Annotated in this window: 109 protein-coding genes, 5 tRNA genes and 1 other RNA gene (1 of these 115 only partly in view); 63 read left to right on the top strand and 52 right to left on the bottom strand. The window is 49.5% G+C overall.

The genetic code is table 11. The features are described 5' to 3' along the window. Window positions 1-419: 419 nt before the first annotated feature. From ACFQ1C_RS01695 to ACFQ1C_RS01755, 13 genes are all read right to left on the bottom strand, one after another. Complete coding sequence (locus tag ACFQ1C_RS01695) at window positions 420-791, bottom strand: helix-turn-helix domain-containing protein (protein ID WP_379556802.1); 372 nt, start codon at window positions 789-791, stop codon at window positions 420-422. Window positions 792-860: 69 nt separating this feature from the next. Next, entirely contained in the window at window positions 861-1,262 is a 402-nt protein-coding gene (locus tag ACFQ1C_RS01700; RefSeq protein ID WP_379556803.1) for a helix-turn-helix domain-containing protein, read from the bottom strand. Between the two features lie 194 nt (window positions 1,263-1,456). Further along, a complete protein-coding gene (locus tag ACFQ1C_RS01705; protein ID WP_379556804.1) occupies window positions 1,457-3,415 on the bottom strand; it encodes a methyl-accepting chemotaxis protein in 1,959 nt (652 codons plus the stop codon). 255 nt (window positions 3,416-3,670) lie between these two features. Next, a complete protein-coding gene (gene mutT / locus ACFQ1C_RS01710) occupies window positions 3,671-4,135 on the bottom strand; it encodes an 8-oxo-dGTP diphosphatase MutT (RefSeq protein ID WP_379556805.1) in 465 nt (154 codons plus the stop codon). Then, window positions 4,125-4,316, bottom strand: a complete 192-nt coding sequence (gene yacG, locus ACFQ1C_RS01715) for a DNA gyrase inhibitor YacG (protein WP_379556806.1) — start codon at window positions 4,314-4,316, stop codon at window positions 4,125-4,127. Before yacG ends, mutT begins: the two co-directional genes overlap by 11 nt. Then, window positions 4,313-5,047 (bottom strand): cell division protein ZapD, encoded by a 735-nt coding sequence (gene zapD, locus ACFQ1C_RS01720; protein ID WP_379556807.1) that lies wholly within the window; start codon window positions 5,045-5,047, stop codon window positions 4,313-4,315. Before zapD ends, yacG begins: the two co-directional genes overlap by 4 nt. Before the next feature lie 50 nt (window positions 5,048-5,097). Then, window positions 5,098-6,243, bottom strand: coding sequence for a radical SAM family heme chaperone HemW (gene hemW, locus ACFQ1C_RS01725; protein WP_379556808.1), 1,146 nt, complete (start codon window positions 6,241-6,243; stop codon window positions 5,098-5,100). Next, window positions 6,243-6,860, bottom strand: coding sequence for an XTP/dITP diphosphatase (locus ACFQ1C_RS01730; RefSeq protein WP_379556809.1), 618 nt, complete (start codon window positions 6,858-6,860; stop codon window positions 6,243-6,245). Before ACFQ1C_RS01730 ends, hemW begins: the two co-directional genes overlap by 1 nt. Before the next feature lie 84 nt (window positions 6,861-6,944). Further along, window positions 6,945-7,370, bottom strand: coding sequence for a DUF4426 domain-containing protein (locus ACFQ1C_RS01735; RefSeq protein WP_379556810.1), 426 nt, complete (start codon window positions 7,368-7,370; stop codon window positions 6,945-6,947). A 36-nt stretch (window positions 7,371-7,406) separates the two neighbouring features. Next, the gene (gene yggU, locus ACFQ1C_RS01740) at window positions 7,407-7,709 is read right to left on the bottom strand and encodes a DUF167 family protein YggU (RefSeq protein WP_379556811.1); all 303 of its coding nucleotides are present in this window, start codon (window positions 7,707-7,709) and stop codon (window positions 7,407-7,409) included. Then, complete coding sequence (locus ACFQ1C_RS01745; RefSeq protein ID WP_379556812.1) at window positions 7,706-8,257, bottom strand: YggT family protein; 552 nt, start codon at window positions 8,255-8,257, stop codon at window positions 7,706-7,708. The genes yggU and ACFQ1C_RS01745 overlap by 4 nt, the downstream gene beginning before the upstream one ends. 9 nt (window positions 8,258-8,266) lie before the next feature. Then, window positions 8,267-9,088 carry a pyrroline-5-carboxylate reductase gene (gene proC, locus ACFQ1C_RS01750; protein ID WP_379556925.1) on the bottom strand — a complete coding sequence of 274 codons (822 nt, stop codon included), beginning with the start codon at window positions 9,086-9,088 and terminating at the stop codon, window positions 8,267-8,269. A gap of 28 nt (window positions 9,089-9,116) precedes the next feature. Further along, complete coding sequence (locus ACFQ1C_RS01755; RefSeq protein WP_379556813.1) at window positions 9,117-9,809, bottom strand: YggS family pyridoxal phosphate-dependent enzyme; 693 nt, start codon at window positions 9,807-9,809, stop codon at window positions 9,117-9,119. A gap of 34 nt (window positions 9,810-9,843) precedes the next feature. Between ACFQ1C_RS01755 and ACFQ1C_RS01760 the strand changes: the two genes are divergently transcribed. From ACFQ1C_RS01760 to yaaA, 3 genes are all read left to right on the top strand, one after another. Then, window positions 9,844-10,881 (top strand): type IV pilus twitching motility protein PilT, encoded by a 1,038-nt coding sequence (locus tag ACFQ1C_RS01760; RefSeq protein WP_379556814.1) that lies wholly within the window; start codon window positions 9,844-9,846, stop codon window positions 10,879-10,881. A 12-nt stretch (window positions 10,882-10,893) separates the two neighbouring features. Then, complete coding sequence (locus ACFQ1C_RS01765) at window positions 10,894-12,009, top strand: PilT/PilU family type 4a pilus ATPase (RefSeq protein ID WP_379556815.1); 1,116 nt, start codon at window positions 10,894-10,896, stop codon at window positions 12,007-12,009. Between the two features lie 269 nt (window positions 12,010-12,278). Beyond that, on the top strand, window positions 12,279-13,052 hold the full coding sequence (gene yaaA / locus ACFQ1C_RS01770) for a peroxide stress protein YaaA (RefSeq protein ID WP_379556816.1): 774 nt from the start codon (window positions 12,279-12,281) through the stop codon (window positions 13,050-13,052). A gap of 484 nt (window positions 13,053-13,536) precedes the next feature. Here the strand turns inward: yaaA and ACFQ1C_RS01775 are convergent, their stop codons facing one another. After that, window positions 13,537-13,701 (bottom strand): hypothetical protein, encoded by a 165-nt coding sequence (locus ACFQ1C_RS01775; RefSeq protein WP_379556817.1) that lies wholly within the window; start codon window positions 13,699-13,701, stop codon window positions 13,537-13,539. A 401-nt stretch (window positions 13,702-14,102) separates the two neighbouring features. Further along, on the bottom strand, window positions 14,103-15,464 hold the full coding sequence (gene srmB, locus ACFQ1C_RS01780; protein ID WP_379556818.1) for an ATP-dependent RNA helicase SrmB: 1,362 nt from the start codon (window positions 15,462-15,464) through the stop codon (window positions 14,103-14,105). A gap of 71 nt (window positions 15,465-15,535) precedes the next feature. Between srmB and ACFQ1C_RS01785 the strand changes: the two genes are divergently transcribed. After that, window positions 15,536-16,255, top strand: coding sequence for a tRNA1(Val) (adenine(37)-N6)-methyltransferase (locus ACFQ1C_RS01785; RefSeq protein WP_379556819.1), 720 nt, complete (start codon window positions 15,536-15,538; stop codon window positions 16,253-16,255). Between the two features lie 165 nt (window positions 16,256-16,420). After that, on the top strand, window positions 16,421-17,725 hold the full coding sequence (brnQ, locus tag ACFQ1C_RS01790) for a branched-chain amino acid transport system II carrier protein (RefSeq protein WP_379556820.1): 1,305 nt from the start codon (window positions 16,421-16,423) through the stop codon (window positions 17,723-17,725). Window positions 17,726-18,009: 284 nt separating this feature from the next. Here the strand turns inward: brnQ and fldB are convergent, their stop codons facing one another. Further along, on the bottom strand, window positions 18,010-18,525 hold the full coding sequence (fldB, locus tag ACFQ1C_RS01795) for a flavodoxin FldB (RefSeq protein ID WP_379556821.1): 516 nt from the start codon (window positions 18,523-18,525) through the stop codon (window positions 18,010-18,012). A 100-nt stretch (window positions 18,526-18,625) separates the two neighbouring features. Here fldB and xerD point away from each other — a divergent pair, with 100 nt between their 5' ends. Then, complete coding sequence (xerD, locus tag ACFQ1C_RS01800; RefSeq protein ID WP_379556822.1) at window positions 18,626-19,513, top strand: site-specific tyrosine recombinase XerD; 888 nt, start codon at window positions 18,626-18,628, stop codon at window positions 19,511-19,513. 443 nt (window positions 19,514-19,956) lie between these two features. Continuing rightward, window positions 19,957-21,687, top strand: coding sequence for a single-stranded-DNA-specific exonuclease RecJ (gene recJ / locus ACFQ1C_RS01805; protein WP_379556823.1), 1,731 nt, complete (start codon window positions 19,957-19,959; stop codon window positions 21,685-21,687). Window positions 21,688-21,823: 136 nt separating this feature from the next. Here recJ and ACFQ1C_RS01810 read toward each other — a convergent pair whose 3' ends face one another. Both ACFQ1C_RS01810 and ACFQ1C_RS01815 read right to left on the bottom strand, forming a co-directional pair. Next, window positions 21,824-23,704 (bottom strand): methyl-accepting chemotaxis protein, encoded by a 1,881-nt coding sequence (locus ACFQ1C_RS01810; protein WP_379556824.1) that lies wholly within the window; start codon window positions 23,702-23,704, stop codon window positions 21,824-21,826. Between the two features lie 210 nt (window positions 23,705-23,914). Beyond that, window positions 23,915-25,795: a methyl-accepting chemotaxis protein gene (locus ACFQ1C_RS01815; RefSeq protein ID WP_379556825.1), complete on the bottom strand. Its 1,881-nt coding sequence runs from the start codon at window positions 25,793-25,795 to the stop codon at window positions 23,915-23,917. A gap of 194 nt (window positions 25,796-25,989) precedes the next feature. Here ACFQ1C_RS01815 and prfB point away from each other — a divergent pair. From prfB to ACFQ1C_RS01835, 4 genes are all read left to right on the top strand, one after another. Further along, window positions 25,990-27,088 (top strand): peptide chain release factor 2 gene (gene prfB, locus ACFQ1C_RS01820; RefSeq protein WP_379556826.1). Its coding sequence is split into 2 segments (ribosomal slippage): window positions 25,990-26,064 and window positions 26,066-27,088, totalling 1,098 coding nucleotides; the frame shifts between segments, so codons are not numbered across the junction. A 22-nt stretch (window positions 27,089-27,110) separates the two neighbouring features. After that, on the top strand, window positions 27,111-28,598 hold the full coding sequence (gene lysS / locus ACFQ1C_RS01825; RefSeq protein ID WP_379556827.1) for a lysine--tRNA ligase: 1,488 nt from the start codon (window positions 27,111-27,113) through the stop codon (window positions 28,596-28,598). Window positions 28,599-28,949: 351 nt separating this feature from the next. Beyond that, a complete protein-coding gene (locus ACFQ1C_RS01830) occupies window positions 28,950-30,476 on the top strand; it encodes an FMN-binding glutamate synthase family protein (protein WP_379556828.1) in 1,527 nt (508 codons plus the stop codon). A 337-nt stretch (window positions 30,477-30,813) separates the two neighbouring features. Next, the gene (locus tag ACFQ1C_RS01835) at window positions 30,814-31,785 is read left to right on the top strand and encodes a GGDEF domain-containing protein (protein WP_379556829.1); all 972 of its coding nucleotides are present in this window, start codon (window positions 30,814-30,816) and stop codon (window positions 31,783-31,785) included. A 202-nt stretch (window positions 31,786-31,987) separates the two neighbouring features. Here ACFQ1C_RS01835 and yjgA read toward each other — a convergent pair whose 3' ends face one another. Then, window positions 31,988-32,518 carry a ribosome biogenesis factor YjgA gene (gene yjgA, locus ACFQ1C_RS01840; protein WP_379556830.1) on the bottom strand — a complete coding sequence of 177 codons (531 nt, stop codon included), beginning with the start codon at window positions 32,516-32,518 and terminating at the stop codon, window positions 31,988-31,990. Between the two features lie 103 nt (window positions 32,519-32,621). Between yjgA and pmbA the strand changes: the two genes are divergently transcribed. After that, the gene (gene pmbA / locus ACFQ1C_RS01845; RefSeq protein ID WP_379556831.1) at window positions 32,622-33,962 is read left to right on the top strand and encodes a metalloprotease PmbA; all 1,341 of its coding nucleotides are present in this window, start codon (window positions 32,622-32,624) and stop codon (window positions 33,960-33,962) included. A 523-nt stretch (window positions 33,963-34,485) separates the two neighbouring features. On the opposite strand, the gene mgtE is transcribed toward pmbA, so the two are convergent. Genes mgtE through ACFQ1C_RS01900 form a run of 11 tightly spaced genes read right to left on the bottom strand, consistent with a single transcriptional unit; the run spans window position 34,486 to window position 42,593 of the window. Continuing rightward, window positions 34,486-35,847, bottom strand: coding sequence for a magnesium transporter (gene mgtE, locus ACFQ1C_RS01850; RefSeq protein ID WP_379556832.1), 1,362 nt, complete (start codon window positions 35,845-35,847; stop codon window positions 34,486-34,488). A 46-nt stretch (window positions 35,848-35,893) separates the two neighbouring features. Continuing rightward, window positions 35,894-36,169, bottom strand: a complete 276-nt coding sequence (locus tag ACFQ1C_RS01855; protein WP_379556833.1) for an HPr family phosphocarrier protein — start codon at window positions 36,167-36,169, stop codon at window positions 35,894-35,896. Further along, complete coding sequence (rapZ, locus tag ACFQ1C_RS01860) at window positions 36,156-37,022, bottom strand: RNase adapter RapZ (RefSeq protein ID WP_379556834.1); 867 nt, start codon at window positions 37,020-37,022, stop codon at window positions 36,156-36,158. The genes ACFQ1C_RS01855 and rapZ overlap by 14 nt, the downstream gene beginning before the upstream one ends. Window positions 37,023-37,032: 10 nt before the next feature. After that, complete coding sequence (gene ptsN / locus ACFQ1C_RS01865; protein WP_379556835.1) at window positions 37,033-37,479, bottom strand: PTS IIA-like nitrogen regulatory protein PtsN; 447 nt, start codon at window positions 37,477-37,479, stop codon at window positions 37,033-37,035. Window positions 37,480-37,481: 2 nt separating this feature from the next. Beyond that, entirely contained in the window at window positions 37,482-37,769 is a 288-nt protein-coding gene (hpf, locus tag ACFQ1C_RS01870; RefSeq protein WP_379556836.1) for a ribosome hibernation promoting factor, read from the bottom strand. 22 nt (window positions 37,770-37,791) lie between these two features. Beyond that, window positions 37,792-39,246 (bottom strand): RNA polymerase factor sigma-54, encoded by a 1,455-nt coding sequence (locus tag ACFQ1C_RS01875; protein WP_379556837.1) that lies wholly within the window; start codon window positions 39,244-39,246, stop codon window positions 37,792-37,794. A gap of 49 nt (window positions 39,247-39,295) precedes the next feature. Continuing rightward, entirely contained in the window at window positions 39,296-40,021 is a 726-nt protein-coding gene (lptB, locus tag ACFQ1C_RS01880; RefSeq protein WP_379556838.1) for an LPS export ABC transporter ATP-binding protein, read from the bottom strand. Between the two features lie 5 nt (window positions 40,022-40,026). Further along, a complete protein-coding gene (gene lptA, locus ACFQ1C_RS01885; protein ID WP_379556839.1) occupies window positions 40,027-40,554 on the bottom strand; it encodes a lipopolysaccharide transport periplasmic protein LptA in 528 nt (175 codons plus the stop codon). Beyond that, window positions 40,523-41,071 carry an LPS export ABC transporter periplasmic protein LptC gene (lptC, locus tag ACFQ1C_RS01890; RefSeq protein WP_379556840.1) on the bottom strand — a complete coding sequence of 183 codons (549 nt, stop codon included), beginning with the start codon at window positions 41,069-41,071 and terminating at the stop codon, window positions 40,523-40,525. The genes lptA and lptC overlap by 32 nt, the downstream gene beginning before the upstream one ends. Further along, entirely contained in the window at window positions 41,068-41,619 is a 552-nt protein-coding gene (gene kdsC / locus ACFQ1C_RS01895) for a 3-deoxy-manno-octulosonate-8-phosphatase KdsC (protein ID WP_379556841.1), read from the bottom strand. Before kdsC ends, lptC begins: the two co-directional genes overlap by 4 nt. Then, window positions 41,619-42,593 carry a KpsF/GutQ family sugar-phosphate isomerase gene (locus ACFQ1C_RS01900; protein WP_379556842.1) on the bottom strand — a complete coding sequence of 325 codons (975 nt, stop codon included), beginning with the start codon at window positions 42,591-42,593 and terminating at the stop codon, window positions 41,619-41,621. The genes kdsC and ACFQ1C_RS01900 overlap by 1 nt, the downstream gene beginning before the upstream one ends. A 335-nt stretch (window positions 42,594-42,928) precedes the next feature. Between ACFQ1C_RS01900 and ACFQ1C_RS01905 the strand changes: the two genes are divergently transcribed. From ACFQ1C_RS01905 to murA, 7 genes are read left to right on the top strand one after another with little or no spacing between them, the layout of a single operon-like run. Next, a complete protein-coding gene (locus ACFQ1C_RS01905) occupies window positions 42,929-43,729 on the top strand; it encodes an ATP-binding cassette domain-containing protein (RefSeq protein ID WP_379556843.1) in 801 nt (266 codons plus the stop codon). Further along, window positions 43,719-44,498 (top strand): lipid asymmetry maintenance ABC transporter permease subunit MlaE, encoded by a 780-nt coding sequence (mlaE, locus tag ACFQ1C_RS01910; protein ID WP_379556844.1) that lies wholly within the window; start codon window positions 43,719-43,721, stop codon window positions 44,496-44,498. The genes ACFQ1C_RS01905 and mlaE overlap by 11 nt, the downstream gene beginning before the upstream one ends. Before the next feature lie 6 nt (window positions 44,499-44,504). After that, window positions 44,505-44,975, top strand: a complete 471-nt coding sequence (gene mlaD / locus ACFQ1C_RS01915; RefSeq protein ID WP_379556845.1) for an outer membrane lipid asymmetry maintenance protein MlaD — start codon at window positions 44,505-44,507, stop codon at window positions 44,973-44,975. A gap of 27 nt (window positions 44,976-45,002) precedes the next feature. After that, entirely contained in the window at window positions 45,003-45,641 is a 639-nt protein-coding gene (gene mlaC, locus ACFQ1C_RS01920; protein ID WP_379556846.1) for a phospholipid-binding protein MlaC, read from the top strand. After that, a complete protein-coding gene (locus ACFQ1C_RS01925; protein ID WP_379556847.1) occupies window positions 45,638-45,922 on the top strand; it encodes an STAS domain-containing protein in 285 nt (94 codons plus the stop codon). The genes mlaC and ACFQ1C_RS01925 overlap by 4 nt, the downstream gene beginning before the upstream one ends. Next, window positions 45,909-46,169, top strand: a complete 261-nt coding sequence (locus tag ACFQ1C_RS01930; protein ID WP_379556848.1) for a BolA family protein — start codon at window positions 45,909-45,911, stop codon at window positions 46,167-46,169. Before ACFQ1C_RS01925 ends, ACFQ1C_RS01930 begins: the two co-directional genes overlap by 14 nt. Window positions 46,170-46,182: 13 nt before the next feature. Continuing rightward, window positions 46,183-47,439, top strand: coding sequence for a UDP-N-acetylglucosamine 1-carboxyvinyltransferase (murA, locus tag ACFQ1C_RS01935; RefSeq protein WP_379556849.1), 1,257 nt, complete (start codon window positions 46,183-46,185; stop codon window positions 47,437-47,439). 167 nt (window positions 47,440-47,606) lie between these two features. On the opposite strand, the gene degS is transcribed toward murA, so the two are convergent. Beyond that, the gene (gene degS / locus ACFQ1C_RS01940) at window positions 47,607-48,704 is read right to left on the bottom strand and encodes an outer membrane-stress sensor serine endopeptidase DegS (RefSeq protein ID WP_379556850.1); all 1,098 of its coding nucleotides are present in this window, start codon (window positions 48,702-48,704) and stop codon (window positions 47,607-47,609) included. 171 nt (window positions 48,705-48,875) lie between these two features. Further along, entirely contained in the window at window positions 48,876-50,234 is a 1,359-nt protein-coding gene (locus tag ACFQ1C_RS01945; RefSeq protein ID WP_379556851.1) for a Do family serine endopeptidase, read from the bottom strand. Window positions 50,235-50,531: 297 nt separating this feature from the next. Between ACFQ1C_RS01945 and zapE the strand changes: the two genes are divergently transcribed. The 8 genes from zapE to ACFQ1C_RS01985 all read left to right on the top strand — a co-directional run bounded on the left by zapE (window position 50,532) and on the right by ACFQ1C_RS01985 (window position 56,786). Then, window positions 50,532-51,632, top strand: a complete 1,101-nt coding sequence (gene zapE, locus ACFQ1C_RS01950) for a cell division protein ZapE (RefSeq protein WP_379556852.1) — start codon at window positions 50,532-50,534, stop codon at window positions 51,630-51,632. 330 nt (window positions 51,633-51,962) lie between these two features. Then, entirely contained in the window at window positions 51,963-52,391 is a 429-nt protein-coding gene (gene rplM, locus ACFQ1C_RS01955; protein WP_379556853.1) for a 50S ribosomal protein L13, read from the top strand. A gap of 15 nt (window positions 52,392-52,406) precedes the next feature. Beyond that, window positions 52,407-52,799 carry a 30S ribosomal protein S9 gene (gene rpsI / locus ACFQ1C_RS01960; RefSeq protein WP_379556854.1) on the top strand — a complete coding sequence of 131 codons (393 nt, stop codon included), beginning with the start codon at window positions 52,407-52,409 and terminating at the stop codon, window positions 52,797-52,799. 282 nt (window positions 52,800-53,081) lie between these two features. Beyond that, window positions 53,082-53,672 carry a ubiquinol-cytochrome c reductase iron-sulfur subunit gene (gene petA / locus ACFQ1C_RS01965; protein ID WP_379556855.1) on the top strand — a complete coding sequence of 197 codons (591 nt, stop codon included), beginning with the start codon at window positions 53,082-53,084 and terminating at the stop codon, window positions 53,670-53,672. Between the two features lie 2 nt (window positions 53,673-53,674). Then, the gene (locus tag ACFQ1C_RS01970) at window positions 53,675-54,892 is read left to right on the top strand and encodes a cytochrome b (protein ID WP_379556856.1); all 1,218 of its coding nucleotides are present in this window, start codon (window positions 53,675-53,677) and stop codon (window positions 54,890-54,892) included. Beyond that, on the top strand, window positions 54,889-55,620 hold the full coding sequence (locus ACFQ1C_RS01975) for a cytochrome c1 (protein ID WP_379556857.1): 732 nt from the start codon (window positions 54,889-54,891) through the stop codon (window positions 55,618-55,620). The genes ACFQ1C_RS01970 and ACFQ1C_RS01975 overlap by 4 nt, the downstream gene beginning before the upstream one ends. A gap of 87 nt (window positions 55,621-55,707) precedes the next feature. Next, the gene (gene sspA / locus ACFQ1C_RS01980) at window positions 55,708-56,337 is read left to right on the top strand and encodes a stringent starvation protein SspA (protein ID WP_379556858.1); all 630 of its coding nucleotides are present in this window, start codon (window positions 55,708-55,710) and stop codon (window positions 56,335-56,337) included. A gap of 2 nt (window positions 56,338-56,339) precedes the next feature. Then, a complete protein-coding gene (locus ACFQ1C_RS01985) occupies window positions 56,340-56,786 on the top strand; it encodes a ClpXP protease specificity-enhancing factor (protein ID WP_379556859.1) in 447 nt (148 codons plus the stop codon). 437 nt (window positions 56,787-57,223) lie between these two features. Here the strand turns inward: ACFQ1C_RS01985 and ACFQ1C_RS01990 are convergent, their stop codons facing one another. The 5 genes from ACFQ1C_RS01990 to ACFQ1C_RS02010 all read right to left on the bottom strand — a co-directional run bounded on the left by ACFQ1C_RS01990 (window position 57,224) and on the right by ACFQ1C_RS02010 (window position 62,627). After that, on the bottom strand, window positions 57,224-58,834 hold the full coding sequence (locus ACFQ1C_RS01990) for a methyl-accepting chemotaxis protein (RefSeq protein ID WP_379556860.1): 1,611 nt from the start codon (window positions 58,832-58,834) through the stop codon (window positions 57,224-57,226). 427 nt (window positions 58,835-59,261) lie between these two features. Beyond that, entirely contained in the window at window positions 59,262-59,840 is a 579-nt protein-coding gene (gene dolP / locus ACFQ1C_RS01995) for a division/outer membrane stress-associated lipid-binding lipoprotein (RefSeq protein WP_379556861.1), read from the bottom strand. Next, complete coding sequence (locus ACFQ1C_RS02000) at window positions 59,840-60,433, bottom strand: D-sedoheptulose-7-phosphate isomerase (protein WP_379556862.1); 594 nt, start codon at window positions 60,431-60,433, stop codon at window positions 59,840-59,842. Before ACFQ1C_RS02000 ends, dolP begins: the two co-directional genes overlap by 1 nt. 9 nt (window positions 60,434-60,442) lie before the next feature. Then, window positions 60,443-60,844, bottom strand: a complete 402-nt coding sequence (locus tag ACFQ1C_RS02005) for a YraN family protein (RefSeq protein ID WP_379556863.1) — start codon at window positions 60,842-60,844, stop codon at window positions 60,443-60,445. Continuing rightward, window positions 60,774-62,627, bottom strand: coding sequence for a penicillin-binding protein activator (locus ACFQ1C_RS02010; protein ID WP_379556864.1), 1,854 nt, complete (start codon window positions 62,625-62,627; stop codon window positions 60,774-60,776). The genes ACFQ1C_RS02005 and ACFQ1C_RS02010 overlap by 71 nt, the downstream gene beginning before the upstream one ends. An 83-nt stretch (window positions 62,628-62,710) precedes the next feature. Here ACFQ1C_RS02010 and rsmI point away from each other — a divergent pair, with 83 nt between their 5' ends. Further along, window positions 62,711-63,553, top strand: coding sequence for a 16S rRNA (cytidine(1402)-2'-O)-methyltransferase (gene rsmI, locus ACFQ1C_RS02015; RefSeq protein ID WP_379556865.1), 843 nt, complete (start codon window positions 62,711-62,713; stop codon window positions 63,551-63,553). Window positions 63,554-63,666: 113 nt separating this feature from the next. Here rsmI and ACFQ1C_RS02020 read toward each other — a convergent pair whose 3' ends face one another. Further along, window positions 63,667-65,553, bottom strand: a complete 1,887-nt coding sequence (locus tag ACFQ1C_RS02020) for a methyl-accepting chemotaxis protein (RefSeq protein ID WP_379556866.1) — start codon at window positions 65,551-65,553, stop codon at window positions 63,667-63,669. A 267-nt stretch (window positions 65,554-65,820) separates the two neighbouring features. On the opposite strand from ACFQ1C_RS02020, the gene rnpB reads away from it, so the two are divergent. The 25 genes from rnpB to ACFQ1C_RS02145 all read left to right on the top strand — a co-directional run bounded on the left by rnpB (window position 65,821) and on the right by ACFQ1C_RS02145 (window position 93,450). Further along, window positions 65,821-66,206: RNase P RNA component class A (gene rnpB, locus ACFQ1C_RS02025), an RNA gene on the top strand. Window positions 66,207-66,513: 307 nt separating this feature from the next. Further along, a complete protein-coding gene (mraZ, locus tag ACFQ1C_RS02030; RefSeq protein ID WP_379556867.1) occupies window positions 66,514-66,972 on the top strand; it encodes a division/cell wall cluster transcriptional repressor MraZ in 459 nt (152 codons plus the stop codon). Between the two features lies 1 nt (window position 66,973). Next, window positions 66,974-67,918 (top strand): 16S rRNA (cytosine(1402)-N(4))-methyltransferase RsmH, encoded by a 945-nt coding sequence (rsmH, locus tag ACFQ1C_RS02035; RefSeq protein WP_379556868.1) that lies wholly within the window; start codon window positions 66,974-66,976, stop codon window positions 67,916-67,918. Then, a complete protein-coding gene (ftsL, locus tag ACFQ1C_RS02040; RefSeq protein WP_379556869.1) occupies window positions 67,915-68,229 on the top strand; it encodes a cell division protein FtsL in 315 nt (104 codons plus the stop codon). Before rsmH ends, ftsL begins: the two co-directional genes overlap by 4 nt. After that, window positions 68,226-69,971 carry a penicillin-binding transpeptidase domain-containing protein gene (locus ACFQ1C_RS02045; RefSeq protein WP_379556870.1) on the top strand — a complete coding sequence of 582 codons (1,746 nt, stop codon included), beginning with the start codon at window positions 68,226-68,228 and terminating at the stop codon, window positions 69,969-69,971. Before ftsL ends, ACFQ1C_RS02045 begins: the two co-directional genes overlap by 4 nt. Beyond that, window positions 69,955-71,427, top strand: coding sequence for a UDP-N-acetylmuramoyl-L-alanyl-D-glutamate--2,6-diaminopimelate ligase (gene murE / locus ACFQ1C_RS02050; protein WP_379556871.1), 1,473 nt, complete (start codon window positions 69,955-69,957; stop codon window positions 71,425-71,427). The genes ACFQ1C_RS02045 and murE overlap by 17 nt, the downstream gene beginning before the upstream one ends. Continuing rightward, window positions 71,424-72,764 carry a UDP-N-acetylmuramoyl-tripeptide--D-alanyl-D-alanine ligase gene (locus ACFQ1C_RS02055; RefSeq protein ID WP_379556872.1) on the top strand — a complete coding sequence of 447 codons (1,341 nt, stop codon included), beginning with the start codon at window positions 71,424-71,426 and terminating at the stop codon, window positions 72,762-72,764. The genes murE and ACFQ1C_RS02055 overlap by 4 nt, the downstream gene beginning before the upstream one ends. Beyond that, window positions 72,758-73,840: a phospho-N-acetylmuramoyl-pentapeptide-transferase gene (gene mraY, locus ACFQ1C_RS02060; protein WP_379556873.1), complete on the top strand. Its 1,083-nt coding sequence runs from the start codon at window positions 72,758-72,760 to the stop codon at window positions 73,838-73,840. The genes ACFQ1C_RS02055 and mraY overlap by 7 nt, the downstream gene beginning before the upstream one ends. A gap of 3 nt (window positions 73,841-73,843) precedes the next feature. Continuing rightward, complete coding sequence (gene murD / locus ACFQ1C_RS02065) at window positions 73,844-75,169, top strand: UDP-N-acetylmuramoyl-L-alanine--D-glutamate ligase (RefSeq protein WP_379556874.1); 1,326 nt, start codon at window positions 73,844-73,846, stop codon at window positions 75,167-75,169. Further along, complete coding sequence (ftsW, locus tag ACFQ1C_RS02070; RefSeq protein ID WP_379556875.1) at window positions 75,166-76,338, top strand: cell division protein FtsW; 1,173 nt, start codon at window positions 75,166-75,168, stop codon at window positions 76,336-76,338. The genes murD and ftsW overlap by 4 nt, the downstream gene beginning before the upstream one ends. Next, complete coding sequence (murG, locus tag ACFQ1C_RS02075; RefSeq protein WP_379556876.1) at window positions 76,338-77,459, top strand: undecaprenyldiphospho-muramoylpentapeptide beta-N-acetylglucosaminyltransferase; 1,122 nt, start codon at window positions 76,338-76,340, stop codon at window positions 77,457-77,459. The genes ftsW and murG overlap by 1 nt, the downstream gene beginning before the upstream one ends. Window positions 77,460-77,473: 14 nt before the next feature. Beyond that, on the top strand, window positions 77,474-78,934 hold the full coding sequence (murC, locus tag ACFQ1C_RS02080; protein WP_379556877.1) for a UDP-N-acetylmuramate--L-alanine ligase: 1,461 nt from the start codon (window positions 77,474-77,476) through the stop codon (window positions 78,932-78,934). Continuing rightward, window positions 78,931-79,848, top strand: coding sequence for a D-alanine--D-alanine ligase (locus ACFQ1C_RS02085; RefSeq protein ID WP_379556878.1), 918 nt, complete (start codon window positions 78,931-78,933; stop codon window positions 79,846-79,848). The genes murC and ACFQ1C_RS02085 overlap by 4 nt, the downstream gene beginning before the upstream one ends. Before the next feature lies 1 nt (window position 79,849). After that, window positions 79,850-80,617, top strand: a complete 768-nt coding sequence (locus ACFQ1C_RS02090; RefSeq protein ID WP_379556879.1) for a cell division protein FtsQ/DivIB — start codon at window positions 79,850-79,852, stop codon at window positions 80,615-80,617. Further along, window positions 80,577-81,833, top strand: a complete 1,257-nt coding sequence (gene ftsA, locus ACFQ1C_RS02095; protein ID WP_379556880.1) for a cell division protein FtsA — start codon at window positions 80,577-80,579, stop codon at window positions 81,831-81,833. Before ACFQ1C_RS02090 ends, ftsA begins: the two co-directional genes overlap by 41 nt. A 70-nt stretch (window positions 81,834-81,903) precedes the next feature. Next, window positions 81,904-83,049: a cell division protein FtsZ gene (ftsZ, locus tag ACFQ1C_RS02100; RefSeq protein ID WP_379556926.1), complete on the top strand. Its 1,146-nt coding sequence runs from the start codon at window positions 81,904-81,906 to the stop codon at window positions 83,047-83,049. A 117-nt stretch (window positions 83,050-83,166) separates the two neighbouring features. After that, window positions 83,167-84,090, top strand: a complete 924-nt coding sequence (gene lpxC / locus ACFQ1C_RS02105; RefSeq protein ID WP_379556881.1) for a UDP-3-O-acyl-N-acetylglucosamine deacetylase — start codon at window positions 83,167-83,169, stop codon at window positions 84,088-84,090. A gap of 67 nt (window positions 84,091-84,157) precedes the next feature. After that, on the top strand, window positions 84,158-85,009 hold the full coding sequence (locus ACFQ1C_RS02110) for a M23 family metallopeptidase (RefSeq protein WP_379556882.1): 852 nt from the start codon (window positions 84,158-84,160) through the stop codon (window positions 85,007-85,009). A 50-nt stretch (window positions 85,010-85,059) separates the two neighbouring features. After that, window positions 85,060-87,783 (top strand): preprotein translocase subunit SecA, encoded by a 2,724-nt coding sequence (gene secA / locus ACFQ1C_RS02115; protein ID WP_379556883.1) that lies wholly within the window; start codon window positions 85,060-85,062, stop codon window positions 87,781-87,783. A gap of 189 nt (window positions 87,784-87,972) precedes the next feature. Beyond that, window positions 87,973-89,649 carry a methyl-accepting chemotaxis protein gene (locus ACFQ1C_RS02120; RefSeq protein WP_379556884.1) on the top strand — a complete coding sequence of 559 codons (1,677 nt, stop codon included), beginning with the start codon at window positions 87,973-87,975 and terminating at the stop codon, window positions 89,647-89,649. A 134-nt stretch (window positions 89,650-89,783) separates the two neighbouring features. Continuing rightward, entirely contained in the window at window positions 89,784-90,521 is a 738-nt protein-coding gene (locus tag ACFQ1C_RS02125) for a 1-acylglycerol-3-phosphate O-acyltransferase (protein ID WP_379556885.1), read from the top strand. 103 nt (window positions 90,522-90,624) lie between these two features. After that, the gene (rraB, locus tag ACFQ1C_RS02130) at window positions 90,625-90,969 is read left to right on the top strand and encodes a ribonuclease E inhibitor RraB (protein ID WP_379556886.1); all 345 of its coding nucleotides are present in this window, start codon (window positions 90,625-90,627) and stop codon (window positions 90,967-90,969) included. A 116-nt stretch (window positions 90,970-91,085) separates the two neighbouring features. Beyond that, window positions 91,086-91,481 (top strand): hypothetical protein, encoded by a 396-nt coding sequence (locus tag ACFQ1C_RS02135; RefSeq protein ID WP_379556887.1) that lies wholly within the window; start codon window positions 91,086-91,088, stop codon window positions 91,479-91,481. Between the two features lie 121 nt (window positions 91,482-91,602). Then, complete coding sequence (locus tag ACFQ1C_RS02140; RefSeq protein ID WP_379556888.1) at window positions 91,603-91,815, top strand: glycine zipper 2TM domain-containing protein; 213 nt, start codon at window positions 91,603-91,605, stop codon at window positions 91,813-91,815. Between the two features lie 339 nt (window positions 91,816-92,154). Beyond that, window positions 92,155-93,450, top strand: coding sequence for a methyl-accepting chemotaxis protein (locus tag ACFQ1C_RS02145; protein WP_379556927.1), 1,296 nt, complete (start codon window positions 92,155-92,157; stop codon window positions 93,448-93,450). Window positions 93,451-93,534: 84 nt separating this feature from the next. Here ACFQ1C_RS02145 and ACFQ1C_RS02150 read toward each other — a convergent pair whose 3' ends face one another. From ACFQ1C_RS02150 to pepA, 3 genes are read right to left on the bottom strand one after another with little or no spacing between them, the layout of a single operon-like run. Then, window positions 93,535-96,399 (bottom strand): valine--tRNA ligase, encoded by a 2,865-nt coding sequence (locus ACFQ1C_RS02150; protein WP_379556889.1) that lies wholly within the window; start codon window positions 96,397-96,399, stop codon window positions 93,535-93,537. A gap of 4 nt (window positions 96,400-96,403) precedes the next feature. Next, window positions 96,404-96,850, bottom strand: coding sequence for a DNA polymerase III subunit chi (locus ACFQ1C_RS02155; RefSeq protein WP_379556890.1), 447 nt, complete (start codon window positions 96,848-96,850; stop codon window positions 96,404-96,406). Between the two features lie 2 nt (window positions 96,851-96,852). Beyond that, window positions 96,853-98,364, bottom strand: coding sequence for a leucyl aminopeptidase (gene pepA / locus ACFQ1C_RS02160; RefSeq protein WP_379556891.1), 1,512 nt, complete (start codon window positions 98,362-98,364; stop codon window positions 96,853-96,855). Window positions 98,365-98,525: 161 nt separating this feature from the next. Between pepA and lptF the strand changes: the two genes are divergently transcribed. Further along, window positions 98,526-99,638, top strand: coding sequence for an LPS export ABC transporter permease LptF (gene lptF / locus ACFQ1C_RS02165; protein WP_379556892.1), 1,113 nt, complete (start codon window positions 98,526-98,528; stop codon window positions 99,636-99,638). Further along, the gene (gene lptG / locus ACFQ1C_RS02170; RefSeq protein ID WP_379556893.1) at window positions 99,638-100,708 is read left to right on the top strand and encodes an LPS export ABC transporter permease LptG; all 1,071 of its coding nucleotides are present in this window, start codon (window positions 99,638-99,640) and stop codon (window positions 100,706-100,708) included. Before lptF ends, lptG begins: the two co-directional genes overlap by 1 nt. Window positions 100,709-100,810: 102 nt before the next feature. Here lptG and ACFQ1C_RS02175 read toward each other — a convergent pair whose 3' ends face one another. Further along, window positions 100,811-101,311, bottom strand: a complete 501-nt coding sequence (locus tag ACFQ1C_RS02175) for an RDD family protein (protein ID WP_379556894.1) — start codon at window positions 101,309-101,311, stop codon at window positions 100,811-100,813. Window positions 101,312-101,536: 225 nt separating this feature from the next. Here ACFQ1C_RS02175 and ACFQ1C_RS02180 point away from each other — a divergent pair. Next, a tRNA-Leu gene (locus ACFQ1C_RS02180) sits at window positions 101,537-101,621 on the top strand. Between the two features lie 869 nt (window positions 101,622-102,490). Here ACFQ1C_RS02180 and rsmC read toward each other — a convergent pair. Continuing rightward, window positions 102,491-103,513: a 16S rRNA (guanine(1207)-N(2))-methyltransferase RsmC gene (gene rsmC / locus ACFQ1C_RS02185; RefSeq protein WP_379556895.1), complete on the bottom strand. Its 1,023-nt coding sequence runs from the start codon at window positions 103,511-103,513 to the stop codon at window positions 102,491-102,493. A 293-nt stretch (window positions 103,514-103,806) separates the two neighbouring features. On the opposite strand from rsmC, the gene dapA reads away from it, so the two are divergent. Further along, window positions 103,807-104,679: a 4-hydroxy-tetrahydrodipicolinate synthase gene (gene dapA, locus ACFQ1C_RS02190; protein WP_379556896.1), complete on the top strand. Its 873-nt coding sequence runs from the start codon at window positions 103,807-103,809 to the stop codon at window positions 104,677-104,679. Between the two features lie 214 nt (window positions 104,680-104,893). Here dapA and hfq read toward each other — a convergent pair whose 3' ends face one another. Beyond that, entirely contained in the window at window positions 104,894-105,274 is a 381-nt protein-coding gene (gene hfq, locus ACFQ1C_RS02195) for an RNA chaperone Hfq (RefSeq protein ID WP_379556897.1), read from the bottom strand. Between the two features lie 116 nt (window positions 105,275-105,390). Here hfq and ACFQ1C_RS02200 point away from each other — a divergent pair, with 116 nt between their 5' ends. Beyond that, complete coding sequence (locus tag ACFQ1C_RS02200) at window positions 105,391-106,563, top strand: MFS transporter (RefSeq protein ID WP_379556898.1); 1,173 nt, start codon at window positions 105,391-105,393, stop codon at window positions 106,561-106,563. A gap of 172 nt (window positions 106,564-106,735) precedes the next feature. On the opposite strand, the gene ACFQ1C_RS02205 is transcribed toward ACFQ1C_RS02200, so the two are convergent. Continuing rightward, window positions 106,736-106,945: a cold-shock protein gene (locus ACFQ1C_RS02205; RefSeq protein ID WP_086964892.1), complete on the bottom strand. Its 210-nt coding sequence runs from the start codon at window positions 106,943-106,945 to the stop codon at window positions 106,736-106,738. A 401-nt stretch (window positions 106,946-107,346) separates the two neighbouring features. Here ACFQ1C_RS02205 and ACFQ1C_RS02210 point away from each other — a divergent pair, with 401 nt between their 5' ends. Continuing rightward, window positions 107,347-107,655: a putative quinol monooxygenase gene (locus ACFQ1C_RS02210; RefSeq protein ID WP_379556899.1), complete on the top strand. Its 309-nt coding sequence runs from the start codon at window positions 107,347-107,349 to the stop codon at window positions 107,653-107,655. Window positions 107,656-107,658: 3 nt separating this feature from the next. Here ACFQ1C_RS02210 and ACFQ1C_RS02215 read toward each other — a convergent pair whose 3' ends face one another. Then, on the bottom strand, window positions 107,659-108,642 hold the full coding sequence (locus tag ACFQ1C_RS02215; RefSeq protein ID WP_379556900.1) for a hypothetical protein: 984 nt from the start codon (window positions 108,640-108,642) through the stop codon (window positions 107,659-107,661). Between the two features lie 194 nt (window positions 108,643-108,836). Between ACFQ1C_RS02215 and ACFQ1C_RS02220 the strand changes: the two genes are divergently transcribed. Continuing rightward, window positions 108,837-109,448 (top strand): type VI secretion system-associated protein TagO, encoded by a 612-nt coding sequence (locus tag ACFQ1C_RS02220; protein ID WP_379556901.1) that lies wholly within the window; start codon window positions 108,837-108,839, stop codon window positions 109,446-109,448. Window positions 109,449-109,940: 492 nt separating this feature from the next. Here ACFQ1C_RS02220 and ACFQ1C_RS02225 read toward each other — a convergent pair. The 6 genes from ACFQ1C_RS02225 to mutY all read right to left on the bottom strand — a co-directional run bounded on the left by ACFQ1C_RS02225 (window position 109,941) and on the right by mutY (window position 111,829). Further along, window positions 109,941-110,016, bottom strand: a tRNA-Thr gene (locus tag ACFQ1C_RS02225). Window positions 110,017-110,037: 21 nt separating this feature from the next. Then, window positions 110,038-110,113 (bottom strand) — tRNA-Phe (locus ACFQ1C_RS02230). Between the two features lie 52 nt (window positions 110,114-110,165). Next, a tRNA-Phe gene (locus tag ACFQ1C_RS02235) sits at window positions 110,166-110,241 on the bottom strand. An 83-nt stretch (window positions 110,242-110,324) separates the two neighbouring features. Continuing rightward, window positions 110,325-110,400 (bottom strand) — tRNA-Phe (locus ACFQ1C_RS02240). Window positions 110,401-110,495: 95 nt separating this feature from the next. Further along, the gene (locus ACFQ1C_RS02245; RefSeq protein WP_379556902.1) at window positions 110,496-110,771 is read right to left on the bottom strand and encodes an oxidative damage protection protein; all 276 of its coding nucleotides are present in this window, start codon (window positions 110,769-110,771) and stop codon (window positions 110,496-110,498) included. After that, on the bottom strand, window positions 110,771-111,829 hold the full coding sequence (gene mutY, locus ACFQ1C_RS02250; protein WP_379556903.1) for an A/G-specific adenine glycosylase: 1,059 nt from the start codon (window positions 111,827-111,829) through the stop codon (window positions 110,771-110,773). Before mutY ends, ACFQ1C_RS02245 begins: the two co-directional genes overlap by 1 nt. A 223-nt stretch (window positions 111,830-112,052) precedes the next feature. Here mutY and ACFQ1C_RS02255 point away from each other — a divergent pair, with 223 nt between their 5' ends. The 3 genes from ACFQ1C_RS02255 to ACFQ1C_RS02265 all read left to right on the top strand — a co-directional run. Further along, the gene (locus ACFQ1C_RS02255) at window positions 112,053-113,231 is read left to right on the top strand and encodes an aminotransferase-like domain-containing protein (protein ID WP_379556904.1); all 1,179 of its coding nucleotides are present in this window, start codon (window positions 112,053-112,055) and stop codon (window positions 113,229-113,231) included. A gap of 309 nt (window positions 113,232-113,540) precedes the next feature. After that, complete coding sequence (gene trmB, locus ACFQ1C_RS02260; RefSeq protein WP_379556905.1) at window positions 113,541-114,284, top strand: tRNA (guanosine(46)-N7)-methyltransferase TrmB; 744 nt, start codon at window positions 113,541-113,543, stop codon at window positions 114,282-114,284. A gap of 141 nt (window positions 114,285-114,425) precedes the next feature. Next, window positions 114,426-114,732 carry the 5' portion of a M18 family aminopeptidase gene (locus tag ACFQ1C_RS02265; RefSeq protein ID WP_379556906.1) on the top strand. It continues 1,019 nt past the right edge of the window, so 307 of the gene's 1,326 nt are visible here — the first part of the coding sequence; the start codon lies at window positions 114,426-114,428; its stop codon lies off the right edge, out of view.

Consider the following 114,732-nt stretch of genomic DNA (forward strand, 5'->3'; position numbering starts at 1 on the left):
GATGTTTCGCGTATTAATTTGGGGAAATCAGGGGTCATATAAGCTCCAACTTGAGCGTTTATTAGACCATAAAATTAGTGTGATTGGTATAATACCAATCACATTAAATATTTGGTCAGGTGTTGGGTCGGAACGTCTGAGGTAACACAGCCGCCTCCCATGACTCGCTACGAGTACATCCATGTATGCCATCCTTGGCATGTCACGGTCGTGGGAGGCCATCTCTGTTACCTCTCTTTAAGCACCGAGTTGTCTGCTAACCCCACCCTCAGGCGGCTCCGTGGCATAGGGGCGGATAAAGGGTTCTACTCCACCGACCATCACATAACAGGGATGTTATGTGTTTGAGCGCCACAGGGAGGTGCTTGCAGCGTGTCGGTGGAGGAGAACCTTTGTTCGACCTTATACATGAAATAAAATCAGACCATTTGTTTAGTGTGATTGGTATAAGATAGGTCAAACTCCTCTTTGATACATTCAATAATATCTCCCCCTTGGAGTCTACCTCCTGTTGCCTTAACTGCATTAGAAGCGATATATCGTTTCAACTGTAATAACTGCTTTTCAGTCAATTGTGAGGGCCGGCCTGTATGTTTCTTCTCAGCTAATCCCTCTATCCCAAAATCTAGGTAGGACTTAACCCAGTTATTAACACTGTTCCGACTCACTTTTAAGAATGCAGCAATTTGCGTACGATTTTTTCCATCTACGAAATGAGAGGCAGCAAGTAGCCTCAGACGCATTCTTGCGTCAGATGTTTCGCGTATTAATTTTGGGAATTCAGGGGTCATATAAGCTCCAACTTGAGCGTTTATTAGACCATAAAATTAGTGTGATTGGTATAAAAGCAGACTGCTTATTTAGTGCGATGGGTATAAGTCGAGCTTTCTCAATAGCTTATATATACCTGATAAGCTGTAAGATAGGTCAAACTCCTCTTTGATATATTCAATAATATCTCCCCCTTGGAGTCTACCTCCTGTTGCCTTAATTGCATTAGAAGCGATATATCGTTTCAACTGTAATAACTGCTTTTCAGTCAATTGTGAGGGCCGGCCTGTATGTTTCTTCTCAGCTAATCCCTCTATCCCAAAATCTAGGTAGGACTTAACCCAGTTATTAACGCTGTTCCGACTCACTTTTAAGAATGCAGCAATTTGCGTACGATTTTTTCCATCTACGAAATGAGAAACAGCAAGTAGCCTCAGGCGCATTCTTGCGTCAGATGTTTCGCGTATTAATTTTGGGAATTCAGGGGTCATATAATCTCCAATCTGAGCGTTCATTAGACCATAAAATTAGTGTGATTGGTATAAGCTCCTATCAGAGCTGATATTAGATCATAAAATTAGTGAGATTGGTATAATACGTGGTTTACGAAAACCGAGGGTTTGTTTTCTGGTGCAAAAAAGCCGCAAGCTGTGTTGGCTTACGGCTTACGGCTTACGGCTTACAGTCAGATCCGGAACTGATTGACCAGTTTTCCTAGCTCACCGGCCAGGTCGGCCTGGCGGCCTGCATGATCAGCAACCTGATTCGATACCTGATTGACCTCGCTAGCAGCGCTATGGATGGCGCCAATATGGGAGTTTATACTCTCCGCCACCATGTGCTGCTGCTCGGCGGCGCTGGCGATTTGGGCGGTCATGTCGGTGATTTCATCTACCGATACCTTGATTGCATCAAACGCCTCTCGCGCCTGTCCCGAGCGTAGCACCACCTGTTCCGACTGCTGCTGACTGGTTTCCATATTTTCTACTGCCTGGCTGGTCTGTAGATTGAGGCCGGCCAGCAGGCTATCGATCTCGGCGGTGGACACCTGAGTGCGCTGTGCCAGGGTGCGAACCTCGTCAGCTACCACTGCGAAGCCCCGGCCATGCTCCCCGGCCCGGGCAGCCTCGATGGCGGCGTTAAGCGCCAGCAGGTTGGTCTGTTCGGCGATGCCGCGGATCACATCCAGAATGGAGTTGATTCGACCGCTTTCCGCCTCCAGCTGGCGGATATGCACCGCCGACTGTTTTAGCTGGTCGCTCAGGGCGCGCACGCTTGCCTCGGTGTCCAGCATGACGGCCTTGCCCTGATCGCCGGCTAGTTGGCCCTGGGCCGCAGCTTCGGCCGATCTGTTGCAGCTGTGGGCCACCTCATTGGCGGAGGCTGACATTTCGGTCAAAGCAGTGGCCATGCGCTCAATTTCCTTCAACTGATGACCGCTGGCGGTGTCTACTGCCGTCGCATTTTCGCGGCCTAGGGTAGACACGGCGTCAACCTGATGGGCAGTGTCTTTGATGCGGATTACCAGCTGTAGAATGGATTCTAGAAACTGATTGAACCAGCGAGCTAGGTCGCCGGTTTCATCCCGGCTGCTAATGGCCAGGCGTCGGGTCAGATCACCTTCGCCCTGAGCGATATCCTTGAGCCCCCGGCTCACTGCCAGTATGGGTTTGACCAGCACTCCTGAGAACCACCAGGCCAGCAGCAACACCAATAGCACCACCAGGGCGGTACTGCCCAGAGTCGTCCATAGCATCCGTTGGGCGGGCGCCAGAATTTCGCGTTCCGGCATCAGGGCAATGAACTTCCAACCGAGAGAAGGAGAGGGATATACCAGAGCCCTAAAGTTTTCACCGTCGAGTTCCAGCTCAAGCTGGCCTGAATGGGTGTTGGACAGGCGGCGGTAATCAGCTTCTTTCAGATCGGTCAGCTGGCGGGTGTTATGCTCCGGTCTGGCGGCATCCACCAGTACGGTGCCACCGTCGTCGATCAGCATCAGGTAGCCCTGCTCTCCGAGTCGAGCCTGTTGAGTCATATTGGTCAGCTCTTTCAGAGACACATCTATCGCCATGACCCCGTAATCCTGACCATATTGGTTCTTGAAGCTGTGCACTATCCCGACCATGGTGTCGTCAACCGCCTCCCAGTAGTCGGCGCCGGTGCGTATTACCTGACCGGGAGCAGACATACCGCTCTGAAAAAAGGGACGAGGACGAGGGTCATAACCGGCGGTTATATCCCCCTGAGGCCACTGCACATAGCCGCCGTCTTGGGTACCCATGTAGACGTAGGCTAGCCCTGGGTGACTTTCGGCGAAACGTTCGAATTCTCGGTAGATTTCAGTCTCGGTGCCTCCGTTACGATCCGGCGTCATCTTTTGAGCTGGACCCTGGTGATAGGAGCTGATGCTGGCGTCGGCTCGAGCCAGCAAGGGAGAGGAGGCGAGAAATTCTACGTCCTGGCCTATTTGCTCGAAATGGGCACTGAACGCCTGATCCAGCTTATGAATTTCACTCTGGCCTTGTTCCAGAAAACGCTCTCCAGCCAACTGCCGAGCTTGATGGATAGTGAAGGCAGACAGTAGGCCTATCGGTAGCAGAGTGGTCAGCAGCAAGGCCAGGATGAGTTTATGTTGGATACGCATGAAGATATGGCTCACGAGACGAGAAGACGAGAATGAGCCAGTCTAATCAGGGCAGGCAAAGAGTGTCAATAAAGGTTGTTGCTATTATGTATGCTAAATGTTTCTTTATGTAAGAAGTGTGAGCTCGGAGCCGTTTGTGTCGGGTGAGGAGCGACCTAGTGTTGCCTGAGACCGACGTTATCTGTTCCGTTTACGGCATATATCGGAAGAAAAGCGGTCGACGGACCTATAGTGTTGAAGTGAGTGGATTTGACTTCAGTTTCCGGCTTCGGTCTGCAGCATGTCGACAATCGGGCTGTTGGCGGCGGGAAAGTCGTACTGGCTTAGCTCACTGATTGGAACCCAGCGGCTGGGTTGGCCTTCAAGCCCACGGGGTTCACCGCTAAAAGCGGTGACTTTGCGGATGGCCAGGGTGACGTGCTTGTCGCCGTAGTCGTGCTCTATTTGCATCAAAGGCTGACAGGCTTGCACAACTATGCCCGCTTCTTCTGCCAGCTCGCGGGCTAGCGCTTGGGCTACGTTTTCACCGGCTTCGACCTTGCCACCAGGAAACTCCCATTTATTAGCTTGGTGCTGACTGGCACCGCGGCGGCAGATAAAAATTTCGCCTCGGCTGTTTTCAATCACCCCCACCGCCACCAGCACTTTACTTTGGGCCGCAGGCGCTGATTTGTTGCTAACAGGTTGGTTACTGGCCGCAACGGGTAACTTAGTACTCATTTTCGTTATCCTGATCGGGCATCCAGGCCGGCTCGCCCGCGATGCGCTTTTCTTCGTCTGCCCACTCTCCTAAATCAATAAGCTGGCAGCGCTTGCTGCAAAAAGGACGAAATAGGCTTTGCTCGTCCCAGGCTACGGAAGTATTGCAGGTGGGGCAGGACACAGTGAGAGGTTTGTTCATTTTATATTCGCCAATTCAAAGTCAACATTACCGATTTCGCTGTTATCAACCGGCATAAAACGGATGGTATAGCGATACTTATTGCCACTGACTACTGGGTAAATAGCCTGATCTGCCGACAAACGTAAGCGGATAATATTGGTATGCGCGGCATCGTCTTGAAAAAAGCCGTTATTGGCTCGTAAAGACTGAAACTGGCCAACTTCGCGCCACAGGGTTAGCTGTAGTTCTAACCCTTGTTGTAATAACTGCAACTGGTTCAGCCAGCCATCAATGTCTTGCTGCTGATCGGCTTTCGCTTGGTGTAACCAATAATGCAGTTGTGGCACATCAAACGAGCATAGCCCGCCAGGAATGGCAAAGCGGCTACGCACAACGGTAAGTAGTTTATCTTCGCGCAGTAGCTGTCCAAAACGGGGAGACTTAGGTAATTGCTGGCTTAAGTCGGATAGCTGCTGTTCTAGCTGGGTGAGGGCGGTAGGATCTATACCCGGCACTTCAGCCCATGCGACCAGTTTTTCTTTTTGAATATTTAAGTCTTTGGCAAGATCGGTACGAATATCGCAACGCTCTAGCAGCTCAATAATATCTAACAGCGCTTTAAATAAGGCGATGGTTTGGCCGCTAGCAGTGAGGCTGCGGCATTGTTTTATTTGTTGTAATAAATCATTGAGACGCAGGTAATTGCGGCACTTTTCATTTAGAGGATATTCGTAAACCAGTGATGACATAAGGCTCCGGCCCACAAGTGAAGGCGATAATAACGGTAATTTTACCCGTATTAGTCGGTAATAAACAAATCGAGTAACCGGTTTAAAAAGCGTCGTCCCAGTGAGGTGACTTGCCAATGGGTGTCGGTTTCATCTAACAGCTCTAAGCGCAAAGCCTCGGCTAGCGGGGTTTGTAGCAAAGAAAGCGGTTGCCCAGTAAGCTGATAAAATGCATCTTTAGGAATAGGTTCAAACAGACGCAGCCGATTCATGAAGTATTCCAGCGACAGATCCTGCTGTTTTATGGGCCAATACTGATCTAAGTAAGGTCTGTTTGGCTCTAAGTAGCCCTTAGGATGCTTTACCTTCACGGTGCGAACTAGCTTGTTTTCTAACGGTAGTGTGATTTTTCCGTGAGCGCCACAACCAATGCCAAGGTAATCGCCAAAGCGCCAATAATTAAGGTTATGCTCGGCTTCAAAGCCCGGCTTAGCGTAGGCCGACACTTCATATTGCTGATATCCATTAGCCAATAACAGTTCGTGGCCTTGCTCATAAATATCGGCCAATATATCATCTTCGGGCAAGGTCGGCGGGCGAGAAGCAAAGGGGGTATTGGGCTCTATAGTGAGCTGATACCAAGATAAATGCGGTGGATTTAAGGCCATCGCTTGCTCTAAATCCGACAGTGCATCGCTTAAGCTTTGGTCGGGTAAACCGTGCATTAAGTCGATATTAAAGCTATTTAAGCCGACATTAGCCGCTTCACTTGCGGCAAAGCGCGCTTGTTCAGGGTCGTGAATGCGCCCCAAACGCGTTAATTTTTCTGGTTGAAAGCTTTGTATACCAATAGATATTCGGTTGACGCCTGCGGCTTTAAAGCCGGCAAAACGGCCAGCTTCTACCGTGCCCGGGTTGGCCTCTAGAGTTATTTCCATATTTGGTTGAAAGGGAATAAGCGTCTGAATACCCTCAAGCAGTTGCTTGATTGCCTCTGGACTCATGAGGCTTGGGGTACCGCCACCAATAAAAATACTGTGCAGCTTTCGACCTTGGGCAAAGCGCAAGTCTTGGCGTAAATCGTCGAGTAACGCACCAATATAGGCCTGCTCGGGAATTGCTTCTTTTAAAGTGTGCGAGTTAAAGTCGCAGTAAGGACATTTTTGCACACACCACGGAATATGCACATAAAGGCTGAGCGGCGGAAGGTGCAGCATTATAGTTGCTCTTGTGGCTGAGCTTGAGAGAGCAGAAGACCTTGTAACTGGCGTAATGCTTTGCCCCGGTGGCTCAGGCTATTTTTTTCACTAGCACTTAGCTCGGCGGCAGTTTTACCCGCCTCAGGTACCCAAAAGATAGGATCATAGCCAAAGCCTTGGCTCCCTTGGGCGGTGGTGGTGATTTCACCCGCCCATGAGCCACTGCAAATAAGCGGCGTAGGATCTTGGGCATGGCGCATAAATACCAACACACACCAAAAGGTGGCTTGGCGCTGCTCACTGGGCACACCTTCAAGTTTGCTAAGTAATAATTCTAGGTTTTGCTTATCGGTGGCATCAGCACCAGCAAAGCGCGCTGAATACACACCAGGGCGGCCGTTTAATGCGGCGACGCTAATGCCGGAGTCATCGGCAATTGCGGGTAAACCGGTGATGGCTGCGGCATGACGCGCCTTAATAATGGCGTTTTCAACAAAAGTAGTGCCGGTTTCTTCTGCATCGGTCACTGCAAATTCACTTTGGGGAATAACGGTGAGCTTTAGCTCACCGAGTAGGCTTTGCAGTTCGGCAACTTTTTTGGCGTTACCTGAGGCCAGTACTATTTGCTTGCTCACCTGATACTCCCGTTAGGCTAAGGCATTTGAGCGCGCATAATAACACTGCTGCCTCAAGATGTGGTCCGTTAGACGTAAGCCCGCTCAATCGGTATAAAAAATATGACGAAACGACAGTTCGCCACTTTGTTTAGGGCCTTTAATATCAATGGTAAACAGCACGTTGTCTTCGTTACGATACGGGTATTGGGCGATGTAATAAATGGCATCGCCTTCGCGTATGGTTTGAAACTCTAACTTGCGCACCGTGCCAATTAGCGTTTTGCCTTGGCCGGTCATATTCACCTGCACAGATTTACCATTTTTATCCAGTACCGCAATATTTAACAGGCCGTTATAGCGACTACGTTCAATGCGGTTGGCTCGGGCTATTTCTGGGGTGAGAAAGGTGGAGGGCAGGGCGGTGTGATGCACAGTCCAGTCGCCAATGTTGGTTTCGTCAGCTTGAGCATGAGCTGATAGTAACAACCCTAAGCTAAGCAATAAGGTAGTCAATATGCCTTTAAACATGACACTTCCTTTTTATTAAATGTTCTAACGTTGAATTTAGGTCGATTTTGCTAAGAGTTCCGCCAACGCGGGCGGAATTTCTTTGGGTGACTCAATTACGACTCTCTTGTGCCGGCTGCAGTCGCCGGCGACTAACTGCACCTTAAATTTAGCGACTCGACATTGTTTGGCTAGCCACTTCAAAAGGTGAGCATTGGCTTTGCCATCGATCGGCGGCGCCGTAATCGCCACTTTAAGTTCGTCCCCATGCAGGCCTAAAAATTGATCTCGGCTGGCCTTGGGTTGTAGATAAATATTGAGATAGAGCCGGTCTTGTTCCAGACGCAGCGCTAGACTCATATTGCCCACCAAATTTGGCCGAACACATCCCCCATCAGAGAGTTAAGTACTTGCAGCACAATAAAAAATACCAACATAGACAAATCGAGGCCGCCGAGTGCTGGAATAATACGTCGTATGGGCGCCAATAAAGGTTCGGTTAACTGGAACATCAAGTATTCAATGGGGTTGTTTCCTTTGCTCACCCAGCTAAGCAGAGCGCGCATGATCAAAACCCAGAAGAGCATGGTGCCGGCTTTTTTGATGATGGTAAGCACAATAAGTAGTAACCATTCTGGTCCAATAGCGGCTTCGGCGATCAGTACGTACAGTAAGGTTAACTTAACCGCTACCACGAGTACTGCTAGTACTAGCGCAGCCATGTCGATACCAAAATAACCCGGAATAAAACGACGTAGCGGTTTTAATATTGGATTGGTGGCCTTAACGACAAATTGACTTGCGGGGCTATAGAAATCGGCTCTTGCCAGCTGTAACCAGATACGCATTAGTACGATCATCAGGTATAGGTTACACACGGTATTAATTAGATAATAAGCGGTATTCATTTACTTTCCTTAGAGCTGGGTTTCTAATTCGCGCGCCCGTGTAACGGCGGCGGTCATGGCGTTGGCGACCAGCTGTGCTAGTCCTTGCTCTTGAAAATGGCGAATGGCCTCGGCGGTGGTGCCCCCTTTAGACGTCACTTGGGCTCTTAACTCGCTTAAGCTGATATCGGGGTTAGCCGCCACCATATTTGCAGCACCCAATGCAGTTTGCTGTACTAATAATCGCGCTTCTTGTTCACTAAAACCCGACTGCAGAGCCTGCGCTGCCATGGCTTCCATAAATAAGAAGAAATAGGCGGGTGCACTGCCGGCGGCGGCAATCACCTGATTAATGCCGTCTTCATCGCTTACCCACAACGTTTTGCCCACGGCTTGCATCATGTGTTCGGCATAATCGCGTTCGGACTGCTCAATATGGGGGCGCGCATACAATCCGGTCATGCCCAGCCCAAGTAACGACGGCGTATTGGGCATGGTGCGAATAATGCTCTGTTGGCCCGTCATTTGTTCTAAACGCGATACACTAATACCTGCCGCAATCGAGATCAGCAACTTACCATCAAGGCTGGCACCTTGTGCTTGCAGCTCGGCCAGCATGTTAGCCATCATCTGTGGCTTTACTGCCAGCACTATCGCCTGTGCCCACTCGGTGGCTTGAGTATTGTCTTGGCTGATATGAATGCCAAAATCGGCGGCTAGCCGCTCGAGCTTTTCGGATGAGGGATTAGTCGCCATAATGGCCGTGGCTGGATAACCTGATTGGATCAGCCCTGAAATCAGGCTGCGTGACATGTTTCCTGCGCCAATAAAGGCCAGTTTTCTTTTTTCTATTACAGACTGAGAGTCCATTACTGAATACTCACACGTTACGAGAGCCAAATATAGCCGTGCCCACCCGAACGAGGGTGCTGCCACAGGCCACTGCGAGTTCTAGGTCGTTACTCATACCCATGGATAAAGTATCCATTGTAGGGTGTTTTTCTGTCATTCTATCAAACAGTTGTCGTAACTCTAGTAATTGTGTCTTTAGTCGTTCGCTATTATCAGTTGCCTCGGGAATCGCCATCAGCCCACGCAGGCACAAACCGGGTAGCGCCGCAATTTTTTGGGCTAGCGTTTCGGCCTCACTGGGTGACAAACCCGACTTATTTGCTTCTTGGCTAATGTTGACCTGTAGGCAAATATTAAGTGGCTCTAAGTTACTGGGTCGTTGAGCACTCAGGCGCTCGGCAATTTTTAGCCGATCGACACTTTGCACCCAGTCGAAGGTTTCGGCCACCTGACGGGTTTTATTAGATTGCAGGGGGCCAATTAAATGCCAGCAAATATTGGGGCAGTCAGTTGTTAAAGCCGCTATTTTATCGAGAGCTTCTTGCACATAGTTTTCACCAAATTGGCGTTGTCCAGCTTGGTATGCACTTAATACGTCGGCAGCCGGTTTAGTCTTGCTAACGGCCAGTAATTGTACCGCATCGGGATGACGATCACAGGATATAGCAGCGGCGGTTATTCTGTCGTGCACTAAGTGCAGCTGTTGTAAGATAGTATTCATATGAGTAATAAACCAAGCGCAACAGGGAGAGATAATGGATATTACGGAATTATTGGCCTTTAGTGTAAAACATAATGCCTCGGATCTGCACCTATCTGCAGGTGTTCCGCCTCAAATCCGCGTTGATGGTGAGGTGCGTAAAATTAACTTACCTGTATTAGAACACCGAGAAGTGCACCGTTTAGTCTACGACATTATGAACGATCGCCAGCGTAAAGAACTGGAAGATAATCTTGAAGTCGACTTTTCCTTTGAATTACCGGGACTCGCCCGTTTTCGAGTCAATGCTTATCATCAGGCACGCGGTGCGGCGGCGGTATTTCGTGTGATCCCCAGTGAGGTAATGAGCCTCGAACAGTTAGGCGGACCTGAAATTTTTCGGCGCATTGCCGAATATCAACGTGGATTAGTGCTCGTCACCGGCCCAACGGGTTCGGGTAAGTCTACGACGCTGGCGGCCATGGTTGATCATATTAATGAGAACAATAATAAGCATATTCTTACCATAGAAGACCCTATTGAGTTTGTGCACGCAAATAAAAAATGTCTCATTAACCAGCGTGAAGTACACAGAGATACGCACTCATTTAGTAACGCGTTGCGCTCATCTTTGCGTGAAGACCCCGATATTATTCTGGTGGGTGAACTGCGCGACTTAGAGACGATTCGTCTCGCACTAACTGCCGCAGAAACCGGTCACTTGGTGTTTGCCACATTGCACACCTCTTCCGCTGCTAAAACCATAGACCGTATCGTTGATGTGTTTCCTGGAGCAGAAAAAGCCATGGTAAGATCCATGCTGTCGGAGTCATTGCGCGCGGTTATCTCACAAACTTTATTGAAGAAAGAAGGTGGTGGTCGTATTGCAGCCCACGAAATTATGCTGGGCACCCCCGCCATTCGTAACTTGATCCGAGAAGATAAAGTGGCGCAAATGTACTCGGTGATCCAAACCGGTATGGCCCACGGCATGCAAACGATGGATCAGTGTCTGAAGATGCTGGTAAGTAGCGGCATGGTGACGGCGGCAGAAGCACGCTTAAAGGCGACGGACCCGCAGAGTATTCAATAATTGGAGACAATAATGGAGTTAACGCCTTTATTGCAGGTAATGGTGGAGAAGCAAGCTTCGGATTTATATATCTCCGTTGGCGTACCGCCCATGGTTAAAAGTCACGGGGTACTGGTGCCCATCGGTGATCACAAGCTGACAGCAGAAGATGCACTCGCGCTGGTTGAGTCTTGCTTGACGGGAGATTGGCATCAGCATTTTCATCGTGACAAAGAGGCCAACTTTGCCATTAGCGATGAGCAGTATGGGCGTTTTCGGGTGAGTGCTTTCTGGCAACAAGAAAAAGCTGGCATGGTGATCCGCCGCATCGAAAGTAAGATCCCATCCTTTGAGGAGTTGTACCTTCCCGATAGCTTGCGCGATATCGCCATGGCAAAACGCGGGTTAGTGTTGTTTGTGGGCGGAACGGGTAGTGGTAAGTCGACGACTCAGGCCGCCATGATTGGGCATCGCAATCGCCATGCAGACGATCATATTTTGACCATAGAAGATCCGGTGGAGTTTGTTCATCAGCACGATCGATCTATTATCACCCAACGTGAAGTGGGAATAGATACCGAATCCTTTGAGGCGGCGTTAAAAAGCTCGTTGCGCCAAGCCCCTAACGTTATTCTGATTGGTGAGATTCGCACCGAAGAAACGATGGGCTACGCACTGGCGTTTGCCGAAACTGGCCACCTGTGTATGGCGACCTTGCATGCCAATAATGCCAACCAAGCGCTCGATCGGATCATGCATTTAGTACCGGAAAGTAAGCATCGTCAATTACAGTTTGATTTATCATTTAACCTTAAAGCGATAGTGGCACAGCAGCTGATTCCGACTCGTGATGGCGGTAAACGCCGAGCGGCCTTTGAAGTGCTGCTAAACACACCTCTTATGGCTGATTTGATCCGTAAGGGTGAAATGCACCGCTTAAAAGAGCTGATGAATAAATCGGGTGAGCAGGGCATGCAAACCTTCGATCAGGCCTTGTTTGAGCTTTATACTCAACATCATATTGGTTATAGCGAAGCCTTGGCGTATGCCGACTCCCCTAATGATTTACGTTTGATGATTAAGCTGCAAGGTGGTAATCAAGGCCTAGATGCAGGCTTACTCGATAATGTGACCATCGAGTCTGACTAACCTGATCTTTAGGCTGAGCGATTGATGCTTAGAGATTAAAGACCTCTTCGCCACGGAATACACGGAAGTACACAGACTTAACTGATAAAGTTATAAAGAGTGTTATCTGTAGCAGCTCGCTTACAGCTGACCTAAGGTTTGGTCTTACCTACTAAAAATGGGTCTTTTGTTCGTGTTTATCTTTCCGTGTACTCCGTGGCCAAATATATTTAAAGGTCGGATATTTTAGTTATAGCGCTTTTTTAATCATAAAAATTTAGAGGTAGCACATGCTGATAGTGGTTTCTCCTGCCAAGACCCTCGATTACGATACCCCACCGGTGATTAGTGACTTCACTCAGCCTGAGTTGTTAGCCGAATCAGCGTTGCTAATCGAACGAACTAGGGAGCTAACGCCCGCCGACATTGGCAAATTGATGAAAATCAGCGATAAACTGGCAGGCCTAAATGCCGCCCGTTTTGCCGACTGGCAACCTATCTTTACCCCAGGCAATGCCAAACAAGCGCTGTTAGCATTTAAAGGTGATGTCTACACAGGGTTAGATGCCGAAAGCCTGAGTGCGGCGGACTTTACGTTTGCCCAAGCACATTTTCGCATGTTGTCAGGACTGTACGGTTTATTGCGGCCATTAGATTTAATGCAGCCATATCGACTTGAGATGGGCACCAAGCTCGATAACGTTCGTGGTAAAGACTTATACGCATTTTGGGGGAATATTATTACCGATAAGCTCAACTTAGCGCTAGATGAGCAAGGCGATAATGTGCTGATCAATCTGGCGTCTAATGAGTATTTTAAAGCGGTACAACCGAAGCGACTGGCAGGCCAGATTATTACGCCGATATTCAAAGATTGTAAGAACGGCCAGTACAAAATCATCAGTTTTTACGCCAAAAAGGCCCGCGGCATGATGGCTCGTTATATTATTCAGAACCAGCTAACCGAAGTCAGCCAGCTTACCGCCTTTGATACTGCGGGCTACTACTTCGTAGAAGCTGAATCTACGGCCACTGAATTGGTATTTAAGCGCGAAGAACTGTAGTCCGAAAGGCTGCCTTACGCTTGAAGCTGTACGCTGTCCGTTAAAGGAACACTGGGTCTGCCTTTAACTTACGGCTTACAGCATATGGCGTGCCACGTTTTAAAAGCCCTTCTGCAAAAAAAAGCAAAAAAAGCTGGAACCTTTTAGGTCGGCCACGCTCTTACTTAGTGTGATTACTGAATTTGAATACTCTCTTCTTCATTTTTGACCGGTCCTGATGGGCCGGTTTTTTTATGTTTAAAAAAGACGGAACCTTTTGGCCAGGCTGCGCTCTCACTTAGTGTGCTTACTGAATTTGAATACTCTCTCTTCTTCATTTTTGACCGGTCCTAATGGGCCGGTTTTTTTATGTTTAAAAAAGACGGAACCTTTTGGCTAGGCTGCGCTCTTACTTAATGTGCTTACTGAATTTGAATACTCTCTTCTTCATTTTTGACCGGTCCTAATGGGCCGGTTTTTTTATGGTTAGAGTGTCGCCGAATTGTTATTGAACCCACACGCTTTTGGCCTGATCGAGTTTACGCCGGCCCGTTGCCTGCATACGGCGCTCTTGATCTTCGGGTGGCCAACGTAGTAAATCTCGTCGATCCAATATGTATCGTCTTTGCTGCTGGCGCCGCTCGGGCCCTGAATAATGTTTTAATAACATAAGGTCATCCTGCTTGATGAGATACAGAGCGTTAGTGACATTAAGTGTAGACAAAACAGTTGAGGATGAAACGAAAAGGCAGCGGTAAGCCATAAGTTGTCAGTTCAAAAAAGTACTGATACAGCGCCGGTCCAAAACCGTCCCGACACTCTTTATATGTAAATCAGTGGGTTCGCTACAAAGGCCTGTTTTTGGAGAGGCCACTTCAGTCGGCCAATTTTGCGCAGAAAAACTATAAACACAATGAGCTGACTGGCAGCAAGAGGCGGCGGATAATGAGGTGCGTAAGGCGTAAGGCGTAAGGCGTAAGGCGTAAGGCGTAAGGCGTAAGGCGTAAGGCGTAAGGCGAGGTGCTGGTATAACACCTCACTGCTTACGCCTCACCCTCACGGTATTTATATTTACTCGTTGCTGTCGTCGCTAGCAGGCTTTTTGCTGGGCTTCTTTGCCTTGTAGGCTTTAGCACCGGCTTCGGCTTTAGCGATGGCCCATTTTGGTTTGCCCTTAGCTTTAGTGTCTCTTGAACGTACTTTTTCTTTTTTAACGGGCTCTAGCTTTTTCTTTGTCTTACTGTCACCGTCTTTTCTCTTACGCGAAGCCACTTTGGCTTCTTTATGCAGAGGGCGAAGACCTTCAATAAAGCGGCGCTTAAGCGGCTCTTCGATGTATTTCTCTATGCGGACCAGCAGCGGCATATCGTGCGCTTCTACTAGGCTAATCGCAGTGCCTTTTTCACCAGCTCGGCCGGTACGGCCAATACGATGCACGTAAACATCGGCGGTGCGGGGCAGGTCATAGTTAATAACATGACTCACTTGTGGCAAGTCGATTCCGCGTGATGCGACGTCGGTCGCGACCAAAATATTAACTCGGCCAATACGAAAACGGCTTAGCGCTTCAATGCGCTTTTCTTGGTCCATTTCACCACGCAGCCAGGCATTATGTAAGCCTTCTTGCTGTAGTCGGCTAGCCAACTCCATTAACCGGTCGCGAGTTTTCACGAAAATAATGCTGCGTGTCACGTCTGGCTGGCGCAATAAATTCGTTAATAGTGCAAATTTATGCTCGGGGTTATCGGCTAAATGTACCCATTGATTAATTTTTTTGCGCTCGCTGCGTGGTGGCTCGGCGCTAAGTTCAACGGGTGCTTTCAGCAAGTCGGCGGAAAAGCTCATTAAGCCACGGCCTTCTAGGGTGGCTGAAAATAGCATGGTCTGACGACGCCAGCGGGCTTCGGCGGCAATGCGGTCTACGTCTTTAATAAAGCCCATATCCAGCATGCGGTCGGCTTCATCCAACACCAGCATTTCGATATCACGGCAGTCAAAGGTTTCTGCATCAATGTACTGCAGCAGTCGACCCGGCGTGGCCACCACAATATCGGTGGTTTTGGTCAGTGCCGGAAGGTGCTGACTTTCGTGCACGCCACCGGTGATTACCTCAACGCGTAATGCGGTGTGCTTGGCGATTTTTTTCGCATCCTCGCCAATTTGAATCGCCAGCTCTCGGGTGGGCGTTAAAATTAAGATCCGAGCTGGGCCGGCTTGGCGGCGAGGAAAGTCCAGCAGGTGCTGACAAATCGGTAATAAAAACGCCGCCGTCTTGCCGGTGCCGGTAGGAGCAGAGGCCATAATGTCCCGTCCGCTCATGGCTTCGGGGATGACTTGGCTCTGAATTGTGGTCGGTTTGGTGTAGCCCATGTCTGTCAATGCGCGGACTAGGATGGGATCCAGTTCCAGTTGCTCGAAGGTCATACTGCTCATGATCGGTCTCGGTCAGCCTAAAAGGCGGGTATTATAGGGGAATTCCGAACAAAAAACCTGACAGGATCAACATGAGTAGTCGTGGTTTTACATTTAAGCGGTTTCACATCAATCATGACCGTTGTGCGATGAAGGTGGGCACCGACGCAATATTGCTTGGTGCTTGGGCAAACGTGGGCGGAGCTTGGCGAATTTTAGACATAGGAACCGGATCAGGCTTGATCGCTCTTATGCTTGCACAGCGGCTGGCGCAGCGTACCGAGCCTGCGGTTAATATTATTGGATTAGAGCTTGATGAAGCCGCCGCTTTGCAAGCCGCCGCCAATGTGCAGGCTTCACCGTGGGCGAAACAGGTCGAAATAGTGCAGGGCGCTTTGCAGCAGTATTCGGCCATCCCCTTTGATGTGATAGTGAGTAATCCGCCTTACTTTGCCCACGGCCAAGACTTTGCCGACGCGGCCCGTGGTAAAGCCCGCCATACCGGTAGCCTGAGCTTGGCCGAGTTATTCTGTCATAGTCGGCGTTTGCTGAGTGAAGCAGGCAGCTTGATGCTGGTATTGCCTACCCAAGCATTAGAAGAAGCACTAGCGCAAGCGGCTGTTCATGGCTTTTATACGGCAGAAAAACTGGCGGTAATTACTAAGGAAGGTAAGGCGGCGCAGCGTTTTTTATTACGTTTTAGTTGCGTTAAATGCGGTGAGAGCGCTGATAAATTGCTCATTAATACGAGTGATGGGGCTTATAGCGAGTCGTATGTGTCTCTGGTATCGCCTTTCTACCTTAAGATGTAAATTTTGCCTTGAATCTACTTACCACATCATTATGCTACCAATCTGCTCGGCGGCCGTTAGAAACTAGCATTTTACGATAAGTCTCTGGTGGTAAGTCGTCCCATTATTATCGTTTGTTCTCAAACGAGGCTAGCATTGTGCCAGCTGCCCGCAATGAGGTTTGTAGTGAATAAGTCGTTATCCACGTTTGATGTATTGGGCTTAGGTTTTATGACCTTTGCCTTTTTCTTGGGTGCGGGAAATATTATCTTCCCGCCGATGACCGGTTTTTTAGCCGGAGAACATTTACCCAGCGCCATGGCGGGCTTCTTAATCACCGGCGTCGGTTTGCCTCTGGTCACTTTGGTTGCAGCTGCGCTGGCTGGGGGCGGCTTGCCCACTATGGGCCGTTATTTACCGCCTTTAGTCATCACCGTGATGGCCAGCGCTATCTTTATTATTATTGGTCCTGCCTTTGCCGCTCCGCGTACCGGCTTAGTGGCGTATGAGATGAGCTTAAAGCCTTTTCTTACCGACCCAGGCCAAGCGGCGCTTACTCTTTATACCCTCGGCTTTTTTGGTTTGGTGCTATTGGTGTCACTTAACCAAGGCCGTTTGTTGGATGCGGTGGGCAAGGTATTAACACCGATTTTACTGCTGTTATTGATAGGGTTGGCGCTGGCGGTATTTATCAGTCCGCAAGGCACACAGCCGCCGGTGTCTGAGGCGTATTTAACCGACCCCTTCGTCAAAGGCTTTATTGAAGGCTATAACACCATGGACACCTTCGCGGCGTTGATCTTTGGTATGTTTATTTTGGATGTGTTGCGTGACAAAGGCGTAACCGATAGTCGCACTCAATCTCGTTACTTGATGATAGCGGCCTTGATTGCCGCCGTCGGTTTAGGGTTTGTTTACGTGTCGTTGTTTATTTTAGGCGGCACCAGCTTAGGCGTGGCTGATTCGGCAACGACGGGTGCCGAGATCATCAGTGCCTATGTATTGTCGCTATTTGGTGCTCCGGGTTTATGGATTTTGGCGGCCATAGTGTCGCTGGCTTGCTTGACGACGGCTGTAGGGTTGGTCTCTGCTTGCGCCGATTACTTTCATCGCCTAACCGATAAGCTCAGCTATCGCATCTGGGTAGTCATTAATGCCTTGGCCTGCATGTTGGTGGCGAACGTGGGGCTGGATACCTTGATTACGGTGTCGGTTCCGGTGCTAGTGGCGTTTTATCCGGTAGCGGTGGCTTTGGTGCTGGCTACGTATTTGCGGCCCTTGATGCGCTCACCGATATTTTCTTATCGGTTAATTATGGCGGTGGCCTTGGCCTTTGGCATTATGGATGGCTTGCATGCGGTCGGCCTAAGTATGAGCACCTTCGCTTTGCTACCGATGTTTGATATCGGCATGGCTTGGGTGTTACCTACCTGTATAGCTACCGTGATAGGCCTAGCAATGCCAGCCAATGCGGTGAAGGGTAAAGCGTGAAGGGTAAAACAGAGCTTAAAGACTAAAAATATTTTCGCCACGCTTCTTTGTTACGAGAGTCACGGAGCCCACGGAAAATTAAGATGGGATAAGAGCGAAAAATACCAAGTAAGTGATCTTATTGGTAAGAGTAAGACCTTCGGGTAACGGTTTGTAGGGGCCAATTCATTGGGCCCTACATAAAACATGGGGCCTTACAAAACACCGCTGCTCTACATAAGACAAACGCCGAGTCTGCAGGTTCGGTGTCGTCCTCTTTACACTTCACTCTTCACGCTCTTCAATTAAAGCACCGAAATTTCTTCCAATAACTGCGCTACCCACATTTCGATGCGGGGAGCGGTATCCTCGTATTGGTTGGCTTCATCCAGTGACAAGCCGACAAAGTAGTCGCCGTCGGCAGTGAGCGCTTTAGATGCTTCAAACTCATAGCCAATGTTCGGCCAATAACCAACTACGGTGGCGCCTTGGGCTACCACTTTATCGTGTAATAAGCCCAGCGCATCTTGAAACCATTCGCCATAGCCCAATTGATCGCCCATGCCAAATAGTGCCACCACATGGCCTTCTAGGTTGAGGCTGTCTATATCGCCCCAGTGGGATTCCCAGTCTTCTTGTAATTCGCCAAAGTCCCAAGTGGAAATGCCGAAAATAACAATCGGGTAGTCTTGCGCGCGCACCAGCGGCACATCCTTGATATTATGCAAGTCAACTAGGCCAGCTCCGAGTTGTTCGCCAATTTTTTCGGCTGCGATCTCGGTATAGCAGGTCGTTGAGCCGTAAAATAAACCGATATTCATGGGATTCCGTTATCGCTTCAGACAATGGAACTATCATAACAGAAGCTTTTCTATGAGCAGAGTCTGCCGTCGCAATCTGCCATAAGAATCTGGAGCCATAATGAGTTATCCATTAATAGAGCAGTTTGTTGATACGCTTTGGTTAGAAAAGGGATTATCAGATAATACGCTGGCATCTTATCGGAGTGATTTATCGCACTTCGCCGTTTGGCTGGATAAAACCGGCAGCAGCTTACTGGCTGTCGATGGCCTAACCTTGCAACAGTATTTAGCCCATCGCCTAGACCTAGGCTTTAAAGCTAGTAGCACGGCGCGCATGCTCAGTGTACTGCGCCGCTTTTTTCAGTATTTGCACCGTGAGCAACTACGCGTTGATGATCCTAGTATTTTGATTGCTGGACCTAAACTGCCCAAGCGACTGCCTAAAGATTTAAGTGAGCAGCAGGTGCTTAATCTGCTGCAAGCGCCAGATGTAGAAAATCCATTAGAGCTGCGTGATAAAGCCATGTTAGAGCTGTTATATGCGACTGGCTTGCGGGTCACTGAGTTAGTGAGCTTGTCGATGGAAAGCGTTAGCTTACGCCAAGGCTTAGTGCGGGTAACGGGTAAGGGCAATAAAGAACGCTTAGTTCCTATGGGGGAAGAAGCGTTGCACTGGCTAGAGCGATATTTAAAAGAAGCGCGAGCTAGCCTTTTGGGCGAGCAACCTTCAGATGTGGTGTTTCCGTCGCGCCGCGCGCGACAAATGACGCGCCAAACCTTTTGGCATCGCATTAAGTTATACGCACAACGTGCCAGTATTACTGGAGATCTGTCGCCGCATACCCTGCGCCACGCTTTTGCCACCCATTTACTTAATCACGGTGCCGACTTACGAGTAGTACAAATGCTACTCGGTCATTCCGACCTATCCACCACCCAAATTTACACCCACGTCGCCACCCATCGCCTTAATGCCTTGCATGAAGAACATCACCCGAGGGGGTAACGCGCAGCGCCCGGCGCCAAGCTAAACATGAGCTTTAAAGACTAAAGACTTTCTCGCAACGGAACCCACGAAATCCGCGGAAAAATAGAGATCTAATCTGGAGGGGGCAATTGGGTTTGGCTACTAACTAATAGATGAGCCTACTCCGCAAAGCTACAGACACCACTTTTACCTTCGCTTACGGCTTTTAGATCTTACCAATAAAATGTTTTGGCACTGCTCGATCTTATCCCATCTTAATTTTTCCGTGGATTTCGCGGGTTCCGTTGCGAAATAGGTTTTGATCTGGCTTTATATCTATCTCGTCTTCTTCACTCTTCACGCTTTACTCTTCACAGAACGGCGCTGTCCTTTAAATTGCAATATGGAGGCGTGGCGGTTAGTGTTGCTCTCCTGTTTAAATAACCAGTGCCTATTGTGACAGCCTTATGCCAGCCTCTAATATGACCTCTACACGCCTAACTATTCGCCGCCGCGTAAGCGCCCCTCATCAGTTACCTTCGGACCTCTCGCCAATTATACAGCGGCTCTACGCCAGCCGAGGAGTGGTCAGTCCCGAGCAGCTTAATCTTGGGGCCGCCACCTTACTGAAGCCTGAGTTTAAAGGCATGGCCAAGGCCGTGGAAGTGCTAGAAAAAGCACTCGCCGAGCAGCGCAACATTGTGATTGTGGGCGATTTTGACTGCGATGGGGCCACCAGCTCGGCGTTAATGGTGCATGGCTTACGGGCTATGGGGGCGAACAGCGTGCAATATTTGGTGCCTAATCGCTTCGATTATGGCTACGGCTTAAGCCCTAAAGTGGTTGAAGAAGTGGCCAAGCTTAATGGCGAATTGCTGATCACCGTCGATAACGGTATCTCTAGCATCGCTGGCGTGGCGGCGGCGAATGCGCTGGGTATGCAGGTGATTGTCACTGACCATCACCTGCCAGGAGATGAAATTCCCGACGCGGCGGCCATCGTGAACCCTAATCAGCATGGCTGTAACTTTCCGTCTAAAAATTTAGCTGGCGTAGGTGTGGCCTTTTATCTGTTGCTGGCGCTGCGCGCGGCCCTCACCGAGCACGGCTGGTTTGCGCGTCTTGGTATTGCGGCGCCGAATATGGGCGAATACCTAGATTTAGTGGCGCTGGGTACTGTGGCCGACGTGGTGGCATTGGATGGAAATAATCGAGTATTAGTACATCAAGGCTTGCAGCGGATGCGAGCTTCGCGAGTGCGGCCCGGTATTCAGGCGTTGATCGATATTTCGGCGCGTAATCAGTCGCGCTTAGTGGCCAGCGATCTCGGCTTTGCCTTAGGGCCAAGGCTGAATGCAGTAGGACGGCTCGACGATATGTCGATGGGTGTTGCGTGCTTGCTTAGCGAAAACCTAGACGAAGCGCGCAAGCTGGCCGCCATGATGGATGACCTTAACCGCGAACGTAAGGCCATTGAGGCGAGCATGCAGCACGAAGCATTGGCCACACTGACCAAGGTGCACATAAGTGACGGTGAGTTACCCTGCGGCTTGGTACTGCATCAAGATGATTGGCATCAGGGAGTGGTGGGATTAGTGGCATCGCGTATTAAAGAGCGCTATCACAGACCCGTTATCGCCTTTGCCGAAGCCGGAGACGATGAGCTAAAAGGCTCGGGGCGCTCCATTGCGGGCGTGCATTTGCGTGATTTGCTAGAGGCAGTTGACCGCGAACACCCAGGACTCATTGATAAGTTTGGCGGCCATGCCATGGCTGCGGGTCTATCGCTGAGTAAGTCGGCTTTAGCGCCGTTTAAAGCTGCATTTGAGAAAATAGTCTCCGACTGGGTCAGCCCAGAGTTATTAGCCGGTGAAATTGTAAGTGATGGAGAGCTAACCGCCAGCGAGCTAACGCTCCCTCTTGCCGAGCAACTGCGCGCCGCTGGCCCCTGGGGACAGTCGTTTCCCGAACCATTATTTGATGGCGACTTTAGAGTCATCAAGCAGCGCCTCGTCGGTGAGAAACACTTAAAATTAGTGCTGAGTGCCGATGAAGGACGTACTTTAATCGATGCCATCGCCTTTAATATTGACTTAACCGTATGGCCCAATGCCGCCATTAATAAGGTGCAACTAGTCTATAAGCTGGATATCAACGAGTGGCGGGGTAAACAATCGCTGCAGCTGATGGTGGACAAAATAGCACCACTGTAATCGGAGCCGTCAGTTTTAAGCAAACAACTGTCAGAAAGACCTCGTGTGACGTAAAACTGCCTGAAAGGCTAAACAAAACAGGGAGCCATGGGCTCCCTGTTGTTATTTATTAGGTCATTATTTAAATAGCGGCAAGTTATAAGATAAAGGAGCTGACCAAACCATTTAGCTCTCCTGCCTGTTTGCTTAAGTCTTTCGACTGAGCAAGAGACAGCTCGGCATCGTCGGCAAGGTCATCCGCCACATCTTTAATGGCGGTGGTGTTTTGGGTAATTTCACCCGTCACCTGACTCTGCTCTTCGGCGGCGGTAGCAATTTGGCTCGCCATGTCTGAAATCAGGCTCACCGCAGTAGTGATTTCGGTAAGAGCAGTGGTGGCGGCTTCTGCATCCTCTACACTCAATTCGGCCAAGTTACGGCTGGTTTCCATCAGCTTCACGGCTTCGTTGGTGGCCTGCTGCAAGGTGGTGATCGTCACCTGAATTTCTTCGGTAGACTTATGAGTACGTTGTGATAGCACCCGTACCTCGTCGGCCACTACGGCAAATCCTCGGCCTTGTTCGCCTGCTCGAGCGGCTTCTATGGCGGCGTTAAGGGCCAACAGGTTAGTCTGTTCGGCAATGCCTTGAATAGTCGACAACACGGTGGAAATTTCTTTAGCGTGTAAGTCTAAGCGCTTAATGACGCCCGAGGCCTGTACCATTTCTTCTGACAGCGAATGAATAGAATCACGGGTTTTATTTACTTGCTGTTTACCGTGGGCAGTACTGGCGATCGACTGCTGAGCGGCGGCGGCGGTTTGCTCTGCGTTGTTAGCAATTTCTTGCGTAGCCGAGGCCATTTCAGTTACTGCTGTCGCCACCATGGTCACTTCTTGCTGCTGGCGAGCCAGCTCAGCAACCGTTTGGTTGGCACGAATGGACGATTGATCTGCATTATCGCCTAACTGTTGTGCTTGGCTGCGGATCTGACCGATAAGCTCTGCTTGGCTGGCCACAAAACGATTGAAGTTAGTCGCTAGTATGCCGACCTCATCTTCACTTTGAATGTCGATGCGACGAGTAAGATCTCCTCTACCACCGGCAATTTGCTCTAGCGCCTGAGAGACACGTAACAAGGGCGCGAGTAACCATTGCACTAACAAACTAATCAGTATGGTTGCCGCTATCACTACCAAAGTGGCAATGCCGAGCTGTTGCAGTAACAGAGGGGTAAGTGGTGCTTCTAATGCAGTCTGGTCGAGCACCATCACTAACTGCCAGTTGGTACCTTGCACGGCCTGACTATATACCAGCTTGTGCTCACCTTTTAGTATCACCGGATGCAGGCGCTCACTTTGTTGCCACTTGTTCTGATTGCTAACGGTAATGTCGGCATCGATTCTGCTGGCAGGCTGCAGGATCATGGACTCATTTTGATAGGCGATAATGGTGCCATCTTCGCTCAGCATCATGGCATAGCCTTTGGCTGGCAACTCAATGGCATTTACATCTTCAATCAGCTTGCTGATACCTATATCGCCCGCGATCACACCACTGACCTGGCCATAGGTACGCACCGGCTCTGCCAAGGTGACGACGGTACCTAGACCGGTGGCATCTTCATAAGGTGAGGTAATAATGGCTTTATTTTCTGCTATGGCCTGTTTATACCAGGGGCGGCTGCGCGGGTCGTAGCCGGTGCGATCGATGCTGGGGTCATCGTCATACATGACGCCGTCTATGCTGCCAAAGTAGCTAAGCTGAAAGCGGCCGGCTTCCTTGGCTTGTTGCAGGGCGGGCAGGAGAGCCTGCTCAAGGTGGGGGGCGGTGGCAGAGAGCATGCGTTGACGCACGTCAAACCAGCGAGTGATCTGTTCTGCTTCAAGTTTGCCCAAGCTAGCGACTAGGGTTTCGCTGTCTTCATACAGCTCGGCTTTCAGGTTGTGATAACTGATGGTACTGAGTGCCGCGACCGTGATGGTTATGGCAATGATGAAACTTAATAGAATCTTATGCTTTAATTTTAGTTTGTTCATTTTTGATCTTAAACAACGACAACAGGCGGGATGCCTGATATCGGCCGCAACTAGGAAAGCTTTAACTAAATTTTAATGTTGTTTAACTATCGAGGCGTCGGCACGCCAAATACCTAGCACAATAGGGATCTATTCGATTAACTATTGAAGCAAGCCAGACAAAAACAGCCATCCCAACGAGAGTCGGGATGGCTGTTTTTTATTGACCCGTTATAGAATAAAAGCGCTGACCAAACCGTTTAACTCACCGGCCTGCTTGTGCAGGTCTTTCGACTGGGCGAGTGACTGCCCTGCATCGTTGGCCAGCTCGTCGGCAACATCTTTGATGGCGGTGGTGTTTTGGGTGATTTCACCGGTCACCTGACTTTGCTCTTCGGCGGCGGTGGCGATCTGGCTGGCCATGTCCGAAATCAGGCTCACGGCGGTGGTTATTTCGGTGAGCGCATCGGCAGCCGCTTCTGCATCTTCAACACTCAACTCGGCCAGATTGCGGCTGGTTTCCATCAACTGCACGGCTTCTTTGGTGGCTTGCTGCAAGGTAGTGATGGTGTTTTGAATTTCTTCGGTCGACTTATGAGTGCGCTGCGACAACACCCGTACTTCGTCGGCCACTACCGCAAAGCCACGACCCTGCTCACCGGCGCGGGCCGCTTCTATGGCGGCGTTTAGCGCCAACAGGTTGGTTTGCTCGGCAATGCCCTGAATGCTCGACAACACGCTCGAGATTTCCTTGGCATGCAAGTCTAGGTGTTGAATAACGGCCGTGGCCTGGATCATCTCCTGTGACAGTAACTGAATGGAGTCGCGGGTTTTATTCACCTGCTGTTTGCCATGGGCGGTACTGCTGCTCGACTGCTGGGCCGCGGTGGCCGTTTGCTCGGCGTTATTGGCAATTTCATGGGTGGCCGAGGCCATTTCGGTGACGGCGGTGGCCACCATGGTCACTTCTTGTTGCTGGCGGCCCAGCTCGGTAACCGTCTGGTTGGCGCGTACCGAGGCCTGCTCAGAACTGCTGCCCAGATATTCAGCCTGGCTGCGGATCTGGCCAATCAGCTCGGCCTGGCTGGAAACAAACAAGTTAAAGTTAGTGGCCAGCATGCCCACTTCATCCTGGCTTTGAATATCGATACGACGGGTTAAATCCCCTCTACCGCTGGCAATTTGTTCTAACGCTTGAGACACGCGCAATAAGGGGGCCAGCAACCACTGTACTAATAAGCTGATCAGTACCACCGCTGCAATCACCACTAAGGTCGCGATGCCCAGCTGTTGCAATAACATGGGCGCTAAAGGAGCTTCCAGTGCAGCTTGGTCAAGCACCATCAGTAACAGCCAGTCGGTGCCGGGCACGGCTTGGCTATAGACCAGCTTAGATTCGTCTTTTAATTGCACATTATACAGTTGTTCGTTTTGCACCCAAGTGGCGAGATTGCGCACAGTAAAGTTGTCGTCGATGCGCGTGGCGGACTGTAAGATCATCGCTTCATCGTGATAGGCGATAACGCTGCCATTGCTACTCAGCATCATGGCATAGCCTTTGGCCGGTAATTTAATGGCGTTAACATCTGCAATCAAGCTGCTAATGGCTACGTCACCAGCCATTACGCCGGTGAGTTGGCCGTTAACTTTAACCGGAGTGGCCAAAGACACTACGGTACCTAAGCCTGTGGCATCTTCATACGGGGCAGTAATAATGGCGTCGTTTTTTTGTACGGCCTCTTGATACCAAGGGCGATTGCGTGGGTCGTAATCGTTGTCATAAATAGAAGAGTCGGTGTCGTGCATCACACCGTCTTTGCTACCAAAGTAGCTTGCGAGAAAGCGACCAGCCACTTGTGCCTGTAACATAGCGGGCATAGGCGCCTTATCGAATTGCTGGCCAGCCGCGGTCAACATGCGTTGGCGTATATCAAACCAGCGGGTTATCTGTTCTGCTTCAAGCTTGCTTAAGCTGGCGACCAGAATTTCGCTGTCTTCATACAGCTTGGCTTTCAGGTTGTGAAAACTGACGGCACTGAGAGCCGCGACCGTGATGGTAATGGCAACGATGAAACTCAATAGAATCTTATGCTTTAATTTTAGTTTATTCATTTTATATGTCTGGCATCAGGCTGGGTTTGTAATATCGACCGCTGCCTTGGGAACTTTAACTGAATTTTAATATTGCGGGTGTGACAAAATGTAGCCGCTCACTGCTGCGTTTATGCTCGGCTTTCGGTAGAATCAGAATCCTGATGATGGCGTAGCGCCACATACACTCAGTACAATAGAGAGTTACTTGACCCATGTTTGAAGTAAACCCTGTGAATAATAAACTTAAGGAGCTGTCTGAACGGGCACAGCTTCTTAGGGGGTACCTTTGACTATGACGCTAAAAAAGAGCGTCTAGAAGAGGTAAATGCCGAGCTAGAGCAGCCGGATGTATGGAATAAGCCCGAGCGTGCCCAAGCACTGGGTAAAGAAAGGTCATCGCTAGAAACCATTGTCGATACCCTTGAAGAGTTAGACCGAAGCGTCGTCGATATTGCCGAGCTGGTTGAGCTGGCGGTTGAAGAAGAAGACGAAGAGACCTTCGAAGAAGCGCAAGCCGATGTGGCAGTGCTAGATAAAAAGCTGGCTGAATTAGAGTTTCGCCGCATGTTCTCTGGCGAGAACGATGCCTCTGACTGTTATATGGATCTACAATCTGGCTCAGGCGGTACCGAAGCACAAGATTGGTGCGACATGGTGTTGCGCATGTATTTACGCTGGGGTGAAGCGAGCGGTTTTAAAACCGAGATTATCGAATTATCCGATGGTGATGTTGCCGGTGTTAAATCGGCAACCATTAAATTTAGCGGTGAATATGCCTTTGGTTGGTTGCGCACCGAATCTGGCGTGCATCGCTTAGTGCGTAAGTCCCCGTTTGACTCTGGCGGGCGCCGTCATACGTCATTTTGCTCGGCTTTCGTCTATCCAGAAATTGATGACGATATCCAAATAGATATCAACCCGTCCGATTTGCGAGTAGATACTTATCGCGCCTCGGGTGCCGGTGGTCAGCACGTCAACCGCACCGACTCGGCGGTACGTCTTACTCACGAACCGACCGGTATTGTAGTGCAGTGCCAAAACGACCGATCTCAGCATAAAAACCGCGATCAGGCGATGAAGCAGCTAAAAGCCAAACTGTATGAGTTTGAGCTGCAAAAACAGAATGTAGAAAAGCAGGCCATGGAAGACAGCAAGTCTGACATTGGCTGGGGCAGTCAGATCCGCTCTTACGTGTTGGACGACTCGCGCATCAAAGATTTACGGACTGGGGTAGAAACAAGTAACACCCAGGCAGTACTCGACGGTGGTTTGGACAAGTTTATTGAGGCCAGCCTCAAGTCCGGACTCTAATCAGTTTTTATAAAGGCAAATCATGACAGAGCAGTTACTAGACGAAAATAAGCTGATCGCCGAGCGCCGTGCCAAGCTTGATCACATTCGCAAAGATTGTCCGGCCAATGGCCACCCTAATAACTTTCAGCGCAAGCATTTGAGCGCCGACTTACAAAGTGAGTTTGGCGAACTGGATAAAGAAGCGCTGGTTGAATTGGGTAAAGAAGTGTCGGTTGCTGGCCGTATTATGGCCAAGCGTGGTCCTTTTTTAGCGCTGCAAGATATGAGCGGCCGCATTCAGGCTTACGCTACTAAAGATGCGCAAAAAATTATTAAAGATCAGTACGCTGGCTTAGACATTGGCGACATCGTTGGTGTCACTGGTACACTGCACAAGTCCGGCAAAGGCGACTTGTACGTGAGCATGGATCAATTCCAGTTGCTGACCAAAGCTTTGCGCCCGTTGCCAGAAAAATTCCACGGTTTGTCGGATCAAGAAACGCGTTATCGCCAGCGCTATCTTGACTTGATCACCAACGAAAGCTCGCGTCACACCTTCCAGGTGCGCTCGAAAGTGGTTGCGGCCATTCGCCAGTTTATGAATAGCCACGACTTCATGGAAGTAGAAACGCCCATGATGCAAGTGATCCCAGGTGGTGCTTCGGCCCGCCCGTTTATCACTCACCATAATGCGCTGGATATGGACATGTATCTGCGTATTGCGCCCGAGCTGTATTTGAAGCGCTTGGTGGTGGGTGGATTCGAAAAAGTATTCGAAATTAACCGCAACTTCCGTAACGAAGGTCTGTCTCCTCGTCATAATCCAGAATTCACTATGATGGAATTCTACTGGGCGTATGCTAACTATCAGGATCTGATGGACTTCACCGAAGACATGCTGCGCACCGTAACCACTCAGGTGCTGGGCAGCTCGGTTGTGCAATACGGTGAAGAGAGCTTCGACTTTGGACAGCCTTTTGCGCGTTTGAGCATGAAGAACTCTATTTTAGAGTTCAATCCTGAGGTGACCGTTGAGCAGTTGGCTACCTTAGAAAGTGCCACCGAAGTCGCCAAAGACTTGAAGATTAAGACGGAGAAGAGCTGGGGCTTAGGTCGTGTGATCACCGAGATCTTCGAAGAAACCGTTGAGCACCGTTTGATCCAACCGACGTTCATTACCGAATACCCAGCCGAAGTATCGCCGCTGGCGCGTCGTGATGATAACGATCCGAGCATTACGGAACGCTTCGAGTTCTTTATTGGTGGTCGTGAAATTGCTAACGGTTTTGCCGAGCTTAATGATGCCGAAGATCAAGAGCAGCGCTTTAAAGATCAAGTGGATCAAAAAGAAGCCGGCGATGACGAAGCCATGTTCTTCGATGAAGACTATATCACCGCCCTCGAGCACGGCTTACCACCGACTGCCGGCCAAGGCATCGGTATCGACCGTTTGGTGATGTTGTTAACAGACTCACACACCATCCGCGACGTCATTCTGTTCCCAACTTTGCGCCCCAGCGCGAAGTAAGGCTTTTCCCTCCACTTTAAGTACGAGTGGGTAGGGCAGAAGGCAGAACAGCATAATAAACAAAGCCGACCTTGAGTCGGCTTTGTTGTTTTTGAAATATGACGTTTTATTTTTGCCGTCATTCTGGTGAACGTCAGGATCTTCCCGTTTCCACGCTCTGCATAATAGTGCCGAACTCGTCGAGCTGCGGCGAAGGTGATCACACCATGCCAAACCCTCTACCGATCATGTTCACAGAGCGTTGTTTCCTAAATCGGTACTCACTAGCAACTTCTTTAATACCTTATTGGCCTTAGCTGTCACTTCAGGCTAGCATGTGCGGATTTATTGTTAATCGGATAGATGGCCCCCATGAATGAGAGTTGGACACAAGCAGCCGTTATTTTTATCGTCGTAGTTGGAACATTATTACTGTTGACGATTCTGGGCTTATCAATTATCGGATTTCGAATGTACCGCGCAGATAAGCGCCAAACTGTGCATAGCATCCGCCGAAATTACCCAATTATTGGCCGCTTTCGCTATGTTTTTGAGCATCTAGGTGAATTTTTACGCCAGTATTTCTTTGCTATGGACAGGGAAGAAATGCCCTTTAACCGTGCGCAGCGCTCTTGGGTATATCGGGCCGCTAAAAATGTAGATAACACAGTCGCGTTCGGCTCGACACGAGACTTAGCCAAACCCGGCACCTACTACTTCTTAAACTGCCCTTTTCCAACATTGGAAGAAGATGCTGCACAAACCCAGCCGATACGGATCGGTACCCACTGCCGTATTCCTTACGATGCCCCGTCGTTTTTTAATATTTCAGCCATGAGTTTTGGTGCCTTGTCTAAACCGGCTATTCAAGCCTTGTCCATGGGGGCCGCTAAAGCCGGCTGCTGGATGAATACTGGCGAAGGTGGTTTGTCTAAATACCACCTAGAAGGCGGCGGCGATCTGGTTTTTCAAATTGGTACGGCTAAATACGGCGTTTGTGATGAACAAGGCAAACTGGATGATGCGAAACTAAAAGCCTTGGCCGACCTTGAGCAGGTAAAAATGTTTGAAATCAAGCTCTCACAAGGAGCTAAGCCGGGTAAAGGCGGCATACTCCCCGCTGAAAAAGTAACCGCTGAAATTGCCGAAACCCGTGGTATTCCAGAAGGCCTAGCTTCTATTAGTCCCAACCGCCACCCAGAAATTAGCAGTATTGATACTCTGCTCGATTTTGTTGCTCATGTGCGGGAAGTCACCGGCAAGCCGGTTGGTTTTAAATTGGTACTGGGTACCACCCATTGGCTAAAAGAATTTTGTGAGAACGTTAACGCCAGAGGAGCAGACTCAGCACCCGACTTTATAACGCTAGACAGTTCCGATGGTGGCACTGGTGCCGCGCCCATGCCGTTAATGGACAGTGTTGGTTTACCACTGAGAGATAGCCTGCCACTGTTAGTTAATCAGCTTATTCGAAATAATTTAAAAGAACGTATTCGCGTTATTGCTTCTGGCAAACTAATAAACCCAACCGAAGTAGCCGTCGCGATTTGCATGGGGGCAGACTTTGTTGTGTCAGCGCGAGGCTTCTTGTTTGGGCTGGGGTGCATTCAAGCCCTGCAATGCAATAAAAATACCTGCCCAACCGGTATAACCACTCATAACCCCCGCTTACAACAAGGTCTAGTACCCGATGTAAAAGCGATTCGCATTGCTAACTACCATAACAACCTAGTACATGAAGTAGAAAGTATTGCGCACTCTTGTGGAGTGACGGAGCCTAGGCAACTCACACGCGAGCATGCAGCGGTCGTGGTCGATGGGGGGGCTGTAGCACTTAACCTGCTTTATCCAGAAACATCGCGTCGCTTAAAGCCTGAAATCATGGAAAAGGGTAATTAATATAACGCTCAGTAATTTTTAGAGCCGGGTAGGAGTAAATGAAAAGGCGTGAGGCTAATAACTCTCACGCCTTTTTTGATCCCAAGTATTTAGTGCCGTTCTACATCTACGCTAGCTGCTAACACCGTCTTTTGTAGCCACCCCCAGCGGCGGCCACAATCTGACTTCCTGTCATGTTGTGGCGGCTAAAGTTGTCCCAATTATTTATTTTATGCTAAGCGCTAAAGTGTTAACAGTATGTTACTGTAGAATTTAGCATTTGCAGATATCTAAGTATTTTAGCTTGTTTGTGTACCACTCTGATTAGCAAAATAATGTTGTTTACTCCGAGGATATTATGAGGAATCAGCTACAAGAACAGCATAGGCTTTCGGTACTATCGCTACTCGGGGTGGTATCTGTTTTGGGTATTACTCCATTTGCGTATTTACGTTATCTTCAAGACAACATCACCGCTGCAATTATTGATTTAGTGCTGGTGCTCGGCATTATAACGTTAGTAGGTTATGCGATTCGCACCAAAAAAACGCGGGTGGTGAGTGGGATCGTGGCGTTATTTATCAATGGCGGTGTTATTGCCATTGTGGTTGTTAATGGGATTGATAGTTTTTTATGGGTGTATCCTGTTATTGCCAGTACTTTTTTCATGGTAAAACCGATCGAAGCGCTTTCTATTAATGCTGTGTTAATGGTCGTTTGCTTATTCTTGCCTGATGTTTTTGACGTTATTCCGCTAAATTCCTTTGTTATAACTATGTTGATGGTGTCATTAACGACCTTTGTATACGCCAACCGTAGTGAGAAGCAATTTCATTTACTAGAGATCATGAATACTGTTGATGCACTAACAGGTGCCTTGAATCGACGCGCTTTAAGCTCCGACATAGCGGAAGCCTTATCTATATCCGAGCGTAAAGCGACTCCGTATATGTTAGCGCTCTTAGATTTGGATCATTTTAAAGTGGTAAACGATAAGTATGGCCACGACGTTGGTGACCAAGTGCTGCAAAATCTTGTGACGATTACCACGGCGAACATTCGTGAATACGATCGTTTTTATCGATTCGGTGGAGAAGAATTTGTACTTTTGATCCCCGAGATTAAAGACCCACAAGCGTTTATCAATAACCTTAGAATTGCCATTAAAAAAGAGTTGAAAACACCCGATGGCAAAGAAGTAACAGTTTCATATGGTATAACTGCGTGGGTGCCGGGTACCACGGCAGATAGCTGGTTAAAAAGTGCAGATGAAGCGCTTTATCAAGCCAAGGCAAACGGCCGAGACTGTGTGATATTCAGCGATGAATAGTCTCTTGGAGCTGTTGTAGATGTGCGTTTGGCCGACATCCTGACGAGCTTGCGACAATCAGCATATCGCTTTTGGTTTAAGTTCAGCACCCAGAGACCGCTGGGTAGATTCTTTGTCGACCGTTACAGAGTCGCTAAATAGACCATCGTTAGTTTGGTATAAAAAAACACCGCCTTTAAGGGCGGTGCTTTTTAGCTCGGCGCTATTTTTCTTCTTCCCCAATATTTGTTTTCAAATATTGGAACAATTCGCGGTAGGCGACGGGCGGTAGGTCGGCGGCGAGTTCTTTGCGACCGATGCGAGCCAGTTGGCGCAACTTTTGTCGGTCTAGTTGGCGGTGTTCAGACAAAAGTGCATTCACTCCTTTGTCGCCTTCTTTGATCAAACGGTCTCGCCACAGCTCCAATTTATGGAACTTAGCGTTGCTGGCGGTGCTTTTATGTTCGAAACCGGCGAGGGCTTTTTGAATGTCCGTAATATCGCGGGTACGGATCAACCTGCCAAGATAGGACATGTGGCGGCGCAGACCCTCGCGTTTATTGTGCAAACGGTGCGCCAGCTCAATCGCCTCTTTCAAGTCGTCCTCTAGCGGTACCTTAGCTAATTCATGGGGTTGCAGTTTCACCAGCGTCTCACCCAGCTTTCGCAAAGCATGGCTTTCTCGCTTCATCTCGCTTTTGCTTACCCATTCAATCTCTTCATCTTTCTCTGGGGCATCATTATGGTGGCGCATAGTTTTTCCGTCTTTATTAAGAATTACATATATATTAACAGCTTCTCCCAAGGCGCGCAGGGGTCTGTTATGCTAACTGCAAACTGAGCCAGCGATATTAATTATGACCCCAGCAGATATTCAAAACGAACAGCGCCAGCTAGAGCTGGCAGTAGAGCAAGCTCTAGCCAGTGCTAAGCGCTTAGGTGCCGATACCGCCGAGGTGTCGATCAGCAAACAAACCGGTTTGTCGGTGAACACCCGCAATGGCGAATTAGAAAATATTGAGTTTAATAAAGACGGTGCCCTAGGGATTGCCGTGTACCGAGACGGCCGTAAAGGCTCGGCCTCTACGTCTGATTTACGTCCCGATGCCATTGCCCGCACGGTGGCCGCCGCGATGGATATTTCGCGCTACACCACAGAAGACCCCTTTTCTGGTTTGGCGCCAGCCGACGCGTTGGCCTGGGATGCCCCCGAATTAGAGTTGTGCTTTCCTCACCCGTTAGAGCCTAGCGACGGCATCGAACTGGCGTTGCGCTGCGAGCAGCAAGCGCTGGGGCGTGACCCGCGCATTAAGCAGTCTGACGGCGCTAGCTTTTCTACTAATTTGGGCATTAAAGTCTACGGCAACAGCCATGGCTTTATTAAAGGCTATGCCGGCAGCCGCTTTGGTATGAGTTGTGTGCTGATTGGCGAACAAAATGGTGACATGCAGCGTGAATATGGCTATACCTCAGCTCGCAGCTTCGATGACCTTTGGACACCAGAGCAAGTCGCCGATGAGGCCGTTAGCCGCACCCTAGGCCGCTTAGGGGCGCGTAAACTGGGCACCACCTGCGCGCCGGTGCTGTTTCATCCCGATGTCGCCGGCAGCTTGTTTGGCCACCTAGTGATGGGCATTAGCGGCGGTAACTTGTATCGCCAGTCATCTTTTTTGCTGGATTCGTTGGGCGAGCGTATTTTCCCTGAGTGGTTCGATATACACGAACAGCCGCATTTGCATAAAGGCTTGGCCAGCTCACCGTTCGATAATGAAGGCGTGCGTACTACTGAGCGCCGTATTATTGAGCAGGGCAGGCTGCAAACCTATTTACTGCCCAGCTATGCGGCACGCAAGATGAATATGGAGCCTACCGGTCATGCGGGTGGCATTCATAACTGGACGGTGGCTAACACGGGTCAAAGCCTAGAGCAGTTACTAAAAATGATGGGCACCGGCTTGCTAGTGACGGAACTCATGGGCCAAGGCGTTAATATTGTGACCGGCGATTATTCGCGCGGCGCGGCGGGCTTCTGGGTAGAAAACGGTGAAATTGCTTACCCGGTAGAAGAAATTACCATCGCGGGTAATTTAAAAGACATGTTTGCCGGCATTCAAGCTATAGGTACCGATACCGAACTGCGCTCTAGCCTACAAACCGGCTCGGTGTTAATTGGTGAAATGAAGATTGGTGGGCAATAGACAGCGCCCGGCGCCAAGCACCTAGCTAAAGATAAAACATAGCCCTTCGGGCAGCTGCAAGCCATCGCGGTCAGTTAAAGCACCGTATCTAAGGATACGGTGCTTTTTATTTGGGCACCAAAAGAGCCGTGAAGGGTGAAGCGGAAAGAGTGAAGAGGACGACATCAAACAAAGACCATATCCAAACCAACCTGCATATTCAGTCTCTGTTTCGCCTGTCACTTTTGCACGAGTCTAGTCTCAGCACTTACCATCAAGATCTCTTTTCCGTGGGTTCCGTGTATTCCGTGGCAGATATATCTTTAGGTTTGGTGTTTAGGTTTTAAAGATTTCCGCCTCCGGCGTAATGCGAGAGCAAGCGTTCGCCTACAAAAGAGCCGTAATGGGTGAAGCGTAAAGAGTGAAGAGGACGACATGAAACAGAGACCAGACATACTACCGAATCCGTCGTTGAAGGGGGGGGGTATAAGCTCGTCCTTTACTCTTCACACTTCACTCTTAACAGCTTTAAAGCGGCGCTGAATTAATTAATTAAGATCAAGGTGGCTAGGCCTAAGAAAGACAGTAGGCCGATGATGTCGGTAATAGTACTCAGCGCCATAGAGCCGGCCAATGCTGGGTCTATGTTGTATTTGCGCATAATCAGCGGAATAGCGGCCCCAGCTATGCCAGCAACCGAGAGGTTGATGAACATTGCCAAGCCGAGCACCATGCCTATTTGCCAGCTATCTTTCCAAAAGCCAACTACCACCGCCACCATAAGCGCCCATAATATGCCATTAATTAAGCCGACTAATGCCTCTTTAGTGAGTAACCAGCGGGCGTTGCTGTCACCGATATGACCGACGGCCATACCACGGATAACCAATGCTAGCGTTTGGTTACCGGCAATGCCGCCCATAGAAGGCACTATGGTCATTAATACGGCCAAGGTTGCCAGTTGCGATAGTGTGGCTTCAAACATACTGGAGACACTAGCGGCCAACAAGGCGGTGCCCAAGTTGACGGTGAGCCATATTGAGCGACGTCGAGCACTGGTGATCACGGGCGCGAAGGTATCTTCGTCGTCGTCCATTTTGGCCATGCCCATCATGGTGTGCTCGCCATCTTCCCGAATAATATCCACCACATCATCGATGGTGATACGACCCAGCAATTGATAGTTATCATCCACGACCGGAGCCGACAGCCAGTCGTGACGTTCGAACAGGTTAGCCACTTCGGTATCGGTCATGGTTAGGGGAATGGCTTCCACTTGGGTGTCCATGGCTTTGGCCACCGTGGTGTCGGGGTCTTGCACCACTAAGCTTGCTAGTGAAATATCACCCAGTAATCGATTGTGTTGATCCACCACATACAGGGTGTCAGTACCTTCGGGCAATTGGTGATGCAAGCGTAAATAACGCAACACCACTTCAATGCTAATATCGGCTCGCAGGCTAATGAACTCGGTGTTCATCATGGAGCCTGCGGTGTCTTCTGGATACGATAGTGCCTGTTGTGCTCGCAGTCGGTCTTGTTCGTCCATTTGCGTGAGCACCTGATTTAACAGCGGCTCAGGTAGGTCGCGCAACACATCGGCCAGATCGTCCGACTCCATATCTTCCAGTGCGGTAGCCAGTCGATGCGGGTCCATGAGGCGAACAATGCCGTCTCTGACTTCTTCTGATAATTCTTCTAGTATTTCGCCGTATTCATCAGGGTCAATCAACTGCCAAAGTACTTTACGGCTAGGAGTGGGAGACGCTTCTAATAACCAAGCGACGTCACCTGGGCGCATTTGCTGCAACTGACGGCGTACATGTACGAACATGCCGCTATTAAGAGCTTGGGTGATGGCGTCCAGATGATCCGGTGTACTAAATTTTTCTGATGACTCTGTCATCCGGGCTCCCGCTTTAAATATAGAACGGCTAGAACTAAATAGGCCGTTATTCAGCCTCGTTGAAGCGGTCGGCGACGAGGCGAGAAACGGCGTTCATGGCCGCTTCAGCATCTTGCCCTTCGGCGACCACTCGAATGGCGTGACCTTGAGCGGTTTCAAGCATGAGTAGGCCCATCACGCTATTAGCGGGGGCCTGCTTTTCTTGGCTACACACCGTAACTACGGCATCAAATTGTTGGGTTAATTGTACTAACTGAATAGCCGCACGAGCATGCAAACCGAGTTTGTTAACGATTTTTAGGTCGCGTTCAACCCTCAACATGGTGTTTTTCCAGAGTGCGGTGACGTAACTGTACACTCTTACCCATTTTTTTGAATGATTGTGTCAGCTGCTCCACTAAATATACCGATCTGTGTTTACCACCTGTGCAACCAATGGCCACGGTAACGTAGCTGCGGTTGTTGCGTTCAAGGTGAGGCATCCACGTGACTAGTAGATTTTCTATTTGCCACAAATATTTAGTGACCTCGAGCTGACTGTTTAAATAATCGGCTACCGGCTCGTCTCGGCCGGTAAAGGGTCTTAGCTCGGCTATCCAGTGCGGATTGGGCAGAAAGCGGGCATCAAATACGAAGTCTGCATCTTGAGATATCCCATACTTATAGCCAAAAGATTCAAACACCCAATTTAGCTCGCGCTCTTTTTTACCTAAAATACGGGCGCGAATAATTTCGCTGAGATCATGAATGCTGAGATCTGAGGTATCGATACGTAAATCAGCCGCTGAGGATAAGGGCGCTAATAAGTGCGTTTCTTGGCGAATGGCTTCGTCTAAGGTGAGACTAAGTCGAGACAAGGGGTGAAGCCGGCGCGTATCGCCAAAGCGGCGAATAAGGGCCGCATTGTCGGCGTCAATAAAGATATTGGATAAACTCACGCCGTCCATCTCTCGGACTTCGGCTAAACAGGTTTCCATTTTCTCGCTGCTGTCGGGCAGGTTGCGCACGTCAACACTCACCGCCACCTCGCCAGGCTTATCGCGGCGCATTTTCACCAGATCGGGTAAGAGTTCTACCGGCAGATTATCGACACAGTAATAGCCCAAATCCTCGAGTACCCGCAGTGCTACGGTTTTTCCCGAACCAGAACGACCACTGACGATTACCAGCTGCATAGTATCCTCCTCAGGAAGAAATCATGATTTGATAGAGTTCGTCATCAGTGCTGGCTTGACGTAACTGTTTACAAATTTGTTTGTCGCTGAGTTTTTCAGCAATCAATGATAGGGTTTTAAGGTGCTGCTTACACTCCTGTTCAGGAACGAACAGTGCAAATACCAAACCGACGGGTTGATTGTCGATGGCATCGAACTCCACCGGCTCGGCAAAGGTAAGTAACACCGCGGTTGCCCGGTTTTCATCGCTAATACGGCCATGAGGAATGGCAATGCCATTACCTATGCCCGTGGTGCCCATTTTTTCCCGTGCTAACAAGCAGTCAAACAACTGTTGGCTGTTAACGTTAAGGTGCTGGGCTGCCAGCTCGCTGATGATTTCCAGAGCGCGTTTTTTGCTCGTGCAGGGGACGACACTGCGAGTGCAGTCCCTGCTCAGTATGTCGGCGACTTCCATGATTATTTTTGCTTGAGCTTCTCTTTGTGTTTAATGACTTGGCGATCGAGTTTGTCAAACAAACTGTCAATGGCCGCGTACATATCTTCATGCTCGGCGTTGGCGAAAACTTCTCCACCGCTGAGGTGAATTTTAGCTTCAGCCACTTTGTGTAGCTTTTCTAGAGTAAGAACGACGTGTGCGTTGGTCATATGATCGAAATGGCGCTCCAATCTAGAGAACTTGCTGTTGACGTAATCACGCAGCGAGTCGGTAATTTCTACATGGTGTCCAGTCAAATTTATTTGCATAACGTCTTCCTTCTAGGTCTGCCTACATTAGGCGTTTACGCTGATTGGAAGGGGGGATGGCTAGCGACTCTCGATACTTGGCAATGGTCCGCCTAGCCACCTGTATCCCCTGTTCAGCCAATAATTGCGCGATTTTACTGTCACTTAATGGCTTAACTGGATTTTCTGCTCCTACTAGCTTCCTGATTAAAGCGCGAATCGCAGTAGAAGAGCACTCTCCGCCAGTATCTGTGCCTACATGGCTGGAGAAAAAATATTTTAACTCAAACACACCTCGAGGCGTGTGCAAAAATTTCTGGGTGGTTACCCGCGAGATAGTGGATTCGTGCATTTCTACCACTTCTGCCACCTGGTTAAGCACCATGGGCTTCATCGCCTCTGCCCCATACTCGAAGAATGCCTGTTGTTGGTCAACAATACAATTAGCAACCTTGAGCAAGGTCTCATTTCGGCTCTCTAAACTTTTGATAAACCATTTCGCATCTTGTAGGTGATTGCGAATAAATTGGCCGTCTTCTCTACTTTTAGCTCCGGTGGCCATGGCGGCATATGTTTGATTGAGTCGCACTTTAGGCATGGCGTCGATATTGAGTTCAGCAACCCAAACCCCTTTGCGTTTACTCACCACCACATCGGGGATCACATACTCAGAGCTGGACTGCAGTATGCGGTTGCCAGGTCTTGGTTCAAGCTGCTGAATCACCGCAAGCACATCTCTGAGTTCGTCTTCTTTAAGCTTAGTCTTACGCTGCAGAGAGCGGTAGTCCCGGTTGCCAAGTAAGTCCATGTGGTGCTCAATCACCAACAAGGCTTCGCGTAGCCAAGGGGTTTCAACGGGTAAAGACTCCAGTTGAATGCGCAAGCACTCTTGTACGCTACGTGCGGCCACGCCTAATGGGTCAAAGTGTTGAATGCGTTTTAAAACCGCTTCTACCTCGTCCGCCTCAATATGTTGCTCTCCGCCCGTCACACTGGCCAGCAGGTCGTCTATGCCGAGGCTAAGGTAGCCTGCTTCATCAATCGCATCAATGATGGCTAAGGCAATGGCTTGGTCGATATCACTAAAGGGGGTGAGCTGCATTTGCCATAACAGATAGTCCTGCAGGGTTTCGGTGGTTTCCCCTTGGTAGACGGTTTCTTCTATGCCCTCGGGAAGTCCGGCACTGCCGCTACCACCCGCGGATGCGGTATAAATATCATCCCATTGGGTATCCATGGGCAGCTCATCAGACAGCTGATGCTGCTCCATGGCTTTATCAGTGGCTAGTTGCTCATTTTGCTGGGGGGCTACTTCTAATAAGTCTTGGCTTCCTTCTTCCTCTGGCTCTTCTTGTTCGAGCAAAGGGTTATTATCCAAGGCGAGCTGAATTTCTTGCTGTAGCTCTAAGCTAGACAGCTGCAACAATCGAATAGCTTGTTGCAGCTGGGGAGTCATGGTCAGTTGCTGACCCATGCGTAATTGAAGAGTTGGCTTCATCGTTGAAAAAGTCCTTCCATGTCAACCGCTGGGAGCACCGGCGGCACAGCTAAAGGCTGAATTGCTCACCAAGATAGACTTTCTTGACCTGCTCGTTGTTGAGTATCTCTGCAGGTGTACCAGCGGCAATGCGGTGGCCATGGCTAACGATATAGGCCCGTTCGCATACATCGAGCGTTTCACGCACGTTATGGTCGGTGATCAATACGCCTAAGCCTCTGTCTCTCAAGTGCAGTATGATTTTTTTAATGTCGAGCACCGAGATAGGGTCAACACCCGCAAACGGCTCATCGAGCAAAATAAAGCGCGGGTCGGCCGCTAATGCGCGGGCAATTTCAACCCGTCGCCGCTCGCCGCCCGATAGGCTCATGCCGGTGTTGTCGCGAATATGCGTAATATTAAATTCTTCGAGCAGTTGCTCCATTTTTTCTGTGCGTTCGCTGGCGGTTAAATTTTTGCGCGTTTCTAGCACCGACATTAAGTTGTCAGCCACGCTCAGACGTCGAAAAATAGAGGCTTCTTGTGGCAAGTAACCAATGCCCGCTTGGGCACGCACATGCATGGGCTGATGACTAATGTCTTGATCATCGATGGTGATGCTGCCTGCATCACGCTGTACTAAGCCCACTATCATGTAAAAAGACGTGGTTTTACCCGCGCCATTAGGCCCAAGCAGGCCGACAATTTGGCCGGTATTAACGGTTAGGCTAACGTCGGCCACCACTTGGCGTCCTTTGTAACTTTTTTGTAGATTACGGGCTTTTAGGGTAGCCATGGTGTCTATTGAGCCTCTTTGTTGTTCATGTTCTGCAGCTGCTCTGGCAAAAAAATAGTAGTAACGCGGTCTTTACCGCCTTGGCTTTCCGCTTCCATTTGCTCACGGTCGATGTAATAGCGGATACGATATCCTGTCACTATATTGTCGTTTTGCTTTATTTGTGCATCTTTCAATAGCGTCATGGTACGCGCTTTCATATCGTAATGAATCTGTTTTGCCTCGGCCTTTATAGGCTGACCGCTGTCTAGGATTTGATAATAAGTGGCCGGTGAACCATAAGCGGTCATGGACTGCAGACCTTTTTCATTGCGGATCACCACTAACTTATTAGCTCGCACATCCATGGTGCCTTGCTTAACCACCACGTTATCGGTAAAGGTCACTTTATTATCCGTCAGCTCGACTAGCTGACGCCCGGCATCTATGGTCACCGGTTGGCTATAATCAGACTCTTTAGCGTGAGCAAGGTTTAGGCTTAATGCCAGCAAACCGCTAATGCTAAGGAGTAACGTACGTTGCCCGAGTATCATTCAGTAATTCCACCGTTTGTTGATCGATTTTGCCAAGTAACCCCACGCCTTTGGCTTGGTAGGTTGGGCTGGTCAGCTGCACCGCTTGGTTAGAGCGCAATTGATTATTAATAAAGTCCAGCTCTAGGTACTCGGTTGTTAGAGTGTGCACCACGGCATCCGGCTGTAGCCCTTCACCCTCGACAGAACCGTTTAGCACCGCATTATCATTGGTATTTAAAATGCCATCGTCGCTGCTAAGTCGCCACTGAGGTTGGCCATCGGGCGAGTAAAGCAAGATAACAGGTTTTTCCATTATGGTCATGGCCAGCGGCTGGTAGTGCTCAGCATACTCAGCCTCTAACCCACGATAGGGCAGACCCAATTTATTGTATTGTATGCTGACCAAATTTTTTGCAATAAAATCTGGGGGATAATTTTGCTGGGTGACGGGGATTTCATCGGCAGATTTAAACCATTGCCAACAGGCTAGCGCGAGCACAAATAGGCCACCAAACCACCATGTTTGGCGGCTCACAGACTCATGCCTTTGGCTTGTAACAACATGCCACGAGCGTCTAGCACTAGGTCACATAACTCACGTACTGCACCTCGCCCGCCCTTTAGGCGAGTAACATAGTTGGCCTGCTTGCGAACTAGCGGGTGCGCATCGGCCACTGCCACGCCAAGGCCGCAGTGTAGCATCACGGGTAAATCCACCACGTCGTCGCCAATATAAGCCACTTGCTCAGGTGTTAGGTCTAAATCAGCTAACAAGGCTTGGTAACCGATCATTTTATCACTCTGGCCTTGATAAACACGCTGCACGCCAAGTGATTTCATGCGCTCGGCGACGATGCGAGAGTCACGGCCAGTAATAATGGCAACTTCTATACCAGCATTAAGTAACGCCTTAATGCCAAAGCCGTCTTTGGTGTTAAAGCTTTTATACTCTTCACCCTGGTTGCCTAGGTAAATGGCACCGTCGGACAGTACGCCATCCACATCACAAATCAGTAACTGAATTTTAGCCAAATTACGCCATACAGTGGTGGCTATAGGGCCATATAAGCTGGGTTCTTCCATTAGATAACTCCTGCCAATAACAAGTCGTGCACATTAAAGGCGCCTATTGGGCGGCGTTCTTCGTCTAGCACCAGCAGGCCGCTGATTTTTTTCTCTTCCATTAACTGCACGGCTTCTGCAGCCAGCATGGATGCGTGCACCGTGGTGCAGCGCCGGGTCATTACCTGTTCAATCGCCGTGAGGTGTACATCTATTTTTTGATCTAGGGTGCGGCGTAAGTCACCATCAGTGTACACGCCCACTAAGCGTTGTTGGCCATCTACCACGGCGGTAAAGCCCAGACCGGTGCGTCCAATTTCCATTAGAGCATCAATAATTAAGGTATTAAGTGCAACGGTAGGAACCTTGTCACCTTGATGCATGATATCTGCGACACGTAACAACAGCCGCTTGCCTAAGGCGCCACCGGGGTGACTCAGCGCAAAATCATCGGCAGTAAAGCCGCGAGCCTCTAGCAAAGAAACCGCGAGTGCATCGCCCATTACTAGGGCTGCCGTGGTGCTGGCGGTGGGGGCCAAACCTAATGGGCAAGCTTCTTGCTCAACGCGAGTGCACAGATGCACGTTGGCTTCGCGGGCCATGGTGGATGCGGGGTTGCCCGTTAGGCATACTAAGGGAATGGCGCGACGTTTAAGCACCGGTAATAATGAAATAATTTCGCTGCTTTCACCAGAGTTAGATAGGGCCAGCACCACGTCGTTTTTGCCGATCATCCCCAAGTCGCCATGGCTAGCTTCGCCCGGATGCATAAAAAAGGCGGGAGTACCGGTACTGGCTAATGTCGCGGCAATTTTGTGGGCGATATGCCCCGATTTTCCCATGCCGGTGACGATGATTTTACCCGTGCAATGCAGCATGAGCCTGCAGGCATGATTAAAGGTTTGGTCCAGATATTGATAAAGACCATCAATGGCGGCCTTTTCAATATCCAGTACTCGCTGAGCGGTTTTTTGGTAGTCAAATTCTACGGTCATATATTTCTCCACACCTTAGGCGCCGCCATTATAGAAAAGCTTGTGCCGATAAGCGACTAAATACCGTTAGGCGTGAAGGGTAAAGATCAAAGAGTAAAACACCAACCCCTCAAGTTTGAGCTTACGACTCATCTAAATTTCACGACTTGTTACACCAAGAAAACTTCGCTTGGCTGTATTGTACGTTCGATATGATTAGCGAGGTTCATCACAAAAAGTGGCTTTATTAGCATCTTGGGACATTTAATGGCGCATGAGAGGGCCTAAACGTCGTCTCTTGGTTGCCCATCTATCGGGGAACTCATACAATTCCTTTTTTTCATTGGGGAATCAGTTTGAGCCAGAACCTTGTTGAAATAAGGGATCTTTGCTTTGGCCACGGTGATCGGACTTTGTATGACCGGATTAACCTGCAGATCCCTAAAGGTAAAATTACCGCGATTATGGGCCCCAGCGGCATTGGTAAAACCACCATGCTGCGTCTGATTGGTGGTCAAATTAAGCCACACAGTGGTGAGATTTTATTTGATGGTCAATCCATTCCTAAGATGGGCCGCAAAAGGCTGTACCAGGAACGTCAGCGCATGGGTATGCTGTTTCAAAGTGGTGCTTTATTTACCGGCATGTCGGTGTTCGACAACGTAGCCTTTGCGCTGCGTGAGCACAGCGGCCTGCCCGAGGCCATGATTGAAACACTAGTACTTATGAAGCTGGAGGCGGTGGGGTTGCGCGGCGCAGCTCAGCTTATGCCCTCAGAGTTGTCGGGTGGCATGGCGCGGCGTGCAGCATTGGCGCGAGCCATAGTACAAGACCCTGAACTTATTATGTACGACGAGCCATTTGCGGGCCAAGATCCCATTAGTATGGCGGTGTTGGTGAAGCTGATTGCCGAGCTGAATAAAGCCCAAGGGCTAACGTCTATTGTGGTGACGCACGATGTAGACGAAGTGATGAGTATTGCCGATTACGCCTACATTATTGCCAATAAAAAAGTGATAGCAGCAGGCACTCCAGCAGAATTACGAAGCCAAACAGATCCGCAACTGGTGCAGTTTCTGCAAGGCGAGGCCGACGGGCCTGTGGCCTTTCATTATCCAGCGCCGTCATTTAGGGAGTCGTTAACGCATGTTGATTGATATAATAGGGCGTTTGGGGCGGCGCGGTATCGACGGGTTAACCGCCGGTGGGCGATCCGGTATTATGTTGATGCATGCGCTGCTCGGTCGGCCGCAGCCTAAAAAGCACTTTCCATTGCTGATAGAGCAATTGCGGGTGGTAGGAGTGCAGTCGGTCGCCATTATTCTGGTATCGGGCCTCTTTATTGGTATGGTGCTGGCATTGCAAGGTTACAACGTGTTGGTGGACTTTGGTGCCGAGGGCATGTTGGGCCCACTGGTGTCGCTGTCGTTGTTGCGTGAGTTAGGTCCCGTGGTCACCGGATTATTATTTGCTGGGCGTGCTGGCTCTGCTTTAACCGCTGAACTGGGGTTGATGAAAACCACAGAACAGTTATCTAGTCTAGAAATGATGGGTGTCGACCCCATGCGTCGAGTGGTCGCACCGCGCTTTTGGGCCGGGTTAATCAGTATGCCCTTGCTGGCGCTGATGTTTAGCTTGATCGGTATTTGGGGCGCCAAGCTGGTGGGCGTAGACTGGTTAGGCGTTGATGCAGGTGGTTTTTGGTCGGCAATGCAAGCGGCCGTCGATTTTAAACAAGATATTATACAGGGCTTTATCAAGAGTTTGGTATTTGCCTTCGTTGTGACCTGGATAGCGTTGTTTAATGGCATTGATGCCAAGCCGACCGCAGCCGGGATCAGTCAAGCCACGACGCGTACAGTGGTTCATTCTTCTTTGGCGGTATTGGGGCTTGATTTTGTGCTCACCGTCGTCATGTTTGGATAAAATTTGATGAAATACAGCAAACTAGAATTTAGCGTTGGCTGCTTTATGTTAGCCGGAATTGGGGCTTTACTGCTGCTGGCATTTAAAGTGGCAGGGGTGAGCGTTGCGGGGCAGGGTGAAAGCTATACCCTTTATGCCAAGTTCGATAATATTGGCGGGCTAAAAGTACGCTCCCCCATTAAAGTTGGGGGGGTAGTTGTAGGCCGAGTGAGTGCCATACAACTGGATCCAAAAGATCAGGTGCCCAGAGTCACGTTAACCGTGAATCGCAGCGCCGGTGAATTTTCTGAAAGTAGCACGGCGGCCATTCAAACCTCAGGCTTACTTGGTGAGCAATATCTGGGACTCAGCCCCGGTTTTGCCGACGAAGAAATGGGCATTAGCATGCTTAAAGACGGTGATAGCATTACCGACACCCAATCAGCGCTGGTATTAGAAGAGTTGATCGGTAAGTTCATTTACTCTATCGGTGATTAAGCCGTCGCACATTCCTAGGAGCGAATAATGAATAAATTATTAATGTCAGGACTGTTATTACTGGTCGGTACGTGGGCACCACTTGCCAGCGCATTGACCCTGAATGAACCGTATCAGTTAATGAATGAAGTGGCGCAAAATACCTTCGACCGACTGCATAGCGAGCAGAACAAAATTAAGGCCGATCCACGGTATTTGCGCTCTATCGTACGCGAAGAAATGCTGCCAGCAGTGGATGTGCGTTTTTCTGCTTATCGTGTGATTGGTAAGCAACTTAATAACACTACGCCCGAACAAAGAGAGAGGTTTGTTGATGCGTTTAGTGATTACTTGGTAGTGACTTATGCGGATGCATTAGCCGCCTATGACGACCAGAAATTAGATATTGGTAGCGGTAAAGTTGGCGCTGAAGATAAGCTGGTGTCGATTCCTGTGGCAGTATTGGAGCCGAACAAGCCAACCATCAAGCTGGAATTCAAACTACGTAAAAATAATCGCACCGGTGAATGGAAAGTATTCGACATGATAGCGGAAGGCATTAGCCTACTGTCGGCTAAACAGGGCGAACTTAGTGGCTTGATCCGCCAAAAAGGCATCGATCAGGTGACTAAAGATTTGCATGCGCACACTCAAAAGCCAGTGACCCCACTGGAACGAAAAGAATGAAATTGACTCGCGAGCTGACAAGAACGCACCTACCGGCGTACTGGTCTGAACGCCAGTTACTGTTTACCAATCGGCAGGCCGACTTGAGTGAGCTGAGTGAGATAGACTCCATTGGCTTAGCATTCTTAGTGCAATGGAGTCAGGCGCTGGCCGTAGAACAGCGGCCGTTGGGCTTGCTTGCTCCGCCGGCCAGCTTCTATCCTCTTGCCGATTTATACGGTGTTAGCTCCTTTTTTGAGTTAACTGACACTTTTGCCGGGAGCCATAATGGAACTGAATAATCAAGTCGAACAACTATTGCGCCAAGCGCTGCCTTTGGATGAACTGTATGTCAAAAGCGAAGGCAGCCATTGTGAAGTGATTGCAGTATCCGCTGAGTTTGTGGATATGAGTCGCTTAAAGCGTCAACAGTCAATTAATGGCCCACTACGGGAATTGATTGCAGAAAATACCATTCATGCCCTGACCGTGAAGACCTTTACTCCCGAGCAATGGGCTCGGGAACGAAAATTTATTATGCCTTCCTAAAGCGGGAACTGAAATGGACAAATTTATAATACAAGGACCTTGCCGGCTTGCCGGTGAGGTGACTATTTCTGGCGCCAAGAACGCGGCATTGCCGATTCTATTTGGCACCCTTTTATGCGATGAAGCGGTGCATTTATCTAATGTACCCAAGCTAAAAGATGTGGATACCACACTGCAGCTGTTAGCTTCGATGGGACTGACAGTCGTTGAAAGCGATGGCGTAATTGTCATTTCTGGCGCGGTTAATAGTCATATCGCCCCCTATGAATTAGTGCGCACCATGCGTGCATCTATTCTGGCGTTGGGCCCGTTGGTGGCGCGCTTTGGTAAGGCCGATGTATCCTTGCCTGGTGGCTGTGCCATTGGTGCGCGTCCAGTTAACCTGCATATTCATGGTCTAGAACAAATGGGCGCCGAAATTCGCGTTGAAGATGGCTACATTAAAGCGCGAGTGGATGGCCGACTAAAAGGCGCGCACATTCTAATGGATATGGTGAGCGTGACCGGCACCGAAAACCTGATGATGGCCGCCGTATTAGCCGAAGGGCGCACTATTATTGAAAACGCTGCGCGTGAGCCAGAAGTGGTCGATTTAGCGCACTTTCTGAATACTCTGGGTGCCAAAATACAGGGAATTGGCCAAGACACGTTGATCATCGATGGTGTAGAAGCCTTACATGGTGGCGAATATAGCGTGCAGCCGGATCGCATTGAAACCGGTACCTTCTTAGTGGGTGCAGCGGTAACTGGTGGCGATGTTACTTGTCGCAATACCGCGCCTCACCTGTTAGAAGCTGTGCTGGTTAAGCTTAAAGAAGCGGGTGCTGAAATTGAAACCGGTGCAGACTGGATCCGTCTTAACATGACCGATCGAGTGCTTAAACCCGTGGATATTAAGACCGCCCCTTATCCTGCTTTTCCGACTGATATGCAGGCACAGTTTACGGTGTTAAATGCGGTCGCTAAAGGTGTAGGACGGGTGACGGAAACCATTTTTGAAAACCGCTTTATGCATGTGCCAGAGCTTAACCGCATGGGCGCGCGCATCGAACTAAACGGTAACATGGCCATTTGTGATGACACCGAGCAGTTGACCGGCGCCACTGTGATGGCGACCGATCTACGTGCATCAGCCAGTCTAGTGTTGGCCGGCTTTGTGGCCGAAGGTACGACCACGGTAGATCGAATTTATCACATCGATCGCGGCTATGAGTTTATCGAAGACAAGCTCTCCGCCCTAGGTGGCAAGATAGAACGCATTAAAGGTTAAAAGAAAGCTTTAAGCGGTCAGCCGTAAGCTATCAGCTGATATAGAACTTACAGCTTAAGAACTAAAAAGGGCCCAGGTGTAATACATCTGGGCCCTTTTTGTGTTTGGTGTTTTGTTCTGACAGACAGCTTACGGCTTACAGCTTACAGCTGCCCGTAGGGCTGGGGCTAGCGTAAGCGCTGGAAGCGTCGGTCTTCTTCTATTTTTATCGGTAGGGTTAATAACTTGCCATCGCGTAGTAGTGTGACCTTAATGGTCTCACCTGGGCGCGCTTCGGCGACTTTATCCATCGCATGGCGAGTATTGCGAATGGGGTCATCGCCGAGCTTGAGCAGTACATCTTCGACTAAAATACCGGCTTTAGCCGCGGGTCCTTGCTCGTTAAGCCCTTCAACAAATAACCCAGTACGCTCTCCCATGTTAAGCAGCTGCGCCATCATGGGCGGAATATCGGCGCCACTCACACCTAAGTAGCCGCGGATCACGCGACCGTGGCTAATTAGCTCCTGCATGATGCGATGCGCTAGCGCATAGGGAATAGCAAAGTTGATGCCGTAGCTTTCTTGATGCGCCAAACTTTGAAAAGAAGCGGTATTAATGCCCACAATTTCACCGTAGACGTTGATCAGGGCGCCACCGGAGTTGCCGGCATTAATGGCGGCATCGGTTTGCAGTAAGTCTTGGCGGCCGTTGCTGTCTGGCCCCATGCTGGATAAACCAGAGCGTCCAGTGGCACTAATTATACCTTGGGTAATCGTTTGCCCCACGTTATAGGGGTTGCCGATGGCAAGCACGATATCGCCCACCTGCGGGGCTAACTCACCATCTTGTGGGATCACTGGCAGCTGTGCGGCATTAATTTTTAATACAGCTAAATCGGTGGGCACATCGAAACCGGTCACTTCACCATTTAGAATACGGCCATCTTGCAGGGCGACGATTACCTGATCGGCATCGGCAATCACATGATAGTTGGTCAGTACATATCCCTGATCCGACATAATTACCCCAGAGCCGAGACTGGTGGCACTTAGCTGAGGAGTAGACTCGCCATGTTGAAAGCTACGGGTATAAATATTAACCACGGCTGGGCCGGCTCTATTAGCGGCATAGGAAAAGCTGGATATTCCTACCTGCTGATTACGCCACCAATGCTCAAAAGGCTGCGTTTTAAGCTGGGGAAACAGCAATAACAGCAATAGCGCCATCAAAATACCGAAGGTGGCGGCCTGAAGAATAAGTTTGAGCGGTGAAGATAGGCGCATAGAGAGTAATTAGAGTAGGCTGATGGCAACAGAACCACAGCATAACATAAAGCAAACCGTTCCGAGTGAAGGGCGGGGAGGGGGATATGTGAGGAGGTGAGGCTTCATATAGTGCCGAGTGGACGATGTTGAACGCCTTACTCTTTTCACCTCCCCCCTCATGGCATTAATTTATCTTAAAACTAAATATAGCGCCGAATTACCGCGCTGAATATTCAGTGCAATCACGTCTGGTTTGCCCTGAATTATCTTGCGCAAGTCGTTGAGGTTTTTTACTCGTTTACGGTTAACGCCAATAATGATATCGCCTTCTTCTAAGCCTGATCTGGCGGCTGGCGAGCGTGGGGTTACTTCGGTTATTTTGACGCCTTTAACATCATCTTTGCTATCCACTTTGGATAACGTAGCGCCTTTTAGTGATTCATTTAAGGTGTCGGCTGCGACGCTTTCATTATCTGCATGCGCCAGAGTTACCTCAACCTGCTGCTCTTTACCATCACGGAACAGGCCTAATGCCACCGTTTTATCCGCCCCCATGGTCGCGACTTTGGCGCGTAACTCTCCAAAAGAGCGCACCGGCTTATCGTTAAGGCTGATAATAATATCACCGGCTTTTAGACCCGCCTTATCGGCAGAAGAATTCTCTACTACTTGGCTAACAAAAGCGCCGTGCTGGCTACGATAACCAAAGGTGCGAGCTAACTCAGAGGTTAACTCTCCGCCCATTACACCCAGTACGCCGCGGCGTACTTCACCAAATTCCAAAATTTGCTCGGTTAGGTTTTTTACCATATTGGCAGGAATGGCAAAGCCGATGCCAATATTACCGCCACCGGGACCAAGAATGGCGGTATTAATGCCCACTAGATTGCCTTCTAAGTCGAGCAGGGCACCGCCGGAGTTACCGGAGTTAATGGCGGCATCGGTTTGAATAAAGTTCTCCAGGTTTCCTACATTAAGGCCTGAGCGGCCCAAGGCACTGATAATGCCAGAGGTGACCGTTTGCCCTAAACCAAAGGGGTTGCCGATGGCAATAGCAAAGTCACCAACGCGCAGTTGGTCTGAGTCTGCGTATTTTATTTCTACTAAGTCTTTGGCATCTACTTTTAGCAGCGCTATGTCACTTTGTTTATCGCTGCCAATCAGCTCGGCTTCGTATTCTTGGCCATCGATGAGGGTGATAAGAATTTTGTCTGCATCGGAAATGACGTGATTATTGGTGATCACATAGCCTTGTTTGGCGTCAATAATCACGCCGGATCCCAGCGCCTGAAATGGCCTTTCTTGCAGTTGTTCATTAGGCATATTAGGGCCAAAGAAAAATTGAAATGCCTCAGGTAGCGCCTGGCGGCTAACTTTATTGCCAGAGACAGAAATGTTCACCACGGCGGGCGTTACTTTTTCTAACACCGGAGCCAAGCTGCGAATTTCGCTGCCCGAACCCACAGGCATAGCGGCCTGCACTTGGGGTATTAACGCCATGCTTAGGCTTAATGCCAGCGCAGACACCACAGGGAGTCGAGATTTCATAGTGATAGCTCCTAAGTCGAAAAATGCTTTAAGAAAAGTGTGTATTCAGACCTATGTTAGTTAATAAGAGTTCCGATAGGGCCTGTATTTTTTATTACTTTGTGAGGGTGAAGAGTAAAGTGTACGTTAAGGGTTAGGAGTAAAGGGCCAAGATGGCTTTAGGTTTGGTATTTAGTGGTCATGTTGTCCGCGGCGTATAGCGCTCCGGAGGGCTTGCTCCTGCCTCCTGCTAGCCAGTACACTGGTAAGCCTGTTTCTTGCCGATGATGCGACAGCTTAACGCTTATGATTTCGAACATGACCCCCAGTAAACAGTATCAGGCCGATTTGAGTCGAGACGATTTTGTAGCCGATAGTGCTCAGGCCAATGCGGTCGCTCATCTGCAGCGGCTATTCGATGAGCTGCAGACTCAGCCACCAGCGCCCCCCAAGCGCAGTTTATGGCAAAAGCTCACTGGCGATACTCATCAGCCCAAACAACCGATACAGGGTCTGTATTTTTGGGGTGGAGTAGGGCGCGGCAAAACCTATTTGATGGATACATTTTATCGGTGCCTGCCCTTTGATAATAAGCTGAGAATTCATTTTCATCACTTTATGCTGCGGGTGCATCAAGAGCTGCAAAGCTTGAAAGGGCAGGCCGACCCACTAAAATTAGTCGCCGAGCGGTTGGCTGAGCAAACACAAATTATCTGCTTTGATGAGTTTTTTGTTTCAGACATTACCGATGCCATGATTTTGGGCACTCTATTTGAATATCTGTTCGAGCATGGTGTCATTTTAGTCGCTACCTCGAACATCCCACCGGATGAGTTATATCGTAATGGCTTGCAGCGGGCGCGTTTTTTACCTGCGATTGAATTGATTAAACAGCGTTGCGAGATAGTCAATGTAGACTCGGGCATCGATCACCGGCTGCGCACCTTAACTCAAGCAGAAATTTATCACTCACCACTGGATGCCCAAGCGCGACTTAACTTAGAGGGTTATTTTACCCGCCTTTGCCAAGGCGAGAGCCGCTGGGAGCAAGAAATTGAAGTGAATCACCGACAGCTGATCACCTTGGCGGAAGGTGTTGGGGTGCTCTATATTGATTTTCAGCAATTATGTTGTACGCCACGTTCACAAAACGACTACATTGAATTGGCTCAACGCTTTCATACTGTACTGTTGGCCAATGTGGTGGTGATGGGAGCGGACGCTGATGATGCTGCTCGCCGCTTTATTGCTATGGTGGATGAATTTTATGAGCGACACGTTAAATTAATTATTTCGGCCGAAGTACCCATGGCACAGCTATACATTCAGGGACGACTTAACTTCGAGTTTAAGCGCTGCTTATCGCGACTGATTGAAATGCAATCACACGAATACCTAGCCCGCGAGCATCTACCTTAGGGTTTAGTTTTTTCTTTAAGCCTGGAATCTGGCGCTCGATGCTTTGTTAGAGAAAGGCCTTTCTTTAGCTGGGGTAGAATGTCAAAATATGCGCCCCCAGTATCAGGGCATGATGCTGGGAAGGGGCAGGCGAACCTACTATTTTAATGGGCATTAAAATAGTAGGTGATTTTTACGGCAGCTTTACCTATAATCGCCTTGCCCACGTTACACTGCTGTCTAACGGACGGCATCACTGTAAACAGACTGGTACTCGAAGGGGTACATGTTTGCTCGTGTTTTGCGCGATTGCGCAAGTGTATATTCATTTTAAGTAATTTGGGTTCATCCATGAAAACTTTTGTTGCTAAGCCAGAAACTGTAAAGCGTGACTGGTATGTTGTTGATGCAGAAGGCAAAACTCTGGGTCGTTTGGCCTCTGAGATTGCGCTTCGTCTGCGTGGTAAGCATAAGCCGGAATTCACTCCGCATGTTGACTGTGGCGATTACATCGTTGTAGTAAATGCTGAGAAAATTCAGGTAACCGGTAATAAAGCCGAAGGCAAAATTTACTATTCTCACTCCGGTTTTCCGGGTGGCTTGAAATCAATCACTTTCGAAAAGCTGATTGTACGTAAGCCAGAGATGGTTATTGAGTCTGCCGTTCGCGGCATGCTGCCTCGTGGCCCTCTAGGTCGTGCTATGTTCCGTAAGATGAAAGTCTTCGCGGGCGCTCAGCACAACCATGCGGCGCAACAACCACAAGTACTGGACATCTAAGGCGGGATTAGGCAAATGGCAGAAACTCAATACTACGGTACTGGTCGTCGTAAAAGCTCAACTGCACGAGTATTCGTGAAGCCGGGTAGCGGCAATATCGTAATTAACAAGCGTTCTTTGGATCAGTATTTTGGCCGCGAAACCGCCCGCATGGTGGTTCGTCAGCCTTTAGAACTGGTTGAAATGACCGACAAATTTGACCTGTACATCACCGTTGCTGGTGGTGGTATTTCAGGTCAAGCAGGCGCTATTCGTCACGGCATTACTCGTGCCCTGATGCAATTCGACGAGACCCTACGCGGTGCTCTGCGTAAAGCAGGCTTCGTTACTCGTGACGCTCGTAAAGTTGAGCGTAAGAAAGTTGGTCTGCATAAAGCACGTAAGCGTCCTCAGTTCTCCAAGCGTTAATTGGGAAGACGGTTTACAACAAAAGCCCGGGTTTACCCGGGCTTTTTTTATATGTGCAGAAAAAATTATGATGCGTTTTAAAACAAAATTTTAAAACACACCATGCTATTAAAGAAGCCATTAATTGATACGTTCCCCGAACTTGTAAAATGCCTCGATTTTCTTTAGAATTTCAGGGTTTAGTGACAGTTGAAACTATAATATCCGCCGCAATTGTCACAAGCCGTCTCGAAGCATGGAACGAACAATAAACGCGCGGAGACCAAATGGGAGAGTTTTTGGATGAGCAATGCGCCAGTTGATACCGGTCGCCGCAGATTTCTGACCTGGTCAACCACAGCAGTGGGTGGGGTCGGAGCTGCATTTGTCGCTGTACCGTTTATTTCTTCGTGGAACCCAAGCGCCAAAGCAAAGGCTGCCGGGGCTCCAGTAGAAGTGGATGTCAGCAAAGTAGAACCGGGCCAGTTAATCCGCGTAGAGTGGCGAGGTAAGCCTGTTTGGGTGGTCCGTCGTAACCAAGCTACGCTTGATTCACTGTCTAAGCTGAATGATCAGTTACGGGATCCCGATTCTGCAGAACAGCAACAGCCGGATTATGCACAAAACGAATATCGTTCGATCAAACCCGATTTACTGGTGACGGTAGGAATTTGTACCCACCTTGGGTGCTCACCGACCTATTTACCAGACTCGTTTGGTGAGCAGGTTAAAGGAGTGACCTCTGGTTTCTTCTGCCCTTGTCACGGTTCCAAGTTCGACATGGCCGGTCGCGTTTTCCAAGGCGTACCTGCTCCACTGAACCTGGTGATCCCCCCTCATTACTATGTCAATGACGCTACCATTTTAGTTGGCGAAGACAAGGAAGGAGCCTAAGCATGCTGGGTAAACTCGTATCTTGGATTGACGAACGGATCCCAATGACGGCGACCTACAACAAGCATGTAGGCCAATATCCGGCGCCAAAAAACTTTAACTTCTGGTACTTTTTTGGCTCACTGGCCATGTTAGTGCTAGTTAACCAGCTCCTTACGGGTGTCTGGCTAACCATGAACTACAACCCGTCGGGTGAGGGTGCGTTTGCCTCAGTCGAATACATCATGCGTGATGTGGATTACGGCTGGTTGCTGCGCTATATGCACAGTACCGGTGCTTCTGCGTTTTTCGTAGTTGTGTATCTGCATATGTTCCGTGGCCTAATTTATGGCTCTTATCAAAAGCCACGTGAGCTATTGTGGCTGTTTGGTATGCTGATTTTCTTGGTGCTAATGGCCGAAGCCTTTATGGGGTATCTGCTGCCTTGGGGTCAGATGTCTTATTGGGGCGCTCAGGTAATTATCTCGCTGTTTGGTGCTATACCAGTAATAGGCGATGACTTGACCTTGTGGATCCGCGGTGACTACGTCATCTCAGGCGTGACCTTGACTCGCTTCTTTGCCTTGCACGTGATTGCGCTGCCATTGGTATTAGTGATCTTGGTGTTCTTACACATAGTGGCATTGCACGAAGTGGGCTCTAACAACCCAGACGGCATTGATATTAAGAAAGTAAAAGATGAAAACGGCTGGCCGAAAGACGCTATTCCGTTCCACCCTTACTACTCTGTAAAAGACGTTGTGGGCGTGGCAGGCTTCTTGTTTATTTTTGCTTTCTTTATCTTCTTTATGCCCGAGGGTGGCGGTTACTTTCTGGAAGCGCCTAACTTTGAAGCGGCTAACAGCCTGAAGACCCCAGAGCATATTGCGCCTGTTTGGTATTTCACGCCGTTCTACGCCATTTTGCGCGCGGTACCCGATAAGTTAACGGGTGTAGTGTTAATGGGTCTATCTATTGCGGTATTATTTGTACTGCCTTGGCTGGATCGCTGCAATGTGCGTTCATTCCGCTATCGCAGTAAGCTGCACTTGTTGAACATTACTCAGTTTGTGATTTGTTTCATTATCTTGGGTGTATTGGGTACTTTGCCTTCCACTCCGGTTCTGACGTTGTTGGCACAGATATGTTCATTTGGCTACTTTGCTTTCTTTGTACTGTTGTTCTTCTACAGTAAAAATGAAAAGACTCAGCCGCTGCCAGAGAGGGTTACATTCAAATGAAGAAGTTAATCATTGCTGTACTCGCCTTTTTGCCAGCTTTGGCCTTTGCCTCAGGTTCGGTCAAGCTAGATAAGGCGGATTATGACTTGAGTGATAAAGCCTCATTGCAAAGTGGCGCTAAATTGTTCATGAACTATTGCGCTGGTTGCCATAGTACTCAGTATCAGCGTTATAACCGCGTGGCTGCAGACTTAGGTATTCCAGAAGACGTGATGCAAGCTAACCTCAATTTCACCGGTGTACCTATTGGTGAGTTGATGAAAAACTCGATTCCTGAGAAAGATGCAGCCAATTGGTTTGGCGCTCCACCACCCGATTTAACGCTGGTGGCGCGAGTGAGAGGCACAGATTGGTTATATACCTATCTACGCTCTTTCTATAAGGATGACAGCCGTCCGTTTGGCGTGAATAACTTAGTGTTTCCATCTGTGGGCATGCCCCATGTGTTGGAACCACTACAAGGTAGCGCTACATTAAAGACAGTCGTTCATACGGTAGATGGTGAAGAAGTAACGACGCCCGTTGGCATCGAAGTGGATGGTAACGGCGAGCTAACTACAGAAGAGTTCGATGAGGCTGTGTTAGATCTTGTTAACTTCTTAGCATACTCGGCTGATCCGATTAAGCTAGAACGTCACCGTATTGGTTACTGGGTGCTGGGCTTTCTAGCTATCTTCTTCATTTTTGCTTATATGCTGAAGAAAGAATACTGGCGTGACGTACACTGATTAGACATCGTCTAAGCTAAGTTTTGGGACGGCAATGGGGCAAAATGCTTCCATTGCCGTTCCTATTTATGATTTGTGGAGGATTTCATGGCAGTTGCGGCTAATAAACGCTCCATCATGACGCTGTTTTCTGGCGCCCATGATATTTACAGCCACCAAGTACGTATTGTGCTGGCTGAAAAAGGCGTTAGTGTTGAAATCAGTCAGGTAGAGCTTAATGATCTACCCGAAGAAATGCTGGAGCTGAATGCTTACGGTACTCTGCCGACTTTGGTCGACCGAGAGCTAGTGCTGTATGAATCAGACATCATTATGGAATATTTGGATGAGCGTTTTCCTCATCCACCGCTGATGCCGGTTTATCCGGTCGCTCGCGGTAACAGTCGCTTGATGATGCATCGCATCAAACAAGACTGGTACTCTTTAGTGACCCGTATTCAACGTAACGAAAAAGCAGATGAAGCCCGCAAAGAGTTACGCGAAGCTTTGTTGGCGGTAGCGCCAGTGTTTGCTGAATACCCTTACTTTATGAGTGAAGAGTTCACTTTGGTTGATTGCTACATGGCTCCTTTGTTATGGCGTTTGCCATCATTGGGCATCGAGCTGTCTGGCAAAGGTGCTAAAGAGCTTAAAGGCTATATGATCCGCTTATTTGAGCGAGAGTCATATCAGGCTTCCATGACTGAAGCCGAGCGTGATATCGGTGGTAAGATTTAATTATGGATAATCTGACACCAAGCCGTCCTTATTTATTGCGTGCCTTTTATGAGTGGCTATTAGACAACGAGCTCACACCACATCTGCTGGTTAATGCCGGACTGCCCCATACTTTGGTGCCGCAACAGTATGTAAAAGATGGCCAAATAGTGCTGAATATTGCACCACAAGCGGTTGTCGGCCTGCAAATGGATAACGACGCAGTAAGCTTCAGCGCGCGTTTTGGTGGTTCACCATTTCAGGTTTATGTACCTATGGCGGCGGTGGTGTCGGTTCAGGCGCGAGAAAATGGTGCTGGCACCTTTTTTCCGCCTGAGCCTGCCTATGAGGAGTGGCTGGCCACTCTTGATGCCTCGGAGGCAGGTGAGAGTACAGCCATCGAGCCGGAGCCGGAAGATGATCCTCCCGCTCCCAAGAAGGGCAAGCCCAACTTACGGGTAGTGAAGTAACAGCAAGCAATAAAAAACGCAGCCAACTGGCTGCGTTTTTTTTATGGATCACATACAGCGCCTAGCGCAGTTATACCAATCTGGAAAACTAACTGATCTATTTTTGTTTGTATAAAAGCCGAACAAAGAGTCAACTCCACCGACCCGCTGCAAGCACATCCGTGTGACGCTCAAACACATAACATCCCTGTTATGTGATGGTCGGTGGAGCCGATCTCTTTATCCGTCCCTAGGCTGCGAGGTCGCCTGTTGGTGCGCTTTACAGACAGCTCAGAGCTTAAGGAGAGGCAACAGAGATCGGCTCCCACGACCGTGACAATGCCAGGGATGGCATTTCCTGAGCCCCCAGGGATGGGTTTATGGCGTGTCGTGGGAGCTGACTCTGTTTCCTCTCGTATCCGATTTTAAACTAGATCAGATTTTTACTTAGATTGGTATTATTTTCGCGCACTAAAACTGTTAATAATGTTTCTTAGCTGTTGAGTGAGTTCGGCCATTTTGTAGCTGGTTTGCATGTTATTTTGGGCGTAACCCGAGGTGCTTTCGGCGGAGAGACTGATCTGATGTACCTTTTCCGTGATTTCATTAGACACACTAGACTGTTGCTCAGCAGCACTGGCAATCATCATATTCAGATCATTGATGGTACCAATCTGCTGGGTGATTTCGTCCAGCGACTCTTCCGATGTGTGGGTCTGCTCCACCCCTTGTGATGCTAAAATAGCACTTTCGGTCATGGCTGCTACCGCCTGACGAGTGGTACTTTGCAAGCGTTCTATGGTCTGTTCAATATCACCAATAGAGCCTTGAGTACGGCCCGCTAGGCTACGCACTTCACCAGCCACTACAGCAAACCCTCGGCCTTGTTCACCGGCGCGGGCCGCTTCAATAGCCGCATTTAATGCTAGCAAGTTGGTCTGCTCGGCAATGTTGCGAATAATAGTCAACACGGCGCTAATTTCATCGCTGTCTTTTTCTAAAGTTTTAATAATTTGCGTCGTGTTTTGTACGTTACTGGCCAAGGCGGCAATTTTCTGGCTGGTGTTATGCACGTTACGGCGACCGGTAGCCGCGACTTGATTGGCTTCATTCGCGCTGCTTGAAGCATCTGTAGTATTACGCGCAATTTCGGCAACCGTTGACGTCATCTCATCCATGGCGGTGGCTATTTGATCGATTTCTGCTTCTTGGCGGCTTATTTCACTCTGAGTAGAGCGACTAGCAAGTTCCGCTTGGCTGGCCTGAGTGACTAATTCATCGGCGGCATCGCCTACTCGACCCAGTGCGGTTTTTAGTTTGGCTTGTAGCACTTGAATAGTGAGTTGCAGTTGGCCAATTTCATCTTGTCGGCCAGTATAAATTAGCGTGGCTAATTTATTATCAATCACCGCTTTCGAACGATGTTCTAAGTTTCGTAGTCCCGCAGTGAGGTACCTAGTGCTCAGCCAAGTGCCCACGACGGTAACGGCAAACCCGACAATCAGCGGCCATGGTTGTTCGGGTATGAGCACTGTTAATCCCGAAAAAACACCGCCTAATAACAGCGTTATTGCACAGTTGAGTTTGTTGTGTAGCCCAAGGTTTGCCCATAACTTACGGCGCTGTGGCTTACTATTTTCGCCTTTTTTGGCTGTTTCTTTTGAGGCGGTCAGCTGCGGATAGATTTTTTTTGCTCGGGCGACACACTCGGCACTCGGCTGGGTGCGAATAGAGTCAATCCCGGCCAACTGGCCGTTATGATACTTAGGGGTAAAATATACATCTGCCCAATAATGGTCACCGTTGTGGCAGCGATTTTTAAGGATAGCCACATAAGCCTGTCCTGCCTGCAGAGAGCTATAAAGTTCGGAAAAGACAGAGGAGGGCACGCCACCTGCCCCTAAATGCATTTGCAGTTGACCTATAATATCTGCCTCAGCATAGCCAGAAAATGCGTAAAGCTGCTCATTGCAGTAAGTCACGTTGCCTTTGAGATCGGTACTGGAGATCAGTACACCATCTTTGCTAATAGTGCATTCCGTGCCGGTGAGTGGTGTCTGAGGTGTCATCAAGAAAACTCCATGTATTTTCTTATACTTTTATATTTCAGGCCAAAAGCGATACGGCGAGTAAAACGTATTCAGTTGCGTGCTTCTTTTGAGAGGCAATCGACAATTAACTTCTCTGTCTTAAACCAGTAATGAGAAGTTGTTTACAAAGATACTGTTATTTGTGTGCAGTGTTAATAATGGAGTGAACTATCGTCTATATCAATAGTTATTCAGCTGGTGGAGGAGAAATGTGCGAGGTGAAACGAAAACAAAGCAATAGGCTGTACGCCATAAATCGGAAAGCATGAGGACTACCCCCAATCGGTAAACTGGGTGTGTGTTAATGATGTTGCGTAAAGCGTAAAACAATAAGATGTAAGGGGAAACAGTGTCTGAAAGTTTGGTGTTTTCCCTTTCATCATTAACTCTTTACACTTAACGGAGCTTAAGGTGCAGCTTGTATCAATTCAAACACAGTGATCACCCGTTTTACACCATTGATATTACGAGCGAGATTTACCGCAATGTCGGCTTCTTTCTGGGTAACTAAACCAATTAAAAACACTTCACTGTTTTCTGTAACTACCTTAATTTTGGTGCCATCAAGGTTTTTTTCTGCCAGTAATGTGCTTTTTACTTTAGAGGTTAGCCAGCTGTCTTGGCTGCGAGCAGTGATATCAAGAGGCTGAGTTAAGCGCACTTCATTAAACACTTCAGTAACGCCAGGTACACCTTTAACCACATCTTCTGCTTGTTGGCGATATTGTTCAGTAGGTGCTTGGCCAATTAGCAGGCTTTTGCCATTGGTGGTGATTACGACTAAGCGGCTGTCATTCCACAATGGCTTGGTGTCGCCTAGGCGATGAGTGGCGCGCATATCAATGGTTTGATCGCTAAGCTGGGTGCCTACAGTTCTGCGATCGGTTACCGATCCAATACCTGTACCGGCGCCGGCTAGCATAACGCCAGCACATCCTTGTAGTAGTAATGCAGAGGCCAACACAATTAAATAGCGAGATTTCATTATTCATCTTCCTCTTGTGGGAATAAAGTGCGGTCGATAAGGTCACACAAGCAATGCAAGGTGAGTAAGTTGACCTCGTGAATACGCGGAGAACGTAGCGCCGGTACGCGAATTTCTACGTCGCTGGGGCCAAGTAAGCCAGCAAGCTCACCGCCATCACCACCGCTTAAGGCGACGATGGTCATATCACGACTCAGGGCGGCTTCTGCCGCTTTAATCAAGTTCCGGCTGTTACCGCTAGTAGAGATCACCACTAATACATCGCCTTCTTGACCTAGGGCGCGAATTTGACGGGCGTAGGCTTCATCAAAGTGCTGATCAACGGCGATAGCACTGATACTGCAGGTATCTAGCGTCAGACAAATAGCGGGCAGTGCAGGGCGTTCGGTTTCGTAACGATTAATCAATTCACTTACAAATAGTTGTGCCAAGGCATTAGAGCCACCGTTGCCACACACCAGCATTTTATTGCCGTTAAGCAGGCACATTACCATCATTTGCGCCGCGGCTAAAATATCGTCAGGCAGCGCCTCGGCGGCGGCTATTTTGGTTTGAATACTTTCGGTAAAGCTGGCTTTTATTTCATCCTGCATGGACTTTCCTTAAAAAGCGTTAGAGATCCAGTGAATGTCAGTTCCTTCACAGGCGACCAAATCGAATCGGCAGGACTGCAGTGATTCATTCAGCCCTTTTGATTGTAAATAACAGTGGGCGGCTCGGCGCAGTTTCTGCTGTTTAGCTGGAGTAACTGAAGCGGCAGCGCCCCCAAAGTGGTTATTTTTTCGATAACGCACTTCCACAAAAACCAAGGTGTTGCCGACACTCATAATTAAGTCAATTTCACCCAACTTGCATAGATAGTTACGCATCTGCAGCTGTAACCCTTGAGCAAGCAGATATTGCTCGGCACGCCGTTCAAATTGGTCACCTTTATTACGGCTGGGCGAGGAACTCTCGCTCGTCGAGTTCTTGAGGTGCTTCGAGGTGTTGCTGCCAGTCGCCATCGCTATACTCCATCCATTGCAGTCGACGCTGTACTACGCCTTGCTCTGTTATGCTGAGTTCGCCGGTCAGCCCCGGCACAGCGGCTGAGCCCATACGCAAGTCGGTAAGCTGTGGTATTAACACATGTGCATCATAGCCCAAGGCAAACAAACGTAACCAAGTGGCACTACTTGCTGGCCATAAACGTTCCACTTCGTCCATCAGCTGAGGCGCACTGCCAAACAACCACGGCATATCAGCCAGTTGTAAGTCATTAAGTTCACTCATTGGCGATTCGCCACCGGGAATATAGCTGCGAGAGGTTACATAAGTGGGCAGCCGTTTGCTGCGGCTATCTCTTACAAAGTCAAAATAAGGCAAGATAAAGCGCGTTTCGGTGGCGTTAGAAGCCATATATACCGAGTCGATGGGGCCCGCTACAGGAGATCGATTATCGTTATCTACCGGCAGAATGACCCCAGAGGCTACTGAACTTGGCTTGCTGTTGAGTGCGCGGCGTACATCGCCCTCTATGGCATTTTTATTACTAAAATAAGCCACTCGGGCTGCCTGGCCACTCTGTTGCTGCCAGCGGGCATTGAACTCGGCGGTGACGCGACGGCCCAGCTCGTTATTGGGGGCAAACACCAGTGGTTGGCGATGACCCTGATCCCACATATGCATCGCCGCTTCAGCCGCTTCAGCTTCAGGGGACAGCGAGAAGTAATAGCGATGAGGCAAGTTAGACTGCTGCGCCGGCATATTCAGAGCAAGTTGGGGGATTGCCGAATCAAGGTTAGCTAAAGTCGCTAGGTTTTCCTTCAGCAAGGGGCCTAGAATAAAATCGGCCCCAGCTTGCTGAATCTGCTGATATAAGCTCAACATATCGTGGCCATTAGTATCAAAAAAGCTGAGCTGAGAAGACTGTCCCTGATGAGCACTCAAAATACCATTGCGGATAGCATCAGCCTGCTGTGATAGCTTGCCGCTTAACGGCAATAACACCGCGATGTGGCGCGCCTGAAATGCTTCAAGCTTAAGTGTGGAATCACTATCCATCCCCTCCGGCAGGTAGCGAGAGGCTGGGTGAGCAGGGTAGCTCTTGTACCACGAATGTAACTGCCAATTACGTTGGTCTGGGGCGGTGTTGCTGGCATTTAAAATGGCCATCAATCGCAACCAGCCGTTCGTTAACTCACTGTTATTGGTATCTAACGCGTGGCGTAAGTCCGCCGCAGGCTGATTGCTCAATAGATCATGAATTTGCTGTTGATTTACTTGTTGCCCTGGGCCTGCTAGCAACTGATCGCGGTTGATGAGCATTTGTGCCGCAAGAATAGGCTTGCCTTGCAGCTTGAGCCTCTCGGCTTGTAACTGAAAATAATAACTGGCGACATTGGCATCCAGCGACTCAACATTAATGGCTGCTAATTGCTGTTCAGCTAGCGCATGATGTCCCGTCGTCATCGCCATTTGAGCTTCTAATATCGCTAATATGGGCTGTTGTGCCGGCGTCGCATTGTTACGTAACTGCATTAACTGATTTTTGGCGGCTATTACATTATCTTGCTGTAACCAAGCGCGAACCGTTAATACCTGCCAGTTAAAGGCATCCGTTTTTTTAGCGTTTTGTGCCAGTTGCAAATACTGCTCAGCGGATCTGTCTAGGGTGCTGAACATGCTGGGTGTTGCATCAGGCAACGTACGCTGCATGGTACCTGTGCCACAGGCGAACAGCATGGATGAAAGCACCAGAGTGCAGAGTAGCCGTGTTACACTATTGCGTTGAAGTTGTGTTGCCAATCCCTTTAATCCCAAGCTGTGTCATCTTGTCCCTAGTGTAATAGGGTGATGACGGTGAAACAATTGTTTACACAGGAGTTCCTATGAGCCAAGTGGCTGCACTTTATATTGTGCCCACCCCTATCGGCAACCTGAATGATATCAGTCAGCGTGCACTGGACATACTACAGCAGGTTGATCTAATAGCTTGTGAAGATACCCGCCATACGGCGAAACTGCTATCTCATTACCAAATTAATACCTCAACGTGGGCGTTGCATGACCATAATGAGCAGTATAAATCTGAGCAGTTGGTTAAACGGTTATTAGATGGCCAAAGTGTGGCATTAGTCTCGGATGCAGGCACACCGTTAATTAGCGACCCTGGTTATCACTTAGTCAATAGCTGTCGTGATGCGGGTATACAGGTAATTGCCATTCCAGGTCCCTGTGCCGCTATTACTGCATTGTCTGCGGCAGGCTTACCGACCGATCGCTTTGCCTTTGAAGGTTTTTTGCCTGCCAAAGAAAAAGCGCGACTCGATAAAATCACTTATTTAAAAGATGAACCGCGCACCTTAATCTTTTATGAATCGCCCCGTCGCTTGTTAGACAGTGTAGCCGCACTGGTGCAAGTATTGGGTGATGATCGTCAAATAGTAGTGGCTCGGGAGATAACAAAGACTTTTGAGACTATTCATAGCTTACCCGCCGCGCAGATGCTGGCGTGGCTGCAGGCGGACAGTAACCGTAGCCGTGGTGAAATAGTGCTGATGGTGGCGGGGTATCGTTCCACTAGTGAAGACGAACTCTCGGCCAATGTGCTGCGTACCCTCACGCTACTTTGTACCGAGCTACCATTAAAGAAAGCGGCGGCGCTTACCGCGGAGATCCACGATTCTAAGAAAAATGCCCTCTATAAATATGGGCTCGAGGCGGGATTGTAAGTCTGCTGTTAAGAGTTTGCCGTGATGGCTTCTCGAGTCGATCAAGATAGCTGAGAGTGAGCGGGTTCCACCATGGAACCCGCTTTGTCGTTTATACCGTCATCGAACAACCATCAGACTCTGAATTGACCCAGTAATAGTTCTTGTTGCTCCACCTGCTGCTCCATTACGGTGCATTGTTCTACCTGCAGTCGGGCTCCATCGGCTACCGCGTAGCTAAGGTCGCGAATATTGGTCGTATTGCGGTTAATCTCCTCGCTGGTGGTGCTTTGTTGCTCGGCGGCGGTGGCTATCTGTAGGTTCATATCGTTGATACGGCCGATCGCCTCGCGAATACGCTGGAGCATGTCATTGGCGGCTCCCGCTTCCTCAGCTGTCTGGCTGGCGTTATCCCGGCTCTGGATTATGCGAGTTTCGGCCTGCCTGACGCCATTTTGCAGTTGGTCAATCATCTGACGGATCTCTTGAGTAGACTGCTGTGTGCGTGATGCTAATGATCGTACTTCGTCGGCTACCACGGCAAAGCCCCTACCCGACTCCCCTGCTCGAGCCGCTTCGATGGCGGCATTGAGTGCTAACAGATTGGTCTGTTCGGCGATGCTGGTGATAACCGAAAGAATGGACTCAATTTGATCGCTCAGTCTGGCTAGCTCATTGACGGCTAAGCTGGTGTCGTCCATGTCATCGGCCAGTCGTTTGATGGCTGCGGTGGAACTGGAAACCACTCTCACACCGTCGTCAGTTTCTTGGCTCGCCGCAGCTGCAGCTTGAGCGGCGCTTTGGGCATGGTGGGCCACTTCTTCTGCGGTTACCGTCATTTCCTGCATGGCGGTGGCCAATTGATCTAGTTCCAGTTGCTGTTGTTGTAGCCGACTGGCGGCTTGATCGGCCTCATTGGTGGTGTGTGATGCGCTTTGTTTGACTTGCACTGAGCTACCCTTGACGTCACCGATCAGGGTCTGCAGGTTCTGCAGCAGATGATTGAACTCACGTTCGACCAAGGTGATTTCATCATTGCCCTTTGCTGGTAGGCGTTGAGTAAGATCGCCTCCACCTTGGTTGATCTCGTTGAGCGAGCGATGCAAATTTTCCAGAGGTCGTAACAGATGACTGACGAGGGTACCAAGTAATAACAGGCTTAGCGCGACGCCAATCAGGGTGCCGATGGCTGCTCGCCAGCTTAGCCCGTTGATTTCGCTCATGACGATGCTTTTGTCGAGTACTACGCCCACATACCAGTTCATGCCGACCAAGTTATTGAGCGGAGTGAAGGACACCAGCAAGTCACGGTCCTCGCCCCGTACCTCTACCAGATTATGCTCTAGTGCTGGTGAGTTACCGTTGAATAAGGTAGTGAAAGACTGGCCGTTGTACTCAGAATTTGGGTGCGAAACAATGGTGCCATCTTGGGTGAGTAAGAACGCATGGCCGGCTTGATTAAAGTCGAGAGTGTTGAGGGTGTCGGCAACTACTCCGAGGTTAATATCGCCACCAAAGGCGCCCCGAAAAGTGCCAGAACTACTGAGTTTTGCTACGGCAGAGATCATCATTTCACCGCTACTGGCTACTACATAAGGTTCGGTAAGAACCGCCTTCGAGGCCGCTCTTGCCTGAGGATACCAAGAGCGCTGACGAGCATCCCAGTCAGCCGGCGGATCCCAACTGGCATCGTTAGTGATGGCGCGGCCATTGGTGGCTTCTAGGCCACCGAACATGGAGTCGAACTGTTCATGCAGCACTTTGCCGGCAAAGGCCTGGTTAATCTGTGCTTCGCTGAAAGAGCGGTCTAGCTGCTCGGCAGTCAGATCGATCAATTGTAGCTTGCCGTTTAGCCAGCTTTCTATCTGATGGACGAGGGTATCGCTGGTATCATTGATGTTGGAGCGAGTTTGCTCCATTAGGCCTGTTCGCACTTGGCTGACCTGCAGCAATGACAGCGTCCCCATAGCCAGAAATAGCACGACGGCTGCCGTCAAACCTACTTTTCGCGCGATCTTCATCGATTTATCTTCCTTAATACTATTAGTGTGAATTCCTAGTTTTCTACGGCCATCATAGAGAGCGACGTAGGATAACCCAAATGACTACTAGAGGAATCGATAGATAAATCATTAAAAAGAGATCTCGGGCACTTTTATTATACCGACATGGGGTAATGCTCAGGTATTAGACAATCACTATTTATCCAACAGCACAGATAGAGGGATAAATAGACTGGGCCACAATTATGCTGGTGTCGTACCCGTGACTGGGATATAATCCGCGCCGGAGTTGGCTGGGTAATCGCTGCTTTGTCGTTGTGCCTTCGGGCAGACGGACAGAGGGGAGGAAAGTCCGGGCTCCATAGGGCAGGGTGCCAGGTAACGCCTGGGGAGCGCGAGCTCACGACCAGTGCAGCAGAGAGTAAACCGCCGATGGCTCGTAAGAGCACAGGTAAGGGTGAAAGGGTGCGGTAAGAGCGCACCGCGCGTCTGGCAACAGTTCGTGGCACGGTAAACTCCACCCGGAGCAAGACCAAATAGGCCTCCATGGGCGCGGCCCGCGCTGGAGGCGGGTAGGTTGCTTGAGCCAGTGAGCGATTGCTGGCCTAGAGGAATGATTACTAATCGAGCTTGCTCGATACAAAACCCGGCTTATAAGGCCAACTCCCACCATTTAAAAAAACGCAGCCTCGGCTGCGTTTTTTATTGGGCGATACAAAGTAGCGCCAAGCGTTACAAGAAAGCTGTCAGCGGTAAGCTTTCGGCTGTCAGAAAAATAGCAGAGCAGTAAGTTAAAGATCGGCCCGCTTTTGATGTTCCTAAGCTGATCGCTGAAAGCTGACGGCTTACCGCTTTGTTCCCCTCCTTGTTTATTTTTTCTAACTTGCGAGCTTGAAAAGCGAGTGCTCGCTACTTACACTCTAGCGAAGTGGGAAAAAGTGGTTTTTTGTGGAACAAACTAGCGATTAAGGACTCATAATGCTGCGTGGTGCGCATGCCATCAGCCTAGATAGCAAGGGCAGATTGGCCATACCGACTCGATTTCGAGATAAGTTTCGCGATGAAAGCGACGGGCTGCTGGTGTGTACCATCGATATTTTTGAGCCCTGCTTATTGCTTTATCCGCTTAATGAATGGGAACTCATAGAAAAAAAGTTGCGTGCATTATCCAGTACGCAGCCGCAAGAACGGCGCTTGCAACGAGTATTACTCGGACATGCCACTGAATGTGAGTTAGATGCTCAGGGGCGAGTATTAGTGCCGAGCCCGCTTAGACAACATGCCGGGCTCAATAAAAAAATCATGCTAGTGGGGCAACTCAATAAATTCGAAATATGGGATGAGTCGCGCTGGCAACAACAAATTAGCGATGATTTGCAGGCACTTCCTCGAGAAGACTGGGAATTATCGGAACGACTGCGGGATTTCGCGTTATAACATGAGTCAACAACAGGCACACATCACAGTACTGCTACATGAAGCAGTTAACGGCTTGAACATTCAGCCAGACGGCATTTATGTCGATGGTACTTTTGGGCGCGGCGGTCATTCTCGTCATATTTTGTCGCAATTAGGCCCCAATGGCCGTTTATTAGCCATCGACCGCGACCCGCAAGCCATTGCTGAAGCTGCCACTATTGACGATCCCCGATTTCAAATCTTACACGGCCCTTTCTCTCGCTTAGCCGAGATGATGGCTGAGCTTGGGTTGTCCGGAAAGATTGATGGTGTGTTACTCGATTTAGGCGTGTCTTCTCCGCAGTTAGATGAAGCTGAACGCGGTTTTAGCTTTCAAAAAGACGGCCCCCTCGATATGCGCATGGACACCACCTGCGGCCAAAGTGCCGCTGATTGGCTGGCGCAGGCGTCTGAGGACGATATTAGCTGGGTACTAAAAAACTACGGCGAAGAAAAGTTTGCCCGCAAAATTGCCCGTGCCATTGTATTTGACCGAGCCACCGAACCGTATACTCGCACCCGTGCTTTGGCCCAGATGATAGCCCGAGTCAGCCCCAGCAAAGATAAACACAAACACGCTGCTACCCGTAGCTTTCAAGCCATTCGCATCCATGTTAACGGCGAGTTAGACGAAATTGAGCAGGCATTAGATGGTGCCTTAGATGTATTGGCGACTGGTGGCCGCTTGTCTGTGATCAGTTTTCACTCACTGGAAGACCGCATTGTTAAACGCTTTATTCGCAAACAAGAAAAAGGCCCAGAGTTTCCGCCTGGCTTGCCATTAACTGAAGCCCAGTTGTCCGGTGGCCGACTGTTAAAAAGCATTGGTAAAGCACAAAAGCCGTCGACGGCTGAAGTTGAAGTTAATCCACGGTCTCGCAGTTCGGTGCTACGAGTAGCTGAGCGACTGGACACACCAAGGTGAGAGCGACGCGTATTAATCTGGCCAAAGAGATTGGTCAAGACTTATTGCGGTATAAATGGCACCTGTTACTTACCCTATTTACGGTGAGTTCGGCTTTGGCCGTTATTGTTATTACTCAGGGTACACGGCAGTTTACTAGCGAGTACAACGAGTTAATGGCCGAGCAGGACCGACTCGATATTGAGTGGCGACATCTGTTATTAGAGCAAAATACCTTGATGGAACATAGCCGAATAGAAGCGCTTGCCCGAGAAAATCTGGGTATGCAGCGTCCCGCCCCTTCGCAAGAAAAACTGGTGACACAACAATGAGACGGCGCAAGCAGGCAAAAAAAGAACCCATGCTGACCAATTGGCGTTTTGTCACGGTATGCAGCGTGATCTTATTGGCGTTTGTTGCCCTGTTTGCAAGAGCTGCCTGGATACAAGTAGTGTCACCGGATCGGTTACGCATGGAAGGTGATATGCGCTCGTTGCGTACCACGGTTTCTAGCACTAACCGCGGCATGATCATGGACCGACACGGCGAGGAACTCGCGGTATCGGTGCCAGTGCAAGCGGTGTGGGCAGATCCTAAGCAAGTGCATGCCGAGCTGAGTCTCGAGAAAGAGCAAGCCTGGCAGGCGTTAGCCGATGTATTAGGCGAGCCCCGCGATAAGCTGGTTAAGCGGGTTGAAAACCCCAAACGACGCTTCGTGTATTTACAGCGACAGGTGACGCCGGCGGTAGCCGAATATATTCGTAAGCTACGCTTGCCCGGAGTGCACTTACGTCCTGAAGAGCGTCGTTTTTATCCCACTGGTGAAATTAACGCTCATATGGTGGGTTTAACCAACATCGATGGCAACGGCATTGAAGGCATAGAGCGGGGTTACAACGAATGGTTAACAGCCCAAGCGGGTGAGCGACGGGTGCGTAAAGATAGAACTGGCCGTGTTATTGAAGATCTCGGCGTAGTTTCCGAAGCGCGACAGGCAAACAACATACACTTGACCATCGATCAGCGACTTCAGGCCTTAGCCTATCGTTCTCTCAAGCGAGCAAGTGAATATTACAGAGCGACTTCCGCCTCTTTAGTGATGCTTGATGTAAAAACCGGTGAAGTGCTGGCCATGGTTAACACCCCCTCCTTTAATCCCAATAACCGCAGCCAGTATCAAAGCTTTCGCGCCCGTAACCGTGCCGTAACCGATACCTATGAACCCGGCTCGACACTCAAGCCGTTGATCGTGGTCAGCGCCTTAGAAAATGGCGTTGTTAACGCCGACTCCATTGTTGATACCAGCCCAGGTTGGATGCGCCTTGGTGGCAAGCGAGTATCAGACACCCGCAACCTAGGGCCCATTAGTGTGCAAACTATACTCATGCGCTCGTCTAACATGGGCATGGTGCGCATGGCGCTGCAAGAAACGCCCGAACAGCTGATTGATACCCTGTATCGATTTGGCTTGGGGATTGATTCGGGCATGGGGCTGGTTGGTGAAAGTTCAGGCGTGGTGCCGCAACGTCGACGCTGGTCCGAGATTGAAAAAGCGACCCTGTCCTTTGGTTATGGCTTGACGGTCACGCCACTACAGCTGACGCAAGCTTACGCGGTGATCGCAAATGGCGGCGTGCGTTACCCGCTAACCATTATCAAACGAGATCAAATGCCCCGGGGCGAGCAAGTGGTTCCGAAACAGCATGCTGATGCGGTTTTGCATATGCTAGAAGCGGTAGTGGGGCCGGGCGGTACGGCCGGTAATGCGGCGATACCTGGTTATCGCGTAGGCGGCAAGACTGGTACCTCACGCAAGGCCATTGCAGGCGGTTACGGTAATGATTATGTGGGCATTTTTGCTGGTGTAGCGCCGATCAGTAATCCGCGCTTAGCCATGGTGGTGGTGATGAATGAGCCACAGGGCGATAAGTATTATGGGGGTCAAGTTTCGGCGCCGGTGTTTGCCGAAGTGATGAGCGGCGCCTTGCAGCTGATGAATATTCGCCCCGATGGGGCTGAGCAAGAACAATTCCAATTAGCTGGTCAGGAGGTAAAGATTGTCCCTCACACTTAGAGATTTAGCCGTGCCCTTGGGGCTATCGGCTCCGGCCATCGCCATTAACTCCCTTACCTTAGATAGCCGGGCCGTGACGCCCGGCGCCTTGTTTATTGCCGTCAAAGGTTATAACACCGACGGGCGTCAGTTTATTGATGCCGCACTTGCCGCGGGTGCGGCAGCGGTAATGCATGAAGTCGATAGCCCTGAGCTTGCCGGCCTCGACTATCAAGACCACCGTTTGCTGGGTGTATACCGCCTTGGCGAACAACTGTCTCGATTAGCGGGAGTATTTTACGGCGATGCTTCTGCCAACCTGCAATTAGTGGGCGTGACTGGCACTAACGGCAAAAGCACCATTACGCAGTTAATTGCTAATTGGAGCTGCCTATTGGGCACTCAAGCTGGCGTCATGGGCACACTGGGCAATGGTCTTTATGGTGACTTGCAGCTTGCCGTCAATACCACGGGCTCGGCGCTAGAGGTGCAACAGCAACTTGCGCTGCAGCAGCGCGCAGGCGCAAAACGCATTGCTATGGAAGTGTCTTCTCATGGATTACATCAGCACCGAGTAGCCGCGCTTAATTTTGACGTAGCGGTGTTTACTAATCTCAGCCGAGATCATCTGGATTATCACGGAACTATGGCCGAGTACGGTGAGATTAAACGCCAATTATTTGAGCAATGTGAGCAAGCTAGGGTGATTAATGCCGACGATCCTGTGGGTCGTCGTTGGTTAAGTCACTATCCCCATGCCATTGCTTATAGCTTACACGGGCGACTCAGTGACTTTGCTGGCCGTCAATTAGTTGCCGAAACGGTACATTTTTATAGCGATGGCCTGAAAGTGGCCATTAACTCCGACTGGGGAAATGGTGTATTATCCGCCCCCCTAATGGGGCGCTTCAATGTGTCTAACGTATTGGCGGCGATGGCGGCTTTGCTGGCGCTGGGCGAATCGTTTGAACAACTGTTAGCCACGGCCCCACAACTGTCGGGAGTAGCGGGGCGCATGGAAACGTTTAGTGTGCCTAATCGGCCGTTAGTGGTGGTGGATTATGCCCACACTCCAGATGCGCTCGAGCAAGCGCTGCAAGCCTTGCGCCAGCACTGCAAAGGGCGCTTGTGGTGTTTAATCGGCTGTGGCGGCGATCGAGATAAAGGTAAGCGACCATTAATGGCAGCGGCGGCCGAGCAGGGTGCTGATGTGGTGATTTTAACTGATGACAACCCGCGCACCGAGTCGGCGGCGGCCATTATTGACGATATGCGCCAAGGTTTAAGCGAGCCAAGTACCGCTTTAATTATTCATCAAAGAGCCGAGGCTCTGGCGTATGCCATTGAGCAGGCGGCGGCGACAGATATTATTTTAGTGGCCGGTAAAGGCCACGAGGACTACCAGATAGTGGGTACTAACAAAACGCATTACAGTGACCGAGAAACTGCCGCCCAATTGCTGGGAGCGAACGGATGATCCCACTCAACCTTGAGCAACTCGCCCTTGCCTCCGGTGGCGAGTTACGTGGCGAGGATACCCGCATTATGGCCGTGACCACCGACAGTCGCCAACGATTGGCGGGCGGTGGGCTATTTGTAGCGCTCAGCGGTGAACGATTTGATGGCCACGACTTTGCAAACGCCGCCCAAGTACAAGGCGCAACAGCCTTACTGGTAGAGCGCTGGTTGGAACTGGACTTACCACAAATTAAGGTGGCGGATACTCGACTGGCCCTCGGCGTGTTGGGCGGTTTGGTGCGTGAGCTTAGCTCGGCCAAGGTATTGGCTATCACCGGTAGCTGTGGCAAAACCACGGTCAAAGAAATGGCGGCGGCTATCTTGCGCCAAAAAGGGTCCGTGCTGGCCACTAAAGGCAATCTTAATAATGAAATCGGCGTGCCATTAACGCTATGCGAGCTAACCCGCGATACCGAATATGCGGTCATTGAGCTGGGGGCCAATCATGTGGGCGAAATTGCTTGGACCAGCTCGCTGACACAACCGGATGTGGCGCTTATTAACAACGTTGAGGCATCACACCTCGAGGGGTTTGGTTCACTAGAAGGCGTGGCGCAGGCGAAAGGCGAAATTTATCATGGCCTGGTAGAGGGTGGCGTGGCTATTGCCAATGGCGATAGCCCGTTTTGCGCGCTGTGGAAACAACAGCATGAGTTAGTGTATTTTGGCGAGCATACAGACTACCGGGCGCGTGACATTACTCTAGATAAGTCGGGCTGCGCTCAGTTTCGCCTGCTTACTTCCCAAGGCGAGGTGGCCATACAGCTGCCGGTGCCGGGTAAACATAATGTATCGAATGCATTAGCTGCAGCTGCCGCCACCGAGGCGCTGGGGGCGAGTTTAGACGATATTGCCAGCGGCTTGAGTCAGTTTAAGTCGTCTGCAGGACGGTTACAGGTATGGACGCGACCGGGGTTGACGGTGCTGGATGATACATATAACGCCAGCGTCGCTTCTGTGTTGGCGGGCCTGGATACCTTGGCCAGCTTTCCTGGTTTTCATATCTTCGTGTTTGGCGATATGGGTGAGCTGGGAGAATACAGCAAGACGATGCACACCCAAGTGGGTGAGCATGCCAAAAAGCTGGGTATCGACTGTGTAATGACAGTAGGTCAAGACAGCAAACATACTGCAACGGCGGCTCAAGGCCTGCATTTTGCGGACAAACAACAATTACAGCCGGCGCTGCTTAAAGCGCTGGCCCAACACAATAAGGTTGTGGTTTTGATTAAGGGTTCACGCAGTGCTCGAATGGAAGATGTGGTTAGAGCCATTCAGGAGGAAACGCAATGCTAGTGTGGCTGGCGGAGTTGCTGACCCCTTACTTCAGCTTTTTTAACGTGTTTTCCTACCTCACCTTTAGGGCGGTTATCTCTATTTTAACCGGCTTGTTCGTGTGTTTATGGCTGGGGCCGCGGTTGATCCGCCGTTTGCAACTGCTGCAAATTGGCCAAGTAGTGCGCAACGACGGACCCGAGTCTCACCTTAGTAAATCAGGCACGCCGACCATGGGTGGCTTGATGATCATAATCTCCATTTTTGTGACCGTGCTGTTGTGGGCGCGGTTAGATAACCCTTATGTATGGATCGTACTATTTGTGCTGGGTGCTTTTGGTGCCATTGGCTTCGTGGATGACTATCGTAAAGTGGTCCGTAAAAACACCGATGGTTTAGTGGCGCGCTGGAAGTATTTTTGGCAATCGGCGGCGGCATTGGTTACCGCACTGCTTGCTTACTGGGTTGCTCAAGACCCCGCGCAAACCCAACTGGTGGTGCCTTTCTTTAAAGATGTGATGCCGCAACTGGGGCTATTTTTTATCATTCTCAGCTACTTCGTCATCGTGGGCTCGAGTAATGCGGTTAACCTCACCGATGGCCTAGATGGCTTGGCTATTATGCCGGTGGTGATGGTATCTGCCGGCTTTGCTTTGGTGGCGTGGGCGACGGGTAACGTTAACTTTGCCGCCTATTTGCATATTCCTTATGTCGCCCATGCGGGTGAGTTGACCGTGTTCTGCACGGCTATGGTGGGCGCGGGTTTAGGTTTTTTATGGTTTAACACCTATCCGGCCCAAGTATTTATGGGCGATGTCGGATCTTTGGCGCTGGGTGCTGCACTGGGCGCCATTGCGATATTGGTTCGCCAAGAATTTTTGCTGGTGATCATGGGCGGAATTTTCGTGATAGAAACCCTGTCGGTGATTTTGCAGGTCGGTTCCTACAAGTTGCGGGGGCAGCGAATTTTTCGTATGGCCCCGATTCATCATCATTATGAGCTTAAAGGCTGGCCCGAGCCGCGCGTAATCGTGCGCTTTTGGATTATTACCCTGATGCTGGTGCTGATTGGCCTAGCTACCCTGAAGGTGAGATAAAGCATGTTACCCGAGCGTATCTTGATCATTGGCTTAGGGCAGACGGGACTGTCTTGCTTGAACTATTGCCTAGCACGAGGCATTAGCCCCGTGATCATGGATACACGAGCTTGCCCTCCGGGGGCTGATCAGCTGCCGGAGCACATAGAGCGGCATTTTGGTGAACTGACGCTGGCGCCCATGTTGGCGGCGCAACTCATTGTGGCAAGCCCTGGGGTAGCGCTGAAGACTCCCGAGCTGCAGCAAGCACTAGCGGCAGGCATTGAAATAGTAGGTGACATCGAGTTGTTTGTGCGTGAATGCACAGCGCCTATTGTTGCCATTACCGGTTCTAACGGCAAAAGCACCGTCACCACATTAGTAGGTGAGATGGGGATTGAGGCCGGCATTAAAGTGGGTGTGGGCGGTAATATTGGCACGCCGGCATTGGATTTACTGTCCTCTGAGCTGGAACAGGTAGAGCCCTCAGCTGCACTTGAATTGATAGTGCTCGAGCTGTCCAGCTTTCAGCTGGAAACTACCTCTAGCCTGACCGCCTGTGCGGCCACTGTGCTTAACATCAGCGAAGACCATCTGGATCGCTATGACTCCCTTGCTCACTATCGTGATACCAAACTCGAAATTTACCACCAAGCCAGCCTAGCCGTTTATAACCGGGAAGACGATCAGACTCGTCCGCCAAAATCTGGAGCTATGGTGAGCTTTGGTCTCGATCAGACAGACTATGGCCGCATTCAGCATCAAGGTGAGTTGTGGTTAAGTCGCTTTGGCGAGCCCGTACTGCCGGTATCTGCCTTAAAGATATTAGGCACCCACAATCAGCTTAATGCGCTGGCTGCTATGGCATTGGCCGACCAAGCTGGTATACCGCAAGTGGCACAGTTGGCGGTATTACGCCGTTTCACTGGCTTAAAACACCGGTGTCAGTTTGTGGCCGAGAAGCAGGGCGTGCTGTGGGTGAATGATACCAAAGCCACTAATGTGGGGGCTACACTGGCCGCGATTGCCGGCATGAGCGAAGTGATTAGCGGACGATTATGGTTAATCGCCGGTGGCCAAGGTAAAGCCCAAGATTTTTCTCCATTAACTGCACTGCTAAACAGCGCCATTGCCGTCATGGTGTGTTTTGGTCAAGACCGACACCAACTGCTCGCACTGGCAGACAACACCCATGAGGTGAGCAATCTCGATGAAGCTGTGGCTTGGTGTGCGGCACAGGCTCGGGCGGGGGACTGCGTGCTGCTGGCTCCCGCATGCGCCAGCTTCGACATGTATGCTAATTATCAATTACGGGGTGAGCACTTTATTACTCTGGTGGAGACACTATGAAGTGGCCGAGCTTTGGTAGCGACTGGCTAACACGGCCCTCGACAGGGTTAATTTACGATCGCCAGTTGGTGATTTTATCGTTGGCATTAATGGCTGTCGGCTTAATCATGGTGTCTTCTGCGTCAATATCTGAAGGCATTAGCATCAATAACGACCCGTTCTTTTTTGTAAAGCGTCACGCGGTGTCCTTGGTGATTTGTTTGGGGCTCAGTGCGGTAGTGTTGCAAATACCCATGGCGCGCTGGCAGGCGTTTAACAGTGCATTTCTGATAATCGCAATATTAATGCTGGTATTAGTACTGGTGGTGGGACGAGAAATTAACGGTAGTCAGCGCTGGTTGCCATTAGGCTTATTAAACTTACAACCGGCAGAGGTGGCTAAGCTGGCGCTTTTTACCTTTTTAGCGGGCTATCTGGTGCGACGCCAAGATGAAGTGCGCGGCAAGTGGCGCGGGTTTATAAAGCCGCTGGCAGTGATGGGCGTGATGTCGGTATTGCTATTAATGCAGCCAGACTTAGGCTCGGTGGTGGTGTTGTTTATGACCACTCTAGGCATGTTGTTTTTGGCTGGAGCCCGCCTGAGTCAGTTCTTAAGCCTGGTGGGATTAGGCGTGGGATTATTGGTCTTCCTTATTGTTAATGCGCCATATCGTATGCGCCGAGTGACCTCTTTTTTAAACCCTTGGGAAGACCCGTTTGGTAGTGGTTATCAGCTAACGCAATCGTTAATGGCCTTTGGCCGTGGCGGCTGGTTTGGTGAAGGCTTAGGTAACTCGATTCAAAAGCTTGAATATTTGCCCGAAGCCCATACCGACTTCGTATTCGCTATTTTAGGTGAGGAGTTAGGCTACACCGGCGTATTGTTGGTGCTGCTACTGCAAGGGTGGCTGGCCTTTAAGGCGATGCATATTGGGCAAAAAGTGCTGCTAGGTGGCCGTCAATACGAAGGGTATTTGGCGATGGGCATCGGTATTTGGTTTAGCTTTCAAACCGTGGTCAACGTGGGCGCGACATCAGGCATGCTGCCGACTAAAGGACTGACCTTGCCTCTGGTTAGTTACGGTGGCTCGAGTTTATTAGTGATGAGCACCGCGGTGGCTATTTTGCTGCGCATCGACTTTGAATGGCGTCGCGACCATATGCAAGCCAGACAGCGGGAGGCCACGTAGTGAATAACCAAGCAGTGCAAGACCAGACTCAGCCTCAGGGGCAAAACAAGCCCTTAGCGAAAACCTTGCTAGTGATGGCCGGCGGTACCGGCGGCCATGTGTTTCCGGGGTTAGCGGTGGCTGATGTATTGCGCGCCCAGGGCTGGAATATTCATTGGCTTGGCACCGCCGAGCGCATGGAAGCTCAATTAGTGCCTAAACATGGCTATCCGCTGCATACCATTGCCATTGCCGGTGTTCGCGGCAATGGACTTAAGCGCAAACTGTTGGCACCTCTGCATATTTTAAGGGCCATTTGGCAAGCACGCCGCGTGCTTAAACAAGTTCGGCCCCAGGTAGTGTTAGGCATGGGTGGCTTTGCCGCGGGCCCCGGTGGCGTGGCGGCGTGGTTAGCTGGTATTCCGCTGGTGCTGCATGAGCAAAATGCGGCGGCGGGCATGACCAATAAGTTACTGGCACGCTTGGCTAAGCGGATATTAATGGCTTTTCCCGGTGCCTTTGCTAATGCGGATAATACTCAAATCGTCGGTAATCCGGTGCGAGCTGACGTACTGGCATTACCGGCACCTAGAAGCCGCATTATCACCACTGCTCAGCCGTTGCGATTGCTGGTAGTCGGCGGTAGCTTAGGCGCCAAAGTATTAAATGAACTCGTCCCGCAAGCCGTGTCGCTGGCGGGCAATATTCAAGTGCGCCACCAAACCGGTAAAGGTAACGCCACTGCTGTACAGGCGGCCTACCAACAGCACGGCATTAAGGCCGAGGTGAGTGACTTTATCGACGATATGGCCGCCGCATATGGCCATGCTGATCTAGTGGTGTGCCGAGCCGGAGCGTTAACTGTATCCGAAGTGGCAGCCGCCGGTGTGGGGGCGATATTTGTGCCGCTGCCTCATGCGGTAGATGATCATCAAACTAAAAACGCTCGAACTTTGTCCGAGCAGGGCGCGGCCATCATAATGGCGCAGTCTGAGCTAAGTGCGATAACGCTTGCCGAGCAGCTGCAGCATTTTAGCGAGAATCGATCGCAACTGTTGGCCATGGCCGAACAGGCGCGAACTTTAGCAATTACCGATGCTGCAGAGCGCGTGGCCGAGAGCTTGCGAGCGGTAGCGAAATAAATTGAGAGAATGGCATGACCAAGGTTGAACTGGCAAAAATCAGAAGCATGGTACCCGAGATGAGACGGGTGCGCCGCATTCACTTCATCGGCATCGGTGGTGCGGGTATGGGCGGTATTGCCGAAGTGCTGGCCTACGAAGGTTATGCTATTTCGGGCTCCGATATTGCCTACAACCCGGTCACCGATCGGTTAGCCGCCATGGGCGCCACCATTTATTTAGGTCATGCGCCAGAGCAAGTGGCCGACGTGAGTGTGGTGGTCATCTCCACAGCCATTAGTGACGATAACCCAGAGCTAATGGCCGCCCGAGAATTGCGAATTCCTGTAGTGCGCCGCGCAGAAATGTTGGCGGAGCTCATGCGCTTTCGCCACGGTGTCGCGGTGGCGGGTACCCATGGAAAAACCACCACCACCAGCCTTATTGCCAGCATTTATGGTGAAGCAGGGCGCGATCCAACCTTTGTGATTGGTGGTCTGCTAAACAGTGCGGGTTGTAATGCTCGCTTAGGCAGCAGCCGTTATTTGATTGCCGAAGCCGATGAAAGCGATGCGTCTTTTTTGCATCTGCAGCCCATGGTCTCCATTGTGACCAATGTTGAAGCTGATCACATGGACACCTATGGCGGAGACTTCAGCAAGTTAGAAGACACCTTCATCGATTTTTTACATAACTTACCGTTTTACGGCTTGGCGGTATTGTGTATCGATGATGAGGTGGTGCGAGAGCTAATGCCTCGGGTGAGCCGCCAGTGTGTGACCTATGGCTTCGTTGATGATGCCGATTACCGTATTACCGACTTTAGTCAGAACAGGGATCATTGCCAGTTTAGTGTCTGTCGGCCCGACGGTAGTGTTCTTAACGTACAGCTGAACTTGCCAGGCAGACACAATGCACAAAATGCGACGGCAGCTATTGCCGTCGCCTGTGAAGATGGCGTGACAGATAAGGCAATTTTGGCGGCGCTGATGAAGTTTGAAGGTGTGGGTCGACGTTTTCAGCAGTATGGTGAGTTTGAGACTGGTCGCGGGCTGGCTAAGTTAGTCGATGACTACGGACACCATCCCAGCGAAGTGCGGGCCACACAACAAGCGGTGCGGGCCGGCTGGCCAGAGCGACGCCTCATCACTATTTATCAGCCTCATCGTTATAGCCGCACCCGCGACCTGTATGAAGATTTTGTTGATGTATTATCGAAAACCGATGTGCTGATCTTGCTTGAAGTGTACAGTGCAGGCGAAACACCGATTCCCGGTGCCGACAGCCGCGCGCTGTGCCGCTCTGTACGCAGCCGTGGAAAAATGGAACCCATTTATGTTGCCACGCCCGGTGAGGTTCCCAAGGTATTGGCGGAGTTGCTACAAGATGGCGATTTAGTCCTTACTCAAGGTGCAGGTAATGTGGGTGGATTAGCGCGTCAGCTGGGTGAATTACAACTATCAATTGCTGCCATGCAGCAAGGAGAGCAGGGATGACACAGTTCGGTAAAGTCGCAGTATTGTTTGGTGGGCATTCGGCTGAACGAGAGGTGTCGCTGCGCTCTGGTGCTGCGGTACTGGCGGGATTGCAGCGCGCGGGAGTTGATGCTCACGGTATAGACACCCAAGGCTATCCTTTGGCCCAGCTTAAAGAAGAAGGTTTTGAACGCGCTTTTATTGTGGTGCATGGACGAGGGGGCGAAGACGGTACCTTGCAAGGGGCACTAGAGCATCTTGGTGTGCCTTATACCGGCTCTCGGGTGTTGGGAGCGGCTTTGGCGATGGACAAGATACGCACTAAACAAGTGTGGAAAACCATGGGCCTGCCTACTGCCGACTTTCGTGTGGTGCACAAAGACCAGTTTAAAGCCACTGATGCTGCCGAGTTGCTAGCGCAATTTGATGGCCCGGTGTTTGTTAAACCGGCCAATGAAGGCTCCAGCATTGGCATGACCAAAGCTACCGATGCTGCCACCTTAACTGCGGCAGTTGCAGAAGCGTTTAAATTTGACGCTGAAGTATTGATTGAGCGCTTTATAGATGGCGACGAATACACGGTGAGCATTTTAGGCGAACAGGCTTTACCGGCTATTCGTCTGCGTACCACCCATGATTTTTATGATTACTCGGCTAAGTACCAGTCTGGTGATACCGAGTATTTATGCCCATGTGGCTTAAGTGACGCCGATGAACAGGCGCTGGGCGCATTAAGTGTGGCCGCCTTTACGGCAGTTGCCGCTAGTGGTTGGGGCCGAGTCGATCTTATGCAAGACAAAGCCGGACAGTGGTGGTTGCTGGAAGTAAATACCGTACCCGGTATGACCGAAACCAGCCTAGTGCCCAAATCGGCCAAAGTGGCCGGCTTGTCATTTGAGCAGCTGGTAGTTGCAGTGTTGGAGCAGGCATACTGATATGACCGTTGCCGTAGCCCGCACTCGGCTTGCCTTCATCGGTGGCCTGACCTTTTTTTTGTTAGTGCTGTCGGCACTGTTGTGGGGGCTATGGGTGCTGGTGGTTTGGATGACGGCGGCTAACCAAGTACCGGTGAACAATCTGATTATTCAGGGGGAGCACCGTTACCTTAGCCGAGATGAAATACGCCAATCGGTGCTCAAGCTACCCAGTGTAGGTAACTTTTTTGCCCTAGAAGTCGATCAAGTGCAACAGCAGTTACAGTCGCTACCTTGGGTATATCAGGCCTCGGTACGTAAACAGTGGCCGGATACGGTGCGGGTCTACCTTATTGAGCAACAGGTAGCGGCCCACTGGAACCAAGATGCAATGCTTAATATACATGGTGAAGTGTTTCGCACTCGCCACCCAGGATTAGCACTGGTGTCTTTATCCGGGCCCGATGAAGAGTCGGCGCGAGTATTAGAGGAGTACCAGCATGTGCAAACATTATTACAGCCCAAAGGGTATGATATCGAGCGAGTTCACTTGACGCCTCGACGCTCTTGGGAATTAACCTTAAAAAGTGGAATTAAGTTGTTACTGGGCCGAGAAGATATAGAAGCGCGGTTGCAACGTTTTATTGATGTCTATCCGGGCATCGAACAGCGCGAGCGGGTAGCTTACCTCGATTTGCGTTACGATACCGGGCTGGCAGTGGGATGGAAGCAGGACGAAGAGACGGATAATGACCAAAAACGCGGAAAGAAACCTGATCGTCGGGCTTGATATCGGCACGGCTAAGGTAACGGCGCTGGTTGGGGAAGTGTTACCCGATGGCGATTTAAACGTAATAGGCCTTGGTAGTCATTCTTCAAAAGGAATGGACAAGGGCGGGGTAAACGATCTTGAATCAGTGGTTAAGTCACTAAAGCGAGCAGTAGATGAAGCGGAAATGATGGCAGATTGCCAGATCACCTCCGTTTATCTTGGCTTATCGGGCAAGCATATCGAATGCCGTAATGAAACCGGGATGGTGCCGATTTCTGACGAAGAAGTGACTCAAGAAGATGTTGATAATGTTATCCATACTGCTAAATCGGTACGGTTATCAGATGAACATCGAGTGCTGCATGTACTACCACAAGAGTACTCCATCGATTTTCAAGAAGGGATTAAAAACCCCATCGGTCTGTCAGGGGTACGGATGCACGCTAAAGTGCACCTTATTACGTGCCATAACGACATGGCGCGTAATATCGAAAAGTGCGTCGAGCGCTTGGGCTTACGGGTTGATCAGCTGATATTCAGCGCCTTAGCATCGAGTTATGCGGTACTCACTGACGACGAGAAAGAGCTGGGTGTATGTGTGGTCGATATGGGCGGCGGCACCATGGATATGGCGGTATTCACCGGTGGCGCCTTGCGCCATACCAAGGTGATCCCCTATGCGGGCAGCACGGTAACCAGTGATATTGCCTACGCTTTTGGCACGCCACCACTGGATGCCGAGGCCATTAAAATGCGCCATGGTAATGCCTTTAGTCGCTTGGTGAGCAAAGAAGACACCATAGAAGTGCCAAGTGTTGGGGGCCGTCCGGCCCGCAGCCTGCAGCGTCAGACATTGGCCGAAGTGATTGAGCCACGTTATAGCGAGCTGCTGGGCATGATCAACCAAGAGCTAAGTGAAATTCAAGCAGAGCTGAAAAAAGCCGGTGTTAAACATCAGTTGGCAGCAGGTTTGGTATTAACCGGTGGTGCAGCGCAAATTGAAGGGCTGGTAGAATGTGCCGAGCAAATATTTCAATGTCAGGTGCGTATTGGCCAGCCTACGGGTGTGAAAGGATTATCAGATTATGTTGAGACACCCGTGTACTCCACAGCCGTTGGCTTATTGCACTACGGTAAGGAGCACCAGTCAATGCCTCAGCAGGACTACAACGGGAAATCCAGTTTTGGGTCGATTTTTAAACGAATTGGCAACTGGGTGCGTGGCGAATTTTAATCTTGGCCGTACTTATTCACAGTAAATAAGTCGGCAAGAGCACAGTGGAGAGACTCTTATGCCTAATAACATGTTTGAATTAATGAATGACGATCACGAGCAGGAAGCCGTCATTAAAGTCGTGGGTGTGGGCGGCGGCGGCGGTAATGCTGTTGAACACATGGTGCGTGAAAATCTAGAAGGTGTCGAGTTTTTAGCCATTAATACCGACGCCCAAGCGCTGCGTAACTCCAGTGCTTCTCGTACTCTGCAGGTCGGTGGTGACATCACCAAAGGCTTAGGGGCTGGCGCTAATCCAGAGGTGGGTCGCGACGCCGCACTGGAAGATCGCGACGCCATTCGTGAATTACTCAATGGCGCTGATATGGTGTTTATTGCCGCAGGTATGGGGGGAGGCACCGGGACCGGTGCAGCACCAGTCGTTGCCGAAATAGCGAAAGAGTTAGGTATTTTAACGGTTGCCGTGGTGACCAAGCCGTTTGCCTTTGAAGGCAAAAAGCGCATGACCTATGCCCAGCAAGGCATTAATGAGTTAGCCAAGCATGTTGACTCCTTGATCACTATTCCTAACGACAAGCTGTTGAAAGTATTGGGCCGAGGCATTTCGTTGTTGGATGCCTTTAGAGCGGCGAACGACGTTTTGCTCGGTGCGGTACAGGGGATTGCTGAGCTGATTACTCGTCCTGGTTTAATCAACGTCGACTTTGCAGACGTGCGAACTGTAATGCGCGAAATGGGTACCGCTATGATGGGTACTGGCAGCGCAACCGGTGAAGACCGAGCCGAAGAAGCGGCTGAAAAAGCCATTTCTAGCCCGCTACTAGAAGATGTTGATTTGGCAGGTGCACGGGGTATTCTAGTGAATATTACCGCCGGCCTAGACATGACTATCGAAGAATTTGAAACCGTAGGTAATGCGGTTAAAGCCTTCGCGTCTGAAAATGCCACTGTGGTAGTCGGTACGGTATTGGATCCTGATGTAAGTGATGAGCTACGAGTTACAGTAGTTGCGACCGGCATTGGCGCTGAGCGTAAGCCCGATATTACCTTGGTAAAATCAGGCACTAGCAATCGTGACGACAATGGCATGCGCCATGTGGATACGCAGCGTGAAGAGCAGCAAGGTAAGATGGTGGTTAACGCTGACGCGACTCAAGCTAAGACAGATATGGATTACCTGGATATCCCTGCGTTCCTGCGCAAGCAAGCGGACTAACAGGGTCGTAATTTGCGATGGTGGATTATTATGCTAACATATCGGACCATTTGAATTCGGTTCGCATCTGACCCATGATTCATAATAATGGGTCGATAAGCTACTGGCGGATAACCTATGATTAGACAACGAACGTTAAAGAATACCGTGCAAGCCACCGGAATTGGCCTGCACTCTGGCCATAAAGTACAAATGACCTTTGTACCCGCGCCGGCCAACACAGGTATCGTGTTTCGTCGTACCGATCTGGACCCGCAGGTCGATATTAAAGCTGATGCTGCCTTGGTAAAAGATACCATGCTGTGTACTGCCTTAGTTAATGAAGAAGGCGTGCGAGTCTCTACCATAGAGCACTTGTCTGCCGCGTTAGCGGGGCTGGGCATTGATAACCTGATTGTTGAGGTAGACGCTCCCGAAGTACCGGTTATGGACGGCAGCTCGCATCCTTTTATTTATTTATTACAGTCTGGCGGTATTCGCGAGCTTAACGCGCTAAAGCGCTTTATTCGCATTAAGAAAACAGTACGTGTAGAAGACGGTGATAAGTGGGCTGAGTTTAGGCCTCACAATGGTGGCTTTAAGATGGACTTAACCATCGACTTCGACCATCCGGCCTTTGCCGGCGAAAGCCAGCATCTGGTATTGGACTTTTCGGGGGCCGCATTTGTAAAAGAACTTAGCCGCGCTCGTACCTTTGGTTTTATGCGTGATATTGAATATTTGCACTCACAAAACCTCGCATTAGGTGGCAGTTTAGAAAATGCCGTAGTACTGGATGATTACAAGGTGCTAAACGACGACGGCCTGCGCTACCCCAACGAATTTGTGAAGCACAAGATGTTGGACGCCATTGGCGACCTATATATGTGTAATCACAGTATTTTGGGTGAGTTTTGCGCTTACAAAACCGGACATGCGCTTAACAATACGTTATTGCGCGCCATGCTTGCCAACACCGAAGCGTGGGAAATTGTCACCTTTGGCGAGCAAGATGCACAGTCGCCAATTCGTTACTACGATACCGCGTTTAGTCCCGCCTAACATCAATCTAAGACACGCCAGCACTCTCTCCGCTGCCGTGTCTTTTTATTTTCTGTAGCTTAACTCCATGACCCAGACTACCTCTGCTATTGGCACTCGTGCCCCATTTAGACGGCTTAGCCACTGGCTGCTGGTCGGCCTGTGTTTACTGCAGCTACCCGTCATTTTGTATTTATACACTCAGTGGCAAGAAGCACAGCAACAGCAGGGGCGATTAGGCTATCAACTAGAACAGCAACAGCGTCATCAACAACGCGAATTAAGTCGTATCGGTCAGCGTTTAGGGCAGTTGCAAGCTGAGCTAGGCCAAGTAAGCATGATGGGGCAGCGGTTAGTTAAAGATTATGATTTAGTGGATGAATTGCCACTGCAACGATTAGACGTTAACTTATTACAACGCCCATTTAGCGGGTTTTCTGATTTGCATCAAACACTAACGCAAGTGTTAGCGCAAACTCAAGAATATGGCATAAACTTGGCGGCACTTGAATCTTTGCTATTGAACCTCCATATCAATGAGATTACGCGGATCCAAGGTCATCCGGTGCCAGGTTACAGTCGTGAAAGCTCGGGCTTTGGCCAACGTCGTGATCCTTTTACCGGTCATGCTCGGTGGCATCGCGGCTTAGACTTTGCCGGTAAGAAGGGGCAACCCATAGCGGCAACCGCCACGGGCGTGGTGAGTCTTTCTGAACGACATCCCGCGTTTGGCAACATGGTTGAAATTAGCCATGGTCAGGGGTGGATTACACGATATGCCCATTTAGATTCACTACTGGTTCAAGTGGGAGAGCGCGTTGAAAATGGGCAAGAGATTGCCCGAATGGGACGTACAGGGCGGGCAACTGGCGTTCATTTGCATTATGAAGTATTGAAAGGTAACCGGCAGCTGGATCCTAAGCGCTTTTTGCCATATTAACGTTCGGCCCCATACGGGGTTTTATCTTCCATCATCATTATTGGCCAAATATGATTACTAAATTTTTTACCATGATAGTTGGTAGCCGTAACGACAGAACCTTAAAACGGCTGCGTAAAGTTGTAGATGAAATCAATGCGATGGAGCCGAAGTTCGAAGCACTTTCTGATGCCGAGCTGCAGGCTAAAACCGTTGAATTTCGCCAACGTTTAGAGCAGGGCGAAACCTTAGAGCAATTATTGCCAGAAGCCTTTGCTACCGTGCGCGAGGCGTCACGTCGTGTGTACGATATGCGCCATTTTGATGCGCAGATGATTGGCGGCATGGTATTGCACAACAATCAAATTGCCGAAATGAAAACCGGTGAAGGTAAAACGCTCACTGGTACCCTACCTGTCTATCTGCATGCACTGACCGGCCGTGGTGTACACGTGGTGACGGTGAATGATTACTTGGCACGCCGTGATGCGGAAACTAACCGCGCCCTGTATGAGTTCTTAGGGATGACGGTCGACTGCAACTTACCTGGTATGGACTCGGCTGAAAAACACGCCGCTTATGCCGCTGATGTTACTTACGGCACCAATAACGAGTTTGGCTTCGACTATTTACGTGACAACATGGCCTTTTCGCCCGAGCAACGGGTGCAGCGGCCTTTGTACTACGCACTGGTGGATGAGGTGGACTCGGTATTAATTGATGAAGCCCGCACCCCCCTCATTATCTCTGGCCCTGCCGAAGACAGCTCCGAGCTGTATATTCGAATTAACACCTTGATCCCTAAGCTGGTAAAGCAGGATAAAGAAGATACCGAAGAATATACTGGTGATGGTCACTATACGGTTGATGAGAAAAATAAACAGGCGCTACTGACCGAAAACGGCCAGATCTTCGTAGAAGAAGAGCTTAAGCGGATGGGGCTTATCGAAGAAGACGACTCGCTGTTTTCTGCTAGCAACATTACGCTATTGGCCCATGTTAATGCGGGGTTACGTGCACACACGTTGTTTGAGCGTAATGTTGACTACATAGTACAAGATGGCGAGGTGGTGATTGTTGATGAACACACCGGCCGTACCATGCCGGGGCGTCGCTGGTCTGAAGGGCTACACCAGGCGGTAGAAGCTCGAGAAGGCGTAAAAATTCAGAATGAAAACCAGACTCTCGCGTCGATCACCTTTCAGAATTTCTTTCGGTTATACGATAAGTTAGCCGGCATGACGGGTACTGCTGATACCGAAGCGTTCGAATTCCAGCACATTTATGGTTTGGATACCGTGGTGATCCCCACCAATAAGCCCATGGTGCGTAAAGATAAGGGCGACTTGGTGTACCTGACCGCCCTGGAAAAATATCAAGCCATAGTGGTGGATATTAAAGATTGCGTCGAGCGCGGCCAACCAGTGTTAGTGGGCACGGTTTCAATTGAAAACTCTGAGCTGTTATCGGGTATTTTAGATAAAGAAAAGATACCGCATCGGGTACTGAACGCTAAATTTCACGCCAGCGAAGCGCAGATTATTGCCGAAGCGGGTGAGTCTGGCGTAGTGACCATTGCCACCAACATGGCCGGTCGTGGTACGGATATTGTATTGGGTGGTAACTGGCAGTCAGAAATTGATAAGCTTGAAGCCCCCAACGCCGAGCAAATTGCCGCGATTAAAGCCGACTGGAAAGTACGCCATGACGCTGTGATTGCCGCCGGTGGCTTGCATATAATTGGTACCGAACGTCACGAATCACGCCGTATCGATAACCAGCTACGTGGCCGTGCGGGCCGTCAAGGTGATGCCGGCTCTAGCCGGTTCTATCTGTCGATGGAAGATGCGCTAATGCGTATCTTCGCTTCAGACCGTGTCACCGGTATGATGAAAAAGCTAGGCATGGAAGAAGGTGAGGCCATTGAGCACCCTTGGGTAAGCCGTGCCATTGAAAATGCCCAGCGCAAGGTTGAAACTCGCAACTTTGATATTCGTAAGAACCTGCTTGAATTTGATGACGTGGCTAACGATCAGCGTAAAGTGATTTACGAGCAGCGTAACGAATTGTTAGATGCCAGCGATATTAGCGACACCATCAGCGTGATCCGCGAAGACGTAATCAACGGTATTGTTGATGAGTATATTCCGCCGCAATCATTAGAAGAAATGTGGGATGTACCTGGGCTTGAGCGCCGCTTACAGGCTGACTTTGGCCTAGAAGTGCCGGTGAGCGCTTGGCTGACAGAAAACGATAAGCTGCACGATGAACAGTTGCGCGAACAAATACAGGCTGTAGCGGCCAAGGACTATGCCGATAAAGAAGAGATCGTCGGCTCCGAGGTGATACGCCAGTTTGAAAGCTCGGTGATGCTACAAACTCTAGACACACTGTGGAAAGAGCACTTGGCGGCCATGGATCATCTGCGCCAAGGCATTCATTTGCGGGGCTATGCGCAAAAAAACCCTAAGCAAGAATATAAGCGTGAGTCTTATGAGTTGTTCACTCAGTTGCTAGAGAATCTGAAACGAGAAGTGGTCAGCATTTTGAGCCGGGTGAAGGTGCAAAGTCAGGAAGAAGTAGCTGCGGCAGAAGAAAAGCGCCGTGAAGCAGCAGAAAGCTTACCGCAAAACTACAGTCACGCTTCAGCCGACAACTTGCTAGAAGATGAGACGTCACCCGCTGCCGGTGATAGTGCTCCTTTTGTACGCGAGGGACAAAAGATAGGGCGCAACGATGCTTGCCCTTGTGGTTCGGGTAAAAAGTATAAACAGTGCCACGGCAAGCTAAGTTAAGCCATTTTGACAGTTCACCATTCAAACCGCCCAACAGGGCGGTTTTTTTATGGTCAGCAGAGAGTTAATTCCGGGGGCTCGATTGGTGGTAATACATATTTAAGAATAATTGTATGCTTTTTGCGTAAGTTAAAGCATACAATGCAGCTAAAAGTTCATTGTACTGTTGTTCTGCAAATGGAGTGCCTTATGTTTAAGAGTTTAACCTTGAGGTCGTTAATTCGCCTCATATTCTTAGTGGTGTTGTCATTGGCGCTGGTATTGGGCTTTGCCCTCTATCTTCTGTTGCAGTCTCAGCAGAATGTGGGCAAAGCACACCAAGATCGCTTTAACTACTTTAATGGTAGCAACATGATGCGCATGTACTCGACAGAACTGTCGACCCATATTCGTAATTATGTAGTCACCGATAATCAGGAAAAGCTGAATGCCTATCGCGATGTGCTGGCGATTACGATGGGACAAGCGCCCAGGGTTAATGGTCTCATAGCCTCTAATGAAGAAATGATGTCGCAAATGGAACTGACACCCAGTGAAATGGCACAGTTAGAGAAAGGGCGCCAGGCAACAATAACTATGATTAATATGGAGCAGGAAGCCCTACGGCTGATGGCTATGGGGCAAAGAGCACTGGCCCAGCAACAGGTGTTGGGTGTTGAGTATGATCAGGCCCGTAAGACACTAAGTCATTCGGTTGATAAGTTTGTCTCTATGCTGCTTACACGTTTGTCGGAGAGTTTGCAGGCGCAAGAAGCGCGTAACTATCAGATGGTGGTGTTTATGGCGTCTCTGGTGGTCCTGTTGGTGGTTTTGAGCCTGTTGTTGGGTTTGATCCTAAGACGCATGGTGCTGCAACCATTAGGTGCCGAACCGAGTGAAATGGAACGCGTGGCGGGCTCGATTGCCGAGGGTGATCTGAGTTTGAGCTTTGCTGCCAATAGTTCGGGAGTGTATGGCAAGTTGCAGCACATGACCGAAAAGCTACGTGAAGTCATCGGCCATATACATCAGTCCAGTAGCAGTCTATCGGCTGCGGCAGAAGAAACGTCAGCCGTTTCTTTGCAAACTAGCGCCAACTTAAGCCGCCAGCAACAAGACACGGATCAGGTCGCCGCTGCTATCAATCAAATGGCGGCTACGGTGCAAGAAGTCTCGCAAAATACCAGCCTGGCGGCGGCATCAGCCAGTTCAGCCAATGATGCGGCAGAGCAGGGGAAGAAAGTGGTACAACAGACGGTGGTTTCTATTAGCAAACTGGCCGACGATGTGGTGTCAACGGGGCATGTGGTTCAGTCTCTGGCCGATAGCAGTACCCAAATCAGTACCGTGGTGCAGGTGATCCAAGATATTGCCGACAGAACCAATTTGCTGGCACTTAACGCGGCCATTGAAGCCGCGCGCGCCGGCGAGCAAGGTCGAGGCTTTGCGGTGGTCGCCGATGAAGTACGCCAGCTGGCTGGACAAACCCAAAAGTCATCTCAGGAAATAGTGACGATGATTGCCAAGCTGCAGGGTGATGCCGAACAGGCGCTAACAGCCATGGCTCATGGTCGCCAACAGGCGGAGTTGACGGTAGGGCAGGCGCAAGAAGCTGAACGAGCCCTAGAACTCATTAGTGCGGCGGTGCAAACTATTAACGACATGAATGCCCAGATAGCGACAGCGGTAGAGGAGCAGGCCACGGTGACAGAAGACATTAGCCGTAACCTTACCGGTATTCATCAAGTGGGTGACGAAACGGCCGCCGGTGCCGAGCAAACCGCTAGCGCCAGTCGTGAGCTGTCTGAATTAGCTGCGGGATTACAACAATTGGTACAAGGCTTTAAGTTAGAGCCTGACACGCTTGGCGCACATTATCGGCGCTAGTATCGCCATTCAAGGCAGTGACGATTGCTTGCTAAACATTAACTCAGGCTCGGGCGCTGCAGATCAGCGTTCGGGCCTTGTTCATATCAGGGCTGCTCAGTATACTGCCGACTCTCAAAATGTGAGGTTTATCTATGTTAAAGCTGTTGCGGCTGTTGTTATTAGCGTTGGCCATGGTACTGGTGTTTATCCTAGGTACCTTAGTGTGCCTACTGCGCCCTCGTCATCCTAATAATGTGTGTTTTTTGGGGCGGTTATTTAATAAGGCCTGCTTTATTATTGGGCTTAAGGTGACGTTTAGGGGTTACGAAAACGCCGAGAACCTACAATCTGCGGTGTATATTGCCAACCACCAAAGCAACTGGGATATTATCGCTCTAACGGGAGCCGTTATGCCGCGTACCGTTGCCATCGGTAAAAGCAGTTTGTTTTGGATCCCCTTATTCGGTCAGCTATTTTGGTTAAGTGGCAACTTGTTGATTAACAGAGAAAATAAAAGTAAAGCTGCCAGCACCATTGGCAAAGTGGTCGATAAAATCCGCCTGCGTAATATGTCTATTTGGATGTTTCCAGAGGGTACCCGCAGTCAGGGGAAAGGCTTATTGCCTTTTAAAACCGGTGCGTTTCACATTGCCTTACAAGCTAAAGTGCCACTAGTGCCCATTGCTTGTTCTAGCTACTTCGGCCAAGTAGATCTTAACCGGTGGGATAATGGTGAGCTGATTGTAGAAATTATGCCGCCGATCTCGGTTGATGGATATGCACCTAATCAAATACGAGATTTGCTAAAGCACAGTCGCAAGACACTTGAAGCGCGCATTGCCGAGCTAGACCAAGAAGCTCGACGACCTTTAAGTAAAGGTAAACAGTAAAGAGTGAGGCGCGAGGAGTTACCCATAACACTAATCATTCGAATGTGGTGTTTACCCCTCACACCTTACGTCTCACCCCCACAGTATTAATCAGGAACCACCCATGACCGCATTACAAGAATGGCAAGAAGAAACCCGTGAAATTATTAGCTCTCTAATCGACGACGGCAGCAACCCCGACGTGGAGTACACCATAGAGCACCACTTTTCAGGTCAAGACTTTGCTCGTTTAGAGAAAGCCGCGCTAGACTGTTTTAAAGCCGAATATGATGTGACTGACGCCGAAGAGCTTACGCTAGAAGATGGCCAAGTGATTTTGTGCTTTGATGCCGTCACGGAAGGGCCCTTGAATGAAGCCGCTATTATGGTTCACATTGAGCAGTTACTAAAAATTGCCGAAAAATACGGCGTCGAATACGATGGCTGGGGAACTTACTTCGAAGAGTAAGGGTAAGGTACCGTAAAGAGTGAGGAGTGAGACGTTAGGTGTAAAACCCGCAACTGCAGCTTGGTGATTTATGTCTCCCCTTACGTCTTATCTCACTGCTCATAAGGAGCGCTTGAATGAGTCACCCTTACGATCCTCATGTGTTGCTGTGGGACGAATATAAATACCGTCATGATCACATCTGGCAAAAGCTGTTTCAGATTACTATTGCCGTTGTTTTGTTGGGGGCGGTGCCTTACCTGAAGCCCGAGATTACTCAAGTACTGCAAAGTTGGATTTTAATCGCACCATTATTAGGCAGCATGCTGGCATTAATTACGCTGGTATTGATGCATTTTGAACTGACGCTATTTACCAAAATTGCCAATGCGCACCGAGCTCACCAAGAAGAGTTAGGTCTAATCGAGCATAGTCGGCACAACTATTTTCGTTATCTCGTGATTACTTATGTGAGTTTTTTGCTACTGGTTAGTTTGGCAAACGTCGCTGTGGTGCGTTTGTTGTGGTTGTAAGTGCGTCCCTAGCCCGTTAGCGGCGACAGGGTTCGACAGACCTCGGCCTCTAAGTTAGGTTATTAGAAAATAAAGTAGTTACACTAAAAATGTAACTATTCACTGAGTGAGGCAATGATCTATGACAAACAGTAAAAAAGTGCTGGCTGCGAGTGCAGTCGTGCTCATGTTGGGATTATCAGCATGTAGCAATATGTCTGACAGAGATCGTAATACGGCCATTGGTGCAGGAGCTGGTGGTGTTGCAGGTTCGGTACTTACGGGTGGCAGTACCACCGGGACCATTGGTGGTGCAGTTGTTGGCGGCATTATCGGTAACCAAGTGAAAAAATAAAGACTGACTCACAATAGTCGAACAGTAAGGGGAGAAGATATCGATAGATATCTTCTCCCCTTTTTTATGCCGCTAAGATCCGTTTAAAGATACGGCACATTGTTGAATCTCGAACTACCTTCCTTCCGCACCCGCATAAAACGATAGATACAAGGCTGCTAGTTTTCTCTGTGTTAGCTATTAGGTTGTTAATCATACTACTGGGGCTTCATATGAGGCATTATAAGTTGCGCGCTCATATTTATTAGTGTAAATATTCAACTTCATGTGAAAGTAAATGTTTTCCTAGCGGTCTCTAACTTCATATACCTAGCACTATAACAGGAGAAAAATCACATGATCATGAGTAGCAAGCTCAAGCGGGAGCTTTCCCATTGTCGTCAACAATATGATTTGGCAAAAGCAGAGCAGCAGGCTATTCGTTCTCATATGGCGGTGATCGAATTTACCCCCCAGGGTGAAATCCTGGATGCCAATAACGGCTTTTTGGCAGTGGTAGGTTATAGCCTAACTGAGGTCCAGGGAGCACATCATCAGATGTTCTGTGCTCCCCAACTAGTGAACAGTGCCAAATACCGAGAATTCTGGCAACAACTGGGGCAAGGGCAGTCTCAAAGCGGTGCATTTGCGCGTCTCAACCGCCAAGGTGACGTTATTTGGCTGGAAGCAACCTATTTCCCGGTACTGGATGAACAGGGAACTGTGGTCAAAATATTGAAAATCGCCAGCGATATCACCGAAAAACAGCATAGACTCGATGCTCAGCAAGCGGTGTTGAGTGCGCTGCATCTTTCTATGGCTGTGATTGAGTTTTCTGTTGATGGCAATATTATTAGTGCCAATGATAATTTTTTAAGTACCATGAGTTATCGAGAGGAGCAGATTAAGGGACAACATCACCGCCTGTTTTGTGACGAAGAATTTTATCAACAGCAGCCCCATTTTTGGCAAGAACTGGCCTCGGGACAGCATAAGTCGGGTCGTTTCAAACGCTTTGATGCCACAGGACGCGAGATTTGGCTGGAGGCAAGTTATAACCCGATTCTGGATGATGGTGGCAAGGTCACGCGTGTGATCAAGTTTGCTAGCGAAATTACTGCCAGAGTACAGAGAGGGCAACAAGCTAGAGAAGCTTCTGAAGTGGCCAGCGTTACGGCAACTCAAACCGCCAGCATTGCCGAACAGGGTAGCCGTTTTTTACAAGCTTCAGTCGCGACTTCGTCGCAGATTGCCGATGACCTCGAGCAGGCCACTTTGGTGATCCAGCGGTTGAATGAGCAAGCGCGTAATATCGAAGAAATCGTGGCTACCATCAGCAGCGTGGCTGATCAGACTAATCTGTTGGCGTTGAATGCGGCAATTGAAGCGGCCCGCGCCGGAGAGCAAGGCCGCGGCTTTGCTGTGGTGGCCGATGAAGTGCGCAAGTTAGCCGGGCGCACCAGTAAGGCGACGGCTGAGATTGGCCAGGTAGTGCAACAAAACCGTGAGCTAACGGTACAAGTATCCGCCGCTATTACAGCCGTTACTCTAGTGGCCGACCAAGGTAAGCAACAAGTACTTGATGTAGCAGGGATAATGACAGACATTCATCAAGGCGCGCAGGCAGTACAAGAGGCCGTGGTAGGGCTGGTTTAGATATAAAAAAACCGACCTTTGTAGGTCGGTTTTTATTATTGCTATAGTGAGACGTCGTTCGTTTCACGCCTTACGCTTAACCCGTTACAGGCTCGCTATTTGCTCTTGCTGTTGTACCAGTTTGGTTAATACTGCCCGATACTCATCCAGCTTTTCTTGTTCTTTAGCTACTACGTCGGCAGGAGCTTTAGCCACAAAGCCGGCGTTATTTAGCTTGCCTTCAATACGCTTAATTTCGCCGTTAGTTTTGTCTAACTCTTTTTGCAAACGAGCCAATTCGGCGTCTTTATCAATTAAGCCTGCCATGGGTAGCAGCAATTCGGTCTCACCAATTAACTGTTTGGTAGAGGTCGGTGCTTCTTCATCTGGGCTTAAATGCGTAATGGCGTCTAGCTTAGCCATGGCCTTTAAGAAGGCTTCGTTGTCCGTTGCGCGGCGACCGTCGTCACCGGCGGGGCGTAACAGCACAGATAAGGCTTTGCTTGGCGCAAGGTTCATCTCGGCACGCAAGTTACGAATAGAGACGATAAAGCGCTTCACCCATTCCAGATCTGCCATGGCATCCGCATCTTCCAGAGACGCATCCGCTTTTGGATAGGCGGCCAGCATTATGCTGTCGCCAGCACGATTAGCCAAAGGTGCCACCCGCTGCCAAATCTCTTCGGTGATGTAGGGCATGATCGGGTGTGCTAACCGTAACAGAGTTTCCAGCACTTCAATCAAGGTCTTGCGCGTGGCGCGCTGTTCCGCCTCTGAACCGTGCCACAGTACTGGCTTGGTCAGTTCTAAGTACCAGTCACAGAACTGGTGCCAGATGAACTCATAGAGTGCATTGGCGGCGCGGTCGAAGCGATAGCTATCTAGGGCTTCACGCACTTCGGTGATGGTCACTTGCAGTTGGGCTTGGATCCAACGATCCGCCAGCGAATAGCTCAGCTCGCCGGTACTTGCGCCAGAGTTAAAGCCGCAGTCTTGATCTTCGGTGCTCATCAACACGTAGCGGGAGGCGTTCCACAGCTTATTACAAAAGCTGCGATAACCGTCTAAACGACGCATATCCCAGTTAATGTCACGACCGGTGGAGGCCATGGCCGCTAAGGTAAAGCGCAGCGCATCGGTACCGTGGGCTTCAATGCCTTCAGCAAAAGTAGTACGGGTATCCTTTTCTATTTTTGCGGCCAGCTTGGGCTGCATCATATTGCCGGTACGCTTGGTCACCAAAGACTCAAGATCGATACCGTCAATCATATCTAAAGGATCCAGTACGTTACCCTTAGATTTTGACATTTTATCGCCGTTTTCATCACGGATCAGGCCCGTCACGTACACGGTTTTAAACGGTACTTGCGGCTTACCATTTTCATCTTTAATGAAGTGCATGGTCATCATGATCATGCGCGCCACCCAGAAGAAAATAATATCGAAGCCGGTCACCAACACACTACTAGGGTGGAAAGTGGCAAGATCTGGCGTTTTTTCTGGCCAACCCTGGGTAGAAAAGGTCCACAGTGCCGAGCTAAACCAAGTGTCCAGTACGTCTTCGTCTTGGGTCAATGGCACATCGGCGGCCAACTTATAAGTCGCACGCACTTCGGCTTCATCGCGACCGACATAGACTTTGCCCTCGCTGTCGTACCAAGCAGGAATACGATGGCCCCACCACAATTGGCGAGAGATACACCAATCTTGTACATCACGCATCCAAGAGAAGTACATGTTTTCGTACTGTTTAGGTACAAATTCAATTTCACCGTCTTCTACTGCTTGGGTGGCCACTTTAGCCAGCGGTGCGGCGCGTACATACCATTGGTCGGTGAGCATTGGCTCGATGGCCACGCCACCACGATCCCCATAAGGCACGGTTAAGTCGTGATCTTTCACGCTATCTAGCAAACCTAGCTCGTCCAGTGCACTCACAATGGCTTTACGTGCGGCGTAGCGCTCCAAGCCCTGAAACTGTGCTGGTAGCTCGCTCGAATACACCTCGCTGACTTCACCTTTAGTGGTAAATACTTCGGCCAATTCGCGAACGTGTGCATCTAAAGTCAGTATGTTGATCTGCGGCAACTGATGGCGTTTACCTACTTCCGCATCGTTAAAATCATGGGCAGGAGTAATTTTTACGCAACCAGTGCCTTTTTCCATATCGGCGTGTTCGTCGCCCACAATCGGAATACGGCGGCCAACTAACGGCAGCTCAATGAACTTACCAATCAGGCTCTGATAACGCGGATCTTTTGGGTTGACCGCAACTGCAGTGTCGCCGAGCATGGTTTCGGGGCGAGTGGTGGCCACTACCAGATAGTTTTTGCCATCCGGGGTGGTTGCGCCATCGGCTAATGGATAGCGAAATTGCCACATGTGGCCTTTTAGGTCGCGATTTTCTACTTCTAAGTCCGAGATGGCGGTATTGAGTTTCGGATCCCAGTTGACCAAGCGCTTACCGCGATAAATTAAGTCGTCTTCGTATAACTGCACGAATACTTCTTTAACTGCGCTAGACAGGCCGTCATCCATGGTGAAGCGCTCGCGCTCCCAATCCACGGACGTGCCGAGGCGGCGCAGTTGCTGAGTGATAGTGCCGCCAGACTCTTTTTTCCAGTCCCAAATTTTATCAATAAAAGCTTCACGGCCATAATCGTGGCGCGTTTTGTCTTCTTCTGCGGCGATTTTTCGCTCAACTACCATTTGTGTAGCAATACCGGCGTGATCGGTGCCCACTTGCCATAGGGTATTTTTGCCCTGCATACGCTGATAACGGATCAAGGTATCCATAATGGTATCTTGAAACGCATGGCCCATGTGCAGGCTACCAGTTACGTTAGGGGGCGGTATCATAATGCTGTAAGCAGGTTTGCTGGTGTCGCCATGAGGCTTGAAATAGCCCTTGCTTTCCCATTGCTGGTACATGGCCTGCTCAATAGCGTTGGGATTAAATGTTTTTTCCATGATGTTATTCGTCTTGAGTTTGGGAAGGTACAGGGGCGGTTGTTAGTGTAAAACCGGCCTGACGATAGGCTTTAAAGCGCTCTCGAGCTTGTTGTTTACCCTCATCGTCGGAGGGCACAAAATCAACTAACTGTTTAAAACGACGCGCAAAATCAGGAGCTTGGGGCGCTAGGTTAATCAGTACGGCGCGGCCACTTTGTGGCACTTGCCAACCGATGATCACTTGCGCACCTTGGCGCGGGCCTTCGCCTTGCAAGTTATGCGCAACAAAGCCGTCGGCTGGTTGTTGCCATAGCCGTTCGTCTAGCGCTTCGGCCTGCGCCTGATCGCTTGCATGAATAAAGACGCCCAGCCCTTGGCGGTAGAAGTCGGTGGTGATATGACACACCCACGCTACTAGCGCATCGGGGCTGGCCGTCTCTGGCAGCAGATAAAAACAGCCTTGGCTCATTACTACTCTTCGATATTGTTAACGCCGGCCCGGTTCAGTAAAAACTGGGTCAACAGCGGCACCGGACGACCGGTTGCCCCTTTATTTTTGCCACTCACCCAAGCGGTACCGGCTACATCTAAGTGCGCCCAGTTGTACTTTTTGGTGAAACGACTTAGGAAGCACGCGGCAGTAATAGCACCTGCGGCGCGACCACCAATGTTGGCCATGTCAGCAAATGGGCTTTCCAACTGCTCTTGATACTCTTCACCCATTGGCAAGCGCCACGCTCGGTCACCGGCTTGCTCGGAGGCATTCAGTAATTCGTGCGCCAGCGGATTATGGTTGGCCAACAAAGCCGAAGTATGATGACCCAGCGCCACAATACATGCGCCAGTTAGTGTCGCCACATCCACGACCACTTCTGGGTCGAAGCGCTCAACAAAGGTAAGCGCATCACACAGTACTAAGCGGCCTTCGGCATCGGTATTAAGCACTTCAATGGTTTGGCCTGACATACTGGTCAGAATATCACCGGGCCGATAGGCGTTGCCGTCGGGCATGTTTTCGCAACCGGCTAAAATAGCGACTACGTTAATAGGCAGTTGCAACTCGGCCAGCGCTTTCATGGTGCCTAACACAGCGGCAGCACCGCCCATGTCGTATTTCATTTCATCCATGCCCTCACCTGGCTTGAGCGAAATGCCGCCCGCATCAAAGGTGAGGCCTTTGCCCACTAATACAATAGGGCGGGCTTCGGCGTCTGGGTTACCTTTATATTCAATCACCGACATCATGGCTTCGTTTTGCGAGCCACGAGCAACAGCTAAGTAGGCATTCATCCCCAGCTCTGCCATCTCTTCTTCGCCAATCACTCGGGTTGTAATATTATCCCATGCATCGGCCAGCTGGCGGGCTTGGGAAGCAAGGTACGCCGGATTACACACGTTAGGTGGCATATTGGCCACGTCACGACAGACTTTAACGCCTTTAGCGACGCTTAAGCCGTGGGCAATGGCGCGCTCGCCAATAGGCAGCTCGCGCCGAGTTGGTACGTTGAAGACCATTTTGCGTAACGGACGACGCGGCTCGGCTTTGTTAGTTTTAAACTGATCAAAGGTATAAAGGCTCGCTTTGGTCGTTTCTACCGCTTGGCGTACTTTCCAATAAGCATCGCGTCCCTTGACGTGCAGCTCCGTTAAAAAGCACACTGCTTCCATTGAGCCGGTATCGTTAAGAGTGCTGATGGTATTACGGATAATTTGCTTATACTGGCGTTCGTCCAGTTCGCGCTCTTTGCCGCAGCCGACCAGTAATACGCGCTCGCTGAGCACGCCGGGTACTTGGTGTAATAATAAAGTTTGACCGGCTTTACCTTCTAAATCGCCACGGCGTAGCAGTGAACTTAGGTAACCGTCGCTGATTTTATCCAGCTGTTCGGCTACCGGAGACAGACGGCGGGGTTCAAATACGCCTACAACGATGCAAGCGCTACGTTGTTTTTCTGGGCTACCACTTTTAACACTGAACTCCATGGATTCTCCTAGAGCTTGAAGACAATGAGCGTGAGATCAACGATAATGATGATCGACGCAAAAACAGGCAGATTTTCGCGAGCTTAATGTGCGAAAATCGTAATTTTACGCTTATTCTTAAGCGTTTCCATTGAAAAGACAAGTTTACACTGGGATTAGCGGTGATTGCATTTCGTTATTTGTTTTGGGAAACCCTAAAAACACAGCTAGCTGTGTTATTCGTGCTGTTGCTTATCTTCGTCAGCCAGAATTTTATCGAGGTTCTGGGGGGCGCAGCTAATGGCACCATACCCGTCGCTCTGATTGGTAAACTCTTACTGCTGAACATGCCTGACATGACCACGCTAATGCTACCTATTAGTTTGTTTTTAGGCATATTGTTCGCCCATGGCCGTCTGTATGCCGACAGTGAAATGACGGTGATGCGAGCGGTGGGCATTGGGCCGGGGAAAATTATGATCGTCACTTTGGTGCTGGCATTGTTTTGGACTGGGGCTGCATTGTTTAACTCATTATGGCTAAACCCGTGGTCTAAGGCACAAGTGTACCAGATAAGAGAAGAGGTAAAGGCCGATCCTGGTTTTGCGCTGCTGCGTGAAGCGCGCTTTATGAGCTTGGATGGAGGGCGAGTGGTTGCTTATGTTGAAAACTTGAATACCAAAAACCTTGATAACAGTGGGTTAAGTCGTTTGTTTGTGGTGCAGCGAGCGCAGACTGAGCAAGCTCCCAGTATCATAGTGGCCGACAGTGGGCGTTTTCAAGAGCGTGACGGCGGCCAGTGGCTAACGCTTGATAAAGGACATCGCTACAGTGGCGTGCCGGGAACGCGAGAGTTTGATGTGGCCGAATTTGATGAATATAGCGCTTATATTCGTGCCAGCGAAGCAGAGGAAGTTGAGCGTAAAGAAGCAGCGATTGATAGCAAGGAGTTAGGTCGATCTAATAAATTAGAAGATATAGCCGAGCTACAATGGCGACTATCTTTACCCTTATCCATGTTAGTGCTGGTACTGATCGTGGTGCCATTGGCGGTGATTAATCCTCGGCAAGGGCGTTATGCCAAGCTGTTGCCTGCTATTTTATTGTATCTAGCTTACTTTTTACTACAAAGTGCTTCTCGTTCGGCGGTAGAAGCGGGAAGTCTGCCCATCTACCCAGGGCTCTATACGGTACCTATCGTCTTTTTGTTATTGGTGGCTTTGCCGCTTAACTTACGAGAAACGGCGTGGTGGAGTCGTACACGAGAAAAATTTAATAGTAAGAAGGCAGCCTAATGTTAACTATTTTTGATCGCTACATTGGCCGGACGGTATTGATGGCCATGTTGCTGTGCGAACTCACTCTAGTGGGGCTGTCTGCCATTATTCGTTATGTAGAGCAGCTACGCAGCGTAGGCGAGGGCAGTTACACTTTGCTATCGGCTTTTTATTATGTGCTGCTGTCGATGCCGCAAGAAATTGTGCTGTTCTTTCCTATTGCCGCCTTACTGGGGGGATTAATTGGCCTGGGGCAATTAGCGAGTAATAGTGAGCTGGTGGTGATGCAGTCAGCAGGGCGCTCTCGTTTTAATATCGTGATGAGCACTCTGAAAACCACGTTGCCACTGATGCTGATTATTATGCTAATCGGCGAGTATGTGGCACCTGTGACTAAGTTGGCATCGGATGACTTACGCACTCAAGCTCGCTCCGATGGCCAAGTGGTGTTATCGGTTTATGGGGTCTGGGCCAAAGATAATGACGCGTATATTAATATCGGCCAAGCCCGCCGTGACGGTACTATAACGGGTATTACGCTGTATTATTTTGACAATGACACTCAGCTCAAACGTATTACTCAAGCCGCCAGTGCACAGTATCAAGATCAGCAATGGCTGCTAACGAATGTGACAGATACCTTGTTTAACTACGGAGTATCTGTTGAAACCGAACACCATGAGCAAAGGGGCTGGCAGACAAGTCTGACTCCCGAAAAGCTGGGGGTGGTGGCGATAGACCCTAATGAGCTATCTATGCGTGGGTTATGGGAGTATCAAGGTTACCTAAAAGATAACGGCCAAGAGAGTGGCCTTTATGCCTTGGAGTTTTGGCGTAAAGCGCTGCAGCCCGTCATGGTGGTGGCCATGATGTTGCTTGCCTCTTCTTTTGTATTTGGCGCCCTGCGCAGCGTGACCATGGGCGCTCGCTTGTTAATGGGCATCCTATTTGGCTTTAGTTTTTATGTGGCTAACGAGGTGTTTGGCCCGATAAGCTTGGTCTATGACGTGCCTCCTATATTGGGTGCGCTCGGACCTAGTTTGCTGTTTATCGTCATCGCGCTATTTTTGCTTAATAGAAGAACTTAAGCCTTCGGCAGCTTTAAGCGAACAGCCGTCAGCTCTCAGAAAAACACAGGCCTGTGGTGGTCCTGTGTTTTTTTATTGTTGTTTTTAACTGATGGCTTAGGGCTATGTTTTATCTAACAACTGCTTATTTAACTCTTTGCTCATCATAATCACTTCGCAGTCGGCTACTTTGTCTTGTAGTGCCAACTTGGTGCGCGGGTTGAATACCAGCCATAAGTTACCCAAGCCCAAGAGAGCGCTGGCGGCACGAATAATACATTGTGCTAAGCGCAGCCGGCGACCATCGGTGTTTTGTACCCGTAACCGCCAAGCACGCATACCAATGGTTTGGCCGCTAGTACGCCAAAACCAGCAATAAAAAAACAGTGCTACCGCTAGTAAGCACAGTTGGTACCAGCGGCTGGCGCTTAATAGTGCCGCTGTATCTTCATAAGGCCCCAAGCTTATCCAGCCCATATTTAGCGCTAGGACGGTTACCCCAAAGTAGACAAAACCGGTCACCATCAGCAGCGAAACGACCACCAGTAGGTCATACATCCATGCTGCTAACCGACGCATTAACCCCGCCCGAGGCAAGCCCACATAATCCGAATAAGAAGACATCACTCGCTACCGCCATGTGTTGAAAAGTTAAGGTTGAAAATTTATGTAGACGCATTCTAGCAAAAGCGATGGCTCTCGGTCATTTTTGTACCGTTAAACGCTAAATTACCCACTAGTGCACAATTTATGCGCAGTCAGAATGAAAAAGTAATAATCTACTTGCGGCGCGCGTTTGAATAAGTATAATTCATCTCGCTCACCAAGGTGAAGCAAGCAACAAGCAGTGGCGGTGTGGTGAAATTGGTATACACGACGGATTCAAAATCCGTTGCCTTCGGGCGTGGCGGTTCAAGTCCGCCCACCGCTACCACTTTAAAGTTATAATCTTATCAAGTATTTCTGCTTTATTAATTTCCCTTCAAAGTTAATATTATCTAATAATAGATATTTTTTATTAAAAATTAAATCAGATCTCTGATTTTTTAACGATCCTGCTTTTCCTCTCAAGTCATCAAATAAAAATTATAATGCGCATTATTTTAAATAGAAAATTGAGATAAAGAGATGAACAGCAAAGGAGTCTAGCCGTATTGGCCGTTAGCTACACTGCATAAGACAATACTGTACAATAAACAATAGTGGTGCGAATGGGAGACTCCCACACCCGAAGGCACTAATACCAATCTAAGTAAGTATGTGATCTGTTTTGAAGTTGAGCGCTAGAAGTACAAAGGTCAGCTTTAAGCGCTAATATTTATCCAAGTAAAAGCACAAAATAAATGGTAAATACCAACCAACCCCGAGCGTAAGGTCGCCTTATTTAGGCAAGGAGTATTCGACCTCTTTAGGCCGTGCTATGGTTTTTGGTCGATTGAAATCGACCCTACGATCAGGATGGCTCCTTGTTTTTTGTAGGGGCGAATTTATTCGCACAATAATGGTGGCACGGCCTAAAAGAGACCAACCTACAAAACTAACGTGAGACCTTGACACCCAACAGAGTATCTACAGAAGACATAAAAATCTGATCAGTTAGTTTTCCTGATTGGTATAACACCTGAAGCTAGCGCGTCTACCAATTCCGCACCCTCGCACCTCCAATATCTACGAATACTATAGAATTTTTCCGCTCGTCAATATTTGAAGTACAGCGCCTAGCGCTAAGCACCCAGCTAAAACAAAGCACCGCTCTTTGCTATGATTGGTGCTGGGTGCTCGGCGCTATCTGTTTTTCTTCACTTACCGACGAGTCGCGTGATAAATCTTAAACTTGCCGTTTATTGCTAATGTCTCGCAATGACCAAAGCTCTTTTCGATAAGTTCGGGGTAGGGCAAGAAGGCGTTGGCTACTAGCGTTAACGAGCCGCCTGGTGCAAGATAATCTTTCGCCGTAGTCAGCAGTGTTTCTGTGGTGTGGTAAAAGGTTTTTAAGCCGGCATGAAACGGCGGGTTGGCAATAATATGATTAAAAGGGCCTGTTACTTGGCTTAGCCCATCACTGGCATAGACCTTGGCATCTAGCTGGTTTTCTGCAAGCGTTAGACGAGTGGCTTCTAATGCCAGCGCATTAATGTCTATGCACTCCAGCATTAGCTCAGGGTGGCGCTTCAGTAAGCTGGCACCAATCACGCCTGCACCACAACCAAAGTCGAGCACACGCCCTTTTAGCGGCTTCAGGTTATCGAGCAGCAAACGCGAGCCCGAATCGAGATGACCGGCACTAAATACGCCGGGCAGGGTGCACACCTGCAGCTGTTGTTGCTCTATGATGTATCCCTTTTGCCAGCTGGTCTGTTTTAGCGGTACAGCTGTTCGGATAAGCTGAGCCTGATATAAACTGGCGCGTCGTGCGCTGTCGAGCTTAATCACCTGATCACAGTAGGGGGCCAATAATTTAGGGGCTGATTTAACACCGCCTTTATTATCACCGGCAATAAATATTTGAGCACTCTCAGCCAACAGTGGCAAGCAGGCTGCTAATAAATATTCGGCTTCGGCCTTAGCCTTAGGCATAAGCAGTAACAGTGCGCTGGCTGCGTGCGGTTTTGGCTGAGTGCCAAACTCAATATCGGTTACACCCTGATTTTTTTGCCACTGATAATAACTATAATCGGTGGTAAAAATTCGAGGCGCAGGGCCCGCATCGGCCAGCATAGCGGGTAGGTTATCTTCTAGCAGACCGCAGACCAACAGGGGTTGCTGACTGAGTACATCTAGGTTACGAGCTAGCATCTCGCTAACCGTGGTTAAGGCCTTAAGCATCTCGGGTTCCACACTAAATTATTTGGTTGTGCATTATACATATCTCGCGCCCTCTTGACATTTGTCGGTCATTAGCAAAAGATGCGAGACAAGGTCTTTAGCAGGTGATGCCCATGCTTTTTGCAATGAAACGTAAACAGGAAAAACCGCTTAAACGAAAAGCGGCCACTTCTGTTGCGTAACCGACGCCTGATCTTCTTTAAGACAAGATGTTCTCAAACCCCGGTGATGCAACAGCAGCCGGGGTTTTTTATTTAAATTTTTTAATCCTCTAGCCAGGAGAAGGAGTTTCCATGTTTCGCGGTTCTTTAGTTGCCCTTTTAACCCCCTTTGACGGTACTCGTATTGACGAGGCGGCATTGCGACGCTTGGTTGACTGGCACATAGCAGAGGGAACTCACGGTCTAGTGCCAGTGGGTACCACGGGTGAAAGCCCAACCCTAACTCACGATGAGCATTGTCGTGTTATTGAAATTGTCGCCGAGCAAGCGGCAGGGCGTGTGCCGGTGATTGCCGGCGCAGGCTCTAATAACCCGGTTGAGGCCATCGAATACAGTAACTGTGCCCAACGTGTAGGGGCCGATGCTACTTTGCATGTGGCGGGTTATTACAACCGTCCTAATCAAGATGGTTTGTATGCGCATTTTAAAATGCTGCATGACGCCACCGAACTGCCGATTATTGTCTATAATATTCCGCCGCGTGCCGTAGTAGACATTAAGCCAGATACCTTAGCGCGCATGGCTGAGCTGCCCCGCATTGTCGGCGTGAAAGACGCCACTGGTGACTTGTTGCGCCCTTGGTCTGAGCGTCAAGTGATCAAAAAGCCGTTTGCTTGGCTATCTGGCGAAGATGGCACTGCCGTCGCTTATAACGTAGGTGGTGGTCAGGGTTGTATTTCGGTGACTGCGAACGTGGCGCCACGCCTGTGTGCTCAGCTGCAAGAGTTCACCTTATCTGGAAAGTGGGAAGAAGCACGCGCTTTGCAAGATAAGCTGCTGCCACTGCATCAGGCACTCTTTTTAGAGCCGAACCCTGCCGGCCCTAAATATGCGCTGTCGCTGTTAGGCTTGGCGAGCGAAGAATGCCGCATTCCTGTGGTGCCGTTGCAAGACAGCACTAAAGCGCAGATCCGTAACGTAATGGAAAAGCTAGAGCTGATTTAATTAGGGCAAGTGAGGGGGAGTGGTGAAGAGTGAAGGGTACTGAGGACAAGAAAAGCGACCAGCTCCAAGGATCACAAAGCGGGGCGGTTAATGGAGGGAGCTTATGTCTTCCACTCAACCCTTTATCCGTCACCCTTTACTATCTCTTTCCGTAATCGGCACACAATAAAAAGGTCAGCTTAAGCTGACCTTTTTATTGTCTCAACGGGCAAGTTTAATCCTGATCGTCTTCGCCTGGATGATCGAATTGCTCATCACGGCGCTGATATTGATCTTCGCGTGGGCTCTGATGACTTTCGTAACGCGGGCGGCGTGGTTTGCTAATGACCACACCAGTGCGTGGTGCTCGACGAGTCGCCGGAGAAATAGTCGAAATTTTGGCTTTATAAATTAACTGCTGCTGGCCGCGAGGGTCAGAGAGTAAAAGACAATATTGATCAAAGGCACTGATCATTCCTTCCAACTTAATACCATTGGTAAGGAAGATCGCGCAGTGAGTCTGATTTTTGCGCAGCCAATTCAGTGCGGCATCCTGTCCGTTACCCAATGAAAATGCTTGTTGCAGCGATTGGGGATTATCTGATTGGGCAGTCATGTAGGAAGTCCTATTTGTTATTATTCAATCTTGATTGTGCTTAATGAATGCCCGACTTGTCAAAGCAAAGCTCACTTTAATCTAATAATCACAGTGGTATCACAAAAGGATGATGCGTGACTGCATTTACTGCTAACACTAAAACTCTTATTTTGGCCTGTCTTATCGTGAGCATAGGGCAATTAAGTGTGGGGCTACTATTACCGGTATTACCCGCGATTAGTCAAAGTTTGTCTGAAGACCCTAAGCGCGTGCAGTGGCTTATTTCTGCCTATTTGTTTGCCTTTGGGCCCATACAGTTACTGTATGGGCCACTCAGTGACGCCAAGGGGCGCAGGCCAGTGTTAATTGCTGGATTGGCACTAGCAGTGATGGGGGTTGGATTGTGCTTGTTACCCAATGCCTCATTCGAGTGGCTGCTGCTAGGGCGACTACTACAGGGATTAGGGGCAGGTTGTGGTGCTGTGGTATCTCGAGCCATGTTACGCGACAGCTTTGCGGGGCCGGCATTGCGCAATGCGCTTTCTTATGTGGCGATGGCTGCCGCCTTTACGCCCATAGTCGCGCCTGCGGTAGGCGGTTTTATTGGCTTTAATTTTGGTTGGCACAGCGTATTTGTAGCCATGCTTATTTATCTGCTGGTGTTATGGCTATTGCTGTTTGTAGGTTTTAAAGAAACACACCAAGGTGAGCGGCATACCCTTAAGCTCTCTATTATTATTGCTAATTATTGGCGACTGCTAGGTCTACGTCATTTTTTAGGGCATGGCGGCATGTTGTGGGGGCAGTTTTCACTGATGATGGTTTCGGTATCGGTGATGCCCTACATTATGCAGCAGCAAATCGGCATGACGGCGGCGGAGTACGGTAGTTGGGCCTTGATTCCTGCGATGGGACTGCTGTTAGGTGGCGTGATTAATAATCGTATTCAGCGCCGCATTGCAGCTGAAGATGTATTACGGCTCAGTCCTTATATTCAACTGACCGCAGGTATTTGGCTACTCTGTGTGCCGGTGCAGCCAATATGGATGATTAGCGGTATTTTCATTCAAGCGCTGGGTAATGGTATGGCCTTTCCTAATGCTATGAGCCGACTATTAGAACCTTATCGAGACTTAGCCGGAGCCGCAGCTGCGTTATCTGGCGCATTACAAATGTTAAGTGCTAGCCTACTCACCATCATCTTGGTGTATTTTGGTGTGGCAACCGCCTTTAGCCTAGGGGTATGTATCTTGCTGGGTGCGGTAGTGCTGAAAGGCTTGTCTTGGTGCGCAGTAGGAAGGTGGTGAGGTCAACTCAAAGCTTTACGCTATAAAGCCGTACGCAGTCCGTTAAAGACAAGCACTAAGCCTTCGAGAAACGAACGTAAGGCGTATAACGTAAGACGGTTCATTGATTTTTAGGCATAAAAAAGCCGCGCCCTAGGGCACGGCTTATAGATTCTTTAGCTGAGGTAGTCTCTTACAGAGCTACAACGTTCTCAGCTTGAGGACCTTTCTGACCTTGAGCTACTGTGAACTCAACAGCCTGGCCTTCAGCTAAGGTTTTGAAACCTTGGCTCTGGATAGCGCTGAAGTGTACGAATACATCAGGGCCTGATTCTTGCTCGATGAAGCCAAAACCTTTTGACTCATTGAAAAATTTTACTTTACCTTTAACGATATTAGACATATCTAAATCCTGTAATCAAATCTACCATAAATACACGTGCTTGAAAAAATACAGATTTAACTTATGAAATACAGGACGAGGTACTACAAGAACTTCGTAACATTAACATAAATACAATCATACTTTTCGAGCTGCATGCACTCTAACGGGTTAGTGCGTGGCGGTCAATAGGTATTTAAAAATATAGTGAGTTTCTGTTGCTTAAACAGGTATAAGTAATGCCGCTTAACAGGTGTGGCTCTGCCGTCATTTCCGAAGGTGACGATAAAGACCTGAATCCACATAAGTTGTGCCGGACTGCTTAGGCCCCTATTTAATGGGCTATTCAGATGCGTAAGTTATGTATTAGCATAGGCTTTCAGCCATTAAATTTATCTTCAACATCAATGAGTGAGAGCGACATGTCCCATTTATATTGCGTTGCCCGTTTTAAGGCGCGTCCTGGCCAAGCACAGGCATTGCAACAAGCACTAAAAAGTCTAGTTAGTGAAACTCACCGAGAAGAAGGGTGTTTGTTGTATCAGCTAACAGAAGAAGTGCCTTATGAAGGAGCAAACGGTGAGCCTTGGGACTGTGTGTTTGTTGAGCAGTGGGCGAGTCGAGAAGCATTTGACACCCATTGTGCGCAACCGTACATCAAAGACTATTTTGAGCAGGTGGCCCCAGAGTTGGTAGCTGAGGCCGATGTGCGATTATATCACCCTGCTTAGCGTCTAGCGGCGACGAAAGCTCAAGTCACGAGTAAACAGCATTTCTAAACGTAGAGTCACGCCAAACTGCGGGTCATAATCATGCTCCCGAGGGAAGTGTAGCTCTGGGATCAAATCGACAAACAGTATCTCGCGATGCAAGTTACGCCGATAATGACTGTATAAGTAGTAGTCATGTAGTCGTGGGTCGGATGCACTGCGCCCCACGACCGTTGCGGCATAGCGCATGACACTGCGCTTACCTAGTAACTGATTTATTTCTACACTTTCGGAGTACTCTAGGGTGTCCACTTCCTCTTGCCACTGAAAGTTAGTGATAAAGCGCAGGTGATGATTGTGATCTAGCGGACGACCCAGATCCCACTTACTGCGAATGGAATAGCCCTCTTCATTAAACCAAGACGCACGATTATAAGACTCTAGCTGCCAAGGTGACGCTAAATCCCATAATCGTTCACCGGTAAAGCGCACATAAGGATCGGGTGGCCAGCGCACCTTTACGCCGGCACCTGCTTGTAGGTTCCAGGCCTCAGACTTATCGTTTTTACCCAGCTTAGTGAACCCCATTATGGTACTGCCCAAGCCGCGCCTATCGTCACTAAGACGATGAGAACCCTGCTCTGCTAAGGTACCTTCTGATTCTTCGGGGTCACTTTCAATAATAAAGCGCAGTCTTTTTTTGGAGGTAGGCAAGTCTAATCTAAAACGGGCCCCTGTTTTTGCCTCAAAGCCGTCTTCTTCGGTCCAGCCAACGTCTTGCCTCAGCCGTAGGTAAGAGTCATTACCTACTTGCAAGCTTTCTTCACTGCCAAAAAAACCATCAATACTGCGAGAGCTATCGGTCACCCAGCCAGATAAAGCATTATGCATGGGCGCTAATTTTTCTACTGCCCAATCCGATAAATCACTGTCGTCTATAGACTCAATTTCTTCTGCGTTTACTGCACTGGCCATTGCTAGCAAAGCCATTAAGCATATTTTTTTCATGGCGCCATCCCTTTGCACTTTGCTCAAGACTATGTTTTTAGCATAAAAAATACCAATACTAGTAAGGATGATGATGCGTAAATAGTGAGGGATAAATGGTGAGGAGTGAGGCCAACAGGTCCTAACCTGCATTTTGTGGGCAGTAAAATATTACAAGTGATACTCTTAAATTTTAAATCGAAGGGAGTCAAGTAGTGAAAAAGCTAATCTTGGCAGTAATAGGCGCTCTAACCGTAGCTGCGCCAGCAATGGCTGATCAAGTACCATCAAGCTCTATTGAAAAGTGCGTCGTTATTGAGAGAGATTTAGCTCGACTTGAGTGCTATGACCAAATTGCAAAGGCGTACAACCTCAATGGTCCGCAGGCTGTGAACGCTCAAGCGGGAAGCATTGGAAAGTGGGTTATTGATAAAAAAGCAAATCCGATTGACGACTCAAAAACGGTCAATATATCTTTAAAAGCCGACTCGGGAGGTTCTAAGTTTAGTAAACCTATAATGTTGATGGCACGTTGCGACTCAAAGAAAACAGAAATGTATATAGACTGGCAAACATACTTAGGCAGCGAGGCAAAGGTAACACTTAGAATTGGTGCGAACGATGCAAAAACCTCAAAGTGGTCTATGCCGTCTGATAAACAAAGATCGTTTAACGATTCGCCAATTAGCACGTTAAAAGAAATGCTTATGGCTGACAAAATGGTGGCTCAGATAACTCCTTTTAACCAAAGCCCATACACAGCCGTTTTTAATACTTCAGGGTTAGACGAAGCAATTAAACCATTGCGAGAAGCCTGTGGTTGGTAGGCGTTATACCGATTACATTAAAGATCTGATCAGATATTGGGCCAGAGCGCCAGAGATAACACAGCCGCTTCCCACGACACGCCATAAACCCATCCATGGGGGCTCGGGAAATGACGTCCCTGTCATTTCACGGTCGTGGGAGGCCATCTCTGTTAGCTCTCCTAGTACACCGAGTTGCCCACAGACACTGCCAACAGGCGACATCTGCATCATCAAGGAGGACAAAGGGATCTGCTCCACCGACCATCACAATGACAGGGATGTCATGTGCTGAGCGTCACAAGGATGTGCTTGCAGCGGGTCGGTGGAGCAGATCCCTTTGTTCGGGGCAGGTATAGCAACCGCATAGATCGATTGTTTAATGTAATTGGTATTACTGAAGGAAAAAATACTGCTTTTATCGAATTTCGGACACAAAAAAACCAGTCTGCGGTTAAGCGAAACTGGTTTGATTGTGCTGAATGACTTCAGCTTAACTTTTTACTTAAAATATGGTGCCGGCACCAAGAGTCGAACTCGGGACCTACTGATTACAAGTCAGTTGCTCTACCAACTGAGCTATGCCGGCTTAAACTGTTTACTTCAAAGATGGTGCCCGGAGACGGAATCGAACCGCCGACACGAGGATTTTCAATCCTCTGCTCTACCGACTGAGCTATCCGGGCTAAACATGCATTGCTGCATACTTAAAAACTATTTACTTCAACTTACTTAAAATGGTGCCCGGAGACGGAATCGAACCGCCGACACGAGGATTTTCAATCCTCTGCTCTACCGACTGAGCTATCCGGGCGTAGCACGCTATGCGTACATACTTTAAACGTTTTATACAAAGCAGATTACATCAACTTTCACACTGCTTTTTTATTTCAAATATGGTGCCCGGAGACGGAATCGAACCGCCGACACGAGGATTTTCAATCCTCTGCTCTACCGACTGAGCTATCCGGGCTAACGGGGCGCTATTAGATAAGATTGCCCCTACCAAGTCAACCGCTTTATTAATCGCTCTAGTGCGTTCGCTCAAGCATTGAGCAAAGCGCTGCTTTAGTCTGCAGTTGGGGGTGTGTAACCGTCAACTTTTACCTCGGCGCCTTCAAATAGATAGGCCACCATCTCTTGCTCTAGCAGTTGTCTGTGCTCGGAATTCATCATGTTGAGCTTTTTTTCGTTGATCAACATCGTTTGCTTGTGTTGCCAAGCGGCCCAAGCTTCTTTGGAAATATTATCGTAAATGCGTTTACCGAGTTCGCCCGGGTAAAGTTGAAATTCGAGGCCTTCAGCTTCTTTTTGTAAACGCTGGCAAAAAATAGTACGGCTCATTAGTGATTCCTCTTTTGCAATTGCGGGTAGGCAAGCAGCTTTGTAGTAGCTGCAGCTAAGCCAACCGATGCGGGTTGTTCCAAGTTATACCAAAGTCGTTGTGATCCGGCCATGATCTCGTGAGGGATCTGCGGTAATTCTACCAGCCATGGGGCAATATCGAGATGAAAGTGGCTAAATGTATGGCGAAAGCCGGGCAGGGGGGTGGGCTTAGACGCATCAGGGTAGCGTTTAAGCCAGTTGTTTAGCTCCTGCTCGTCTTTAAATTCTGGAAAACAATACAAGCCGCCCCAAATTCCTTGCGGCGGGCGCTGTACTAACAAAATCTGTTGGCCCTGTTTAAGTAATAAAAAACAGGCCTGCTTTTCTGGCTGTACGGTTTTCTTCGGCTTAGAGTGCGGAAAAGCCGTGGGCGTGCCCAAAGCGAATGCTTGGCAGTCATTTTGCACCGGGCAAAGCTCACATTTAGGCTTAGAACGAGTGCAAATAGTAGCGCCCAAGTCCATCATGGCTTGGTTATACTGAGTTACCCCTTGTTGCGGTGTTAACTGCTCTACCGCTTGCCATAATGTATTCTCTACGTCTTTTTTACCTGGCCAACCTATTTGTGCCCGCCAGCGAGCCAGTACCCGCTTAACGTTGCCATCTAAAATGCCATGATGCTGCCCCAACGACAGTGAGAGTATGGCTCCGGCGGTAGATCGCCCTATGCCTGGTAGGCCCAATACCTCTTCAAATTGATCGGGAAAGTGGCCTTGATAATGATCTCGGATTGTTTGCGCCGCTTTATGCAGATTGCGTGCGCGGGCGTAGTAGCCGAGGCCTGTCCACAGGTGCAGTACCTCATCTTGTTCGGCATTAGCTAAGCTGAGTACATCAGGAAAGCGAGTCATAAAGCGTTCGTAATAGGGGATCACGGTGCCGACTTGGGTTTGCTGCAGCATAATTTCAGAGACCCATACTCGATAAGGTGTCTTATGCTGTTGCCAAGGCAACGTTTTGCGGCCATGTTGTTCGTACCAGCCCAGTACACGCTGAGCAAAGGAAGTTGTGTTCACAATATTAACTATATTAAAACAGAATATGCTGATCAGAGCACAGCGTGGTGGTGAGTGCAAATCGACCGATGCGCAAGCGTTAGGCTCATATTTTCACTTTAATAAGAAGTTGATGCCGTTAAACGCACTCTTTTTCGCTTGGTAGTTTGTTATTTGGTTATTTTCTGATACAAAAGAAGAGTTATGTTGGCGCCCGCCAAGCCCGTTTTTAGAGAGACCCTTTATGCAGCCCTTTTTTGCCCAGCGCTTTGCCAAGGTAGAGCCATCCTTCATTCGTGAAATTCTTAAAGTCGCGATGAACCCAGACGTGATTTCTTTTGCTGGCGGTTTGCCCAATCCTGCTTTCTTTCCTAATGAAGCATTGGCCACGGCCAGTGTCAAAGTGCTGCAGAATAATGGCAACAGTGCGCTGCAATATTCTGCCACCGAAGGGTTTGCTCCGTTAAGAGAGTACATTGCCGACCGTTATTTTAAGCAGTACGGCATGAAAGTGTCACCAAACAATATATTGATCACCAATGGCTCACAGCAAGCGCTTGATTTGCTTGGAAAAGTGTTGGTTGATGAAGGTGATAAGTTGATAATTGAAGAACCGGGTTACTTGGGCGCGATTCAGGCGTTATCGGTTTATCAGCCACAGTTTCAGGGCGTGGCACTCAATGAAGATGGCTTGGACTTAAATGAGCTGGATCGTTTGCTGGCCGAGCCCGACCATGCCCGAGTGTTATATGGCGTCACTAATTTTCAAAATCCGACGGGATTGAGTTATAGCCTTGAAAACCGCGAAGCGATAGCCGATCGCTTGGTTAAGCATAATATGCTGATGATAGAAGATAACCCTTATGGTGAGCTGCGTTTTGAAGGCGAGCATTTACCACCCATTGGTAAGATGGCGCCGGATAATGTAGTGCTATTGGGTTCTTTCTCTAAAGTGGTGGTGCCTTCGTTCCGTTTGGGCTGGATGCTAATGCCTGACTGGCTGTGCCAGAAGATCACCATTGCCAAGCAGGCCTCGGATTTGCACACTAACGGTTTTGTACAGCAAGTGCTGCACAGTTACTTGCAGGACCATGATCTTGATGAACATATTGAACGTATTCGTACTGTATATGGCCGTCAAAAAGTGGCAATGGAAAAAGCCTTACTTAAGTATTGCCCTGGCATCGAGTTTACGCGGCCCGAAGGCGGCATGTTTTTATGGCTAAAATTGCCTAAGCATATCAACGCTATGGAGTTATTTGATTCGGCTATTAAAGAAAATGTAGCCTTCGTACCCGGCCAGCCGTTTTATGTACGGCCCGATATTTTAAACACCGCCCGTTTAAGTTACGCCGGTGCCGACGAAGCCACCATAGAAGAAGGCATTAAACGCCTAGGCCGAGTAATCAGCCAAGCGCTTTAAGTAACAGCCGTAAACCATAAGCTTTAAGCTGTAAGTTAAGGCTAAGCCAAGACTCTGACGTTCGTCAGATGACTGCCCACTTTATAATGAGCTTATGGCCAATTCTGCATTCTTACGCTGGCGTAAGAATGCAGAATTTTCATTTTAAGACTCAAGAAAAATTAACGGATTAAAAGTTATCTAAAGAGCCTGGCTGAACTGAACCAGTCGTCATAGGAGGGGCACTTATAGCTGACTGCTTCAAGCTTACGGCTTCCTTTAGTGCTTAATTTTGGATAATTTGCTCATATCAGCCCTCGGAGAATATAAATGACAGACGAACATCAGGCCGAACCAATCGAACCCACAGAGCTGGCTGAACAAACTGAACAAGAGCTACGCAAACGTAAAATTCGCAGCTTTGTACGCCGTGAAGGCCGCTTAACCAAAGGTCAAGAAAACGCTATGGCCGCGCAGTGGCCACTAATGGGTATTGAGTATAAGCCTGCGTTACTCGACCTAGATGCTGAATTTAAGCGCTCGGCGCCTCGAGTATTAGAAATTGGCTTTGGTATGGGCGGTTCGTTAGTTGAAATGGCGAAAGTGGCGCCTCAGCTGGACTATATAGGTATTGAAGTACACACCCCTGGTGTGGGTGCTTGCCTAATGGGCGCGGCCGACGCGAAAATTACTAACCTGCGGGTAATGTGTCACGATGCCGTTGAGGTGTTTGAGCATATGTTGCCCGAGCAAAGCCTAGACCGCGTGCAGCTGTTTTTCCCCGATCCTTGGCATAAAGCTCGCCATCACAAACGCCGTATTGTGCAGCCAGCTTTTGTAGAAATGCTACGCAGCAAACTGAAGGTTGGCGGTGAATTTCACATGGCAACCGATTGGGAGAACTACGCCGAGCATATGCTAGAAGTGATGAATGCCGCTCCGGGCTATACCAACGCAACTACGGTCGGTGATTATATGCCTCGGCCCGATTACCGACCGCTGACCAAGTTTGAACAACGCGGTCATCGCTTAGGCCATGGCGTATGGGATCTCATTTTTACGCGGACTAAGTAGTTTCCCCTTCGGGGCGCTGTAAGCCAATCCCTTTCGGGGAGCGGTAAGCTTTAAGCTAAAAAAGCCGAAAAATGGTGTTCTTCTTTCGCTGACAGCTTACCGCTGACAGCTTATGGATTTGTTTTAGAAGGTAATAAACAAGTGACTCAGCAAGCAGCATTTAATCAGGGTTTAATCAATTTTTTACAGTCATCTCCTAGTCCTGCTCATGCGGTAACGACTATGGTGGCGCAATTAGAAGAGGCGGGTTACCAAGCATTAAACGAAAGCGAGGAATGGCAATTACAGCCAGGCCAAGGCTATTGGATAGTACGTGGTGGTCGCTCATTAGTTGCGTTTCGTTTAGGTGATAAGCCCGTAGCCGAAAGCGGTGTCCGCATGATGGGCGCTCACACCGACAGTCCTTGCTTAAAAGTGAAGCCAAAAGCTGAGTTGTTACGTCAAGGTT

This window comes from Oceanisphaera ostreae, from assembly GCF_042676125.1.
GTDB lineage: Bacteria > Pseudomonadota > Gammaproteobacteria > Enterobacterales > Aeromonadaceae > Oceanimonas > Oceanimonas ostreae.

Bases quoted from the DNA above. Each gene is read 5' to 3' on its own strand.
- ACFQ1C_RS01695 (WP_379556802.1), bottom strand. From the start codon at position 791: ATGACCCCTGAATTCCCAAAATTAATACGCGAAACATCTGACGCAAGA.
- ACFQ1C_RS01700 (WP_379556803.1), bottom strand. From the start codon at position 1,262: ATGACCCCTGAATTCCCAAAATTAATACGCGAAACATCTGACGCAAGA.
- ACFQ1C_RS01705 (WP_379556804.1), bottom strand. From the start codon at position 3,415: ATGCGTATCCAACATAAACTCATCCTGGCCTTGCTGCTGACCACTCTG.
- mutT (WP_379556805.1), bottom strand. From the start codon at position 4,135: ATGAGTACTAAGTTACCCGTTGCGGCCAGTAACCAACCTGTTAGCAAC.
- yacG (WP_379556806.1), bottom strand. From the start codon at position 4,316: ATGAACAAACCTCTCACTGTGTCCTGCCCCACCTGCAATACTTCCGTA.
- zapD (WP_379556807.1), bottom strand. From the start codon at position 5,047: ATGTCATCACTGGTTTACGAATATCCTCTAAATGAAAAGTGCCGCAAT.
- hemW (WP_379556808.1), bottom strand. From the start codon at position 6,243: ATGCTGCACCTTCCGCCGCTCAGCCTTTATGTGCATATTCCGTGGTGT.
- ACFQ1C_RS01735 (WP_379556810.1), bottom strand. From the start codon at position 7,370: ATGTTTAAAGGCATATTGACTACCTTATTGCTTAGCTTAGGGTTGTTA.
- yggU (WP_379556811.1), bottom strand. From the start codon at position 7,709: ATGAGTCTAGCGCTGCGTCTGGAACAAGACCGGCTCTATCTCAATATT.
- ACFQ1C_RS01745 (WP_379556812.1), bottom strand. From the start codon at position 8,257: ATGAATACCGCTTATTATCTAATTAATACCGTGTGTAACCTATACCTG.
- ACFQ1C_RS01755 (WP_379556813.1), bottom strand. From the start codon at position 9,809: ATGAATACTATCTTACAACAGCTGCACTTAGTGCACGACAGAATAACC.
- ACFQ1C_RS01760 (WP_379556814.1), top strand. From the start codon at position 9,844: ATGGATATTACGGAATTATTGGCCTTTAGTGTAAAACATAATGCCTCG.
- ACFQ1C_RS01765 (WP_379556815.1), top strand. From the start codon at position 10,894: ATGGAGTTAACGCCTTTATTGCAGGTAATGGTGGAGAAGCAAGCTTCG.
- yaaA (WP_379556816.1), top strand. From the start codon at position 12,279: ATGCTGATAGTGGTTTCTCCTGCCAAGACCCTCGATTACGATACCCCA.
- ACFQ1C_RS01775 (WP_379556817.1), bottom strand. From the start codon at position 13,701: ATGTTATTAAAACATTATTCAGGGCCCGAGCGGCGCCAGCAGCAAAGA.
- srmB (WP_379556818.1), bottom strand. From the start codon at position 15,464: ATGAGCAGTATGACCTTCGAGCAACTGGAACTGGATCCCATCCTAGTC.
- ACFQ1C_RS01785 (WP_379556819.1), top strand. From the start codon at position 15,536: ATGAGTAGTCGTGGTTTTACATTTAAGCGGTTTCACATCAATCATGAC.
- fldB (WP_379556821.1), bottom strand. From the start codon at position 18,525: ATGAATATCGGTTTATTTTACGGCTCAACGACCTGCTATACCGAGATC.
- xerD (WP_379556822.1), top strand. From the start codon at position 18,626: ATGAGTTATCCATTAATAGAGCAGTTTGTTGATACGCTTTGGTTAGAA.
- recJ (WP_379556823.1), top strand. From the start codon at position 19,957: ATGACCTCTACACGCCTAACTATTCGCCGCCGCGTAAGCGCCCCTCAT.
- ACFQ1C_RS01810 (WP_379556824.1), bottom strand. From the start codon at position 23,704: ATGAACAAACTAAAATTAAAGCATAAGATTCTATTAAGTTTCATCATT.
- ACFQ1C_RS01815 (WP_379556825.1), bottom strand. From the start codon at position 25,795: ATGAATAAACTAAAATTAAAGCATAAGATTCTATTGAGTTTCATCGTT.
- lysS (WP_379556827.1), top strand. From the start codon at position 27,111: ATGACAGAGCAGTTACTAGACGAAAATAAGCTGATCGCCGAGCGCCGT.
- ACFQ1C_RS01830 (WP_379556828.1), top strand. From the start codon at position 28,950: ATGAATGAGAGTTGGACACAAGCAGCCGTTATTTTTATCGTCGTAGTT.
- ACFQ1C_RS01835 (WP_379556829.1), top strand. From the start codon at position 30,814: ATGAGGAATCAGCTACAAGAACAGCATAGGCTTTCGGTACTATCGCTA.
- yjgA (WP_379556830.1), bottom strand. From the start codon at position 32,518: ATGCGCCACCATAATGATGCCCCAGAGAAAGATGAAGAGATTGAATGG.
- pmbA (WP_379556831.1), top strand. From the start codon at position 32,622: ATGACCCCAGCAGATATTCAAAACGAACAGCGCCAGCTAGAGCTGGCA.
- mgtE (WP_379556832.1), bottom strand. From the start codon at position 35,847: ATGACAGAGTCATCAGAAAAATTTAGTACACCGGATCATCTGGACGCC.
- ACFQ1C_RS01855 (WP_379556833.1), bottom strand. From the start codon at position 36,169: ATGTTGAGGGTTGAACGCGACCTAAAAATCGTTAACAAACTCGGTTTG.
- rapZ (WP_379556834.1), bottom strand. From the start codon at position 37,022: ATGCAGCTGGTAATCGTCAGTGGTCGTTCTGGTTCGGGAAAAACCGTA.
- ptsN (WP_379556835.1), bottom strand. From the start codon at position 37,479: ATGGAAGTCGCCGACATACTGAGCAGGGACTGCACTCGCAGTGTCGTC.
- hpf (WP_379556836.1), bottom strand. From the start codon at position 37,769: ATGCAAATAAATTTGACTGGACACCATGTAGAAATTACCGACTCGCTG.
- ACFQ1C_RS01875 (WP_379556837.1), bottom strand. From the start codon at position 39,246: ATGAAGCCAACTCTTCAATTACGCATGGGTCAGCAACTGACCATGACT.
- lptB (WP_379556838.1), bottom strand. From the start codon at position 40,021: ATGGCTACCCTAAAAGCCCGTAATCTACAAAAAAGTTACAAAGGACGC.
- lptA (WP_379556839.1), bottom strand. From the start codon at position 40,554: ATGATACTCGGGCAACGTACGTTACTCCTTAGCATTAGCGGTTTGCTG.
- kdsC (WP_379556841.1), bottom strand. From the start codon at position 41,619: ATGGAAGAACCCAGCTTATATGGCCCTATAGCCACCACTGTATGGCGT.
- ACFQ1C_RS01900 (WP_379556842.1), bottom strand. From the start codon at position 42,593: ATGACCGTAGAATTTGACTACCAAAAAACCGCTCAGCGAGTACTGGAT.
- mlaE (WP_379556844.1), top strand. From the start codon at position 43,719: ATGTTGATTGATATAATAGGGCGTTTGGGGCGGCGCGGTATCGACGGG.
- mlaD (WP_379556845.1), top strand. From the start codon at position 44,505: ATGAAATACAGCAAACTAGAATTTAGCGTTGGCTGCTTTATGTTAGCC.
- mlaC (WP_379556846.1), top strand. From the start codon at position 45,003: ATGAATAAATTATTAATGTCAGGACTGTTATTACTGGTCGGTACGTGG.
- ACFQ1C_RS01925 (WP_379556847.1), top strand. From the start codon at position 45,638: ATGAAATTGACTCGCGAGCTGACAAGAACGCACCTACCGGCGTACTGG.
- ACFQ1C_RS01930 (WP_379556848.1), top strand. From the start codon at position 45,909: ATGGAACTGAATAATCAAGTCGAACAACTATTGCGCCAAGCGCTGCCT.
- murA (WP_379556849.1), top strand. From the start codon at position 46,183: ATGGACAAATTTATAATACAAGGACCTTGCCGGCTTGCCGGTGAGGTG.
- degS (WP_379556850.1), bottom strand. From the start codon at position 48,704: ATGCGCCTATCTTCACCGCTCAAACTTATTCTTCAGGCCGCCACCTTC.
- ACFQ1C_RS01945 (WP_379556851.1), bottom strand. From the start codon at position 50,234: ATGAAATCTCGACTCCCTGTGGTGTCTGCGCTGGCATTAAGCCTAAGC.
- zapE (WP_379556852.1), top strand. From the start codon at position 50,532: ATGACCCCCAGTAAACAGTATCAGGCCGATTTGAGTCGAGACGATTTT.
- rplM (WP_379556853.1), top strand. From the start codon at position 51,963: ATGAAAACTTTTGTTGCTAAGCCAGAAACTGTAAAGCGTGACTGGTAT.
- rpsI (WP_379556854.1), top strand. From the start codon at position 52,407: ATGGCAGAAACTCAATACTACGGTACTGGTCGTCGTAAAAGCTCAACT.
- petA (WP_379556855.1), top strand. From the start codon at position 53,082: ATGAGCAATGCGCCAGTTGATACCGGTCGCCGCAGATTTCTGACCTGG.
- ACFQ1C_RS01970 (WP_379556856.1), top strand. From the start codon at position 53,675: ATGCTGGGTAAACTCGTATCTTGGATTGACGAACGGATCCCAATGACG.
- ACFQ1C_RS01975 (WP_379556857.1), top strand. From the start codon at position 54,889: ATGAAGAAGTTAATCATTGCTGTACTCGCCTTTTTGCCAGCTTTGGCC.
- sspA (WP_379556858.1), top strand. From the start codon at position 55,708: ATGGCAGTTGCGGCTAATAAACGCTCCATCATGACGCTGTTTTCTGGC.
- ACFQ1C_RS01985 (WP_379556859.1), top strand. From the start codon at position 56,340: ATGGATAATCTGACACCAAGCCGTCCTTATTTATTGCGTGCCTTTTAT.
- ACFQ1C_RS01990 (WP_379556860.1), bottom strand. From the start codon at position 58,834: ATGACACCTCAGACACCACTCACCGGCACGGAATGCACTATTAGCAAA.
- dolP (WP_379556861.1), bottom strand. From the start codon at position 59,840: ATGAAATCTCGCTATTTAATTGTGTTGGCCTCTGCATTACTACTACAA.
- ACFQ1C_RS02000 (WP_379556862.1), bottom strand. From the start codon at position 60,433: ATGCAGGATGAAATAAAAGCCAGCTTTACCGAAAGTATTCAAACCAAA.
- ACFQ1C_RS02005 (WP_379556863.1), bottom strand. From the start codon at position 60,844: ATGGCGACTGGCAGCAACACCTCGAAGCACCTCAAGAACTCGACGAGC.
- rsmI (WP_379556865.1), top strand. From the start codon at position 62,711: ATGAGCCAAGTGGCTGCACTTTATATTGTGCCCACCCCTATCGGCAAC.
- ACFQ1C_RS02020 (WP_379556866.1), bottom strand. From the start codon at position 65,553: ATGAAGATCGCGCGAAAAGTAGGTTTGACGGCAGCCGTCGTGCTATTT.
- mraZ (WP_379556867.1), top strand. From the start codon at position 66,514: ATGCTGCGTGGTGCGCATGCCATCAGCCTAGATAGCAAGGGCAGATTG.
- rsmH (WP_379556868.1), top strand. From the start codon at position 66,974: ATGAGTCAACAACAGGCACACATCACAGTACTGCTACATGAAGCAGTT.
- ACFQ1C_RS02045 (WP_379556870.1), top strand. From the start codon at position 68,226: ATGAGACGGCGCAAGCAGGCAAAAAAAGAACCCATGCTGACCAATTGG.
- ACFQ1C_RS02055 (WP_379556872.1), top strand. From the start codon at position 71,424: ATGATCCCACTCAACCTTGAGCAACTCGCCCTTGCCTCCGGTGGCGAG.
- mraY (WP_379556873.1), top strand. From the start codon at position 72,758: ATGCTAGTGTGGCTGGCGGAGTTGCTGACCCCTTACTTCAGCTTTTTT.
- murD (WP_379556874.1), top strand. From the start codon at position 73,844: ATGTTACCCGAGCGTATCTTGATCATTGGCTTAGGGCAGACGGGACTG.
- ftsW (WP_379556875.1), top strand. From the start codon at position 75,166: ATGAAGTGGCCGAGCTTTGGTAGCGACTGGCTAACACGGCCCTCGACA.
- murC (WP_379556877.1), top strand. From the start codon at position 77,474: ATGACCAAGGTTGAACTGGCAAAAATCAGAAGCATGGTACCCGAGATG.
- ACFQ1C_RS02085 (WP_379556878.1), top strand. From the start codon at position 78,931: ATGACACAGTTCGGTAAAGTCGCAGTATTGTTTGGTGGGCATTCGGCT.
- ACFQ1C_RS02090 (WP_379556879.1), top strand. From the start codon at position 79,850: ATGACCGTTGCCGTAGCCCGCACTCGGCTTGCCTTCATCGGTGGCCTG.
- ftsA (WP_379556880.1), top strand. From the start codon at position 80,577: ATGACCAAAAACGCGGAAAGAAACCTGATCGTCGGGCTTGATATCGGC.
- ftsZ (WP_379556926.1), top strand. From the start codon at position 81,904: ATGTTTGAATTAATGAATGACGATCACGAGCAGGAAGCCGTCATTAAA.
- lpxC (WP_379556881.1), top strand. From the start codon at position 83,167: ATGATTAGACAACGAACGTTAAAGAATACCGTGCAAGCCACCGGAATT.
- ACFQ1C_RS02110 (WP_379556882.1), top strand. From the start codon at position 84,158: ATGACCCAGACTACCTCTGCTATTGGCACTCGTGCCCCATTTAGACGG.
- secA (WP_379556883.1), top strand. From the start codon at position 85,060: ATGATTACTAAATTTTTTACCATGATAGTTGGTAGCCGTAACGACAGA.
- ACFQ1C_RS02120 (WP_379556884.1), top strand. From the start codon at position 87,973: ATGTTTAAGAGTTTAACCTTGAGGTCGTTAATTCGCCTCATATTCTTA.
- ACFQ1C_RS02125 (WP_379556885.1), top strand. From the start codon at position 89,784: ATGTTAAAGCTGTTGCGGCTGTTGTTATTAGCGTTGGCCATGGTACTG.
- rraB (WP_379556886.1), top strand. From the start codon at position 90,625: ATGACCGCATTACAAGAATGGCAAGAAGAAACCCGTGAAATTATTAGC.
- ACFQ1C_RS02135 (WP_379556887.1), top strand. From the start codon at position 91,086: ATGAGTCACCCTTACGATCCTCATGTGTTGCTGTGGGACGAATATAAA.
- ACFQ1C_RS02140 (WP_379556888.1), top strand. From the start codon at position 91,603: ATGACAAACAGTAAAAAAGTGCTGGCTGCGAGTGCAGTCGTGCTCATG.
- ACFQ1C_RS02150 (WP_379556889.1), bottom strand. From the start codon at position 96,399: ATGGAAAAAACATTTAATCCCAACGCTATTGAGCAGGCCATGTACCAG.
- ACFQ1C_RS02155 (WP_379556890.1), bottom strand. From the start codon at position 96,850: ATGAGCCAAGGCTGTTTTTATCTGCTGCCAGAGACGGCCAGCCCCGAT.
- pepA (WP_379556891.1), bottom strand. From the start codon at position 98,364: ATGGAGTTCAGTGTTAAAAGTGGTAGCCCAGAAAAACAACGTAGCGCT.
- lptG (WP_379556893.1), top strand. From the start codon at position 99,638: ATGTTAACTATTTTTGATCGCTACATTGGCCGGACGGTATTGATGGCC.
- ACFQ1C_RS02175 (WP_379556894.1), bottom strand. From the start codon at position 101,311: ATGTCTTCTTATTCGGATTATGTGGGCTTGCCTCGGGCGGGGTTAATG.
- rsmC (WP_379556895.1), bottom strand. From the start codon at position 103,513: ATGCTTAAGGCCTTAACCACGGTTAGCGAGATGCTAGCTCGTAACCTA.
- dapA (WP_379556896.1), top strand. From the start codon at position 103,807: ATGTTTCGCGGTTCTTTAGTTGCCCTTTTAACCCCCTTTGACGGTACT.
- hfq (WP_379556897.1), bottom strand. From the start codon at position 105,274: ATGACTGCCCAATCAGATAATCCCCAATCGCTGCAACAAGCATTTTCA.
- ACFQ1C_RS02205 (WP_086964892.1), bottom strand. From the start codon at position 106,945: ATGTCTAATATCGTTAAAGGTAAAGTAAAATTTTTCAATGAGTCAAAA.
- ACFQ1C_RS02210 (WP_379556899.1), top strand. From the start codon at position 107,347: ATGTCCCATTTATATTGCGTTGCCCGTTTTAAGGCGCGTCCTGGCCAA.
- ACFQ1C_RS02215 (WP_379556900.1), bottom strand. From the start codon at position 108,642: ATGAAAAAAATATGCTTAATGGCTTTGCTAGCAATGGCCAGTGCAGTA.
- ACFQ1C_RS02245 (WP_379556902.1), bottom strand. From the start codon at position 110,771: ATGAGCCGTACTATTTTTTGCCAGCGTTTACAAAAAGAAGCTGAAGGC.
- ACFQ1C_RS02255 (WP_379556904.1), top strand. From the start codon at position 112,053: ATGCAGCCCTTTTTTGCCCAGCGCTTTGCCAAGGTAGAGCCATCCTTC.
- trmB (WP_379556905.1), top strand. From the start codon at position 113,541: ATGACAGACGAACATCAGGCCGAACCAATCGAACCCACAGAGCTGGCT.